97 protein-coding genes and 1 other RNA gene (1 of these 98 running past the window's edge) are annotated in these 115,343 nt (G+C 46.7%); 24 read left to right on the top strand and 74 right to left on the bottom strand.

Annotated elements, in window-relative coordinates:
- From H8K36_RS12070 to H8K36_RS12005, 14 genes are all read right to left on the bottom strand, one after another.
- A protein-coding gene (locus H8K36_RS12070) for an ExeA family protein (RefSeq protein ID WP_186916733.1) crosses the window boundary here: on the bottom strand, nt 1-634 show its 5' portion. Its footprint begins 263 nt before the window's first position; only the first 634 of its 897 coding nucleotides appear in the window; its start codon is at nt 632-634; its stop codon lies beyond the left edge, outside the window.
- A 90-nt stretch (nt 635-724) separates the two neighbouring features.
- Complete coding sequence (gene mshL / locus H8K36_RS12065; RefSeq protein ID WP_186916732.1) at nt 725-2,470, bottom strand: pilus (MSHA type) biogenesis protein MshL; 1,746 nt, start codon at nt 2,468-2,470, stop codon at nt 725-727.
- A gap of 49 nt (nt 2,471-2,519) precedes the next feature.
- On the bottom strand, nt 2,520-2,870 hold the full coding sequence (locus H8K36_RS12060) for an MSHA biogenesis protein MshK (protein ID WP_230404591.1): 351 nt from the start codon (nt 2,868-2,870) through the stop codon (nt 2,520-2,522).
- Nucleotides 2,867-3,583, bottom strand: coding sequence for a hypothetical protein (locus H8K36_RS12055; protein WP_186916731.1), 717 nt, complete (start codon nt 3,581-3,583; stop codon nt 2,867-2,869). Before H8K36_RS12055 ends, H8K36_RS12060 begins: the two co-directional genes overlap by 4 nt.
- Nucleotides 3,580-4,254: a PilN domain-containing protein gene (locus H8K36_RS12050; RefSeq protein ID WP_186916730.1), complete on the bottom strand. Its 675-nt coding sequence runs from the start codon at nt 4,252-4,254 to the stop codon at nt 3,580-3,582. The genes H8K36_RS12055 and H8K36_RS12050 overlap by 4 nt, the downstream gene beginning before the upstream one ends.
- Complete coding sequence (locus tag H8K36_RS12045; protein ID WP_186916729.1) at nt 4,251-5,201, bottom strand: type IV pilus biogenesis protein PilM; 951 nt, start codon at nt 5,199-5,201, stop codon at nt 4,251-4,253. The genes H8K36_RS12050 and H8K36_RS12045 overlap by 4 nt, the downstream gene beginning before the upstream one ends.
- A gap of 114 nt (nt 5,202-5,315) precedes the next feature.
- The gene (locus H8K36_RS12040; RefSeq protein ID WP_186916728.1) at nt 5,316-8,336 is read right to left on the bottom strand and encodes a DUF6701 domain-containing protein; all 3,021 of its coding nucleotides are present in this window, start codon (nt 8,334-8,336) and stop codon (nt 5,316-5,318) included.
- A 103-nt stretch (nt 8,337-8,439) separates the two neighbouring features.
- Nucleotides 8,440-8,913 carry a pilus assembly PilX family protein gene (locus H8K36_RS12035; RefSeq protein ID WP_186920449.1) on the bottom strand — a complete coding sequence of 158 codons (474 nt, stop codon included), beginning with the start codon at nt 8,911-8,913 and terminating at the stop codon, nt 8,440-8,442.
- Between the two features lie 10 nt (nt 8,914-8,923).
- Complete coding sequence (locus H8K36_RS12030; protein WP_186916726.1) at nt 8,924-9,760, bottom strand: prepilin-type N-terminal cleavage/methylation domain-containing protein; 837 nt, start codon at nt 9,758-9,760, stop codon at nt 8,924-8,926.
- Between the two features lies 1 nt (nt 9,761).
- A complete protein-coding gene (locus tag H8K36_RS12025; RefSeq protein WP_186916725.1) occupies nt 9,762-10,331 on the bottom strand; it encodes a type IV pilus modification PilV family protein in 570 nt (189 codons plus the stop codon).
- Complete coding sequence (locus H8K36_RS12020) at nt 10,321-10,806, bottom strand: GspH/FimT family pseudopilin (protein WP_329604228.1); 486 nt, start codon at nt 10,804-10,806, stop codon at nt 10,321-10,323. Before H8K36_RS12020 ends, H8K36_RS12025 begins: the two co-directional genes overlap by 11 nt.
- A gap of 111 nt (nt 10,807-10,917) precedes the next feature.
- Nucleotides 10,918-11,376: a pilin gene (locus H8K36_RS19620; RefSeq protein WP_186916723.1), complete on the bottom strand. Its 459-nt coding sequence runs from the start codon at nt 11,374-11,376 to the stop codon at nt 10,918-10,920.
- A gap of 142 nt (nt 11,377-11,518) precedes the next feature.
- Complete coding sequence (locus tag H8K36_RS12010) at nt 11,519-12,748, bottom strand: type II secretion system F family protein (RefSeq protein WP_186916722.1); 1,230 nt, start codon at nt 12,746-12,748, stop codon at nt 11,519-11,521.
- Nucleotides 12,749-12,756: 8 nt separating this feature from the next.
- Entirely contained in the window at nt 12,757-14,460 is a 1,704-nt protein-coding gene (locus H8K36_RS12005; protein WP_186916721.1) for a GspE/PulE family protein, read from the bottom strand.
- Between the two features lie 154 nt (nt 14,461-14,614).
- Here H8K36_RS12005 and H8K36_RS12000 point away from each other — a divergent pair, with 154 nt between their 5' ends.
- From H8K36_RS12000 to H8K36_RS11980, 5 genes are all read left to right on the top strand, one after another.
- A complete protein-coding gene (locus H8K36_RS12000; protein ID WP_186916720.1) occupies nt 14,615-15,535 on the top strand; it encodes an AAA family ATPase in 921 nt (306 codons plus the stop codon).
- Nucleotides 15,536-15,553: 18 nt separating this feature from the next.
- On the top strand, nt 15,554-16,558 hold the full coding sequence (locus H8K36_RS11995) for a DUF58 domain-containing protein (protein ID WP_186916719.1): 1,005 nt from the start codon (nt 15,554-15,556) through the stop codon (nt 16,556-16,558).
- Nucleotides 16,555-18,579 carry a transglutaminase TgpA family protein gene (locus H8K36_RS11990; protein ID WP_186916718.1) on the top strand — a complete coding sequence of 675 codons (2,025 nt, stop codon included), beginning with the start codon at nt 16,555-16,557 and terminating at the stop codon, nt 18,577-18,579. Before H8K36_RS11995 ends, H8K36_RS11990 begins: the two co-directional genes overlap by 4 nt.
- Before the next feature lie 27 nt (nt 18,580-18,606).
- Nucleotides 18,607-19,725 carry a lytic murein transglycosylase B gene (mltB, locus tag H8K36_RS11985; protein WP_186916717.1) on the top strand — a complete coding sequence of 373 codons (1,119 nt, stop codon included), beginning with the start codon at nt 18,607-18,609 and terminating at the stop codon, nt 19,723-19,725.
- 267 nt (nt 19,726-19,992) lie between these two features.
- Nucleotides 19,993-20,304: a hypothetical protein gene (locus H8K36_RS11980; protein WP_186916716.1), complete on the top strand. Its 312-nt coding sequence runs from the start codon at nt 19,993-19,995 to the stop codon at nt 20,302-20,304.
- A gap of 118 nt (nt 20,305-20,422) precedes the next feature.
- Here H8K36_RS11980 and cysM read toward each other — a convergent pair whose 3' ends face one another.
- The 15 genes from cysM to gyrA all read right to left on the bottom strand — a co-directional run bounded on the left by cysM (nt 20,423) and on the right by gyrA (nt 37,140).
- Entirely contained in the window at nt 20,423-21,325 is a 903-nt protein-coding gene (gene cysM, locus H8K36_RS11975; RefSeq protein WP_186916715.1) for a cysteine synthase CysM, read from the bottom strand.
- 160 nt (nt 21,326-21,485) lie between these two features.
- Nucleotides 21,486-21,914 (bottom strand): ComEA family DNA-binding protein, encoded by a 429-nt coding sequence (locus H8K36_RS11970; protein WP_186916714.1) that lies wholly within the window; start codon nt 21,912-21,914, stop codon nt 21,486-21,488.
- A 145-nt stretch (nt 21,915-22,059) separates the two neighbouring features.
- Nucleotides 22,060-22,974, bottom strand: coding sequence for a D-glycero-beta-D-manno-heptose-7-phosphate kinase (gene rfaE1, locus H8K36_RS11965; protein WP_186916713.1), 915 nt, complete (start codon nt 22,972-22,974; stop codon nt 22,060-22,062).
- Nucleotide 22,975: 1 nt separating this feature from the next.
- A complete protein-coding gene (locus H8K36_RS11960; RefSeq protein WP_186916712.1) occupies nt 22,976-24,349 on the bottom strand; it encodes a UDP-glucose dehydrogenase family protein in 1,374 nt (457 codons plus the stop codon).
- Nucleotides 24,350-24,404: 55 nt separating this feature from the next.
- Entirely contained in the window at nt 24,405-25,580 is a 1,176-nt protein-coding gene (gene lapB / locus H8K36_RS11955; RefSeq protein ID WP_186916711.1) for a lipopolysaccharide assembly protein LapB, read from the bottom strand.
- Nucleotides 25,581-25,603: 23 nt separating this feature from the next.
- On the bottom strand, nt 25,604-25,918 hold the full coding sequence (locus H8K36_RS11950; RefSeq protein WP_186916710.1) for a LapA family protein: 315 nt from the start codon (nt 25,916-25,918) through the stop codon (nt 25,604-25,606).
- 189 nt (nt 25,919-26,107) lie between these two features.
- The gene (locus H8K36_RS11945) at nt 26,108-26,413 is read right to left on the bottom strand and encodes an integration host factor subunit beta (protein ID WP_186916709.1); all 306 of its coding nucleotides are present in this window, start codon (nt 26,411-26,413) and stop codon (nt 26,108-26,110) included.
- Between the two features lie 27 nt (nt 26,414-26,440).
- The gene (rpsA, locus tag H8K36_RS11940) at nt 26,441-28,156 is read right to left on the bottom strand and encodes a 30S ribosomal protein S1 (protein WP_230404588.1); all 1,716 of its coding nucleotides are present in this window, start codon (nt 28,154-28,156) and stop codon (nt 26,441-26,443) included.
- A 159-nt stretch (nt 28,157-28,315) separates the two neighbouring features.
- Nucleotides 28,316-29,008: a (d)CMP kinase gene (gene cmk, locus H8K36_RS11935; protein WP_222611209.1), complete on the bottom strand. Its 693-nt coding sequence runs from the start codon at nt 29,006-29,008 to the stop codon at nt 28,316-28,318.
- Nucleotides 29,005-30,342, bottom strand: coding sequence for a 3-phosphoshikimate 1-carboxyvinyltransferase (gene aroA / locus H8K36_RS11930; protein WP_186916708.1), 1,338 nt, complete (start codon nt 30,340-30,342; stop codon nt 29,005-29,007). Before aroA ends, cmk begins: the two co-directional genes overlap by 4 nt.
- Before the next feature lie 108 nt (nt 30,343-30,450).
- Complete coding sequence (locus H8K36_RS11925; protein ID WP_186916707.1) at nt 30,451-31,380, bottom strand: prephenate dehydrogenase; 930 nt, start codon at nt 31,378-31,380, stop codon at nt 30,451-30,453.
- Nucleotides 31,381-31,457: 77 nt separating this feature from the next.
- The gene (gene pheA, locus H8K36_RS11920; RefSeq protein WP_186916706.1) at nt 31,458-32,531 is read right to left on the bottom strand and encodes a prephenate dehydratase; all 1,074 of its coding nucleotides are present in this window, start codon (nt 32,529-32,531) and stop codon (nt 31,458-31,460) included.
- Nucleotides 32,532-32,872: 341 nt separating this feature from the next.
- A complete protein-coding gene (locus H8K36_RS11915) occupies nt 32,873-33,277 on the bottom strand; it encodes a hypothetical protein (RefSeq protein ID WP_186916705.1) in 405 nt (134 codons plus the stop codon).
- Entirely contained in the window at nt 33,274-34,380 is a 1,107-nt protein-coding gene (serC, locus tag H8K36_RS11910; protein WP_186916704.1) for a 3-phosphoserine/phosphohydroxythreonine transaminase, read from the bottom strand. The genes H8K36_RS11915 and serC overlap by 4 nt, the downstream gene beginning before the upstream one ends.
- A gap of 132 nt (nt 34,381-34,512) precedes the next feature.
- Entirely contained in the window at nt 34,513-37,140 is a 2,628-nt protein-coding gene (gene gyrA, locus H8K36_RS11905) for a DNA gyrase subunit A (protein ID WP_186916703.1), read from the bottom strand.
- Between the two features lie 642 nt (nt 37,141-37,782).
- Between gyrA and ompA the strand changes: the two genes are divergently transcribed.
- From ompA to ssrA, 4 genes are all read left to right on the top strand, one after another.
- Entirely contained in the window at nt 37,783-38,460 is a 678-nt protein-coding gene (gene ompA / locus H8K36_RS11900) for an outer membrane protein OmpA (protein WP_186916702.1), read from the top strand.
- Between the two features lie 176 nt (nt 38,461-38,636).
- Entirely contained in the window at nt 38,637-39,356 is a 720-nt protein-coding gene (gene ubiG / locus H8K36_RS11895; protein ID WP_186916701.1) for a bifunctional 2-polyprenyl-6-hydroxyphenol methylase/3-demethylubiquinol 3-O-methyltransferase UbiG, read from the top strand.
- On the top strand, nt 39,353-40,030 hold the full coding sequence (gene gph, locus H8K36_RS11890; RefSeq protein ID WP_230404585.1) for a phosphoglycolate phosphatase: 678 nt from the start codon (nt 39,353-39,355) through the stop codon (nt 40,028-40,030). The genes ubiG and gph overlap by 4 nt, the downstream gene beginning before the upstream one ends.
- A 68-nt stretch (nt 40,031-40,098) precedes the next feature.
- Nucleotides 40,099-40,459, top strand: a transfer-messenger RNA (tmRNA) gene (ssrA, locus tag H8K36_RS11885).
- An 85-nt stretch (nt 40,460-40,544) separates the two neighbouring features.
- Here ssrA and H8K36_RS11880 read toward each other — a convergent pair.
- From H8K36_RS11880 to H8K36_RS11870, 3 genes are all read right to left on the bottom strand, one after another.
- Nucleotides 40,545-42,725, bottom strand: coding sequence for a DUF805 domain-containing protein (locus H8K36_RS11880; RefSeq protein ID WP_186916699.1), 2,181 nt, complete (start codon nt 42,723-42,725; stop codon nt 40,545-40,547).
- Between the two features lie 299 nt (nt 42,726-43,024).
- A complete protein-coding gene (feoB, locus tag H8K36_RS11875) occupies nt 43,025-44,923 on the bottom strand; it encodes a ferrous iron transporter B (protein ID WP_186916698.1) in 1,899 nt (632 codons plus the stop codon).
- Complete coding sequence (locus H8K36_RS11870) at nt 44,920-45,240, bottom strand: FeoA family protein (RefSeq protein ID WP_230404582.1); 321 nt, start codon at nt 45,238-45,240, stop codon at nt 44,920-44,922. Before H8K36_RS11870 ends, feoB begins: the two co-directional genes overlap by 4 nt.
- A gap of 368 nt (nt 45,241-45,608) precedes the next feature.
- Between H8K36_RS11870 and H8K36_RS11865 the strand changes: the two genes are divergently transcribed.
- Complete coding sequence (locus H8K36_RS11865) at nt 45,609-48,098, top strand: adenosylcobalamin-dependent ribonucleoside-diphosphate reductase (RefSeq protein ID WP_186916697.1); 2,490 nt, start codon at nt 45,609-45,611, stop codon at nt 48,096-48,098.
- 123 nt (nt 48,099-48,221) lie between these two features.
- Here H8K36_RS11865 and H8K36_RS11860 read toward each other — a convergent pair whose 3' ends face one another.
- The 4 genes from H8K36_RS11860 to H8K36_RS11845 form a co-directional block, all read right to left on the bottom strand.
- Nucleotides 48,222-49,541: a TolC family outer membrane protein gene (locus H8K36_RS11860; protein WP_186916696.1), complete on the bottom strand. Its 1,320-nt coding sequence runs from the start codon at nt 49,539-49,541 to the stop codon at nt 48,222-48,224.
- Nucleotides 49,542-49,646: 105 nt separating this feature from the next.
- A complete protein-coding gene (locus tag H8K36_RS11855; protein WP_186916695.1) occupies nt 49,647-49,970 on the bottom strand; it encodes a rhodanese-like domain-containing protein in 324 nt (107 codons plus the stop codon).
- Between the two features lie 59 nt (nt 49,971-50,029).
- Nucleotides 50,030-50,680, bottom strand: a complete 651-nt coding sequence (locus H8K36_RS11850) for a protein-L-isoaspartate O-methyltransferase family protein (protein WP_186916694.1) — start codon at nt 50,678-50,680, stop codon at nt 50,030-50,032.
- Nucleotides 50,681-50,785: 105 nt separating this feature from the next.
- Nucleotides 50,786-51,490: a TetR/AcrR family transcriptional regulator gene (locus tag H8K36_RS11845; protein WP_186916693.1), complete on the bottom strand. Its 705-nt coding sequence runs from the start codon at nt 51,488-51,490 to the stop codon at nt 50,786-50,788.
- Nucleotides 51,491-51,744: 254 nt separating this feature from the next.
- On the opposite strand from H8K36_RS11845, the gene H8K36_RS11840 reads away from it, so the two are divergent.
- The 3 genes from H8K36_RS11840 to recQ all read left to right on the top strand — a co-directional run bounded on the left by H8K36_RS11840 (nt 51,745) and on the right by recQ (nt 54,802).
- Nucleotides 51,745-52,020, top strand: coding sequence for a YkgJ family cysteine cluster protein (locus tag H8K36_RS11840; RefSeq protein ID WP_186916692.1), 276 nt, complete (start codon nt 51,745-51,747; stop codon nt 52,018-52,020).
- 91 nt (nt 52,021-52,111) lie between these two features.
- Complete coding sequence (locus tag H8K36_RS11835; protein ID WP_186916691.1) at nt 52,112-52,945, top strand: undecaprenyl-diphosphate phosphatase; 834 nt, start codon at nt 52,112-52,114, stop codon at nt 52,943-52,945.
- 24 nt (nt 52,946-52,969) lie between these two features.
- Nucleotides 52,970-54,802 carry a DNA helicase RecQ gene (gene recQ, locus H8K36_RS11830; protein WP_186916690.1) on the top strand — a complete coding sequence of 611 codons (1,833 nt, stop codon included), beginning with the start codon at nt 52,970-52,972 and terminating at the stop codon, nt 54,800-54,802.
- Nucleotides 54,803-54,817: 15 nt separating this feature from the next.
- Here recQ and H8K36_RS11825 read toward each other — a convergent pair whose 3' ends face one another.
- From H8K36_RS11825 to H8K36_RS11720, 22 genes are all read right to left on the bottom strand, one after another.
- Nucleotides 54,818-56,290, bottom strand: a complete 1,473-nt coding sequence (locus H8K36_RS11825) for a hypothetical protein (protein WP_186916689.1) — start codon at nt 56,288-56,290, stop codon at nt 54,818-54,820.
- Nucleotides 56,287-57,150, bottom strand: coding sequence for an ABC transporter ATP-binding protein (locus tag H8K36_RS11820; RefSeq protein WP_186916688.1), 864 nt, complete (start codon nt 57,148-57,150; stop codon nt 56,287-56,289). Before H8K36_RS11820 ends, H8K36_RS11825 begins: the two co-directional genes overlap by 4 nt.
- Nucleotides 57,151-57,240: 90 nt before the next feature.
- On the bottom strand, nt 57,241-58,182 hold the full coding sequence (locus tag H8K36_RS11815; protein ID WP_186916687.1) for a TraB/GumN family protein: 942 nt from the start codon (nt 58,180-58,182) through the stop codon (nt 57,241-57,243).
- Nucleotides 58,183-58,276: 94 nt separating this feature from the next.
- Nucleotides 58,277-58,690: a GntR family transcriptional regulator gene (locus tag H8K36_RS11810; RefSeq protein WP_186916686.1), complete on the bottom strand. Its 414-nt coding sequence runs from the start codon at nt 58,688-58,690 to the stop codon at nt 58,277-58,279.
- Nucleotides 58,691-58,868: 178 nt separating this feature from the next.
- On the bottom strand, nt 58,869-59,357 hold the full coding sequence (locus tag H8K36_RS11805; protein WP_186916685.1) for a hypothetical protein: 489 nt from the start codon (nt 59,355-59,357) through the stop codon (nt 58,869-58,871).
- A 22-nt stretch (nt 59,358-59,379) separates the two neighbouring features.
- Nucleotides 59,380-60,561 carry an MGDG synthase family glycosyltransferase gene (locus H8K36_RS11800; protein WP_186916684.1) on the bottom strand — a complete coding sequence of 394 codons (1,182 nt, stop codon included), beginning with the start codon at nt 60,559-60,561 and terminating at the stop codon, nt 59,380-59,382.
- 75 nt (nt 60,562-60,636) lie between these two features.
- Entirely contained in the window at nt 60,637-61,368 is a 732-nt protein-coding gene (gene trmB / locus H8K36_RS11795) for a tRNA (guanosine(46)-N7)-methyltransferase TrmB (protein WP_230404578.1), read from the bottom strand.
- A 171-nt stretch (nt 61,369-61,539) separates the two neighbouring features.
- The gene (locus tag H8K36_RS11790; RefSeq protein ID WP_186916683.1) at nt 61,540-62,067 is read right to left on the bottom strand and encodes a DUF3016 domain-containing protein; all 528 of its coding nucleotides are present in this window, start codon (nt 62,065-62,067) and stop codon (nt 61,540-61,542) included.
- Nucleotides 62,068-62,249: 182 nt separating this feature from the next.
- A complete protein-coding gene (locus H8K36_RS11785) occupies nt 62,250-63,248 on the bottom strand; it encodes a porin (protein ID WP_186916682.1) in 999 nt (332 codons plus the stop codon).
- Between the two features lie 330 nt (nt 63,249-63,578).
- Nucleotides 63,579-64,799, bottom strand: coding sequence for a multidrug effflux MFS transporter (locus H8K36_RS11780; protein ID WP_186916681.1), 1,221 nt, complete (start codon nt 64,797-64,799; stop codon nt 63,579-63,581).
- A gap of 326 nt (nt 64,800-65,125) precedes the next feature.
- Nucleotides 65,126-66,595: an NAD-dependent succinate-semialdehyde dehydrogenase gene (locus tag H8K36_RS11775; protein ID WP_186916680.1), complete on the bottom strand. Its 1,470-nt coding sequence runs from the start codon at nt 66,593-66,595 to the stop codon at nt 65,126-65,128.
- A gap of 213 nt (nt 66,596-66,808) precedes the next feature.
- Nucleotides 66,809-67,540 (bottom strand): SIMPL domain-containing protein, encoded by a 732-nt coding sequence (locus H8K36_RS11770; protein WP_186916679.1) that lies wholly within the window; start codon nt 67,538-67,540, stop codon nt 66,809-66,811.
- Between the two features lie 53 nt (nt 67,541-67,593).
- Nucleotides 67,594-68,814, bottom strand: coding sequence for a THUMP domain-containing class I SAM-dependent RNA methyltransferase (locus H8K36_RS11765; protein WP_186916678.1), 1,221 nt, complete (start codon nt 68,812-68,814; stop codon nt 67,594-67,596).
- Between the two features lie 155 nt (nt 68,815-68,969).
- Entirely contained in the window at nt 68,970-69,401 is a 432-nt protein-coding gene (locus H8K36_RS11760) for a CopD family protein (protein ID WP_230404575.1), read from the bottom strand.
- Nucleotides 69,402-69,442: 41 nt separating this feature from the next.
- Complete coding sequence (locus H8K36_RS11755) at nt 69,443-70,729, bottom strand: glutamate-5-semialdehyde dehydrogenase (RefSeq protein ID WP_186916676.1); 1,287 nt, start codon at nt 70,727-70,729, stop codon at nt 69,443-69,445.
- 171 nt (nt 70,730-70,900) lie between these two features.
- Nucleotides 70,901-71,920: a DNA polymerase III subunit delta gene (gene holA / locus H8K36_RS11750; protein ID WP_186916675.1), complete on the bottom strand. Its 1,020-nt coding sequence runs from the start codon at nt 71,918-71,920 to the stop codon at nt 70,901-70,903.
- A gap of 14 nt (nt 71,921-71,934) precedes the next feature.
- Entirely contained in the window at nt 71,935-72,447 is a 513-nt protein-coding gene (locus H8K36_RS11745) for an LPS-assembly lipoprotein LptE (protein ID WP_186916674.1), read from the bottom strand.
- Between the two features lie 74 nt (nt 72,448-72,521).
- A complete protein-coding gene (gene leuS, locus H8K36_RS11740) occupies nt 72,522-75,149 on the bottom strand; it encodes a leucine--tRNA ligase (RefSeq protein ID WP_186916673.1) in 2,628 nt (875 codons plus the stop codon).
- A gap of 358 nt (nt 75,150-75,507) precedes the next feature.
- Entirely contained in the window at nt 75,508-75,975 is a 468-nt protein-coding gene (locus H8K36_RS11735) for an ExbD/TolR family protein (RefSeq protein WP_186916672.1), read from the bottom strand.
- Between the two features lie 8 nt (nt 75,976-75,983).
- Nucleotides 75,984-76,643 carry a MotA/TolQ/ExbB proton channel family protein gene (locus H8K36_RS11730; RefSeq protein WP_186916671.1) on the bottom strand — a complete coding sequence of 220 codons (660 nt, stop codon included), beginning with the start codon at nt 76,641-76,643 and terminating at the stop codon, nt 75,984-75,986.
- A gap of 49 nt (nt 76,644-76,692) precedes the next feature.
- Nucleotides 76,693-77,499 (bottom strand): 4-hydroxy-tetrahydrodipicolinate reductase, encoded by an 807-nt coding sequence (gene dapB / locus H8K36_RS11725; RefSeq protein ID WP_186916670.1) that lies wholly within the window; start codon nt 77,497-77,499, stop codon nt 76,693-76,695.
- Between the two features lie 10 nt (nt 77,500-77,509).
- On the bottom strand, nt 77,510-78,031 hold the full coding sequence (locus H8K36_RS11720; protein ID WP_230404574.1) for an outer membrane protein assembly factor BamE: 522 nt from the start codon (nt 78,029-78,031) through the stop codon (nt 77,510-77,512).
- A 125-nt stretch (nt 78,032-78,156) separates the two neighbouring features.
- On the opposite strand from H8K36_RS11720, the gene fur reads away from it, so the two are divergent.
- Nucleotides 78,157-78,591 carry a ferric iron uptake transcriptional regulator gene (gene fur, locus H8K36_RS11715; RefSeq protein WP_186916669.1) on the top strand — a complete coding sequence of 145 codons (435 nt, stop codon included), beginning with the start codon at nt 78,157-78,159 and terminating at the stop codon, nt 78,589-78,591.
- A 17-nt stretch (nt 78,592-78,608) separates the two neighbouring features.
- Here fur and H8K36_RS11710 read toward each other — a convergent pair whose 3' ends face one another.
- From H8K36_RS11710 to H8K36_RS11695, 4 genes are all read right to left on the bottom strand, one after another.
- Entirely contained in the window at nt 78,609-79,025 is a 417-nt protein-coding gene (locus H8K36_RS11710; RefSeq protein ID WP_186916668.1) for a response regulator, read from the bottom strand.
- A 68-nt stretch (nt 79,026-79,093) separates the two neighbouring features.
- The gene (gene hrcA, locus H8K36_RS11705; RefSeq protein ID WP_186916667.1) at nt 79,094-80,125 is read right to left on the bottom strand and encodes a heat-inducible transcriptional repressor HrcA; all 1,032 of its coding nucleotides are present in this window, start codon (nt 80,123-80,125) and stop codon (nt 79,094-79,096) included.
- 69 nt (nt 80,126-80,194) lie between these two features.
- Nucleotides 80,195-80,881 carry an HAD family hydrolase gene (locus H8K36_RS11700; protein ID WP_186916666.1) on the bottom strand — a complete coding sequence of 229 codons (687 nt, stop codon included), beginning with the start codon at nt 80,879-80,881 and terminating at the stop codon, nt 80,195-80,197.
- Nucleotides 80,882-80,922: 41 nt separating this feature from the next.
- The gene (locus H8K36_RS11695; protein WP_186916665.1) at nt 80,923-82,149 is read right to left on the bottom strand and encodes an FAD-dependent oxidoreductase; all 1,227 of its coding nucleotides are present in this window, start codon (nt 82,147-82,149) and stop codon (nt 80,923-80,925) included.
- A 121-nt stretch (nt 82,150-82,270) separates the two neighbouring features.
- Here H8K36_RS11695 and H8K36_RS11690 point away from each other — a divergent pair, with 121 nt between their 5' ends.
- The 5 genes from H8K36_RS11690 (at nt 82,271) to H8K36_RS11670 (ending at nt 87,553) form a co-directional block, all read left to right on the top strand.
- Complete coding sequence (locus H8K36_RS11690) at nt 82,271-82,759, top strand: GNAT family N-acetyltransferase (protein ID WP_186916664.1); 489 nt, start codon at nt 82,271-82,273, stop codon at nt 82,757-82,759.
- Between the two features lie 47 nt (nt 82,760-82,806).
- Entirely contained in the window at nt 82,807-83,709 is a 903-nt protein-coding gene (locus H8K36_RS11685) for an NAD kinase (protein WP_186916663.1), read from the top strand.
- Nucleotides 83,710-83,891: 182 nt separating this feature from the next.
- A complete protein-coding gene (gene recN / locus H8K36_RS11680; RefSeq protein ID WP_186916662.1) occupies nt 83,892-85,538 on the top strand; it encodes a DNA repair protein RecN in 1,647 nt (548 codons plus the stop codon).
- An 84-nt stretch (nt 85,539-85,622) separates the two neighbouring features.
- The gene (gene hemH / locus H8K36_RS11675; RefSeq protein ID WP_186916661.1) at nt 85,623-86,729 is read left to right on the top strand and encodes a ferrochelatase; all 1,107 of its coding nucleotides are present in this window, start codon (nt 85,623-85,625) and stop codon (nt 86,727-86,729) included.
- Nucleotides 86,729-87,553, top strand: coding sequence for a symmetrical bis(5'-nucleosyl)-tetraphosphatase (locus tag H8K36_RS11670; protein WP_186916660.1), 825 nt, complete (start codon nt 86,729-86,731; stop codon nt 87,551-87,553). The genes hemH and H8K36_RS11670 overlap by 1 nt, the downstream gene beginning before the upstream one ends.
- 1 nt (nt 87,554) lies before the next feature.
- Here the strand turns inward: H8K36_RS11670 and H8K36_RS11665 are convergent, their stop codons facing one another.
- The 5 genes from H8K36_RS11665 to H8K36_RS11645 form a co-directional block, all read right to left on the bottom strand.
- Complete coding sequence (locus H8K36_RS11665; RefSeq protein WP_186916659.1) at nt 87,555-88,295, bottom strand: lysophospholipid acyltransferase family protein; 741 nt, start codon at nt 88,293-88,295, stop codon at nt 87,555-87,557.
- Nucleotides 88,296-88,368: 73 nt separating this feature from the next.
- Complete coding sequence (locus tag H8K36_RS11660) at nt 88,369-89,676, bottom strand: dihydroorotase (protein ID WP_186916658.1); 1,308 nt, start codon at nt 89,674-89,676, stop codon at nt 88,369-88,371.
- Nucleotides 89,677-89,725: 49 nt separating this feature from the next.
- Nucleotides 89,726-90,694 carry an aspartate carbamoyltransferase catalytic subunit gene (locus tag H8K36_RS11655; protein ID WP_186916657.1) on the bottom strand — a complete coding sequence of 323 codons (969 nt, stop codon included), beginning with the start codon at nt 90,692-90,694 and terminating at the stop codon, nt 89,726-89,728.
- 118 nt (nt 90,695-90,812) lie between these two features.
- Nucleotides 90,813-91,226: a Holliday junction resolvase RuvX gene (gene ruvX / locus H8K36_RS11650; protein ID WP_186916656.1), complete on the bottom strand. Its 414-nt coding sequence runs from the start codon at nt 91,224-91,226 to the stop codon at nt 90,813-90,815.
- The gene (locus tag H8K36_RS11645) at nt 91,226-91,936 is read right to left on the bottom strand and encodes a YqgE/AlgH family protein (protein WP_186916655.1); all 711 of its coding nucleotides are present in this window, start codon (nt 91,934-91,936) and stop codon (nt 91,226-91,228) included. Before H8K36_RS11645 ends, ruvX begins: the two co-directional genes overlap by 1 nt.
- 115 nt (nt 91,937-92,051) lie before the next feature.
- Between H8K36_RS11645 and H8K36_RS11640 the strand changes: the two genes are divergently transcribed.
- The gene (locus H8K36_RS11640; RefSeq protein WP_186916654.1) at nt 92,052-93,527 is read left to right on the top strand and encodes a cryptochrome/photolyase family protein; all 1,476 of its coding nucleotides are present in this window, start codon (nt 92,052-92,054) and stop codon (nt 93,525-93,527) included.
- A gap of 54 nt (nt 93,528-93,581) precedes the next feature.
- Here the strand turns inward: H8K36_RS11640 and H8K36_RS19360 are convergent, their stop codons facing one another.
- The 6 genes from H8K36_RS19360 to H8K36_RS11610 all read right to left on the bottom strand — a co-directional run bounded on the left by H8K36_RS19360 (nt 93,582) and on the right by H8K36_RS11610 (nt 104,448).
- Nucleotides 93,582-100,157 carry a hybrid sensor histidine kinase/response regulator gene (locus H8K36_RS19360; protein ID WP_230404572.1) on the bottom strand — a complete coding sequence of 2,192 codons (6,576 nt, stop codon included), beginning with the start codon at nt 100,155-100,157 and terminating at the stop codon, nt 93,582-93,584.
- Nucleotides 100,158-100,250: 93 nt separating this feature from the next.
- Nucleotides 100,251-102,473 (bottom strand): methyl-accepting chemotaxis protein, encoded by a 2,223-nt coding sequence (locus H8K36_RS11630; protein WP_186916922.1) that lies wholly within the window; start codon nt 102,471-102,473, stop codon nt 100,251-100,253.
- Nucleotides 102,474-102,701: 228 nt separating this feature from the next.
- Nucleotides 102,702-103,283 (bottom strand): chemotaxis protein CheW, encoded by a 582-nt coding sequence (locus tag H8K36_RS11625; protein WP_230404563.1) that lies wholly within the window; start codon nt 103,281-103,283, stop codon nt 102,702-102,704.
- A gap of 12 nt (nt 103,284-103,295) precedes the next feature.
- Nucleotides 103,296-103,661: a response regulator transcription factor gene (locus H8K36_RS11620; protein WP_186916653.1), complete on the bottom strand. Its 366-nt coding sequence runs from the start codon at nt 103,659-103,661 to the stop codon at nt 103,296-103,298.
- A gap of 27 nt (nt 103,662-103,688) precedes the next feature.
- A complete protein-coding gene (locus tag H8K36_RS11615; RefSeq protein ID WP_186916652.1) occupies nt 103,689-104,090 on the bottom strand; it encodes a response regulator in 402 nt (133 codons plus the stop codon).
- A 187-nt stretch (nt 104,091-104,277) separates the two neighbouring features.
- The gene (locus H8K36_RS11610) at nt 104,278-104,448 is read right to left on the bottom strand and encodes a rubredoxin (RefSeq protein WP_186916651.1); all 171 of its coding nucleotides are present in this window, start codon (nt 104,446-104,448) and stop codon (nt 104,278-104,280) included.
- 417 nt (nt 104,449-104,865) lie between these two features.
- Between H8K36_RS11610 and hemL the strand changes: the two genes are divergently transcribed.
- The 4 genes from hemL to H8K36_RS11590 all read left to right on the top strand — a co-directional run bounded on the left by hemL (nt 104,866) and on the right by H8K36_RS11590 (nt 111,227).
- Nucleotides 104,866-106,149 carry a glutamate-1-semialdehyde 2,1-aminomutase gene (gene hemL, locus H8K36_RS11605; protein ID WP_186916650.1) on the top strand — a complete coding sequence of 428 codons (1,284 nt, stop codon included), beginning with the start codon at nt 104,866-104,868 and terminating at the stop codon, nt 106,147-106,149.
- Between the two features lie 373 nt (nt 106,150-106,522).
- Nucleotides 106,523-108,400, top strand: coding sequence for a TolC family outer membrane protein (locus tag H8K36_RS11600; RefSeq protein ID WP_186916649.1), 1,878 nt, complete (start codon nt 106,523-106,525; stop codon nt 108,398-108,400).
- A 185-nt stretch (nt 108,401-108,585) separates the two neighbouring features.
- Nucleotides 108,586-109,266: a transglutaminase-like cysteine peptidase gene (locus H8K36_RS11595; RefSeq protein WP_230404560.1), complete on the top strand. Its 681-nt coding sequence runs from the start codon at nt 108,586-108,588 to the stop codon at nt 109,264-109,266.
- 47 nt (nt 109,267-109,313) lie between these two features.
- Nucleotides 109,314-111,227: a bifunctional diguanylate cyclase/phosphodiesterase gene (locus H8K36_RS11590; RefSeq protein ID WP_186916648.1), complete on the top strand. Its 1,914-nt coding sequence runs from the start codon at nt 109,314-109,316 to the stop codon at nt 111,225-111,227.
- A gap of 226 nt (nt 111,228-111,453) precedes the next feature.
- Here the strand turns inward: H8K36_RS11590 and H8K36_RS11585 are convergent.
- Nucleotides 111,454-115,343, bottom strand: a 3,890-nt coding sequence (locus H8K36_RS11585; protein WP_186916647.1) for a beta strand repeat-containing protein, incomplete at its 5' end; no start/stop codon positions are given.

Below are 115,343 nucleotides of genomic sequence, written 5' to 3'. Positions count from 1 at the left end.
CACCGTAACCAGCAACGCGCAATCGATGAGTCAGATAAAACGAGGTCTCATCCAGGTTTAGTGGACGCAAACGATAATGAAAACTGATACGCTGAGCAAGTTGACGAATATCATCACGATCGAGTCGTCGATCTAATTCTGGCTGCCCGAATAAAACGATTTGCAATAGCTTACGCTTCTCGGTTTCGAGATTGCTCAACAAACGAATTGCCTCTAAGGTTTCGATTGGTAAAGCTTGCGCCTCATCGATACACAACAGAACGCGTTTGCCATTTTTTGCATACTCCAACAATCGTTGATTGATGGCCTTCAAAACTTCGTGCTGTTCCGCACCTTTTTCATGAGGGATACCCAGATCATCTGCAAGGCTCAACAACAATGTGCGAGGTTCAAGAAATGGGTTGGGAATATAGGCGGTCACAAAGTCATCGCCAAGAGACTTCAAGAATTGCCGGCAGAGCAGAGTCTTACCGGTTCCGACTTCACCTGTGATCTTGATAAACCCTTCCCCACTTTTTGCGGCAATCATTAGCGTATTCAACGCCTCACGATGGCTACCGAAAGAAAAAAAGAAACTGGTGTCTGGCGTGATACCAAACGGTACGTCATGCAACCCGAAATGGGATTGATACATAGCGATCCCAACTCAATTGATCGAAACTAAGGGCGCAAACCAGTTTGTGAATTGACGCCCAAAATACATGGAAACAATCTGCATACCGCTCTATTTCTTTTCAAATCTAGTGCGCGGAGTCATGTCTTCAATTCGCTTTTGGCTTTCAACAAGGTCTTGATCCCAGCCATGATCACCGTCGACGATAGTTGGTCGAATCAAGATTACAAGCTCACGTTTTTGTGATACCTGCTTCGTATTTCTGAACAACCCACCCAAGATTGGCACCTCACCAGCTCCTGGAATCTGTGAACGGTCGTTCACATTCGCCTGGCGCATCAAACCGCCGATGGCCACAATGCGCCCGTTTTGCCCACGAACCACGCTATCCGTCTCTGAAACATCACTCGAAGCAAGTGGCAAAACTATGGTACCTGCCGTCCCAGCATTCACAGTTTTTTCTATCGTCGATACCTTACTCACAGATGGATGGACATGCAGAAGGATATTGCCACTATCATCGATTTGCGGCGTCACGTCCAAAGCCACTCCAGAAAAGAATGGCATTACGTCCACACTCACTGTTGGTGCGGTGTTTCCTGCCGTGCTTGTAGTTCCTGGAGTTGACTTCAAATTCGTTACAAAGAACTCATCTTTACCGACCTTTAGCACGGCTTTTTGGTTGTTCAAAGTTGCAATTCTTGGGCTAGACAAGACATGCACGTTACCCTGAGACTCAAGGAAAGAAAGCAGTGCAGAAAAATTCGAAGTTTGGAAAGCAAGGCCGAATAAAGATCCCGCTGCTTTTGATGCTGCACCTAGACTCAGTCCGGTAGTTGCGGTGATACCGGTATCATCGGCGGTCAACCTAGTTGTACTAAGATTCGTGCCGCGCGAGATAAAGCCAAGGGATGCGGCACTATCAGGAGATGACTTCAGTGAAGCGAACGATGCCCAGTTAATCCCAGTTTGATATTCGTCACTTAACTCAACTTCGAGAATTTTTGCTTCTAGGATAACTTGTCGATCGACCGACAGTTGGGTAGCCTTGAGATAGGCGGCTACGTTTCTAATCTCGTCAGACATTGCTCTTACCACGACCACACCTGATTGAGGATTGATCACTACTTGTTTGCCATCTTGTCCGCTCCCGACAAGAATGTCCAACGACGCTTTTAACTCAGACCAGAAATCACTATTCGAACTAGTATTGATCTTACTGGAACTCACAGGCTGGCGATTCCCCCCACCACCATTTCCCCCTGCATTATTGTTCAAATCAGAATTTCCTTGCCCATTCTGGCTACCATTATTGCCGCCTTGCGAATTAACCACATCTGCCACAGAACCAGATGTGACGCGAATGTCGGAAGTACCTTTACGTACGGAGGCTAAATAATTAATTTGGAAAACTCGTGTTTGCATGGTCAAAGGCTTGACGTAAATTCTGGTACCTTCAACGCGGTATTCGTAACCGTACAACTCTCGGATAGCATCAAGTGCTTCGAACAAAGTCACATCTTTTAGATTGGCAGAGATATTTCCGGAGACGTCAGGATGTACCAACATGTTGTATGGTGTTCCCGCCACGATCCCCATAAAGAATTGACTCGCTGGCGCATTACTGAAATTGAGATTGAAACGTTCTTCCAAAGGCTTTCTTACTGGTGGTAAATCTGTTTTCAGCGCGGGAAGCAAAGAAGCGGACACAGCTTCAGCATCGGCCGCTTTGACTTTCTGCGACGACGCTTTGCTCATTTCACTTTTAATCAGGTCATAGGTTTCCTGGCGCGAAGGTGGCATCGCACATCCAGAAATACCCACCACCAGTAGAACTGATATAGATAACTTTTTCATTTTCCAACCTTTTTTTACCGACTCATGCATACGAGAGCAGTTCGCCAATTCATTTGTTTTGAGGGTTCCTCAGGCTTTTCTTTTCAATATCTGGGAACAACTTCAAGGTTTGTAATTCTCTTCCTCGCTTTAATACGGCCTCAGTCTCAGTCAATTTAATTAGGACATAATCTCCAAATTTACCATTTAACTTCACAGTCTTACCGTCAATAATTGCAAACTTTCTATTAGGACCGATCAATACTGACTGCAGAACAGGTTGTGGTGCCACGTCAATATCCGGCCCACTCAGATTCAAAGTTGGCGGACGTGTTGGGTCTCGCAATTCCTGTGCAGGCACAACAGCGGGTGCAACCAATCCCAAAATAAACAGGCTCAACGAAATATGCCGATTCATCATAACTGCAGCCACTTTCTCTCAAGGCTCAGTGTAAACACGCGCAAGCTGAGCCGTGATTTTGGATATTCGAGTACGCTCAAATCACTACGACTCCAGTACACTCGCTCTGGCATTGACTCCAAACTTTGCATGTATGCGAGCATATCGAGGTAACCGCCTTCAACGACAATTTCAACTTCATGCTTAAACAAACCACGCTGTTCAAGAGCAGCTTTCTTTACGTCCTCATCCAAGCTTGCAGATGCGTTTGATGCGACAGTCATTGGCATTACCAAAGCAGTGTCGTTCATGAGGTCCACGACAGATAGGGTCCTCAGTGAAATAAGCCTTAAATTTTTATTTCTTTTTAGAATACTCTCTAGCAGGTAATCAATTTTTGCTGACGGCACCAAACTCTTCTGGAATTGAGAAAGCGTCTGATCTTTGGTTTCTAATAGTGTTCTGTACTCTTGAATTTTCTGCTTCAAATTCGCATCGACATCTACATTTTGTGCGATCTGCAAAGCATTCAACTGCTCAGTCATCGACTGCGTCATTGTAAGATGTTGTTGTATCTTCGCGTTTAAGTCCTTTTGCTGTCTAAGCAAGGGGGAAACGACAAAATTCATTCCTAAGAGCACCACAATTGCTAGTACTACAGCGAACAACAATCCCCGCTCCCGTTCGGGGCGACTATCGATCTTATTCGCAATATATTTCCAATCGAATTTCATGGCATCTTTCCTGCACTATCTTTTTTTTCTTTTTGTTCAGCTGAATGCAACTCAAATTCAACATAGGGCGCTAATTCAGCAGGTTTATTCTCACCGGACTTATTTGAGTTCGTATTATCGATTAACGGTCTTTGCATGCTTAAGGCAGAAAATGTCTTACCTTGCATAATTTTTTCGCGCTTAAGTTGATTTACAAAATTGGGAACCTGCTCTGGCGAAATCGCTCGTCCTGTTAAGCTGATCTCATCGCCCGCACCTTGAAGGTGAAAGCCCGTAATCCATACTCCCGTCGGTATTTGCCTTGCAAAGGCGCTCAAATACTCAGAATAACCAAGTGTATTACCCAATTTATTATTACTCAAAATCGTCTCTACTCGATCTCGATCAGCCAATGAAGAACGAAGTTGTTCTAGCTCCTCAATTAACTTTGGATCTTCCTTTTTTGGCTTTATATTGGCTTGAGCAACCTGAAGCTGATTCTGCAGGAGCGTCAACTGTTGCTGCCGCTCGGCTTCATTCGCTTTCAGTTTTACCGTCGTATTGGATAACCAGCCCCCGAGCCCCCCCAAGATCAAAATAGAGAATACTAGTAGGCCCACCAACGTCGCAGAAGTCAACAGACTCTTTTTCTTAACGAAGGCCGGGTTAAAAAGATTAATTTGCTGGCTCATGCGTCACCTACTTCAGTTCTGAGCGCAGCACCAATAATGCCAAAGAATTTTTGCTGTTGAACTGATTCTTTCAACTCAGGAACCTTTGCCAATTCGATCACATCGCCGAGGTCCATGACCTCTACTGGCATATATAAATTTGCCGCTAGAAAAGCTTGCAATGCATGAGCAACTTTGCCCAAAGGGCTAATCACTAGCTTTGCTGTCGTAATATAGTTGTGCTGTCGATCAAAATGATCGAGTGATCGCTGCAGTTCAAGTGATACACGTTCAAACACTGCACGTTGACCTTCATCATCCTGCTGATTAAGTTGATCCAAATTGAGATCTAATCTCCGCGACAAATAAAGTTCACCGCCAAACGTGACAGTCAATAGCCCTCCATTTTGATCAAAGGAAAGCATTGCTAAGCCACGTCCTGCAACTTCTAAACATGTAGATATATTTCTCTGCGCCGCCTCTGGAATATCGATGAAAGAAAGTGGCAACTTTGCATTCTGAAATAGATTTTGCTGCTGCTGAATTAGTTGATTCTTGGCGACTATTACCAACAAAGATTGATTGCGCCCCCCTGCACTGACATCACCTGGAACATGTAAATAATCTATCGTTGCCTCTGCTACTGGAAAATCTACCATCTCCTTGATCCGCCACTGCAACGCCCCTTTGAGTTCGTTACTTGGGACATTCATCGCATCCAATGCGAGAACCTGATAATCGCCCTGTTGCAAGCATAAGGAACGGCGTCTTTCTCGCGCAGGAGACTCTTTAGCGAGGCGCTCAAGCAAAACTGGAATGCCCAACCCTGCTAAAGGGTAAAAAGAAAGAAACTCCAAAACGGGCCGGCCGACAGGTTCGCGTCGAATAACGGCGGAGTAAAGACCGTCTTGCGCGATACTAATCGCCATGACGTCGATGTTTTTCTTATTCTTTGAGAAAAATCTCATGCATAAAATCCAATTTACTGATCTTGCTTGACGTTAAGATAATAAGTGCTGATTGTCAATGATTCTTCGCCAAATTGTGGTCTTCGTAACGTTTCAAGTCACTGCACCGAAAATTCAATGCACCTCACGTAAATAAATAAATTCATTGCCTTTCTTATAAATTCCGAAATTCACTCTTGCTTTGGGGTTAGTGTTTCCAGTACCAGTCCAATTAAACTGCAACCAAGGTTTACTTAAACTTCCGGCAGCTCCACCTACCCCACCAACCGAAGTGCACTGAGTGCCGCTTGCAGCACCCAGATTGAGGGTAATGTCCGCAAAACCACTATTACCAACACCAGGTGCACTCAACTTCAGTGGTGACACACTAACTGCAGTTTCACAGGCGGCTAAATTATTCGGCTTCGCCGTCGTCCCCGCCGGAAAGGTAAAAGAGAAACTGCTTGCATAATTAGTGGCCACTGGGAAGGTGCAACTTGTATCGAGAGCATTAGTAGTCCACCCGGCATTTACGCCTGCCCAATATTCAATTTTCAAGGGCAGAGGCAAAGCCAGTTTTTCACTTCCATAGGCATTAAGGAGTTTTACTCTGCCCTGCCGCATGCGCGTATCTGCAATTTTCTTTGCAGTACATGTGCCATTACTTGTACCTGCGGAGTCAGCTGTACAAGTCGTCGTATTCGCCTGCATGTCACGATCGACCAATTTAATGCCATCAGGATCAGTAACATTAACGCCAATTGCCATCGCATCGTATGGACCGTCTGCCACTGCAAGTCGACTAAAATTGCTTGCGGAATACAGATAACGGCCACTAGTCCACGACGGCGTTGTCGTAGTTAATCGTGTGGAATCTAGCGCCACACCATTGTTGGCATTTTCTAGTTCGCTTGAGACCACGCCGCGTCCAAAAATTCCGCTGTAATTGAATGTGCGATTGTTAGCAGCGTTCCGTCCCTCGATAGTCGCGGTTAAGGAAAATGGCTGATCCATATAGGTAAAACCAGTACAAGGCTCTATAAAAGAGTATGGACTTACCGTAAGGTGATCCGGCACGAAACGACCAAAATGATTGGTCACGGATGTATTCCCGAATTTACACCCGTACTTACCACCGACCAAGACATTTGACGCGTCGTTGGTGCAATCATTATTGCTCGCATCGTTCGAATTCGCGGTGAAACTATCGTCAAATACGCCTTGGGCCTTGAATCGGAAATAACCAACTTCATCATATGTAAATGTGGCTCCAGACGCGCCGTTGCCGTTTACTGCATTGGCGGCCGTTGTAAAAAGGCCTGCTAGAGTCCCAGTTCCTGGTGCCGCTAGGCCAGTTGCTGGTACGTTTAGCCACTCAAGTAATGCAGTATTAATTTTCGGAGTGCCGTTATAACCAACGATACCAGTATCGGCGGAAAGGCTGAAGTTTGCTCCGGTCTTGAAAAAGGTCGAGCTATTGGCACTAATGCCGCCGCCATCAGCATTTGCATTTGAAGTCACACTCACAATCGATGTAGGTCTTACGGTAAAACTATCAGATGAGCATGCCGTTACTGGGGATGTTGCCACGTTTTCACGAACCCGACATCTTAATTTGCCGTAGGCATTTGCTAAATTAAGATTTGCCGTCAGTGTTTTACGACCATTATCGCTTGCAGCGAATGTTAATGAATTAGTTGTACCAGCCAATGCAATTGCTGAGGTGCACGCGGGGGCCGTAGCATCGTCATATAGTTCAACAAAAACATTTCCCGCATACGCGGTAGAGACCGCCCCAGCAACACCTACTGCAACCACATCAAACTTAAAATCTGTATTTACCAATTTGGTATAAAGAGGATTTCGATTAACGGCAGTGACTGGCGTGTTGTACGGTGCACCGGTTTCGAGACATTCAAAGCCCGTGACACATGGTGTATTGGTGATCGCAATATCACATGTCGAAGACGCAGTACCGGCTGCATTGGTGCACCGAGTACCATTTAAGGGTGCTTGACTCAGGCCAGTGGCGACTAAGGTATAAGTTCCAGCTGAAGCTGAAGTCGCTTGCAAAGTAACGTTGGCGGTAGAGCCACTACCACCAATGCTAAAGGTGGCAGGAGTTATGCTTGCTCCAGGGGCCGCAGGTACCAAATTAATGCCCCCAGTGAGCGTGCCGGTATTCACAATACTTAGCGGCGGACAAGGCACGGTGGATGAAGTACATGCCAACACCACGAGATTCTCCGGGCACAGGGTCGCACTGCCATCATGGCGAATCTCGATATGATCATATGCCGGCACAGAGGTCGTACCAATCACGAAATCGTAGCTAAAGGTATAGGTACCAGGTGCTGTAAAATCGTAGGCGATGCCAATACCGGTATCTTGCAAGGTCGTCGTGATCGTATTACTCAGTGGTGTAGTTTGCAGGACAGAACAGTTCACCCCGCCATTGATAAAGAAACTACTCCACCCCGCCGCACAATAACTACTGAATGTTCCTGTTCTCTCGCGAAATGATTCCACTACCGTACCGGTCGTCGGTAAAGCCGTACTCGTCGGGCATGGCGTTGCTCCACCTAGGCTAGAGTATGTACCCACAATTCGCTTCGTTCCGGCCACATTCACACCACAACCATTATCACTTCCTCCAAGGTAAGTATCAAATACATGAAAGTAGCGCACAGGATTCGCAACACTAACCGGATAGGTATTGGGAATGGTGAGGGTCACCTCAGCGGTTAAAAAATCTAAGGGGGTCGTGTACTTCCAAATGATCGTCGCCTGCGGGCCATTGGTGATGGCCACAACATTTCGTGCCGATTGTTGCACGCCAGAAGAGCTAGGATTTGCAGGTATTGTTGGGTCGATGGTCGCTGTGTTGTACATCCCGCCAGTTGGGTTGAACGTGGTAACGGTATGCGAAGGACCGTACAACAAGCCATTCCCTCGGATAAAGACACCATTATCTAGCGTCGTACTCGGCGGAATTGAATTAGGGTTATAGACTTGGCCCGTATTATTTAGACGGCGCACCTGAATCTTTGTCGTGTTTTCGATGTAAAAATGTAGACCATTCGTAGCGGTGGTGCCACCTGTACTATTGAACTCAACGACTTGTGCGAAAGCACTCACGTGCACGAAAAAAAACATTAGCACCGCAAGAGACGACAGGAATCTATGAAGAGCAAATTTCATTTCGGATTCTTTACATTCACATAAATAGAGGTTGGCTTAACCATGACATCAAACTCGTTTAATTACAAATCGCTGCATTTCCTGGACCGACTCGACAGGTAGCAATTCGCCCTGTGATTTGACGTTCCACAAAATCTGGGGCCGGTGCAGCGCTAGAACTTGCCGTTGAAGTTATCTGATAAACGCGAATTGTGTTGCTGCCTTCAGTCGTCGTCGTCAGGTTGCAAGATACACTGACAATATATCCTTGTAAGCTACCGGCAAACGCCGGTGTACCCATCGCACCGACACAATTATATGGCGCAAGGGCTGGCGAACTATTCTCCTGCACCATTATTTGATAAGTACCCCATTCAATTCCAGCCTTCGCTGCTTGGTAGGCACGAGCACCTCGTATATCCATACTGGAAGTCCGTTGCTGTGCAGAATAGATCGACAGCATAAAGACACCTAGACCAGCAATCACTACTAACAAAAAAATCGCGGCGACGAGCGACGAACCGCTTTGCCGCTGGCGCAAACTAAGTTTCATCAGTTTCATGCTATGGAACATTATTGACCTGAACATCTTGATAAAGTGAAATAGTTTCCCCTGCTTTCGTAATACCAACCTTGATACTGACTAATCCAAAACGCTCCAACACGCCTTGTGCATAGGAAAACTGACACGAACTAATATTTTGAGCCAAAACAGGCGCAGTGGTCACCGAGGCACACGCACTTGGCTCTGGAGATACAAATCCATAGCCAGATGCGCGATACAGTTTGCCTGTTCCATTCCCTTTAGCATCAACTCCGACCCCGGTGCACACAAACGACACAGCCCTTTCAGTGCCGGATACGAGCTGAAACTTATTCCCTGGTGATGCAAAAGGAAACTGCTTACTTGCGAAATTAAGCTGACTCACACTCGTTGGTGCCACTATGCTCGCTTTATTGTCTGCTGCCGCGTAAATATCAGCGCCGGGAATACCAAGGTTGTAAACGACGACAAAATCACCCACGGCGGGTGCTGCATTCAAATTACCAACTACATCGAAGGTCGAGATTGCTTGCGCCGTCGTAAATGCATTGCCAGCCCCTGTCGCGTCAGCAGCCGCCCGATATCTACCACCGTCATACGCAGGGACGAATTCGATACAGCTACTATTCGCGGAACGCATGGAATTGGGCACGGCCAAATGAATTTCACGCGACATCCTTTTCACTGCAGTATCGGCAGTATCGCTGAGTTCCGCGCGAATGGTCAGATCTTGATACTGCTGAACTGGACGGCGCAGAAAAAGCGCAACTATGCCACCAATAATACCCATGATAACAATCACGACGATCATTTCAACCAGAGTAATCCCGAATTGTTGGCGCTGATGTAGATTCATTTTAAGGCACAGTCCTCGGCGCATAACGATACCGATAACCAGTGAGCGTCACCACCGTCTCACCAGATCTCACGGTTACATCGATTCGAATTTCATCACCACCTAGTCCCGAGGTCTCTTTGACTTCGGCGACATAATCTTGCAATTGGTTGACCACTTGCCCTTGCACATCGGCCACGGCGTTTGGCTTAGTCGGAATTGGTGCTGGAACTGGTGGTGCCATATTATGATAATCACCCACATTATCAAATCGTGGCTCTGCATAACGAGTCTCGCCCGCTGTCGGGCCGAGCCCTTGTGCTGCTCCAGCACATCCCGCAGGTGAAGTAGCTATGCTCGCGTTTGCATCATCTGGATCACAATAAGTAAATGCTTGTGATTCAATTTCCTCTAACAGTGATTCAGCAATTGCCAAGGCTTGCTTGTCTCGCATAGGATCGGTGCTCGCTACCGAGGTCAAATTCATGATCGATAAAATTCCCGCCATTGCAATGCCGACGATGACGATAAAAATCAATACCTCGACCAGAGTGAAGCCACGTAATCGAGAACCGAGCGGATTACCGAACATACCCAGTTTCTCCCTCTATGATGATCGTACCTCCGCCCGTCCCACCTGTAATCACAATGGTTTGGGTAGTATTTGGATTTAAGCGCCCCAGTGCGGTAAACCGAAAACTCGTCGACCCAGTAAAGCTCACGTTACTCGGCGTTTTTCGCTTATACCAAGATTGATCTATTGGATCTGGTACTTGATTGGGCGCCGTCAGATTGGCAGTCGGACAGTTAGCATCTACACTTACATAGGTCAAGCATACATAACCGGATGGTTGATCAATTTGCACCCAAACATCACGACGTTGAGCGATCGCCAGTTTGTGCGCATAGCGTAGCATTCCTAGGGTCTGATCAGTAAAACCGCGAGCATCGAAGTCCACTTTATCGGTGAACCTTGTTGCCGTTACGGCGCCGACTATACCAACTAAGATAATTACTAACAGAAGTTCAACGAGTGTGAACCCATACTGGTCACGTTGGCGATCCACTGACAAACTCTATCTCTCCATTTCCTGCATCGCATTCAAATAAGAATGCCAAGGTTCTTACGAAAAGCCTTTAGCGAAAAGAAAATTAGCCGTCGAAACGGCTAATCAATTTTATGAGCAGTTCGCTGCCGTTAAGCCCGTATTGCTATAAGTTGGGGGAAACCCGTTTGCCGTTGGCACGGTGTAAGTCACCGAACACGCCGGATGACCGGCATCAGGCGTGACCGTAAATACTGTTGCCGAAGTTGTGGTCAATACGAAGTCTGGCGTGGACAAACCAGCTGCAATAGGGATGCTAGTCGCTGCGGTCGTTGGGTAACCGTTCGCCATTAACACATTTGAGCCTTCCATCACAATAGTGGTGTTCGGGCCCAATTGCTGTGTCAACTGAATCGAATGCGCTAAAGCCGCGCCCGCTTTCAACGATGCCAACGCACCATTCATTTTAGCGATCCTAGCCTCAGTCTGAAGTGCCGCAAACTTTGGAAGTGCCGTTGCTGCCAACAAGCCCAAAATCACAATCACAACCACTAACTCAATTAATGTAAAACCACTTTGCTGTTTTTTCATACGAACCCCTATTCAACTCAGAAACCAAAAAAATCACCACTCATTATTAACAACTATACACATCAATAGTCAATTTATGAAAGTATCGTCCGACGAATGCGCTTTTATTCGGTATAAATGTCGCTTTGCGTCCTTACAAATCTTACTTTCTGAGGGCAACGCGACCCAAATCCCAAATTGGTACAAAGATACCTAATGCCAATATCAGCACCATCACGCCCAATGCTACAATCAAAATTGGTTCAATGTTTGAAGAAAGTGTTTTTAATTCATACTCCACTTCCCCTTCGTACATACTGGCTATTTCATCCATCAATTCATCCAAGGCACCAGTCTCTTCACCCACGGCGATCATTTGCAAAACGACCGGAGTAAAAACATTAGTGCTGGTTGCCGTGCGAAGTATGCTATCGCCTCGTTCAACACCTTCACGCATATCTTCAACATGTGAAGCGATATAGGTATTGTCAACTGTGCTCGCCACGACTGTTAATGCCTGCACGATCGGTACGCCGCTCTTACTTGATAATGCAAAGCTCCGCGCGAACCGCGCCAGTGTCGCCTTTAAAACGATACGGCCAAAGATCGGAAAATATAAAATCTGGCGATCCCACCAATATCGCCCTTCTTTTGTTGCGAGAAATCCCCTAAACATGAACGCCGCTAGCAAGATCGCCCCCAGCATAACGTACCAGTAACTCACAAAAAATTCGGACATACCCAAAAGAAAACGGGTCATGAGCGGCAATTGCGCGTTAAAACTAGCAAATACTTTAGCGAACTGCGGAATTACCATGATATTGACGACAACCAAGGCAGCGATCATCACAATGATCACGAACATCGGATAACGGAGAGCTGTCTTAATTCGATTGCGCATTTCCCGTTCAAACTCGAGATGTTCAGACAGTCGCAACAAGATGGTATCAAGGCGTCCCGTCATTTCCCCGACCTTCACCATACTGACGTAGAACATGCTGAAAACGTTAGGATGCCGCCTCATCGCAGCTGAAAGCTCACGACCAGAATCGAGCGATTCTCGAAGATCTTGGATCACTCTACGAAACGCGCGATTGATCGCAGATTCTTGCAAGCCAGACAAGCCTCTCATGATCGGCACACCCGCACGAATCAAGGTATATAGCTGCCGACTAAAAAGCTGCACATCAAGAGCCTTGACGCTTCCTTCACGAAAACGCTGCCACCATGTTAAGCCTCGCGTTGCAGCTGGCCCCTTTGCTTGCTCAATCGATGTCGGCACTATCCCTGCTGCAAACAACTGACGAGCGACAGCATCAGGATCTGCGCTTTCGAGCACACCTTCGACTAAATCTCCATTTGGATTACGCGCTTTGTATGAAAAAAATGGCATATTACGGCCTACTCATCGATCTGATTGCTAATGCGCATCGCTTCGCTGACCGTAGTAACACCGCTCAACACCAGATCAATCGCATATTTACGAAGCGTATTACCTGCCATTTGCTGTTTCGCTGCCTCAATGAACTTTGCATTATCGTCCGCATGCGCAGCATCAACCACCGGTTTAGTCATTTCCAGCAATTCATAGACACCCATCCGCCCACGGAATCCCGTGCCATTACAATGGCCACATCCGCGGCCGGCGTGATATCGATGTTGATCAATTTGATCTGCCATGTCAAATGACAGCCATTCACGTTCAGAGGGACTAAGCGTATGCTCTTGCCGGCAGCTTTCACAAATCACCCTGACCAAGCGTTGGGCTAACACTGCTTGCAAGGAGCTACCCATCATATAACGAGGAACACCCATATCAAGCAGACGAATCGGTGTACTGATCGCGTCATTCGTATGCAAAGTCGACAACACTAAGTGACCCGTCATTGCGGCACGCATGCCGATTTGCGCCGTCTCTTGATCTCGCATCTCACCTAACAGCAAAATATCTGGATCTTGACGCAAAGATGCACGCAACACCTTCGCGAAGCTAAGATCGATCTTTTCATTGACTTGAACTTGATTAATCCCAGGGAGACGATATTCGACCGGATCTTCAACCGTGATCAATTTACTTTCCTCACGATTGAGCTCTGATAACGCACCATACAGCGTTGTAGTCTTACCACTGCCTGTTGGCCCTGTCACCAGTACCAAGCCGTTTGGCTTTTGAATGATCGCGCGAAATCGTGCAAGCATCTCTCTTGGCATTCCAATTTTATCGAGATTAAGTATGCCACCGCTCTGATTTAACAAGCGCATGACGATAGACTCGCCATACTGCGTGGGCATGGTCGAAATACGCACGTCAATCTGCTGTTGACGGACCTTAATAATAAAACGCCCGTCTTGGGGCAAGCGCTTTTCAGAAATATCCATTTCCGAAATCAACTTTAGACGTAAAGCCAAGGCACTCGCAATCTTGATATCAGCCTCGGTTTGCAAATGCAACATGCCATCAATTCGAAAACGGATTTGAAGGCGTTTCTCTTGCGGTTCGATATGAATGTCTGAGGCTCGCACTTGCGTCGCATCGTTAAACACAGACTGCAGCAATTTCACCACGGGAGCATCTTCTGTAGCAGTATCGCTAACCAAAGATTCAATATCAACATCGGCGTCGCTTAACTCTTGCTCCAACTCTCGCGCCAGATCCGTAATGGCCTCTGTGTGACGATATAAATTATCAATCGCTGCCAACAGATCATTTTCGTTCACGACTGCCAACTGAATCGAATTCTTAAGAAGGCGACTTATTTCGTCGTAAGCAAATAGATCGGTTGGATCAACCATCGCCACCAAGAAGCCGCTGTTGAGCTGCTCCAACACGATGGCGCGAAAACGACGTGCCTGAAGCTCAGGCAGCTTTTTTACGATATCGGGTTTGATATTATATTGGCGAAGATTAACGAAACTTATGTTGAGCTGTTTCGCCATCGCTTGCGAAATTTGATCTTCAGTAACATACCGATTTTCGACAAAGACGCGACCTAGTTTTCGTCCAGTGCGTTTTTGCTCAGCCAATGCAAATTGCAGTTGGTCTTCGGTGATCAGCTTTTGCTGCACCAAAATTTCACCTAAACGAATTTTCTCAGGCCTTGCCATTCCAAACCCCTAAATCGATTTCTGCATGTATTAATGCAAACAGCCTTATCGTACTACACGATCGCTTTCAGCACTCTTCACAGTTATTGGTTATTATTGCTTTTCACTATAAACTTGATTTGCAGCACTTTTATTGATTCTATGGGAAAAACACATGTTTTCAAAAGTCCATGAGGTGGCAAAACAACTCAATCAAGTAATCATCGGCAAAGAAACACAGATCCAACAAGCCTTGGTATGTCTTCTCGCTGGTGGGCATTTATTGATTGAAGACGTCCCCGGCGTAGGTAAGACGACGTTAGCCCATGCGCTCGCCATCTCTTTGGGACTCAAATTTAACAGACTTCAGTTTACATCAGATCTTCTCCCTACAGATGTAATTGGTGTCTCTATATTCGAACGTGAAAAAGCACAGTTCGTATTTCACCCAGGCCCGATCTTTAGCCAAGTCTTATTGGCGGATGAAATCAATCGTGCGACCCCAAAAACCCAATCCGCTCTTCTAGAGGCAATGGAAGAGCAACAAGTAAGTGCCGAAGGTCAAACGCGTCAATTGCCAACACCTTTTTTCGTCATTGCCACTCAAAACCCAACTCACCAAGTCGGCACTTTCACATTACCGGAGTCGCAATTAGATCGTTTTCTAATGTGTCTTTCATTGGGCTATCCAGACGCTGCAGCGGAAAGAGCACTTTTAATGGGTGAAGATCGACGAAGTCTATTGCGCAGCATGTCGGCCATCATGCATTCCGACGAGCTCATTGAGATCCAAGCAAAAGTAAAGCGAATTCATACTTCACCCGCCTTGATCGACTATATTCAGAAGCTGGCACAAGCGAGCCGTGAATCAAAAAATTTTGCAGAAGGTATGAGCCCCCGCGCCGCGATCGCGTTATTACAAGCGTCGAAAGCATGGGCTGCCTTAGAGGGGCGAGACCATGTATTGCCTGAAGATGTACAAGCTGTACTTGTCCCGGTAATCGCGCACAGACTTCGCCCCCTCAAGGCCGTCAGCGGCAAAGTCAATGCCAGTCACGATTTACTGATACAGCTCATGCACGAAATACCAGTTTAACGTTGGGGTGATTTCCGAATGAAAGCCATCCAAGCTTTTCGGCTCCGCTTAAGACGATTGATTTTTCTAGAAAAATCTCCAGAACCTGGTGAACTCGTCTTGAGTCAACGTCGAGTATTCACACTACCCAGCAAGCCAGGGATGGTTTTCCTGTTGGTGCTCATCATCTGCTTCTTAACTGCTACAAACTACAATCTCAATCTTGGTTTTGGCATGACCTACTTGCTAGCTGGCGTTGCTGTGGTCAATACCCTATTCACCTACCGCAACCTCGCCTATCTCAAACTGAACGCCCGAGATGGTGCCGCTGTTTTTGCTGGAGATCAGGCGGAATTTCAATTTTATGTAAAGAATGCCGATCAATTAGAGCGATTCGCGATCCATATTAGTTTTCAACAAAGCCCCCACCTCGAGCAAATCATTGACCTTGCGCGAGGTGAAGAAAATATCGTCAAATTAAGTTGTATAACTACCAGTCGTGGCCCACTTCCCTGTCCACGAGTACAACTTCAAACTTGGTTTCCAATGGGACTCCTACGAGCTTGGAGCACTTGGCTTCCTGCGACATATGTTTTGGTATACCCCGCTCCTGAACTTAATCCACCACCGCTGCCGTTCATCGGCGAGTCGGGTGAAAAAGGAAACGCAAACACTGGCAATGAAGATTATGCTGGTGTGCGAAGCTACCAAGCTGGAGATCCACTCAAGCATTTATCGTGGAAACATATTGCGAGAGTAGACTTAGAGGCGGGGGGAAATCTCATTTCCAAGCAATTCGATGGTGCTAGTTTTGGGGAATTATTGATTGACTTTAATAGTCTTCCCACTCAACTCCCTATCGAACAAAGACTATCGCGTATGACAAGTTGGATCCTCGAGGCTGATCGCTTAGGTTTGCCCTACGAATTCAAATTAGGGGCATTACACCTCCCGAACGGTAGCGGAGAGAATCATCGACATATGTGTCTCAGTGCGCTAGCAAACTATGGGCACTCCAATACTGAAGTTAGGAGTGTCCAATGAACGCAAAGCTGGGACAACCCCTATTATCCTTCCTGAGCTGGAAATCTAAACCAGTTCCGCGAGATAAACTAGATACTTTAATTTTAGTAATCGCGTGCTTCATCGCGATTACAAATCACTTCTCCGCTGCCCCAATATGGGTGAGTTTAAGTTCAAGCGCGGTAATGCTGTGGCGAGCTTACCTGACGTTTAGTGGGCGTTCACTCCCTTCAAAGTACATCCTTATTCCTATCGCATGCGGTTTAATGGGCGGCATTTTCTTCAATTTTCGCAGCTTCTTCGGCCGCGAAGCTGGCGTTTCTATGTTGATTCTTTTGCTCGCCTGCAAAATGCTCGAGATGCACGCCAAACGCGATTTGTTTGTAGTCGTCTTCCTTGGTTTTTTTCTCATCTTAACCAGCTTCTTCGAATCCCAGAGCTTAGTTAGTGCATTACAAGTGAGTGCAAGCGCGCTTGCGCTTTTATTGGCACAAATTTCTTATCAGTTTCAAACAAAAACAATCCCAGTTCTACACCGTCTAAAAATCATCTTTAAGTTGGTGGGGTTAGCGATACCTTTGACGGTCGTCTGCTTCTTCCTTTTTCCACGCCTACAAGGTCCTTTATGGGGGCTGCCAAGTGATGCAAACATCGCACGTAGTGGGCTATCCGATTCGATGTCGCCTGGCAATATCAGCAAGCTTGCTATGTCTGAAGAACTGGTGTTTCGGGTCAAATTCATTGATCCTGTACCCAACAAATCGCGACTCTATTGGCGAGCGATTATTTTAGATGAGTTTGACGGACGAACATGGACCGCTATTAATAAGCTTTCCATTCCTCGTGCAATTGATCCGAAAAATGTAACAATATCGGGCAACGGAATTCGCCACGAGATCACTATAGAACCTTCCAGTTCTCAAAATTTATTTGGCCTAGATCTTAGCCCTCAAGCCCCCCAATTGATTGGTGGTGTGGCCTACGTTACTCGAAATGCCGAAATAGTCTCACCATTCCCCCTACAAAATCGAACTCGATACCAAATCCAATCATATCCTGAGTATCAGCTCGATCTGAATATTGATCCGAATGTTTTGCGGCAAACCTTGAACTTGCCGCGTCGATTTAATCCAAAAACAGCTGAGTTCGCCGAACAAATCCGATCGCAATATCGCACACCCAAAGAACAGATCGCCGCCATACTGAAGTATTTTCGTAATGAGGCATTCTTTTATACCCTCGAACCGCCACCACTTGGAAGAAACACGATAGACGATTTCCTGTTCCAAACTCGTGCTGGATTTTGCGAGCATTATGCGAGTAGTTTTTCTGTCTTAATGCGCTATTTACAAATTCCATCAAGAGTCGTCACAGGTTATCAAGGTGGAAGCGTGAATTCGCAAGACGGTTATCTCGAAGTTCGCCAGTCTGATGCTCATGCTTGGGCAGAAGTTTGGATTGAAAACGAAGGGTGGGTACGGGTCGACCCAACAGCAGCCGTTGCGCCCGATCGAATTCTAAAGAATCTTAACGCAACTCAAAAAACGACAGGATTGAGCGGCCTTGTCAGTAATATGATGAGCCAAAACGGATTCATGAATGAAATTCGTATGCGTTGGAGTGCTCTAAACAACACTTGGAACCAATGGGTCCTTAATTATAACGAGACTAAACAAAATGATTTACTTCGCTCGCTCGGTCTGAAAGATGTGGACTGGCAAAACGCGTTAGTTAGCCTATTTCTTATTGGTCTGTTGGTATTGGGATTCCTATCCCTGCCATTGCTACGACCAAGAACGCAACTTGCCCCCCTTGATAAGTTATACTTCACGCTGTGTGTCACTTTGAAGAAGCGTGGGTTAGGCAAATCCGAATTCGAAGGACCACGCGACTTTCTTAAACGTTTGGAGCCGCATCTAAATGAGACAGACTTCCTCGTCGTCCAGCAGATTATCAATCATTACATCGATCAAAAATATGGTCGGCAAACTAGCGCTCTCACGACTCAAGAGTTAAAAAGACGAATTAAGAAACTGAAATAATTCCAAACATTAAAGCGCACAAATACTTTGAACACATTACGCATCTTATCTAAATTTGTTTTAATCGCTCTGCTGTCCTTATCAAGCACGGAAGCATATTCTTCGGACTCAAAACACAAAAAAAACAAAACTATTAAACGTACTCCAGCAGTCGCCATTCAAGGTGAAAACGTACACTTTTTGGATTGGAAAGTAGTCCAAGAGTTTAGACAAGAAATGCTGAGCAAATATCAGTATGATGGGGTTGAATTCGACAACATTTTGAAACAAACCCGCTTTGTTGAATCAGCTGTGCAGTTGATGAAGCCCATGCCTGCTGGAAAACCTAAAAATTGGAAAGTGTATCGCTCTCGTTTTGTTGAGACGGCGAGGGTAAATGCGGGGGTAGCATTTTGGAATAGGAATGAAACGACCCTCAAAAAAGCTGAAACAGAGTTTGGTGTTCCTGCTGAAATTATCGTTGGTCTGATCGGTGTAGAAACGATTTACGGCAAGAACATTGGGCGATACAACGCCATTGATGCCATCACCACGCTTGCATTTGCCTACCCAGACACACCGAACAAAGAAGCCAGAACTTTATTTTTCAAAAATGAACTCGCGCAATTGCTACTCTGGGGGCGTGAAACCAAATCGGATGTGCTACAAATAAAAGCTTCCTACGCTGGTGCGATTGGCTTATGCCAATTCATGCCATCTAGTTTGCGTAATTTTGCCGTCGATTACGATCAAGACGGGCATATTGATTTGCGTACCTCCGAAGTAGATGCGATCGGAAGCGTCGCCAATTATTTGGCAAAACATGGCTGGAAAAAGGACTTACCATATGTATTCCCCGCATCGATACACCAATCAAGTGAAAATCCTGAACAATCTAAGAGACAAATCGACGAGTTTCTCGGAAAGGGTCTGCGCGCTAGTCTTACTCTCGAAAGCCTGAAGCCTTACGTGACCACCCCCGATGTAAATGCCCCATCAAATATTCTATATGGCGTGGTCGATTTACAGAATGGCGAAGATCCAACTGAGTTTTGGTTAGCGAGCGAAAATTTCTTCGCCATTACCCAGTACAACCGAAGCTATTTCTATGCAATGTCAGTTATTGACTTAGGGAAAGTAATCAATTTAGCCCGTACAAAAGACTAAAAATAATAATATTGTCCAAATGTTATGGCTTTTTTGCCGACATTCGCAATAAAAAATATTGCAAATAAGAATTTTTTGTACTAGAGTAATGTTATCTAATGATACATTTATGATGGTTTCGAGGAAAGTGTCAATAGATTTAACAATTTTCTTTATTGTTTTCTTGCTTAAAAAGTAGATAATTTTGTTTTAAAGATATAGTATTACTGTTTAAGTAATTTATTACAGTGCCCTCCTGCAACATAAATAAACATCAATAACGAGGTAATGATGCCAAACTTGACACAACTTGAATCAGATGAAATCGACTACGATCCAAATAACCTTTTGGATACTTTGATCAAACAATTGCATCTGAAAAATGATGCGGCTCTCTCTCGAGCGCTGGAAGTTGCTCCACCGGTCATCAGTAAGATTCGTCACCGTCGTTTACCTGTTGGCGCTTCCTTATTGATCCGTATGCATGAAATTAGTGACGTCAGCATTAAAGATTTGCGTGGTCTGATGGGTGACCGTCGTGCTAAGTTCCGTATTAGCGACAAGCAATTCAAACCAAAAGATCCGGGCGCAAACTCCTGATTTTTTCGTGAATACGAACAAAAAAAATCGAAGTTTAGTCTTGGACTAACTTCGATTTTTTTACATTTAAGGTGACACTCTTAGCTTGCGTTACGAACTTTGTTGTTTTTTGACACTACTATGCTGGAAATACACCTGTTGATAAATAGCGATCACCGCGGTCGCAAACGATAAAAACTATCGTTGCATTTTCAACTGTTTCTGAAATGCGCAATGCGACTTCACAAGCACCTGCAGCGGAAATACCACAGAATATCCCCTCTTCAACAGCAAGACGTCTAGCCATTACCTCAGCGGCAGACTGTGTCACATATTCCAAAGTATCCACTTTGGCTTTGTTGTAGATCTTGGGCAAATAGGCTTCCGGCCATTTACGAATCCCTGGAATTTGCGATCCTTCATCAGGCTGCACGCCCACAACTTGCACTTGCGGATTTTTTTCTTTGAGGAAGGAAGAGACGCCCATGATAGTACCAGTCGTCCCCATTGCGCTCACAAAATGGGTCACACGACCTTCTGTGTCTCGCCAAATCTCAGGCCCCGTACCTTCATAATGCGCCAAAGGATTGTCAGCATTAGCAAATTGATCGAGGATCAATCCTTTGCCCTCCTTTTGCATTTGTTCTGCAAGATCACGCGCGGTTTCCATCCCTCCTGCTTGCGGCGTCAATACGATCTGTGCACCGTACGCAGCCATGCTTTGGCGACGCTCAACACTCAAATGTTCAGGCATCAGCAAAATCATCTTGTATCCACGCATTGCCGCTGCCATTGCTAAAGCGATGCCGGTATTGCCGCTTGTCGCTTCAATCAATGTATCACCGGGCTTAATCTGACCGCGTTCTTCAGCACGTTTTATCATCGATAAGGCTGGGCGATCTTTAACCGAACCGGCAGGGTTATTTCCCTCCAATTTACCAAGAATAATGTTATTGCGGCGACTTGCTTCCTCGCTGGGGAGGCGCTGTAAACGCACAAGTGGCGTATTGCCAATCGTGTCTTCAATCGTGAGATAGCTCATATGGAATTTGCAAAGAATATTGCAATGAGAATGCAAAACCACATTTTAATCGGTTCAGGATTTTCCCGCTTAGATGAAAATGTAGTTTGTTTATACCAACAAACGATGAAAAGAAAAATCCCCTGTTGAAAGGGGATTTTTCGATTATTGCAGACTGCAATTATTTACTGGTTGCTGGCTTTGAAGCGCTAGCCGCTGCAGGAGCCGCTTTACTAGCGGCACTTGGAGTAGTGGCAGCCGCTGGTGCAGCGGGTTTAGCCACAGCCGGTGCGCTTGCTGCCGTTGATGCTGCAGGTGCCGCAGCAGCACGGGGCTTACCATTGACCGTCAAACCCGCTTCAGACAATTTAACCGCGCTCTTGTCACCAATACCTTTGACGCGCGATTCAAAGTCCGCCCAATCCTTGAATTCACCATGCTTTTTGCGCTCACTTAAGATCGCCTTCGATTTGACTGGACCTAAACCTTTGATGCCATCAAGTGCTGCCTGATCCGCCTTGTTCACGTCAACATCAGCAAAAGCGAAAGCAGCCGTCGTGGCCAAAGTGGCGAGCAAAGTTGTTGTAGCGAGCAAAATTCTTTTGAACATGTGGAACTCCTGATTAAGATATTAAAAACACACTCAACATTAAGAGCACAGTTTCATGAAAAATTGTCTGTGCTCTCACACCTTTAACGGTTGCAAAACGTTCTGGTTGACGTTAAACCAACAAACAAATCAAACCTGAGTATCCCTATTCAGCTGGAAACAACTCTTCACGCGTCACCGTTGCGGTTCCTAATTTGCCTACCACGATGCCGCCCGCCTTGTTAGCTATTAGAACTGCCTCTGGCAAAGTCTTGCCCTCGGCAAGCATCGCCGCCACAGTCGCAATCACAGTATCTCCCGCACCAGATACGTCGTAAACTTCACGCGCCATTGCTGGCACATGCATTACCTCATTCGCAGTGAATAGAGTCATACCTTCTTCAGATCTCGTCAACAAGAAGGCTTCTAGGTTCAAACGTTGACGTAATTCCTGTACCTTTTCAGTAAGATCTTCTTCAGTGCGCCACTCACCAATAATTTGCTTCAACTCCGACTTATTCGGTGTCAGCATTGTCGCACCTGCATATTTCGCAAAATCGCTTCCTTTTGGATCAACGAGGACAATCTTGTTTTGCGCCTTTGCTGCAGCAATCATCGTTGACACGTTGACCAAACTGCCCTTGGCATAATCCGATAAGATCAACACATCAAAATCTGCCAGCAAACTAGTGAAGCGAGTCAATTTATCCTGCAATACCTGATCGCTTGGCTTCTCTTCAAAATCCACTCGAATCAATTGCTGCTGACGTCCAATGACGCGCAACTTAATAATGGTTGAGATTTGCGGGTCGTGATTGAGGTAACTTCTTATGCCAGAGCTTTTGAGCAAGTCTTCCACGCTACGCCCAGCTTCATCTTCACCGATCACGCCAAGGAGACCTGTTTCTACGCCCAATGCCACAGCATTCCGGGCAACATTGGCGGCACCGCCTAAACGCTCTTCACGACGTTCAACACGTACAATCGGGACCGGGGCTTCAGGCGAAATACGATTTACCTCACCGAACCAATAACGGTCCAACATAATGTCACCAACCACTAAGATGCGTTTATTCGTCATATCAATTTTTCGTCAATACTGCACGGCCAATCGCGTGATATTCAATTCCTGCTTGTTTCACCAACGCTGGATCGTACAGATTTCGACCATCAAATACGATAGCGTTTTTCAAGCCAGCTTGAATCGAAGCCAAGTTCGTTTGACGGAAAGTCTTCCACTCAGTGACGATAATCAAGGCATCCGCATTCGCCAAGGCGGCGTCTTGGCTGTCCACAAAACGAATCTGTTGTAATAACTCCGGGCGATTCGCAAAATCTAATGCCAACACACGTTTCGCTTCTTCAATAGCGACCGGATCAAAAGCTGCGATACTTGCACCCGCGCTCAACAACTCTTCAATCAACACACGAGAAGAAGCGGCACGCATATCATCGGTATCTGGTTTAAACGCCAAGCCCCACAAAGCAAAATGTTTACCCTTAAGGTCCGCACCAAAACGACTTCTGACTTTTGCGCCCAAGACTTGTTTTTGCGCTTCATTTACTTCTTCGACCGCTGCCAAGATTCGTAAATCTTGTCCATATTCCTGTGCGGTACGTGACAAAGCTTGCACATCTTTAGGGAAACAGGAACCACCGTAACCGCAGCCTGCTAACAAGAAGCTGGGGCCAATACGTGGATCGGAACCAATACCATGGCGCACAGCTTCGATATCAACACCAACTTTGTCCGCCAAATTCGCTAATTCGTTCATGAAGGAGATACGCGTCGCCAACATCGCATTTGCCGCATACTTCGTGAACTCCGCAGAGCGCACATCCATCCAATAAATCTTATGACCGTTCTCTTCAAATTTGGCATAGACCTGTCGCATCACCGCTTGCGCCTGCAAGCCGGTTTCGTCGGCTTCATGACCGATCACAATACGGTCAGGTTTCATGAAATCAGCAACCGCCGCACCTTCTTTGAGAAACTCAGGATTCGACGTCACTGAATAACCGATTGCCGCATTACGTTTCTGCAATTCTTCGGCAATCGCTGCCGACACTTTTCCTGCTGTACCAACCGGCACCGTCGACTTATCAACGATGACTTTAAAGCCTGTCATATGACGACCAATGTTGCGTGCTGCCGCGACAACATACTGAAGATCTGCTGAACCATCTTCATCTGGGGGCGTGCCTACCGCGATAAACTGTACATCGCCATGAGCAACGCTTGCCGCCACATCAGTGGAAAACTGCAAGCGCCCAGCAGCTCGGTTACGTGCAACGACCTCATCCAATCCTGGCTCATGAATAGGAATGCCACCCGCATTTAAAATATCGATTTTTCGTTGATCGACATCCAAACAAAATACATCATGGCCAACTTCTGCAAGACATGCGCCTGTGACCAGACCAACGTACCCAGTTCCAATAATTGTTATTTTCATTTTTTATTTTTTCCAAACAAAACATTCGAGCTTGAATAGAACAATCAAGCCCTTCTTAATTCATCACATTCAATTCTTCAGTGCGGCGTGGCGGATACGTTTCCCACTTACTGCAACCGGGACATTGCCAATAAAATTGGCGCGCTTTAAAGCCACAATGCGTACACTGATAGCGAGTCAAGCGTTGCGCATAACCTGAAACCAGATTCTTTACCAACGAAAGTTCAGGGCGCACTTCAGGTGCTGCTACCATCAGACGGGCATCAAGTAACTTATCCAATCCAAGCAAAGTCGGTGTGCGGCGTAATTCTGCACTGACCAGCTGGTTCGCATCGGTCACAGTTTCGAGTTCTAAAGTCGCTTTAAACACGACTTCCAACAAATCAATAGAAGGTGCTTCAGCTAAATACGACTTTAAGAGATTTAGGCCCTCTTGTGGGCGTTCTAACTTACGATAGCCGTCCATTAAGCGTTGTGCAACCAAAGCAACGTGCGGCACACTCTGCTGCTCAACACGACGCCAAGCCAACACAGCCTGCTCCAAATCACCTTTTGCGAGATATATATCACCCATCAAAATCGCCGCGCGAACATTATGGCGGTCGATCGCAATCGACTTTTCCAACATCGCCATCGCCGCATCGGGATGGGTATGTACTAATTCATCTTGTGCGATTTCACAATAGAATTGAGCGATCTCTTTTTGTCTGCCACCTGCACCCGACTCTTGCAGCGCTACTGCTGCATCAATTGCACGCAACCATTCTTTTTCACGCTGATAAATTTCGAGCAGCGCCTTGCGTGCTGGGATAGCATGTTGACTCGTCACCAGTTGGTTGAACGTTTCTTCAGCACGATCTAACAAACCAGCTTTGAGGTAATCTTGGCCTAGCTCATACATCGCTTGTGTCTGCTGCTCCTGCGGCAAATCTGGGCGCGATAACAAGTTTTGATGAACACGAATAGCGCGTTCTGTTTCACCACGACGGCGGAACAGACTACCCAAGGCGAAGTGCAACTCCACTGTTTCAGGATTCAGTTTTAATATTTCGATATAGGCGTCTATTGCCTTATCTGGCTGGTCGTTGAGCAAAAAGTTAAGCCCCTTAAAGTAACCTTTGGGCAAGCTGCTCGACTCCGAAATCAGTTGCTTAATATCGACGCGTGCCGCGATCCATCCCAAGCTAAAGAACAGAGGAATGCCCAACAACCACCAAATTTCAAATTCCATAATGATTCGTCTCAGAACAAAGTTTAGGAATGACGAATAACATCAGGCGCAGGCGCCTGATTCGCAGCTTGTTGCGCTGCTTCGCGTTCTTTTTCAATTTCCGCAATCGTCTTTTTATGACGGGAAATGTCTCTACGATGGCGAAAGACCATGGGAGCCATTCCAATTAAACAGAACACTGCACCCATTACAAAAAAACCTAGTAAGAGAATGACCAATGGTGCAGAAGTTTGATATCCCCAGAAATAATGCAATGTCACGATTTGATCGTTCTTAAGGGCGAAGCCAAAAAAAGCGATAAAGACGATAACCCAAAAAATCTTAGCGAGAAATTTCATAATATGTCCATGTAATAAGCAAACCAAACATTAGCCCAAAATTGAAACCAGCAATGTCTCGGTTGCAAACGGAACTCAATAATTCCATAAACGAAATTGTACGTGAAAAAAAACGGCATATCGGAAATCCGTTATGCCGTTTTAATTTCTAGTGCAAATTACTCACTGTTTTCCACACTCACCGACGTTTTAGTCACGCAGTATGGGCTGACCAACAGTCGCATCTACCCGTTCACGCAATTCTTTACCTGGTTTAAAGTGCGGCACCCGTTTTTCAGGCACCATCACTTTGTCACCAGATTTAGGATTACGTCCAATCCGGGGTGGACGGCTATTTAAAGCGAAACTACCAAAGCCGCGAATTTCGATACGTTGACCAGTGGCCAAAGAATCGGACATCGCATCTAAGATCGTTTTGACGGCGATATCCACATCTTTTGCTACCAGTTGTGGATACCGCTCGGCCAGACGAGCAATCAGCTCAGACTTGGTCATAAATAAAGCCTCTGACTAGGTCGTTGCTTAGTTTTTGTTATCGAGCTTAGCTTTCAACAAAGCACCGAGGCTTGTTGTGCCAGAAGCTGCATTGGAGTCAGAAGACATCTTTTGCATTGCTTCTTGAGTTTCAGCGGAATCTTTTGCCTTGATAGACAATTGGATACCACGTGCTTTACGGTCGATATTCAATACCAAAGCTTCAACTGTGTCGCCAACTTTCAAGTGTGTACCAGCATCTTCCACGCGGTCGCGGGAGATTTCAGATGCACGCAAGTAGCCTTCAACTTCGTCAGCCAATTGGATTACAGCGCCTTTAGCTTCAACAGATTTCACTGTACCAGTGACTGTTGCGCCTTTGTCGTTCATTGCGCAGTAGTTGTTGAATGGATCACCTTCCAATTGTTTTACGCCGAGAGAAACGCGTTCACGTTCAACGTCGATCGCCAAAACAACTGCTTCCAACTCGTCACCTTTCTTGAAGCGACGAACTGCTTCTTCACCTGTTTCGTTCCAAGACAAATCAGACAAATGCACCAAACCATCGATGTTGCCTGTCAAGCCAATGAACACGCCGAAGTCAGTGATAGACTTGATCGCGCCTTTAACTTTGTCGCCTTTTTTGAAGTTCAAGGAGAAGTCATCCCATGGATTTGCTTTGCATTGTTTCATGCCCAAGCTGATACGACGACGTTCTTCGTCGATTTCCAATACCATAACTTCAACTTCGTCGCCCAATTGAACAACTTTGTTTGGCGCAACGTTTTTGTTTGTCCAATCCATTTCAGAAACGTGGACCAAACCTTCGATACCTTGTTCAACTTCAACGAACGCACCGTAGTCTGTCAAGTTAGTTACTTTACCGAACAAACGTGTGTTCGCTGGGTAACGACGTGCCAAGCCTGTCCATGGATCGTCGCCCAATTGTTTAACGCCGAGAGAAACACGGTTTTTCTCTTGATCAAACTTAAGGATCTTAGCAGTGATTTCTTGACCCACTGTGAGAACTTCAGATGGGTGACGCACACGACGCCATGCCAAATCAGTGATATGCAACAAACCATCGATGCCGCCCAAATCAACGAACGCACCGTAGTCAGTGATGTTTTTAACCAAGCCAGTAACCACTGTGCCTTCTTTCAGGTTTTCCATCAATTTCTGACGTTCTTCACCCATAGAAGCTTCAACAACTGCACGACGTGACAACACTACGTTGTTACGTTTACGGTCGAGCTTGATAACTTTGAATTCCATTGTTTTGCCTTCGTAAGGAGTCGTATCCTTAACTGGGCGAGTGTCAACCAACGAACCTGGCAAGAAAGCGCGGATGCCGTTCGTGAGAACTGTCAAACCACCTTTTACTTTGCCGTTGACTGTACCAACAACCATTTCGCCAGACTCCAACGCTTTTTCGAGCGCGAGCCATGATGCCAAACGTTTTGCTTTGTCGCGGGACAAGATTGTGTCACCGAAACCGTTTTCCAATGATTCGATCGCTACGGATACGAAATCACCTACGTTAACTTCCAATTCACCTTGGTCGTTTTTGAATTCTTCAACAGGAATAAAGGCTTCAGATTTGAGGCCTGCGTTCACGATCACGAAGTTGTGGTCGATACGAACGACTTCGGCAGAAATCACTTCACCGGAGCGCATATCTTGGCGTGACAAAGACTCTTCGAACAAAGCTGCGAAGCTATCTGCACCAGTTGCGAAATCTTGAGACATGTAGACTGTAGACATAATATTTACGAGTTAGCCGGAATAGGACAAAAGGTCTATTTACCGGGTTGAGTTAAACAAACTCATTCAGACTTTGCGTCCAAATGAGAACCTATCAACCAGCTCAGCAGACGATCTGAGCGTGGAGATTCTTACGCAAAAAAACAAAAGGAAATCCGATTATTTTTTGTTTCTTACCGCGTTCGTGTAGAGACTGAGTATCTGATGTACCGCTTCATTCGCAGTGATATGAGACGTATCTAAGTAAAACGCGCCTGGTGCAGGCTTGAGAGGCGCTTCTGTGCGAGCCATGTCGCGAGCATCACGTTCTGCCAAATCTTTTACCAAGTCTTCCATATTAGCAGGAAAACCCTTTTCAATCAATTGCTTATAGCGACGATTTGCACGTGCCTCGACACTTGCTGTCAAAAATACCTTTTGAATGGCATCTGGGAAGATTACGGTACCCATATCGCGCCCATCGGCGACAAGACCCGGGGCTTGCCTAAATGACACTTGTAGCTCTACCAAGGCTTTGCGAACTAATGGCAATACTGCAATTTTCGAAGCCGCCACACCGATTTCCTCATGGCGCACCGCATCAGTGACATCATCACCATCAAGATAAACATGGCCTTTTTCAAAACGACATGGCAGCACCCGTGCCAAATCAGCAATGGCTTGCTCTTGATCTAAAGCGATGTCATGACGAATTGCGGATAGCGCAGTCAAACGATACAAAGCCCCAGAATCCAAGTAATGAAAACCGAGCTGCTTGGCAACGCGATGCGCAACCGTGCCCTTGCCCGACGCAGTCGGACCATCAATACTGATGACTGGAAAAACAACTTTGTCGTTTATGGTATCGCTCAAAATAAGTCCTCATGCTTAATCTTTACAAAAGCTTCGAAGAAGTCAGGAAATGTTTTTGCCACACATTTAGGATCATTGATTCGCATCGCTGCCCCTCTTCTCGCTACGCCATCCAAGGTCGCGAGTGAAAAACACATCGCCATCCTATGGTCATCGTAGGTATCAATTGTAGCGGGAACCAGCGCGGTTGGTGGCGTGACTTTCATAAAATCTTGGCCTTCCTCAACAATCGCACCCAGTTTTCTAAGCTCTGTTGCCATCGCTACAATGCGATCCGTCTCCTTTACACGCCAGCTCTCGATATTGCGCAATGTAGTCGTTCCTTCCGCATACAAAGCGGCAATCGCGATGGTCATCGCCGCATCGGGGATATGATTAAAGTCCATATCGATTGCTTTTAAAGCACCCGTCGTTTCAGCTTCGATCCAGTTATCACCCATGGTGATCTTCGCGCCCATTTTTTCGAGTGCTTCAGAAAATCGCACATCGCCTTGAATACTACTTTTACCGACGCCCTCAACGCGAATCGGTCCACCAGCGATCGCGCCCGCAGCCAAGAAGTAAGATGCGGATGAGGCATCACCTTCAACATAGATTTCGCCGGGTGACACATAATGCTGTCCCGCTTTTATCGTAAAGCTTTGCCAACCGTCGCGTTCTACCTGAACACCGAAGCGCGCCATTAAATTCAAGGTAATTTCAATATAAGGTTTCGAAATCAACTCTCCGACAACTTCGATCACCACATCGGCTTGCTGCGCAGCCAACGGTGACGCCATCAATAATGCCGTCAAAAACTGACTAGAAACATTGCCCTTCACCTGCATTTTTTGTGCGTGGATATGGCCGCGCTTAATATGCAAAGGTGGATAGCCAGGGTTTCCTGTGTAATCGATTTGCGCACCAACCGCATTTAAAGCATCAACCAAATCACCAATCGGGCGTTCATGCATACGAGGCACGCCATGCACCGTGTAATCACCACCCAACACAGCTAAGGCAGCAACTAATGGGCGGATCGCTGTTCCTGCATTTCCCATAAATAAATCTGCTTGATGATGCGGAAAATGACCAGCAGCACCAACCACTGTGTAGTTTTGTGTTTCACCCTCTTGCGTCCAATGTACGCCTAAACTATGGAGAGCATTCAACATCACCATAGTGTCGTCAGAGGCCAACAAATCATGAATTTGCGTCGTGCCCTTAGATAAAGCTGCCAGCAACAAGATACGATTAGAAATGCTTTTCGACCCCGGCAAACGTACGGTGCCCTGCACCTTCATCACAGGATGCAAATCGAGGAAATGGGGATAGCTTTTACTTTGTTCTTTCATACCTAATCCGGTTTCTAATCAATTTGGTTTTAATTGATTCTATTTGACTCAATCGCTTGCGAGAGAAGAGCATCTGCGAGCGTCGCTTGCGACGTCCCTCACTCTGAATTAATCACCACCATCTTTACTCTGCGCCTCAGCTACTTCGATCGCAGCAATCCAATTGACACGTGCTTGCTGTGCCCTGCGATAGACGTCCTCGATAGCTTGGGCATCCCGCTCCACAAGAGAAATTCGTAATTTGGCTAATTGCTCTGTATAGGAATCCAACTCCTGCAGCAAGGCATCTCGGTTCGCCAAACTAATATCGCGCCACATCTCCGGAGACGAACCGGCAATCCGCGTGAAATCTCGAAAGCCACTCGCGGCATATTGAAACAAGCGGTCTGCATGGGGTTTCGCTGCGATATCTGCCACCAGAGTATACGCCAGCAAATGAGGCAAGTGACTTACCGAAGCGAACACTTGATCATGTTCCTGCGGACTCAAATGATGAATGATTGCGCCACACAGCTTCCATGCCTGTGCGACCATTTCAACCGCTTCGTTAGTGTTTTCAGGTGAGCGAGTAATAACGACTTTTTTACCCACATAGAGATCAGCCAAGGCCGCATCAGGGCCATTTTTTTCGCGGCCTGCGATGGGATGTGCTGGTACAAACTGAGCATTTTTTTCTTGCAAAGATTCTCGTGCCGCAGCTACCACATCTGCCTTTGTACTCCCTGCATCAGTAACAATCGTGCCAGGCTGCAAATGCGGATAAATAGCGCTCAAAATCTTTGTGGTTTGCGCCACTGGTGTGGCGATCATAATCAAGTCTGCATCTATGACAGCAGCACCGATATCATCAGTAAAGCTATCAACAATGCCAAGTTGCTGCGCCAATTGCAAAGAGTTTGCATGCCGGTCAACCCCGACAATATGGGTCACCGCATGCGATTTTTTCAAGGCGAGCGCAAATGAGCCGCCAATTAGGCCCACACCGATCAGAACAACTTTTTTAAAATGTGGACGTGGTAACGTCACTTGGTTTTCCATCTTTGTGCCAATGTAAACTATTAAGGAATCTAAATTTGAGGCGCCTCATCACCGTATTGGAGATGAAGCATCAAAGCTTATACCGTGCAGGGATAAGATCCCAAAATTTTGAAGAAAGCGGCATCTTGGTTCAGCTCATCCATTGCGGCTTTCACCTTGGCATCCATGGCATGCCCTTCAACGTCGACATAGAAGTAATACTCCCAATTGCCAGTACGCGCAGGACGAGATTCAAAACGCGTCATCGACACACCATGCTTGGATAGAGGTGCCAACAAATTGTAAACAGCACCCGCTTTATTTGGCGTTGCTAAGACAATTGAGGTTTGGTCTTTTCCGCTTGGTGTCGTGTGCAAACGCCCCACCACCGCGAAACGCGTGCGATTGTGTGGATCATCCTGGATATGCGCACTGACGATACCCAAATTGTATTGATGTCCTGCGATTTCACTGGCGATGGCCGCTACACTGTAATCGGCACTTGCCATGCGCGCAGCTTCTGCATTGGAAGCCACCGCCTGACGTTCAACATGAGGATAATGCTGATTCAACCATGCTTGGCATTGCGCCAAAGCCTGTGAATGGGCACAAATGCGAGTCACGCCTTCCATGGTACCTGACTTACTCATCAGACTATGCTGCACTGGAATCGCAACCTCACCACTAATCGCCAAACTGGTTTGTAGGAGCAAATCCAACGTACGATTAATAGCGCCCTCAGAGGAATTCTCAATTGGCACCACACCGAAATCTGCTGTACCTGCTTCCGTCGCTCGAAACACTTCATCGATAGAAATACAAGGCAAAGCTTCAATTGCGTGCCCAAACTGTTTGTACACCGCTTGCTCACTGAATGTACCAACGGGTCCCAAGAAAGCCACCACTACACGACGCTCCAAGGCGCGGCAAGCGGACATCACTTCACGGAAAATCAATTGAATATCGTCGCTACTCAAGGGACCAGAATTTTTTTCAGCCATATTGCGTAGCACTTGCGCTTCGCGTTCAGGGCGAAACACAGGTGCATTGGTTTCAGCCTTAACATGGCCAACTTCTTGTGCGACGCACGCACGCTGATTCAATAGCTCTAAGATCGCAGCATCAATAGCGTCGATTTTTTCGCGCAAAGGGAGTAATTTATTGTCGTTCATTTCGAAACCTAAAAACCGTTTTTTGGAAAAGACTTACGCAAAACCGACGCTGGCGTTGTTACGTTCAACTTGTCGTACATGCGTACTGTCTTCAGCTCCGCGCCTAGCCAGCGCAATTTTGCGAAAGTCCCAATAAATTCATTAGAGCGCATGTCCTCAATGAAAAATATTAAGTAAAACTAACACACTCATTCAAGCTTTTGGCTTGATTCATCAGCGCCACGGTTTCTAGGTGATGGTGGATACCATGCGAAGAAAGGGCTGATAATGAAGAAAGAACTGATTTTACAACTAGCAAGTAACCGAATTAAAAAGAAATAATACCGAGACGTAGCACTCAATTACTTCGATATTTCCTCACTCCTAAATTTCATCATTTGATCGCATAGATCTTTCGTCCAAACTGGTATTTGATTATTTCCACGGTCAAACGAAATCATGTACGCGTTTTTTCTTGTAATCAGCTTAAACCGTTGCACTCCCTCCTCGGTTTTCGGTCGATTTTCGGGGTCACTAATTGCATCCAAAAAAACTTGCATCTTCGCGTCTGGATATGTTTTTTTTAACACACGCAAAAATTCATCTGGTGTTTTGACCTTCTCTAAACCCAAACCAGAATCATCCACATCTTTGAATGAAATACAGCCATCTTCACGATGCACGACACGCCATTCGACTTGTTGCGCATTTACCAAATCAGCAAATAAACAAAAGCTTGCGGTAAAAATAAACTTCGATATTTTCATAATTGGGCTTTTCGCGCAAACTCTCGCATAAACGCCACCAAAGCCTGCACACCTTCAATCGGCATCGCGTTATAAATCGAGGCGCGCATACCTCCGACTGATTTATGTCCCTTCAACTGCAATAAACCTTGTTCTTTTGCCGCGGACAAGAAAGCCGCATTCAAGGACTCATCTTTCAAGTAGAAAGGCACATTCATACGTGAACGATATTCTTTTGCCACGCGGGTGACGTAAAAATCGGTGCTATCGAGAAAATCGTAGAGCAACTTCGCTTTCGCAATATTTTGTTGCTCCATCGCGGCTACACCACCTTGGCGCTTTAACCATTGGAACACGAGACCAGCGATATAGATGGAATATGTAGGTGGTGTGTTGTACATGGAGTCATTGTCGGACACGTTCTTCCAATCGAAGGCGGACGGACAGATCGACAAAGCACTACCCAACAAGTCTTCACGCACTATCACCAGCGTTAAACCTGCAGGGCCGATATTTTTCTGTGCACCACCAAAAATCACACCATATTTCGATACATCGATAACGCGTGACAAAATATGGGACGACATGTCTGCAACTAATGGTGCGTTATTCGTTCTGGCGGCGACATCAGGTACAAAATGGTATTCCACACCGTCGATGGTTTCATTGGTGCATAGATGCACATAGGCGGGGTCTGCGCTTAGATTCCACGTACCCTGGTCAGGCACGCCATCAAAACCTGCACTTTCACTCGATGCAGCCACATTGACGTTGGCATACTTCTTAGCTTCCTTAATCGACTTGCCGCTCCAGGAGCCAGTATGAATAAAATCGATCGTCGCGGGCTGTGCCTTACGCCCGACCAAATTCATAGGAATGATCGCGTTCTCACCAAGGCCACCACCTTGCAAAAACAAAATTTTGTAGTTAGAGGGAACGTTTAAGAGTTCGCGTAAATCTGACTGCGCTTGCGCCAGAATCGACATGAATTCAGGACCACGATGACTCATTTCCATCACCGACATGCCACTGCCATGCCAATCTAACATTTCACTTGCTGCCTGCTGCAAGACTTCTTTAGGTAAGACCGCTGGGCCTGCTGAGAAATTGTAGATGGGTTTCATGGTATTCAAACGATGATCGAAAAACGGTCAGTGGAGCGACTTACTCCACTCGTCGGGCATTTACCCAACACTTTCCTGCATTCTATTGATGAGGGTCGCGTGAACATGGCGTCCACGCGACTCACCTGACTCTTACTCGGCAGCTGCTTCGCCGCCTTCAGTTACTTCAGATTCTGGGTCAGCATCTGTTTCCACAATGCGCTGCAAGCCAGACAGTTTCGTGCCGTCTTCTACCGCAATCAAGGTCACGCCTTGTGTCGCGCGACCCATTTCACGGATTTCAGAAACACGGGTACGAATTAATACGCCACCAGTCGTAATCAACATAATTTCGTCAGTCGATTCAACCAAGGTCGCTGCAACCACTTTACCATTACGTTCAGAAGTCTGAATTGCGATCATACCTTTCGTGCCGCGACCATGACGCGTGTATTCCGTAATCGGTGTGCGCTTGCCAAAACCATTTTCGGTTGCGGTCAAGACAGATTGTTGTTCATTTTCAGCGACCAACAATGCAATCACTTGTTGACCTTCTTCGAGGTTCATACCGCGTACACCACGTGCCGTACGACCCATTGGGCGCACATCGTTCTCATCAAAACGCACTGCTTTGCCAGAATCAGAGAACAACATGACATCATGCTTACCGTCGGTCAACGCAGCACCGATCAAGAAGTCACCGTCATCCAAATCGACAGCGATAATGCCAGCTTTACGTGGATTGCTAAAATCAGTCAATGCTGTCTTCTTCACTGTACCCAAGCTAGTCGCCATAAACACATAATGGTCTTCTGGGAAAGTACGGTTATCGCCCGACAATGGCAAGATCACAGTGATCTTCTCGCCGTCTTGGAGCGGGAACATATTGACGATAGGCTTACCACGAGAGTTACGAGAACCTTGTGGCACTTCGTACACTTTCAACCAATACATGCGACCACGGTTCGAGAAGCACAAGATGTAATCATGCGTGTTCGCCACGAACAATTGTTCGATCCAGTCGTCATCCTTCGTTGCTGCAGCCTGCTTACCGCGGCCACCACGTTTTTGCGCGCGGTATTCCGACAACGGCTGCGACTTCATGTAACCTGTATGAGACAGAGTCACGACCATATCGACTGGCGTGATTAAGTCTTCAGTTTCCAAATCTGTCGCGTTCAGTACAATTTCAGAGCGACGCGCATCTTTATTGCCAATACCGTACTCATTTACACACACAGTCAACTCATCAGTGATGATCACGGTGACGCGTTCTGGTTTAGACAAAATATCGAGCAAATCAGCAATTTCTGCCATCACATCTTTATATTCGTTGACGATCTTATCTTGCTCGAGACCAGTCAAGCGTTGCAAACGCATTTGTAGAATTTCTTGCGCCTGATCGTCAGACAATTTATACAATCCGTCTGGTTGAATACCGTAATGCTTAGGCAAGCTCTCAGGACGGAAGGCCTCAATGCCACCTGGATTATCTGCCGCCGTGCGCGTCAACATTTCACGCACCATGGAACTATCCCATGCGCGAGTCATCAATTCTTGTTTCGCAATCGGTGGCGTTGGTGCGGCTTTGATAATCGCGATGAAATCATCAATATTCGCCAATGCAACCGCCAAACCTTCCAACACGTGACCGCGTTCGCGCGCTTTGCGTAATTCGAACACAGTACGACGCGTTACCACTTCTCGGCGATGCGACAAGAAGCATTCCAGCATTTGCTTCAGGTTCAACAACTTCGGTTGGCCATTGACCAAGGCCACCATATTCATACCAAAGGTATCTTGCAATTGCGTTTGCTTATAGAGATTGTTCAATACAACCTCAGGCACTTCACCGCGTTTCAACTCGATCACGACACGCATACCGGACTTATCGGACTCGTCGCGAATATCAGAAATACCTTCGAGTTTCTTGTCACGCACATTTTCAGCGATACGTTCCAACAAGGACTTCTTGTTCACTTGGTACGGCAATTCATCAATGATGATCGCGGTACGTCCTTCTTTACCAAATTCTTCGAAATGTGTTTTCGCGCGCATCACAACACGGCCACGTCCAGTGCGATAACCGTCACGCACACCAGAAACGCCGTAAATCAAGCCAGCTGTTGGGAAGTCTGGCGCTGGAATAATTTCAATCAATTCATCAACGCTGCACTCAGGATTGCGCAAGACATGCAAAGCACCGTTGATGACTTCAGTGATATTGTGCGGCGGAATATTAGTCGCCATACCTACCGCAATACCTGAAGAACCATTAATCAACAAATTTGGAATACGGGTTGGCAATACCGAAGGTTCTTTTTCCTTACCGTCGTAGTTAGGCACGAAATCAACGGTCTCTTTATCGATGTCAGCCAAAATTTCGTTAGCAATCTTATCGAGTCGGCACTCGGTATAACGCATCGCCGCAGCATTATCACCATCGACTGAGCCGAAGTTACCTTGACCATCAACCAAGGTGTAGCGCAAGGAAAAGTCCTGCGCCATACGAACCAAAGTATCGTAAATGGAAGCATCGCCATGTGGGTGATACTTACCCATGACTTCACCAACTACACGCGCGCATTTTACGAATGGTCGGTTGTAGACATTGTTCATTTCATGCATCGCAAACAAAACGCGACGATGTACTGGCTTCAAGCCATCTCGCACATCCGGCAAAGCACGGCCCACAATCACACTCATGGCGTAATCGAGGTAGCTCTTGCGCATTTCTTCTTCAAGGGAAATCGGGAGTGTTTCTTTAGCGAATTGATCCATTGGCGGGCAGACTAGTAGTGAAATAGTTCTTAATTTGTTTTTCGCTCAAACACCAGACATAGCATCTTGCGGTGATTGACTTCGTCAAAAATAAGCTTGGTTAAAATAACAAGCCAGCACGAAGCTGGCGGAAAACAACATTTCGCAACCAAAACTGAAACCCTATTTTTCTTACAAAAGTAAGGAATAAGCTTTAGTGTTCAACTGTTCATTTTAGCACGGCAACTGTAGTGAATCACCGTTTTTATCGTTATCAAAAACCAATCTCAAAATTGAAATTTTTACCATCAATTTTTAGTATTAGAGAGACTTTCAGTATTTTTTAGAAAATCACCACATTGCTGACGGAAAATCCCAATGTTTTTGTCATGTTGTCAAAAAAAGACATAATTTGCATTTCCTGACTTTTCACTCGAATTCATTTGAATGCAGGAAACTACACTTATGGCAAAATCGCCTTGTCGCAACGCACAAGTTGTCTTGTTTTGCTTGACTCCATCTATGAGAAGTCATAGTCATGTCATCAAGCACGTGTTAAAATTATGACTTCATGTGCACTGCATAACTAGTTTGTGCACATTTACGCTTTTGCTTTTTTATTCGAGCAGTTCATCTGCGATTATTCTCAACCGAGGAAAAAATATGAAACTTTTAGTTAATCTCGCGATTGCAGCAACTGCTGTTGCCGCTTTTTCGGCATCCGCTCAGACAATCACTGACATCAAAGCAAACTCACCATATAGCGCGTACGTGCAAGATGCACGCGGCGTAATCGTCCGTGACCCATTTGGCCTGTGCTGGAGAACTGGCTACTACACACCTGCTGACGCAGTTCCAGGCTGCGACGCTCCTTTGGCACCACCAAAGCCAGTTGAGCCACCAAAGCCAGTTGAACCAGCAAAACCAGTTGAACCACCAAAACCGGTTGAACCACCAAAACCAGTACCACAAGTGACTTCTGAAAAAGTTACTTTTGCAGCTGATGCATTCTTTGATTTCGACAAAGCAATCTTGAAACCAGAAGCAAAAGTAAAATTGGATGACATGACATCCAAACTGAAAGACATGAACTTGGAAGTTATTATCGCTACTGGCCACACAGACTCAGTAGGTACAGATGAATACAACCAAAAATTGTCTATCCGTCGTGCTGAAGCTGTAAAAGCGTACATCATCAGCCGCGGCATCGACGCAAAACGCGTATTCTCTGAAGGCAAAGGCGAAAAACAACCAGTTGCTGACAACAAAACTAAAGATGGCCGCGCGCAAAACCGTCGCGTTGTGATCGAAGTTGTTGGTACACGTTCTGTTACTAAATAATTTCTCGAAATTATTTGAATAAAAAAACCCGCTTCGGCGGGTTTTTTTATTTGTCACAATCGATGGTGATGCATATAAAGGGCACAGGTTAGCCTACGTTGATATATGCAGTTCTGCCCTCACCTTAGCCTGACAAATAATTTACAATGGCAGCTTCTTTATGGAATTGCATAGACATGTCAAATAACTACGCTAGTACGATAAACGCAGATCCAAGCGAAATCCAGAAATTCAGCGAGTTGGCGCATCGTTGGTGGGATGCGAACTCGGAATTCAAGCCCCTTCACGAAATTAACCCTCTGCGCCTTGAATGGATTAACAATATTGCCCCTCTTGCAGGAAAAACCGTGATTGATGTTGGCTGCGGTGGAGGAATATTGGCTGAATCTATGGCAAAAAAGAAGGCCAAGGTAACTGGAATTGACCTATCAGAAAAAGCATTGAAAGTTGCAGATCTTCATGGTCTCGAGTCTGGGGTTGAAGTTCGTTATGAAAAGATCGCTGCCGAAGAAATGGCAGAGCGCGAGGCGGGCCAATATGACGTCGTAACTTGCATGGAAATGCTCGAACACGTGCCGGATCCAGCATCAATTATTCGCGCCTGCAAGAAGCTAGTAAAACCAGGTGGCCACGTATTTTTCTCGACGATCAATCGCAATCCAAAAGCCTATTTATTTGCTGTTATTGGGGCAGAATACCTCTTACAAATGCTTCCCAAGGGAACGCACGACTATCAGAAATTCATCACTCCGGCAGAATTAACGCAAGATATTCGCAATGCGGGCTTACAAGTTAATTCCATGAAGGGAATGAGCTACACCCCACTTACCCAAATCTACTCCCTCAACCAAGACACAAGCGTGAACTATATGGTTGCATGCACAAATCCTATATGATTACACCTAAAGCGGTACTTTTTGATCTTGACGGCACTTTGGCGGATACCGCCCCAGATTTAGCTGCCGCAGTGAATACCATGCGTATCAAGCGTGGTTTAGAGGCTGCTCCGTACTTGAGCCTGCGTCCATTTGCTTCTGCTGGTGCACGCGGCTTGCTTGGTGCTGGTTTTGGCCTTGCGCCAGATGCTCAAGAGTATGAAGAGATGCGAGTAGAGTTTTTACACAATTACGAATCAGCGATCGCGGAACACAGTAAACTATTTGCTGGTGTAAAGCAGTTGCTCGACGGACTTGGAGAACTAGGAATTACTTGGGGCATCGTAACCAATAAAGCCGCACGTTTTACAGATCAACTAGTACCATTGATTCAACTCGAACACGCTGCCTGCGTGATCAGCGGTGATACGACCCCCTACGCCAAACCGCATCCAGAGCCACTCTACGAAGCCGCTCGTCGAGTCAACATCGACCCAAAACAGTGTTGGTATGTGGGGGACGACTTACGAGACATTCAAGCCGCACAAGCAGCAGGCATGACCAGTATTGCTGCCGCATGGGGCTATTGTGGCGCAACCGAACCGACCCATTGGAAAGCAGATGCAATTCTCGATTCTCCCCTAGAATTGCTCGAACTCGTAAGAGCGAAGTTACTGCAAACCCATGCGGCTTAAATAAATCGGCTGTAAAGACTTGAGATTTGTAGCTAGTGCACCATATAGGATATACTTCGTAAAGCTTTGGGGACGACCTGGTTTCGACAGGGGTTGCAAAGCAGCGCAGGGCATACCGAGGCCTGACTACCTCGTAAATACAATCAGAACTATATAACTGCAAACGATAACTCGTACGCATTAGCAGCTTAATCGCTCGCTAGCTCTACACCACCTCTTCCCTAGGGTGGGCTGGCAACAGCAGTAGAGTCATTCATAGGGAATCGTCCTAAGTTGGGTTACTTAGCTTAGGCCTAAATAATAGGTAACTCGTCTTAACGCAGCGTGTGCGTCCGCGTCGTCAAGATTAAATTAAATGGCAGCACTAAGTATGTAGAACTGTCTGTAGAGTGCTTCTGGACGCGGGTTCGATTCCCGCCGTCTCCACCAAAATACAAAAAGCCATCCAAACTTTGGATGGCTTTTTTTGTTGGGGAGTAGCTGATGTCTAGCTCGACTTCAAATTGAAGTGTGATTAGTTCGCTTGGAATGAATCGAAGAAACGTTCTGCCTCATTAGAATTTAGTCTCTTTTTAGGGCTTTGCACGCCTAGCACGAATAACTTTTTCCCCACAAAAAACAATCGAAAATCCTGTTGATCGGCATTAGCTAAACGAATTTTCACTGCTCGTGCGCTAAACGCCCCCTGCATCGTTCTCTGCGTCTCTAATATTTCACCACCGAGTCTCGCTGCAAAATAGTCGGTGAACTTAGTCAATGCTAAAGATTGATCTGGAGGTAAATTTTCGAAGCCAATCTCTTGAACGAGGTACTGGAAACCATTCTCTTCTGCGTCATAGATATGAACCTCATCCATACCTGGTCCCTTTGCACTCGCCGCGGCCGCTAACTCCTCCTTGGGAATTACAGGAAAATTAATCGTAAAGCTGCGGTTGGTAGGGGTAAAGCCATATCCACTTTTGACCGCAGAGGTTTTTGCGCCGGCAAAAGAAAAACCCGGATTACGCGCCAGTTTGAAGGACGCTAAAACACCCAACAGCGTTATTGCAATCAATACCCAAGCAGTAACCGTAATCGAAGTTGGGTTTGGTGGACAAGGTTCACCATAATCGTTTGTGTCCGAACTACCAGGCAGAAGAAGAATAGCCAGATAAAATAAAGCATTGATGGCATTTGCGGCGATCAAAAAACCGACGTTTTTGGATACACTTGCAGTGCCGATCAGTAAAAACAAACCAAGAAGCCACTTCCCACTCATGTTGAAGTCATGCATGCGCAGCACGATCGGTCTATAGATCATGATGATGTAAAGCACTAATCCAGTTGCAATGAGAATAAACGAGGGTTCACGAACCATCAACGCAGCGATCACTCCCATGAATATGAAAGCAAGCGCTGTCATAAATGAGTAGACAATGAACCGCAGACGCCCTAATCGTCCAGCAAACGACAAGGAGAAAAAGGAAGGCGCCTCTCCCACACTAAGCGATTCAAAAACTTGCCCTTCCCTCGCCCCAACTGAACTTTGCCCCTCAGTTCTAGATGGGACATCATATCCCTCGACACCTTCAATTAACCACTTGAACAAGAGTCGTTGTTCATCAAAGTTAGAAATAGGAGCGCGAATACAAACCGCAATTAAACGCTTACCCGTTTGAATACAACATATTTGATAAATACTATCGACATCATCGCCAGGAAATCGTCCGCGAAACTCCGTTACTTTTCCAATGATTTGATCACGCCAATTACGGCCCTTTACTTCAATCGTCTCCGATATCTGCGTTAAAAAGGGCATCTCTTGAGTGACCAATGGCAATCGCATTGTCATCCAAGTGTCAAGACTCATGTCATCTCGACGTCGACCATTAAGCTCAACAACTATTCCAGCTGCCTGTTCGACGAACTTAAGCGCTTTATCATTACGCATTTCTTGCCAAGCAGCAGGAACGAATAATTCCACCCCAAGGCCTGCGTGCGTCACGTGTCGAGTTTTGAGCGAAGAAACATCGAATTTTTCAACTGGCTTTGGTGCAGGTTTGACACTCTCAAGCTCGAGCGATTGAAAACTAAACGCAGGCGTGGAGGACTCCGGTTGATCTGCAGGTGCTGCTGCCTCTACTTCGGCCGGCAAAGCGGAAACTCTAAAATCCCAACCTTTGACAACAGCAGGCTCATCACTTGGCGCCGGAATACTAATCGCGTTGATTGGTGGGAGCGTATCGCCCGTCTTAGCGACTGTGTTTGGCGTCGGCATAGATACTTCAGCAGGCAACTCGTTTTTCTTCTTTAAGAGTGCCTCGCGCGAAGCTTCTAGACTTTTCTTCAGCCAATCGACCCTGACGGCAGCAACCTCAAGTGGTCTATCTGCCAATAACAATCGAATCCCCATTCCATTTGGCGCACGTCGAACGATCTCGGCACCTGATAGCTGGGCAATTTCAGTTCCCGCACCTAATTCAAGCTTATCTTTGTATTCCGAAATATGAATCGTAGACGCTGATGCATCTGCTGTTGGCCAAGAGTGCAGTTGGAAATCTGGTTTTGCGGCGAGTGGTTCGCGCACGACAGAGACAAAGAACTTTGTTTTGACCAAGCGATTCCATAAAGGCTTGAAATTACTCGAAGATTGGGCTTGAGCGACGACTTCCTCAAAACTATCAATAGAGCTGACTGTAGAATTTGAAACAGGCATAGGCGATGGGCGCAAAGAATAGAATATCCTGAATAAACAAAGCAATACGAGCAAATCGAGTTTCAGGGAACAAGTGACCGATAATAGTTTTTCAATATCTATAAGTCAATGTCAAATGTCCTACATCAAACGAGTCACCGACAAAAGGCAACAAGCACCGGATTAACAGTGCCGCACCTCGATTACTTGCCACAAAAATTTAGAGCGCACTTGCTTCAACCCAACATCCAAAAAGAAAAACGACCTCGATTTGAGGCCGTCAAAATAGAAATCAAAACTGAAACGAAGCAAAGAACAAACTAGCCCAGACCAAATGCAATCGCAGTCCTGTAAGTGATGAAAGAGGCTAAGTAAGCGAGTGCAAATAAATAAGTCACCATAATAATTGGCATGCGCCAACCACCAGTTTCACGCTTAACTGTGGCAATCGTTGATATACACTGTGGCGCAAAAACATACCAAGCAAGTAATGACAAAGCTGTTGCCAAGCTCCAATGGGCAGCAATCAAAGGAGACAATGCTTGCGCCGTATCACTTCCTGTAGCTGACAAAGCATATACCGTCCCCAAAGAACTCACGGCAACCTCACGTGCTGCCATGCCAGGCACCAAGGCAACGCTTATTTGCCAATTGAAACCAATCGGTTCAAACACCACCGCCAGTGCTTTCCCAATATAACCCGCAATACTGTATTCAATTGGCGACCCAGTTGCGCCAGCAGGAGCCCCTGGAAAACTGGCCAAGAACCAGAGCGCTATCGTTAAAAGCATAATGATGCCCCCAACACGACCTAGGAAGATCTTCACCCGCTGTTTGAGTCCTACGAAAATGTTTCTCAATGTTGGCAAATGATAGCTTGGCAACTCCATCATCAAAGTACGGATCTGACCATGCGCAGTGAAGCGCTTGAGCACCCAAGCGACTGCCAAGGCTCCAACAATTCCTGCCCCATACAGTGCAAATAAGACCAAACCTTGCAATTCAAAAATGCCCATCACCGTGCGCTGAGGAATAAAGGCACCAATCAATAGTGCATATACTGGGAGGCGGGCGGAGCATGTCATCAATGGTGCGATCATGATGGTAACCAAACGATCGCGAGGATTTGCGATCGTACGAGCTGCCATGATGCCCGGAATAGCGCAAGCGAAACTAGAAAGTAATGGAATAAACGAGCGCCCTGAAAGCCCTACTCCCCCCATCAAGCGATCAAGCAAAAATGCAGCACGCGGCAAATAACCCGACTCCTCAAGAACCAAGATAAAGAAGAATAAAATCAAAATCTGTGGGAGGAAAACGATCACACCACCGGCTCCAGCGATAATGCCGTTGACCAGTAAACTTTGCAGCCAACCCTCTGGTAGCAGACCTGCAACTGTTGAGCCTAACCATTCAGTGCCAGCCTTAATGGCGTCCATCGGGACGGTAGCCCAAGCGAACACCGCCTGAAACACCAAAAACAAAACCAATGCTAGCAACAACGGTCCTAATACAGGGTGCAAGACGACGCGATCAATTTTGTCGCTCATTTCATGCGGCACCATGGCTTCCAAGCCTAGCTTCGTCAAAATCTGACGAACACGTTCATGATCTAAATCAGTATGATGTTTAATTTCTGTATCATCTATCGTCGGCTGACTATCGTTCGCTGCTTGCTGCCAGGCGTCTGCATTTTCAAGCAGCGCTTTCAAAACCGTATCTCCACCTTGTCGGATCCCCACAGTTCGAACGACAGGTACACCTAATTCACGAGACAAGGCTTGCTCATCGACATGCACCCCACGTTGTTCAGCCATGTCTGTCATATTGAGAGCCACCACACACGGGAGGCCCAAGCGCTGCACAGCGATTACCAAACGCAAACTGCGGCGCAGATTAGTGGCGTCGACTACACACACCACCAAATCGGGGCGCTTCTCGCCGATCGCATTTCCGTAAAGAACATCATGAGTAACACGCTCATCTAAAGAGCGTGGATGCAGGCTGTAGGTTCCTGGAAGATCTAGGACGCGTAATACCTTGCCAGACGAAGTCTTGAGTCGACCTTCTTTACGCTCGACGGTCACGCCAGCGTAATTAGCCACCTTTTGTTTGCTATCGGTTAGTAAATTGAATAGCGCTGTTTTGCCACAGTTAGGATTTCCGACGAGCGCGATTAGAGGTCCAGTCGCATGAAAATGGACAACAGCTTCTTTCATGCCGCCACTTTCATGACGGTAGACTCTGGCTCTACCAAAATACAAGCTGCCTCCGCTTTGCGCAGAGCAAAGGTGGAGAGACCGATGCGCACAACTAGTGGGTCTCCACCAAAAGCACCTTTAGCCATTAATGTCACAGGCTCTCCAACGATAAAACCGATGTCTTCAAGTTGCTGCTGCCATTCAGGCGCGCCACCATTGGCCAGAATACTGCGCACGACAAACCTCTCCCCTATCGCAACTTGCGCAAGGTTTGGTAAAGACGAAATGGCGTTGCGGCCTTCCATTGTCATCTCGGAGGTATTTGTTATCGGCATTGATATTGTCATATCAGCATGAAAAGAGCTCATTGGGATAAAACCCTAAAGTATTTCTCAGGGTTAAACTATAAACGAGAATCATTCTTATGTAAATCGAAGCAGCAAGGATTTCAGGGTCAACTCTTTAATTTAAATCAAAGATTTTTTCAAAATTAGAATGCAACTTAGCTAACTTGCCGAAAGAAAACTTTCAGGCCCGGCAAGACCTCTGCCAACCACCGCCAATTTCCTGCATTTCACATTCAATTCACCGAAACTTTGCACCACTTTTTAATTGAATTGAGTCAAAGAAATTAGCCCACACAGGACTATAATTAAGTAACGCTATCTGCAATACCGCAGCAGTCTATTTGAGTGAAATAACCATGAACGCAAACGAAAAAATCCTTGGCATATCAGAAATGTCGCCGCAAGAGATCTCATTAGACGTCTTGCTAGAGAAGTACGCCAAAGGCGAAGAAAGTACCATCCAAGATGTGCAAAGCCGCGTTGCGAAGGCGCTAGCAAGCGTTGAAGCACCTGACTTTCAAGCCTACTATGAAGAAAAATTCTTATGGGCACAGAAAAATGGATTTGTACCGGCCGGTCGTATCAACTCGGCAGCTGGAATGGATCTGCGCGCCACTCTCATCAACTGTTTTGTACAACCTGTTGGTGATTCTGTTTCAAGTGCCGAAGATGGAAAACCGGGAATTTATACTGCACTCTCCGACGCTGCGGAAACGATGCGACGCGGTGGTGGTGTCGGTTACGACTTTTCAACGATTCGCCCAAAAGATGCATTGGTGAGAGGAACGCGTTCACGCGCATCGGGCCCCGTCTCGTTTATGCAGGTATTCAACGCATCTTGCTCTACAGTCGAGTCCGCAGGCGCACGTCGCGGCGCACAAATGGGCGTTTTACGATGCGATCATCCTGACATCTTAGATTTTATTCATGCCAAAGACAAAGGTGGGCTCACCAACTTTAACATTTCAATTGGCGTAACAGATGCGTTCATGCAGGCAGTTGCAGACGATACCGATTTCGAACTCAATCATAAAGCCGAACCAGGAGAAGAAAAGAAACAAGCCGGGGCATATCTGCGTGATGACGGCGCCTGGGTATATCAAAAAGTGCGTGCACGTGAGCTTTGGGATGAGGTCATGAAATCAACTTATGACCATGCAGAACCGGGCATACTATTCTTATCGCGTATCAACGCCGAGAACAATCTCTACTATTGCGAACAAATTGAAGCCACGAACCCATGCGGTGAACAGCCCTTACCCGACTATGGTTGCTGTTGTTTGGGCTCAATCAATTTGACTCGTTTCGTTAAGCAAGCATTTAGTAAGGATGCATTTTTCGACTTTGAAAGTTTCAAAGCTGTAGTGTCAGTCGCTACTCGTATGCTAGACAATGTACTTGATGCGACGGCTTGGCCATTGCAGCAGCAACATGACGAAGCAATGTCGAAACGTCGTGTGGGACTCGGCTTTCTTGGCCTTGGAAGCGCATTGGTGATGTTAGGCATTCGCTACGATTCGGCGCAAGGGCGTGATATTGCTCGTCAAGTCGCAGAACAAATGCGTGACACAGCATACGCCGCTTCTAGCGATTTAGCCAAAGAAAAAGGCGCTTTTCCCCTATTCGATGCAGAAAAGTATCTCTCTGGTTCATTCGCAAAACGTCTATCAACTGAGGTTCGTGAACAGATCAAGCAAACGGGCCTGCGCAACTCACACCTCATCTCAATTGCACCGACCGGCACAATTACTTTAGCGTTCGCTGACAATGCTTCTAATGGCATCGAGCCAGCATTCTCTTGGGTTTATAATCGCAAGAAGCGCATGGCTGCGGGCGACAGTCGCATCTACGAAGTCGCCGACCACGCTTGGCGTTTATATCGCCATCTCGGCAATGACGTCTCGGACGATAGCAAGTTACCGCCTGCATTTGTGACAGCACTCAACATGTCTGCCAATGACCACATGATGATGTTGCAGGCCGTTCAGCCTTACGTCGATTCTGCGATTTCGAAAACGGTAAATGTGCCGGCCGACTATCCATATGATGATTTCCAAACCTTGTACCTCGACGCTTGGCGGGCAGGTTTGAAAGGCCTTGCAACCTACCGCCCCAACAATATTCTTGGTAGTGTCCTTTCTGTTGGTAGCGATACGCCTGCTGCCACGTCTAAAGTCTTGCCGGACGATGACTTACTGCGCAAACAGTTTGACGGACGTCCATTTGGTGATCTTGAATCGGTCACATCTAAAGTACAGTATATGACCTACGAGGGTAAGAAAACAGTTTACCTGACGGTCAGCTTTATTCATATTCAAGGCATTGTCGGTGGTGAGCTCGCCACCATAGAACGCCCGTTTGAATTCTTTATGCCAGCAGGACAGAAGAACGATGGTCAACAATGGATATCAGCAAGTATGCGTTTGCTCTCAATGGCTGCGCGCTCGGGTGGATCGATTGCAAAAGCGTTGGCCGATATGCGAGAGGTAGTTTGGGACAAAGGCACAGTACGCTGCGGCATGATCACCAAAGATGATGGATCACAAGCACCTTTATTTCATGAATCTGAAGTTGCTGCAATTGGTTATTCATTGCAACGAATCTTGATGAAGCGCGGTTTCTTAGATGCTGCAGGAAATCAAGTACCGATCACCGTGCTGGCTGAAAAATACAAGAACAAGCAACTTGCCTACGGTATGGATGATCTCGCTTACGAAGGTGAAACTGCACCAATGATCGCAACAGCAAGTGGTAAGAAATGTCCTGATTGTGGTGCATATGCGTTGCAAAAGATAGATGGCTGTTCTCGTTGCGTTTCCTGCGGATATGTAGGTGCTTGCGGATAATGCCTACATGAGAGATCTTTGTCGAAGCTTAGATCTCTCATTTATCTTTGACGCAGAAACCAAAGTCCCAAACAAAAATGCCCGCATAGTTGCGGGCATTTTTTGCATATAGGGTTTGGTAACTTATTGGACCAATAGCGTATTCACTTCTGCCAAATCTGCTTCTTTCAAAGTACCAGCAGCGGCTTTCAAACGCAGGCCATTGATAATATTGTCGTAACGTGCTTTAGCCAAGCTTTGGCGCGTGTTAGACAATTTTTGCTGTGCATTCAAAACGTCAATGTTGATACGTACACCAACTTGGTAACCTAACTTAGTTGAATCTAAGGCAGATTGACTGGAAATTTCAGCCGCTTCAAACGCTTTGATTTGAGACAAACCACTCACCACGCCGATATAGGCTTGGCGTGCATTTTGCGCGGCTGCGCGACGTGCACTTTCCAAATCATTACGCGCTTTATCTTCTAAGGCGATCGTTTCACGAACGCGGCTGTCTGTACCAAAACCAGAGAACAGAGGAATGTTAACCGAGACACCTACTGTTGTTGGCTTTGAAACGCCACTTTGAATAGCGGCTGCAGAGCTACCAGAACTACGGCCTGTGCTCGCTGAGAAATCAATCGTTGGCAAATGACCTGAGCGGCTCTTCTTGATTTCACGCTGCGCGATTTCCAAAGAGACCTGTGAAGACGTTACAGCAAAATTCTGCTTCTCGGCTGTTGCTACCCACTCATTAATCTGTGCTGGCACTGGTGATGACAATTGCACGCCGTCTTTCAAGCGCGATAAATTGCCGGCATCTTTACCAATGATCTGGCGCAGCGCAGCGCGCTTAACTTCTAAATCACCCTCGCCTGCCAATACTTGCGCAGTCACCAAATCAAATGCAGATTGCGCTTCGTGAGTGTCAGTAATTGTTTGTGTGCCTACTTCGAAGTTACGTTTCGCGGAAGCGAGCTGCTCTGCCGTTGCAACTTTCTGTGCTTGCAGAGTTTGTAATGTATTTTCAGCAGCCAAAACATCGAAATACGCTTGGCTGACACGAAGCATCAAATCTTGCTGCGCTTGGGCGAATTGAATTTCACTAGCAACAACGGCTAACTTACTTTGCTCGTAACTTTCCCATGTGCCCAAGTTAAACAAAGGCTGGCTCAAAGACAAAGTTACTGAATTACCAGTGGAGTTTGATTTGATAGTGTTACCGATATCGGGATCAAACTCGGAATGAGTTTTACTGACACCACCACTCAAGCCAATACGTGGCAACAAAGCAGAACGCCCCTGAACCGAACGCTCAGCTCCTGCCATCTTCGCTGCGCGAGCTGCGCTGTATTGCGCGTCGTTTGCCAAGGCTTCTTTATAAACTTGCAGCAAATCGCTGGCACCCGCGTTTAATGATAAAAACGCTGTCGCAATAAAAGTAGCGATAATAGATTTACGCATAAAATGCTCCGAATAAAATTAAAAATCGCAGAGTCTTCTCTTTGGAAGACCTCAATACGACGACAAATCACTTAAGCAGACGTTTTCGGCACCACCCAAAACTGTCTAATATGTGGGCATTTCAGGATCAACCTGCAAAGCCCACGCATGTACACCACCGGTCAAATTAATGATTTGATTGAAGCCATTTCTCTCAAGGAAATGTGCGACTTGCATACTACGGCCACCATGATGGCAAATACAAACGATCTCAACATCCCCCGCTAATTCGTCCAACTTCATGGGAATGCTGTGCATCGGCATCAGGTGCGATCCAGCAATATGACAAATTTCATACTCTGAAGGTTCCCTGACATCAAGCAAAAATGGCATTTTTTTACTGGAATCAGCCAACCATTGTGCTAATTCAGGAGCTGTAATCGCTTGCATGCGCAATCTTTACTTAAAAAATTAATAATATAATAAATCCAAGGCTTTTCAAAACAATATCAAAGTCTAAAACTCGATTCAGCGATCGCTTGCGATAGACGACCCACTGAAGTTTCAAACAAATCTTGGGCCTTAAAGAATAAGTCAGATTCGCGTGTGATCAGCTGTGCCGACATCACTGGTGGCTTACCAACAAACACGAACAGACGACCACCAACATTCAATTGTTCTTGCAGATTTTGAGGGATACTTTCCAAAGAACCTGTCACCACAATCACGTCAAAAGAAGCAACAGCCTGGTTTTGCAATGCATCACCCAAAACGACTTCAACATTGGTTAAGCCATTCGCTTTGATGTTGGCTTGAGCTAGATTTCGAAGCTCGCTCTCGGCTTCCATCACTGTGACATGGCGCGCTTGGTGCGCCAGTAAAGCTGCAAGGTAGCCAGAGTCTGCACCCACTACCAAAACAGAGTCCGTCGACTTGGCATTGACTTCTTGGATGATGCGCGCTTCCAATTTGGGCGGCAAAGACATCACCCCAGCAACGAGTGGCAATGAGGTATCAAAGAAGGCCAAAGCCTTTTGTGAGTCAGGGAAGAAATTCTCACGCTTGACTGTCGCTAACAGGGACAAGACTTCAGGCGAGCTCACATTCGTTGGACGAATCTGTTGCTCAATCATATTAAAACGGGCTTGTTCGATATTCATAGTCTTCTACTCGCTTCAACGCTATTCACGTTTTGAAAAACAAGGTTAATGTGTCAGAGGAAACTTCCATTTTATCAAATACGACTAGTTAAGAGTCGCTTTGCATCAAGTTTTGCAGCAATTGGCGGCTTTTTTCTTCTGATCCTTATTCTCGTCCCTACTTACATCAGCAGATTCAGGCTTTGGAACCAAAATTCCACGTAATGACATCTCAATGTAATAGTCGAGATGTGCTGGCAACTTATCTTCCTCAACCTTACAAACGCCGTTTGAATGTTTCCACAGCATCATCATGATCATTGGTGCCACCAACACTCTAGGTGCAATTTCTAAATCGACGTCGATTATCTCACCACGTTCAATCCCGCGCCTCAGCATAGTCGCCACTAGACGCTCACCTCGATCAACCACTTCCTCTTGATAAAATCGCGCAAGTTCAGGGAAATTACCTGCTTCTGCCGTCATCAGTTTTGGCAAACCTGATAATTTCGAAGCACCAACATTGTCCCACCATGTACGCATTACTAGGCGGAATAACTCCTCACTGCTGCCTGCAAACTGCTCAATCACTGACTCTGCTTCACCAATGAGAGGAACGATAGATTCCCGAACGACTGCTTTAAGCAACTCTTCTTTGCTACTGAAATAGAGATACAAAGTACCTTTAGACACTCCAGCAGACTTAGCGACATCATCTAAACGAGTCGCTGCGAATCCTCGCGCCACGAAATGATCTAGGGCAGCATCCAGCAGCTCTTGCGGACGAGCATCTTTCCTTCTCTCCCAACGCGGCTTAAATGGACATGTCATAACAACAAATTACTCTATTTTCAAAGACTTAGGATCAAAATCAGTCATTTCTTTTGAACATTTTTTAGGATGATCAGTTGTAAGAAATCACCAATTAATTTAACTTACTCACGAGTCAGTAATGTAAGCCTTGTCGCGAGTTTGGTCAAGGCAACATAACGGAAACTTTGTTCTACTCGAAGTTCCACAAGCACTCACCAGAAAATTCAAACTAAACAGTGCATCGGCTAGGGTGCACCATTTACAATAACGTAATGAACTTTATCAACTGTCGCCCCGGTTGCGCTGCCTGCTGCATCGCACCTTCCATAACAAGCGCAATCCCAGGAATGCCGAACGGCAAACCCGCTGGTATTCCCTGTGTTCAACTGGACGAAAATCTACACTGTAAAATTTTCGGCAAGCCAGAACGCCCCGCTTGTTGCTCTGGGCTTCAAGCCAATCTAGAAATGTGCGGCGCTGATCGTACCTATGCACTCCTGTGGCTAGAACAACTCGAACAAGCAACGCAACCGAATAGGAACTCGTGACCCCACGTCGAAAATCAAGCTCACTGTATGCACTACATGATAAGCTTCGTGCCTTGTAATTTTTAACCAACCCGTTGAACGCAAACACAATATGGATTTCCTTCTCGCCGTCAAAATTATTATCATGGGCATCGTTGAGGGCCTAACCGAATTCTTACCGATCTCCTCTACTGGCCACCTGATTTTAACGAGTAGCCTACTCAACTTCAGCGGTGAAAAAATAAAAGTATTTGAAATTGCGATTCAGGCTGGTGCAATCTTCGCTGTCTGCTGGGAGTACCGGGTAAAAATCGCGCAAATCGTACTAGGCCTGACCAACGATAGTCGAGCCCGTAGACTCGCGATCAATATCACTATCGGCTTCCTTCCTGCAGCGATCATCGGTTTATTGTTCATCAAAAAGATCAAAGAGTATTTGTTCTCGCCAGTTCCGGTAGCAAGTGCCTTCATCATTGGCGGCATCATTATTCTTTGGGTAGAAAATCGACAAGCAAAAAGTACGGTATCTCCGCGGATTGAAACAGTCGACGATATGAGCTTTACCGATGCCATCAAAGTCGGCATAGCCCAAGCATTTGGCCTAATCCCGGGAACTTCACGCTCTGGCGCGACCATTATCGGCGCTATGTTGTTTGGCATGTCCCGTAAAGCAGCTACTGAATTTTCGTTTTTTTTGGCGATTCCAACACTTCTTGGTGCTACTGTTTACTCTTTGTATAAGGCACGTGACTTGCTCACGGTTTCTGATGTCCCCATGTTCGGACTTGGTACGATCACCGCATTCATTTCAGCCTTTTTCTGCGTTCGATGGTTATTGAAATACATTTCCACTCACACTTTTAATGTCTTCGCTTGGTACCGAATTGGTTTCGGCATCATGATTTTATTGACTTGGCAATTAGGCTGGATTGCTTGGACCGAATAAACTTTCTCCAAGTATAAGACCAACGTGAGCACCCCACTCGATGCTAAGCAAGAACAAGCTCTGCACTTGTTGCAGACAGTGTTCGGCTATCCTGCTTTTCGCTCCCAACAAGCTCAAATCGTCGATCATGTTGTCAATGGCGGTGATGCTCTAGTACTGATGCCGACTGGTGGTGGTAAATCTTTGTGCTATCAGATTCCTGCCTTAATCCGGCAAGGTGTTGGGATTGTTGTTTCTCCGCTGATCGCTCTCATGCAAGACCAAGTCGATGCCTTAGCGGAAGTCGGTGTCCGCGCTGCTTTTTTGAACTCAACACAGAGTTTTGATGAAGCGATGCGCATTGAGAGGTTGATGCGAGCGGGTGAACTCGATCTCGTTTACATCGCGCCTGAACGCCTGATGACACACCGCTGCCTTGAACTTCTTTCGGTCACTCCACTGGCGTTATTCGCAATCGATGAGGCTCACTGCGTGTCACAGTGGGGCCATGACTTCCGACCGGAATACATCAAACTCTCGGTATTGCACGAACGTTTCCCCGATGTACCACGCATCGCATTAACTGCCACTGCTGACCAGCAAACTCGTGACGAAATCATTCATCGCTTACAGCTCGAAGATGCGCTGCAATTTGTCTCTTCTTTTGATAGGCCCAATATCCGCTATCAAATTGTCGAAAAGGCGAATGGCAAGAAACAATTGCTCGATTTTATTCAAGCTCAACACAGTGGCGATGCTGGAATTGTGTACTGCCTATCGCGCAAAAAGGTTGAAGAAATGGCAGAGTTTCTCAACGAGAATGGCATCACCGCACTCCCTTATCATGCGGGAATGGAGCAGTCAGAACGCTACCGCAATCAGGCTCGTTTTTTACGTGAAGACAGTATCGTGATGACGGCCACCATCGCATTCGGTATGGGCATCGATAAACCGGACGTACGTTTTGTTGCTCACCTCGATTTACCAAAAAGCATCGAGGGCTATTATCAAGAAACCGGACGTGCAGGACGTGATGGCGCAACCGCCAATGCTTGGATGGCTTATGGATTACAAGACGTCGTGCAGCAACGTCGTATGATCGATGAGTCTGAAGCGAATGAAGCCTACAAGCGTATCTTGGGCGCCAAGCTCGATGCGATGTTGGGCCTGTGCGAAACCCTCAATTGCCGTCGTGTTCACATTCTTGACTACTTCGGCCAACATTCTAAAGCTTGCGGCAACTGCGACACCTGCTTATCGCCGCCGATCTCATTTGATGGTAGCGTCGCGGCGCAAAAAATTCTGTCCACGATTTATCGAGTTGATCAGCGCTTTGCCGCTGGCCACGTCATCGATGTCATTCGCGGCATCGACACCGATCGCGTCAAACAATGGCGCCATGATCAACTTTCAACGTACGGCATTGGTTCAGATAAAAGCGAAGCGGAATGGCGAGCACTATTGCGGCAAATGATTGCACTCGGTTTAGTCGCAGTCGATTACGAAAATTTTAGTTCGCTCAAGCTAACCGAAGAATCACGTGCTGTGTTGCGCGGTGAGACCAAAGTTCAACTACGTCAATACAAAAAAGCGGAGAAGGCGGTCAAGCACAAACGCCAATCAGCGAAAGATTTTGCTGAAGCAAATCTTGACGATGTCGAGCAAAAAATATTTGAGCGTTTGCGTTGGTGGCGCGTAGAAACCGCGAAAGCACATAATACCGCCGCCTTTATTATTTTCCACGATAGCACCCTGCGAGAGATTGCAAAAGCCAAACCACGCTCGCTCGAAGATTTACGCGGGGTGACCGGTGTCGGTGCTAAGAAACTAGAAAGCTACGGTGAGGAACTGGTGAGTTTAATCGCCGAGTTCCTCTAAACTACATAAGCCAATTTACACAGCGCATCCGACCGGAAAGATTGGACCTCGGGCTCTTGCACGATGGCTACGCACCAAGAAAATACTCGTCATAGCAACGATCACTACCGCGTAGGCAAATACCCATATCAGCGGAACAAAGAAAAAGCTTGCACCAAAAGCGACAAAGGTAACCAATGAGATGACGATCAATTTCATTAGTGGATGATCATGAATTGTCTTCATCTTCGCATGATCAGCCGGAATCGCGACAATGAGCGGAAATAAACACGCCAGCCCCAAAATCAAAGCTGCAGCCTTCCAATCAAATGCGGCAAACTGTAAAGCCATGACAAACACCGCTACACAACTCAAACCGTAAAACACAGCAAACTGACGATACAGAAAATTGGAAAACGTCTTATCGACTAAAGACCTCGGTCCCGCCAACGGTGCTAAACAAACTAAGGACTGTTCTGCTCTTGTTTGATAGATTGCGTAAAAGACCTGAATCAAGAAAATGAACGGTTGCATGAAAAGGATCATACATAACAATGAGGCACCGAAACCTAATCCAAACCCTTCCCAAAAGTCAGCTTTTTTATTGCTAATCAAGGAAACAAGGTACAAGAACAGTACGGCAGCCGCAGACATAGCCAAGGTTTGCAAAAGCAAAGTACTCCAATGAGTTTTCGGACCAAATGCAAATTTCACGAGCGATAGATGATTCGTGTTTCGCTTGAAAACATTTTGAATTTCACGCCGCATCACTTGAAAATAGATAATTGCAAAACTCAGCGCAAATGCGCCATCTTGGGCACGCTGCCCCATAAACCCGCTGCGCACTTTAAGGGCTTGCTGGTGCATCTTAAAATGGGCGTCATCACCTACAGAGAACAACCAAGTTTGCGATATTACCAGCACCAATATCGCGCCAACAAAATATTGCCAGTCGGCCGATAAGCCTGTGTAGGACTGAATCAGTAGAACTGGGTTGTGTCCCGAATTACTTGTAAAGTAGCTAGGCAACTGAAACATCAAAACAAAGGGAACGACCGCCCACTGACTTCTTACGGTAAGTGCAAAGAACGAAAAGAATAAAGACACAGCAAAAAATGGGAGACATCCCCATTTGTTTGAAATCAAGCCAAATCCAAGAGTAGCCACGACGCCAGCAAATACGATTGGTAACAACAATGCAGCTTGCATGTATCGTTTGAGTCCAGGTAGGAACCTCGCATTCGCGGGCGAATATTGCAAACCTACATTCATCACAAGCATGATGAACCACGCGTAGAACAAAATTGCGAGAATACCGCCTGAGGAAATTAACAGCACCAAACCATACACTTTGAAGGAAAACGAGCTCCCGTTAAAGCTTTCAAGCGCAAATACCAAAACCTGAGAAAGAACGGGAACGGTAAGCGCAAGAACTACTAAGGCTCGTATTCCATGCAAATTTAAACGGGCGTAGACCGGTTGCATCCAAATATTGAGTAGTACCTTCATTTTGTCATCTCAATAAACAAATCTTCTAAACTCAATTTTTCGACACGAACATCACTGCGAGAGCTCAAGGCTTGCATTTGATCTTCTGACCACTGTCCAAGCAAACGATCTTCTCCAGCAGGCAAAGAGCTCCGTTGTAATATTTTCAAAGGTGACAATTGATTCAATACCGAGGCAGGCCCCGTCACCTGCAAGCTGACCTCCATCAAATCATCAAGCGTTTGTTCGTGCACGATTTTGCCTTTGGACAGAAAAGCGACTTTCATCGCGACACGTTCAAGGTCGGACAAAATATGTGTAGAAAACAGAATAGTCGTATTTTGGTCCATCACGCTGTCGACGATTTCACGTAGAAAATCACGGCGTCCTGCTGGATCTAGACTTGCCACTGGCTCGTCTAAGATCAACAATTCTGGTTCATGTGCCAACGCGCGAATAATCGCCAATCTTTGTTTCTGACCACCCGAAAACTTACTGATCACCTTGTCAAACGGCAGTTCCCATCGCTGCATTAACTCATTAACCTTTGTATCATTCCAATGTGGATAAAGGGCTTTGAAGTAGTTCAGCATTTGACGCGGTGTCAGCCAATCAAACAAATCTGAACTCTGAGGCACATAGCCAATCTTTGCCTTTACATCCGCTGACAAGTTTTTGACTGACTCGCCAAACAGTTCGACGTCACCACCATTGTTTTCACGCAGACCAAGCAAACATTCAATCAAGGTCGACTTACCAGCACCGTTACGTCCTAGAAGACCGACAATGCTGCCCGCTTCGATATCCCAATCGAGTTGACTCAAGACAGATTGCGACTCAAATGATTTATTCAATCCGCGAATTTTGATAGGTACTTGCATATGCATCCTAGAACTCGGCGTGACTTCGCCATAGCGAGTGCAAAGTCACGCGTCAAAAATAGTGAAAATAGTTGGCTGAAGGACTAAGAACTAACGAATTTGTTTAACCTCAAGACCTTGCTTTTGCATCAAATCGATGATGCTCTTTTCACCTGCCAAGTGCCCTGCACCGACCACCACAAACAACTTTTTCCCGTTCTGCATCATATCGTTAATTTTTTTGACCATACCTTCGTTGCGGTCGTCCATCAACATCTTCATCATCTTGCGTGAACCTGCATCTTTATTCGCTGCATCGGTGAACAATTTAGCGATAGCAACTGCATCTCCCGCTTTCCAAGAGTTGGCAATTTGATCCAACTCTCTCATCATTTCACCACTTTTCATCGTTTTCAATAGTGAGGAAATCATCTCATCACCGTCTTCATCACTGAGACTACTCATCATGTTTGCTTGAAACTCCATACCTTCAAGCTCAACCACTGTTTTTTTATCCGCTTTGCTTCGTTGAATAAAGTGCAGGTCGATGCCTTTTGAAGGATCAAAACCCATCTGCATCCCCACTTGTAAGGCAACTGCCGATGAAACCACGAATGGTTTGAAACCTTGCATCTGCTCAGAAGCAGGTCCAAAAGTCGATTGGAAATTGGTCCAAGTTTCCGCCTTCAAGTGATTTTGCAACTTGTCTGGTGCAACGTAAGTGAATTTCGGCATAACTGCTTGCGTTGCAGCCATGTCGGAGACATCGGCCTCTACCGCAACCGTGTCAGATTGCGCATATGCCGCCTCCACCTTTGGTGACATAGGATAAAAATCCGCTTTAGCGATATGAATGGAGCCAAATAAATAAGCGACTTTATTTCCTGATTTAATCTCAAATAACAAACCACGAGTTGCATTGTCGGTAGCAACTGGTGAGTTCTGTTGCTTGGGAGCTTGGGCGAATGCATCACTGAAAGTCGCGAAATAGCTCAAAAATCCAATCGTCACGATTTGGATCATGGTTGTGAAAAAAGACTGTATATATTTCATGATTCAATCCTTACAAAACTACGTCGTTAAAAAAACGATCAGGGCATTGAGTACTGCTAAGCTGATCGTCAATCATAGGGTAATCACCTGTTACTTACTTCTTGATTTCTGAACCCAGCATTTCTGAAAACATCGTTATCACCGGCTCGGGTGCTAACTTCAGCTGCTGCACTTCTAATGCCAAGCGTTGCATGCTTGGTTTTAGTAATTGAAGCTTCGCTTGATCTTCGTCGACTTGCACCTTACGTGAGGCCACAATCATTCCCATCCCGCGTTGACGTTCAAGTAGACCTTCCGCCTCGAGCATGCTGTAGGCTTTTGATACTGTCATCGGATTTACTCCCAAACTGCCAGCGACCATACGCACAGAAGGCATTCCATCGCCTGGGTGCACTTGCCCACCAACAATCAAGCGGCGCAGTTGCTCTATCATCTGGCGATAGATAGGCTCACTACTGCCGGTAGCGATATGGAAGATGTCAGCAGGTAAATCACGGGATGAACTCATGTTTCCTTTGCTTGCAATACAGTCATCAAATTTCTGATTTACTGTATTACTCACTGTATTAGTTACTGTATGAATATAGTAATACAGTGTTTTTGCAAAAGCAAGGAGTTTTTTTGAACTTAAATGTTGATGAGATAAATCGCTTAAGGCGCGATAGAAAGATAAACGACAACTACACCTAAGTCTTGAGCGCTTGCTTAGGCAATCGATATGACCAAACAAAAAGCAGGCAAGCGACTACTGAAAACGTCCAGTAGTCGAGTGGCGCGCCCCATAACCAGTGCTTATGCCAAAACACATCGACAGGATTAAATCGCTCCCAACCAAACGCTGGGTTCAATATAAACCAGAGAAAGTCTTCTACGATCCAAAACTCCATAATGCAAGCAAGTGAACGGGCTTGTAGTTTCCAACTCCACGTCTGCATAAAAAATAATGGCAGATGAAATACCATTGCGATAAACGGGAACATCCAAGCGTGATAACCCGTCATTGCCCTGCCACCCCAAAAGATATCGAGCAACCAATGACTTTCAATGCGCCAAGTTGGCAAGCTTGTTGCCCATCCCGCGCCTCCTTCGATTTGAATCTCGACTTCAGCAAAGAAAATTGCCATGAGCAAAACCCAAACAACGTTGAGAATCAAACCCCGCTGATTGATGCGCATAATGCCCTGCCTTTACACTTATTTAAAGTCCACGCGCGGCGTGCACAAGAGAGTTCATGACGGTGGTGATCACACTTTTCGCTGCGTTTGGTGTTGCAATACTTGCGGCCGCCTGACGCATTTGGCGCAGGCGTTGCGGCTCTCTCAACAGTTGTTGAATGCGAAAACACAGTGCACTCTCATCGACTGCTTTCAGCGCAGCGCCACTTTCCAAAACGTAATCAGCATTACGCTCTTCCTGCCCAGGAATCGGCGCATTCACAATCATTGGTAGACGCATTGCTAAACACTCAGAGGTCGTTAAGCCGCCCGGCTTGGTTACAATGAGGTCTGCACATGCCATCAAGCGTTCAACCTCTCGTGTGAAACCAACTGGATATAAGCGTCCTGAATATTCCGATCGCATTGATTGCAATGCGTTGAATGCTTGTTGATTCTTACCAGTCAATACAATTAACTGGAAAGCTTTGTCTTGCATATCCACTGGCATTTCCAGAATTCGACGTGCCAGACTCGCCATATCACCGACACCACCACCACCACTCATTAACATGACCGTTGTTTTGCTTGGATCACAAGTTAATTCGGCAGCGCAGACTTCACGCTCTAACACTTGAGTGAACGCTGGCATGATGGGAATGCCTGTCACATGAATCTGTTCATCCAAAATTCCATGTTCACGCATGCGGAAAGCAACTTCTTCATTCGCCGCAAAATAACCGTGCATACGGTCATGCACCCACATCCTATGCAAATCGAAATCGGTAACTTGGACCCACACTGGACAATCAAGTTCGCCGCGCGACAATAGGCGGGACAAAATTTCAGCAGGCAGAAAATGGGTGCAAATAATCGCATCCGGTCTGAACTCAGCAATGAATCGCATGAGGGCCTTGGCGTTCCAACGTTCCAAGCGTCGTCTGAGATTTTCAAGTGTGCTGTCGCGCTTCGCCTCATTACTGTAGTGATATAAATAGCCCCATAGCGACGGTGCTTTATTCACTAAGTGCATGTAAAAATCAGTGTATACCTTACGAAAACCTGCGGTCGCATATTGCATGACGTCGACATGTACCACAGTCTCGTGCGGATAGTCGATATTTGCTTGGGCACGAATTGCCTCGGCTGCGCGCGCATGACCAGCGCCCGCGGAAACGCTAAGAATGAGGATCTTACGAGAGGAAGTAGGAGAGAAATCTGCCATATGCGGCAGATTGTAAATGGCCTTAATGACATGAAGATGACATTAAGGCCTTACCTGAAAAGACGAATTATAGGATTACTGTTTTTCGAAAACCAAATCCCAAACACCGTGTCCTAACTTTAGACCACGATTTTCAAACTTGGTCACCGGACGATAATCGGGACGCGGCGCGTAACCATCAGCAGTATTCTTCAGCGTAGGCTCCGCACCCAATACTTCCAACATTTGTACTGCGTAGTCTTCCCAATCTGTTGCGCAATGAATATATCCACCCTTTTTCAAGCGAGAACTTAACAAGGCAACCAGAGGGCTTTGTATCAAGCGACGCTTGTTGTGGCGTGCTTTATGCCAAGGGTCTGGAAAAAAAACATGCACTCCATGTAAAGATTCTGGCGCAATCATATTCACCAAAACCTCATAGGCATCATGCTGAATCACGCGCTGATTCGTCAGCCCCGCTGCGCCCACTAATTTCAACAAACTACCCACACCAGGAGTGTGTACTTCAACACCAATAAAATTCTTCTCAGGCATCAATGCTGAGATCTTGGCGCTTGTTTCCCCCATGCCAAATCCAATTTCGAACACCGTTGGCGCTTCGCGTCCGAAGGCGCCAGCGATATCTAAATTCTCCTTTTTATAGGGAATCATGAACTGCGGACCTAAGGCCTCAATTGCCTTCGCTTGCGCATCGGACAAGCGCCCTGCACGTGTCACGAAGCTACGAATACGATGCTCTGTGGGATCATAGAACATGGCTTTGCGAGGCTCTTCCGCCTCCACTTTTTGATCTGGATGGTCTGACATGGATAATCTGAAGTAAATTGCCCTGAGTTTTGGGCTTGGAAACTTGTGTCAATAAAGGTAAGAACACAAGATTCAAAGAAATAAAGGCGCCATTTTACGCGCCTTTATCCTTGATGTGCAAACCGAGAACCAAGTCCTCGTGAGAGATGGAGATTGTCGTATCAATAACATTTACGGCTGAGCAGCGACTTTATGGGCATCCTTATTCGGAAAAGTACCAGAAGCAAATTGTCGTTTAAACCAATCTTGAATCATACGCTCTTCAAAATCGAACTGTGTATTCCCTGATGGCATACGCACTCGATTGAGATAATCCATATCTCTTAACTCCTCTTTACCTGTTGCCACAACTTCCTGTTTTTCATTACGAAGTTCATAGCTAAAATTCATTCGAGGCCAATACACCGCGGTCATAATTCGAATTTGCCAGGAGGACATGCCTGGACGAAGATCGCCAGCCAAATCGAGATCTGACACGTCAACATTGAGTGTGTAACCATCTGGCAATTTCTTTGCCAAACTATTAAATACTTCACCAAACTCCTTGGTCAAGCGTTCGCGAAATTGCTCTCTTGAGTCACGGCCTTCCTGAACGTCAGAAAATTTATCAAGATTTCCCCATTTTAGTTTCGCCTCACCTGCGTAGACAGAACTTGAAAAAAGGCTTGCCAAACAAACCGCCAAAAGTATTTTCTTCATGATTCACCCCACTTACGGAAAACATATGCGAGTCCATATTGTAGTTCACATCGCGCAGTGGGCAAGCCTTTTTACACTTCACTAACAATTTCACGATACTTGAGTACAAAACAAAAAACCGCTTAGAAAACTAAGCGGTTTTTACAATGTTTTAGCAAGCAAGCACGAGCTTGCCACCAACATTAGAACTTATGACGAATACCAACGTTGAACAAACGTGCAGTTGCGCCATTCACGTCCGCCAAAGTTTTTACTGCTTTTTCATTAGATACGCGTGCCAATGAAGTGTACAAGTTAGTACGCTTAGACAAGTCGTATGTGTAACCTAACGCGAAACGGTTAGAGTCTGCATTAACTGATGTTTTTACTTTTGAATCAGTGTAGCTTGCCATGAACGTGTTGTTGCCATCTTTGATCGTTGCACCAAGGACGTACAATTGCTCTTTAGTTTCAGCCAAGTTTGTCAAGCTAACAGAACCTTTGTTTTCTTCGTACATACCGTGCAATTTGAAACCGCCGAAGTCATAAGAAACACCAGCCAACAATTTACCGCCAGCAGCAGCGCGATTGCCGTTAGTGTCTTTCAAATCGTCCCAAACGATATTTGCATTGATTGGGCCATTTACATAACTCAACGCGATACTTGTCACACGGTTTGCAGCAGTGTTACCTGCTTTTTCACCGAAGCCATATTGACCAGCAACAGAAAAACCAGACATGCTGTTAGAGATGTAAGTCACTGAATTGTCGCGTACGTTGTTGATTTTGAACATCAAATCTGTTTTACCCAACAAACCGTCCATAAATGGATCGATCGCTGCACCGTAGATGTATGTCAAAGATTTGTGACGGCCCAAGTTCACTTGACCGAAGTCTTCACCAGACAAACCAACCCATGCGCCACGTGCGAAGAGTGCAGCGTCATTAGCGCCAGTATCCGCTTTCAAGCCCATTTCCAATTGGAAATTTGCTTTCAAACCACCAGACAAAGCTTCAGTACCTTTGAAGCCCAAACGGGATGTGGAATTCAAACCACTGTCTAAAGAAGTCACTTTACCTGCGCCTGCATCTTTGTATGCTACGCCAGCATCAACGATACCGTAGACTGTGACAGAAGATTGAGCCATAGCGGCACCAGAAAATGCACCGAAAAGTGCCAGTGCAAGAATTGATTTTTTCATAGTTTAAATTCCAAAAATTAAAAAAATTTTTTGTTACGTAGTCCGAAAACAGCACAACAAAAAAAGCGACTTACATCTTTTTTTGAAGCCTTGAATTAGTAATTAACTCAATGACAGCGCGCAGTATAGCGAGCGAAAATGACAGTTTGATGACGTTGTATTCACGTCTCAAAAAAGGTGGGAACAAAACTCAGACACTGAAGTATCTACTTGGGACACCAGTGTTATTAAGATGAATGATCTCTCGTTACAACTGAAGTGAAAGATAAACCGAATGACAGATTGCCTTTCAATCGACATACAGCAAACAGAGACACCTTCAATTTACACTTACTGTTTTGATTTCGGGTGACTGTACATCTTGGAATATGCTCGTCCAGAATACCACAAGACTAAAGCCATTAAGGCAAAACCGAATTGGCCAAGCGCTAATGATAGAACGGAGTGATCCAAGGAAGGAGCCATTACACCTGCAACAAATGCACTTAGCAAAGTCACAGAAGCGGACTGACACGAAGCGACGATGCCGCGAATGTGCGGGAACAATTCAAGCACCATTAATGTCGCACCGGGAAAAACTACCGACATACCGAATGCGTAAAAAAACAGCGGAATAACGGACCATGGCAACATCGGTGCTGAGAAATAATGAAAGACTACATTTACAGTCGCAGCTGACATCAAGAACGTAAATCCAATTGCCACTTGTTTCGCAATCGATAAGCGCCCAGCTAGTTGATTGGCGGCGAGCGAGCCAAGAAAGATACCCCCAACCATAGGAATAAACTGCCATCCAAAACTTTGAGCATCAAGCTTCAAATGTTGCGTGATAAACGCGGGCGCTGAGGAAATAAAGAGAAATATGCCGGCAAAATTACATCCAATAGTGCCAGCCTTAAAATAGAAACGCGGAGACTTAAACACGTCGCGATAGCTCTGCCATAAAAATTCCACATTGAATGCTTGGCGCTTCTCAATCGGTAAAGATTCTGGCAAATAACGATAGCAGGCAATGAGCAAAACCACTGTATAGGCAAACAATAACAAAAAGATGGTACGCCAGTCTGAATGCGAAACTACCCAACCACCGATGATAGGAGCGATCGCCGGCGCGATAGAAAATATCATTGTGACTAGGGAGAGTAATTTTTCTGCCGGCGCACCCGCGTACAAATCACGCACAATTGCTCGACCAATCACCATCCCAGCACCAGCAGCCACACCTTGCATGATACGGAACACCCAAAGGTAGTGAACAGTATGTGCAGAAGCGCATCCAAAAGAACCAATGGCAAATACGATTAAAGCAATCAACACAACATTGCGACGACCAAACGAATCAGACAAAGCACCGTGCCACAAGGTCATTACAGCAAACGACAACATGTAAGCGGTCAAAGTCTGCTGTACCTCAATCGAGGTTGCATGCAAACTAGTTTGTATCGACTCGAAAGCTGGCAAATAGGTATCAATCGAAAACGGCCCCAGCATAGACAATGCCGCCAACAACACAGCAAGATGGGTAAAGCTGAGGGTATCTTTAGACCGCATGTGCAACTTTCAAAAACGCGAGATAACAAACAATGACAAAAAACTTGATCGCTAGATCAATTACAAAGATACAGTACAAGGCGACGCCCGTAGCAATGCGCCCTAAAACACCTGCACACTTTCAATTCAATTATAGGGATGAAGTACAAGGCACAAAGTGCAGCAATACAAGAGTATTGCGAGCATTTTGCAACGCAGTAATGCGCCCACCACACTCAACCACCACCATTAAATTCAATTATGGGGATGCAGTACAAGGCGCAAAGCACAGCAATACAAGAGTATTGCGAGCATTTGCAACGCAGTAATGCGCCCTAGAATTGAATTTAAAGCCCGAGGCAGACGTATTTTTGTTCTAAATATTCATCCATCCCATACTTAGAACCTTCACGTCCCAGCCCAGATTGCTTCACTCCACCAAATGGCGTCACTTCATTGGCAATCAAACCCGTATTCACGCCAACCATACCGTATTCCAGCTTTTCAGCAACGCGCCATACACGACCGATGTCACGCGCGTAGAAATACGCAGCAAGCCCGAAATCAGTATCATTTGCGGCAGCAATGACCTCTTCTTCCGATTTAAACGCCATCACTGCAGCAAGAGGTCCGAAGGTCTCTTCACGCATTACCAGCATCTCATGATGGACATCAGCAACAATCGTTGGTTCAAAAAATAAACCACCTTTTTCGTGAGCTTTGCCGCCAGAAATGAGTCGGGCTCCACGTTCGATCGCGTCGCCAACATGCGCTTTCACTTTCGCAATCGCTTGTTGGTCAATCAATGGTCCTTGACGCACACCTGGCTGAGTACCATCCCCAACCACCACTTTCTTGATGGCGACGGCAAACTTTGCTAAGAATTGTTCATAAATCGATTCATGCACATAGAAGCGATTAGTACAGACGCAAGTTTGGCCTGCATTACGGAACTTAGATTGCAACGCACCTTCAACTGCGGCATCGACATCAGCATCGTCAAACACGATAAATGGGGCATGGCCGCCAAGCTCTAGGGCTAACTTCTTCAAAGTTGGGGCACTTTGCTGCATCAAGATACGACCCACTGGCGTCGAGCCTGTAAAGGATAAATGGCGCACCACTGAACTTCCGCACAAGACTCGCCCCAATACAATTGACTGTTCAGCATCGCCTGTGATCACATTCAACACTCCTGCTGGCATGCCAGCGCGCATCGCCAATTCTGCCAAAGCTAATGCAGATAAGGGGGTTTGTTCAGCTGGCTTAATCACGATAGTGCAGCCCGCCGCTAAGGCCGGTGCTACTTTTCGCGTAATCATCGCCAACGGAAAATTCCAAGGTGTAATCGCCGCACAAACACCAATCGGTTGTTTCAACACCAAGGTGCGTTTGTCGACCCAAGTCGATGCCAACACGTCGCCAGATACACGCTTCGCTTCTTCAGCAAACCACTCAACAAAACTCGCACCATACAAGACTTCACCCTTCGCTTCAGCCAAAGGCTTGCCCTGCTCTGCCGTCATGATTGCGGCCAAGTCGTCTGCATTGGCAACGATCAAATCAAACCATTTGCGCAGAACTGTGGCACGTTCTTTTCCTGTTAGTGCCGACCAAGTTGGTAGAGCGTCCTGAGCCGCGGCAATAGCATCTTGCGCATGTGTAGTATCAAGGTTAGCAACTTCAGCGATCAAGGCACCAGTCGAAGGATTAAAAACGGCGAAACGCGACGCACTTTCAACCCATTGATTAGCAATGAGTGCATGATAGGCGATCAATGATGGGTCTTTGAGTTGGGGGCGAGTATATTGAGACATAACTGACGAGGATTCGAAGGCATGTTAATCAAATATTCAGAATTAAGAATATTGATTCAAAGAAAAACATAAGGATACGTGAAAACGACAATGCTTGCCCGACTGAGAATGCAGATCGTCGAAGCACAACAAGCTCGATTTGAATTTTCATTTTGCAAATACCAATACCAGAAAATGAAAAAAAGCCCCGTATCAAACGAGGCTTCAGGCTGATTACTTCATTCTCACCCGCGCTTCGACACGAGCTTCAACATTGGTTGTTCCAGGTTCGAAGCTTGGTTCGAAGCCCTTCCTTCGAACACTTGATGCGCTGACTGTAACGGTTTGATAGCGGCCACTACGGCTTTCGATACCATCAAAGTCGATCGAATCGATAAGGAAGTCTGCTGACTTTTTCCCCATGATTTGAGCTACGACATTCATACGTTCAAACAAATTCTGATAAGCAGCATCGAGGCGATCTTTCTCAGCCCGCTTCTGTGCTGCCTCTGAAAGCTCAAAGCCCAAACTATCTAACTCCATTTTCTGTTGAAATTCACTGATGAGTTTGGGTAGGGTATCCAAGGCCGTGGTCCGCATGCTCACGCTTTGTCTTACACGCCAGCCAATTCTTTGACTTTTCAAAGTCTTCTTCGTCGGTGAAATTTGGGTTTCCACTTCTTCCTCGATCGACTCCACCGAATAAGATGAAGTCGTGACTTCTACTTCTTGGTAATTGGTTTTTAATTGATCGAGGATGAGTTTCGCCCTTTTGTTCACGGCTGAAGCGGCGACCTCTTTGTCCTTACCTTCTTCAGTAATACTAAACCAAGCGACTGCGCGGTCATTCTTAAACTTCAAACTTGATGTACCAGCAATCAACAAGCGAGAATCTTTCCCCAACTCTTGTGCAGGAGCCACATTCATCGAGCAAAACAAAGCCAAAAAAACTAAAAACACACGCATTAACATCTCCCTAATTTTCAATATCCCAACACAAATGCTCAGCAAATAGCCGCTTACTCAGCATCCTTCGGCTTAGCCGCCTCACGGCGATTAAATCCTGCCACCATATCAAAACGGAACAGTCGACATTCGAGTGCGCCATTAAAGAATGGTGTTTTACGCGATTCTTTGAGACGCAATAGTTTCGGTAACCCCAAATCCGCGGTGAACAAGAAAACGCTCCAGCCGGCGAAACGTTGCTTCAAGGTGGCGCTGAATGCGGCGAAGAATTCACGTGCCAAATCGTCTGGTTCGAAACTTTGATCACCACGCACGCCGATACGTTCGCCGTAAGGAGGATTGGTCAGCAAAATACCCGCTTGCTCGGTCGGCGCTTTGATTTCCTGTGCTTCAATTTGTTTCAGCGGCACTTCAAATTTGATGCCTGCTTTGTTCAAATTGTTGCGGGTCATGCTGACCATGTCACCGGAAATATCGCTACCGAAAATGCTTGGCTCGCTCGGCAATGGATTCATGCGAATCGCGTTTTTGATGTCTTGCCACTCTTCTTCATTGAACGCAGCGAATTTTTCGAAAGCGAATTCACGGCGCATGCCAGGTGGAATGCCGGCTAACATCTGCGCTGCTTCAATCAAGATGGTGCCTGAACCGCACATGGGGTCAAACAAAGGCACGCCCGGCTTCCAGCCTGCGGTACGCAATAAGCCTGCAGCAAGGTTTTCACGCAATGGCGCGTCACCAGTTTCTAAGCGCCAGCCGCGTTTGAACAAGGCTTCGCCAGAGGTGTCGAGGTAAACTGTATAGTTATGCGCGTCAAGGAAACCAACGATGCGCATATCAGGCTGTTTCGTATCAACCGAAGGACGCTGCGTAAACTGGTCACGGAAACGATCGCAGATCGCATCCTTAATTTTTAATGTGGTGAATTCTAAGCTCTTGAGTGGTGATTTCACTGCGGTGACATCGACACGAATCGTGTGATGGTAGCCAAACCAATCTTCCCAAGGTTGCTCTAGCGTGAGATCGTAAATGTCGTTTTCGTTCGAATAGCCGCCGTGCGCCATACGTAACAACACACGCGAAGCAATACGAGAGTGAAGATTGACACGATAGGCGTCATTCAGTTCACCCGAGAAGTGAACACCACCGGGCACTTGGGTGTGCACATGGATGGTTTTAGAGTTTTTGAGCGCGGCAATTTCAGCGAGCTCTTCTGCTAGTGCAGTTTCCAAGCCACGTGGGCATGGGCAAAAATAGGAATAACGTGTTTTCATGGGGGACCTTTTTTCCGTCATGGTTTTTAAAAACCCTACGCACGCATCGCACGCAGGGGACTTCATCTTTACAACTTCTCTACCTTCTATTTACAACTCAACGCTACATCTATAAACACAGTAGTGGCTAGCATCTGCACCTATATCGTCGAAGCTTAAAATGGTTTAACGACCACCAAAATCACAGCGATTATCATCAACACCACCGGCACTTCATTAAACCAACGGAACCAAACATGGCTACGTTTATTATGCCCTTTTTCAAATTTTTTCAGAATGCTGCCACAGGCATGGTGATAGCCAATCAGTAAGATCACAATCGCTAACTTCGCATGCATCCAACCACTGCCTGGGCCACGACCTACTCCATAGCCCATCCACATCCACACGCCTAAACCTATAGCTGGAATGGTCAATATAGTCATAAAACGATATAACTTACGCGCCATCAACAACAAACGTTCAGTGCTAGCGCTTTGGGTCTCCATCGCCAAGTTCACGAAGATACGTGGCAAATAGAACAAGCCTGCAAACCAAGAGGCAATAAACACAATGTGAAACGCTTTAATGTACAAATACATATTCATTCTTTCTTTTGAGCGATTGCGCTCTCAGATGGATTTGATGATTACTTTCTTACCTCGCCATGCCCAAACACCACATATTTCAGCGAAGTTAAGCCTTCTAGGCCAACTGGGCCACGTGCGTGCAGTTTATCATTAGAAATGCCAATCTCTGCACCGAGGCCATATTCAAAGCCATCGGCAAAGCGGGTCGAGGCGTTGACCATGACCGATGCTGAGTCAACTTCACGTAAGAATGCCAAGGCACGGCTATAGTCTTCAGTGATGATCGCTTCTGTATGTTTGGACGAATAGGTATTGATATGGGCAATCGCCTCATCCATATCGGTGACCACTTTCACTGCCAAGATCGGTGCAAGGTATTCCGTGGTCCAATCGCTTGCATCTGCTTTCGCTAGATACGGATAGCCATGCAGAATCGCATGGGCGGTTGAATCGCAACGCAATTGGACTTTTTCTTTGAGATATTCGACTGCCAATAAAGGCAATACTTGATCAGCAATACGCTCTGCCACGAGTAGCGTTTCCATCGTATTGCAGGTGCCATAGCGATGGCATTTGGCGTTAAAGCCTATTGCTATCGCTTTTTCGAGGTCAGCTCTATCATCGATATACACGTGGCAGATGCCGTCGAGATGCTTGATCATCGGCACTGTCGCTTCGCGCATCAAACGCTCGATCAAGCCTTTACCACCGCGAGGCACAATCACGTCTACATATTCTGGCATCGTAATCAAGGCGCCCACTGCGGCGCGGTCTGTCGTATCGACCACTTGCACCGCTTGTTCGGGCAAACCCGCTGCGATCAAACCCTCTTTGACCAACAAGGCCAGAGCACGGTTGCAATGAATCGCTTCTGAACCACCACGTAGTATCGTCGCATTGCCACTCTTGATACACAGACCTGCTGCGTCCACTGTGACATTAGGACGGGCTTCGTAAATGATACCAATCACGCCAAGCGGCACCCGCATTTGCCCGACTTGAATTCCCGAAGGGCGAAATTTCATATTCGAGATTTCGCCAATAGGATCTGGCAATCTTGCGATCTGCTCCAAGCCCTCTGCCATGGTCGCAATCGCTTTATCACTGAGAGCCAAACGATCAAGCATCGCGGCTTCCATGCCAGCTTCTCGTGCGGCAGTCAGGTCCAATTCATTCGCCGCTCGTAATGCTGCAGCATCACGGCGAATCGCTTCGGCAATCGCCAACAAAGCTTTATTTTTGGTCCCGGTATCCGCTTTGGCCATGGCACGCGAAGCAGCACGCGCTTGCTGGCCTAAGGTTTGGATATAGGTGGCGATATCGCCGGTATTTCTTTCAGAGCTCATGTTTAGAACACTTTTAATCTATTTGTTTAAACGACCCACTGTCGCTATGCTTCGCAAAATTGCCTCACTGGGATGTTGTGCTAGGTACTTAGAATGCCTTGCCAGCTCATCGTCGACATGCCAAATTTGAACAACTACGCGCTGCGCCTAATTAAGCGACTTAGCGTGCCGTCAATTTGCTTTAGCAACTCGCAAACCGAGGTGCAGTAAAGCATCCCAAGCGTCGCCGGCGAACTTAGGAGCGCGCAAGCCTTTTACCATTTTGTCGATTTGTGCAGCGTCTTGTAGGGCTGCTTGCAGAGTCGCGAGGCTGACACGACGTAATGCGGGTTCCATGAGTTTTTCTCTTGGTCCCCAGATGCGATACTCTTTCAAGAGTGCACCTAAGGGGCGTCCTTGTGCGACGCCAGATTTTAATTTGAGAAGCGTGCGCAATTCTTCGGCCATCGCCCACAAGACTAAAGGCAATGCTTCGCCCTCGCCTTTCAGACCTTCTAACATTCTGACTAAACGCGCTACATCACCGACCAACATCGCTTCATTGAGTTTGAATACGTCATAACGCGCCACGTTCAACACAGCATCGTGTATCACTTCAAAACTCAGTTTACCTTGCGGATGCAAGAGCCCAAGCTTTTGAATTTCTTGATGTGCTGCGAGTAAGTTGCCTTCAACTCGATCAGCAATAAACTCCAAACTTTGGCGATCAGCGCTCTGCCCTTGGGCACTCAAACGTTGGCCTATCCAATTCGGCAAAGCAGCTCGCTCAATCAAGGGAATATCAATATACACCGCAGCTTGCTGCAACATACTGACCCATGACGCTTTTTGTGTTGCCCAATCGAGTTTTGGGAGGGTAATCAGCGTGATGTTATCAGGCGACAGATCGCGCACGTATTCTTGAAGCGCGGCACTGCCATCCTTGCCTGGCTTACCTGTCGGCATCCGCAGATCGATAAATTTTTTATCGCCAAACAGAGATTGAGATTGATTTGCGGCGAGCAATTCGCCCCATTTGAAATAACGTTCAACCGTAAGGACTTCACGCTCTAGGAAATCTTGCGCACGTGCTGCCTTACGAATCTTGTCCGCCGTTTCCTGCACTAGCAAATGCTCGTCGCTGGAGATGACATACATCGCCGCCAAACCTTTGGCGAGATGAGCATCAATCGCATCGTAGCGCAGTTGCATAATGAGTTTTCCGATTAAGTCGATGGAGTGTCCATCTTGACCACAGCCAATCGGCGCATAATCTGCTGCACCAATTCAGACTGCATATCACGGTACAACAATGTTTCTTCCGCTTCTTTTGCCAATACTTCGTTTTCTTTAAAGCTCAAATTGCGCTTTAAACTAATCGTTGTGGGTGCTAACACCTCGCGTCCTGCTTTATCACGCAAACGAAATTTGAGATTGTAAGTAAGATTAAATTCACGCACGCGACCTTGACTATTCAAAGACAAGATCGTTTTTTCGCGCGTTTCACCCAACACATCGAGCACGACTTCTGCGGTAGTCGCTTGTGAAGTGACTTCAGTCTTACCGTTAGCACGCAAATGGCGCTTCAACTCACCACCCAAAGCTGAACTATCTGGCAAACCCACATAGATACTCTGAAACGGCAAATTGACTGCACCGCGCAATGCAAAGCCGCATGCAGAGAGAGTCACCGCGATCACTACACAGCTAAAAAATTTTACGTACCGATTCATGCTCATGGAGGCTTTCAATCTTCTACACTTGAATAATTCAAATCTTTCTTCCCGAATGCAAGCAGAAGAAAGACTCAACATCACACAACAATATTCACCAATTTTCCAGGAACAACGATAATTTTCTTCGGAGTACCTTCGATGAAACGTGCGGCACTTTCATTCGCAACTGCAGCAGCTTCGATCGTCGCTTTGTCGGCATCTTTCGCAACCTTGATGCTGCCGCGCAATTTGCCATTCACCTGCACCATCAATTCGATTTCGTCTTGAACCAATGCAGCAGCATCCACTTGTGGCCAAGGAGCGTCAATAATGCCGCCAAGGTCTTTCAAGTAACCAAGTTCATTCCATAATGCATGCGTGATATGCGGACAAACAGGATACAAACCACGCAACAAAATACCAAATGCTTCACGTACAGCTGCTGCAGAACCCTCTGCTTCTGACTTAAACGATTCAATTGTATTCAACAATTTCATCGCGCCAGAGACAACCGTGTTGTACTGCAAGCGATCGTAATCGCTATCGATTTGCTTTAAGGTGCTGTGCACTTCGAAACGCAGAGCTTTGACATCGGCAGCATAATTCGCTGCTGGTGTTGCACCTGCAGCGATCGTTGCTGAGAACTTCAATGCAGTTGCCCATAAACGGCGCAAGTAACGGGATGCACCTTCAACACCGCTGCTACTCCACGCTGCACTTTGATCTGGAGGGCCTGCGAACATCGTGAACAAACGCGCCGTATCTGCGCCAAACTGGCTGATGATATCTTTCGGTTCTACGACGTTGTTTTTGGACTTCGACATCTTCTCAATGCCACCCATTTGCACAGGCTGTCCATCGCTCTTCAAACTAGCAGAAATTGGACGACCTTTTTCATCGTGCTGCACTTCAACTTCGTTCGGATAGAACCATACTTTCTTACCACTTTCTTCTTCGCGATAGAAAGATTCGTTCAACAACATTCCTTGCGTGAACAAATTCTTGAATGGCTCGTCGATCTTCACCAAACCCATGTCACGCATGGCTTTGGTCCAGAAACGCGCGTACAGCAAATGCAAAACCGCATGTTCAACACCACCGATATACTGGTCCATCGCCATCCAGTAGTCGTTACGTTCGTCGACCATGGTTGTCGCATCAGGGCAGGTATAACGCATGAAGTACCAGCTTGAATCGACGAAGGTATCCATGGTGTCCGTTTCACGATGCGCTGGCTTACCGCATTTCGGGCAAGGCACATTCAAGAAAGCTGCATGGGTTTTCAATGGGTTACCGGAACCATCTGGAATACATTCGGTTGGCAATACCACAGGTAAATCTTCATAAGGTACTGGCACGTCGCCGCAGTCATCGCAATGGATGATAGGAATTGGTGTACCCCAGTAACGTTGACGAGAAATACCCCAATCGCGCAAACGCCATGTGGTTTTTTTCTCGCCCACACCTTTGGCGACGAGGTCGGCAGCAACAGCATCGACTGCGGCTTTGTAATGTAAACCATCGTATTTGCCAGAATTAACCGTGACACATTTTTGCTTATCGCCATACCATTCAGCCCAAGCGTCGGTCGTGAAACTCTCGCCTTCCACTGCGACGACTTGTTTAATCGTGATACCGTATTTCTTCGCAAAAGCAAAGTCACGTTCATCATGTGCTGGAACACCCATCACGGCACCATCGCCATAACTCATCAACACGTAGTTACCAACCCAGACTTCTACCTGTTCACCTGTCAATGGATGCGTAACGAACAAACCGGTTGGCAAACCTTCTTTTTCTTTGGTCGCCATTTCGGCTTCAGTCGTACCGCCCGCTTTGCATTCTTCGATGAACGCAGCCAACTTCGCATTATTTTTAGCGGCAACGGTAGCGATAGGATGCTCCGCTGCCACGGCACAGAAAGTCACACCCATAATCGTGTCTGGACGCGTCGTGAAGACGAACATTTTGCCGTCTTGTACCAGTGCACCCGATTCGTCTTTGATGTCATGGCTAAACGCAAAACGTACACCCTCGCTCTTACCAATCCAATTGCGCTGCATAGTGCGCACTTGATCTGGCCAGCCATCGAGTTGATCAATGCTAGACAAGAGTTCTTCCGCATATTGGGTAATGCCGAAGTAGTATCCTGGAATCTCACGTTTTTCAACGATAGCACCCGAGCGCCAACCGCGGCCATCAATCACCTGCTCGTTGGCCAACACAGTTTGGTCGATGGGATCCCAGTTCACCACTTGCGTCTTCTTGTAGGCGATGCCCTTCTCCAACATCTTCAAGAACAACCATTGGTTCCAACGGTAGTAATCTGGGTCGCAAGTCGCCACTTCACGTGACCAATCAAACGCTAAGCCCAATGGCTGCATTTGCGACTTCATGTCTTCGATGTTGGCGTAAGTCCATTCGGCGGGAGACTTTTTATAGGCAATAGCAGCATTCTCAGCAGGCAAACCGAAGGCATCCCAGCCCATAGGCATCAATACGTTGTAGCCCTTCATGCGCAGTTGGCGGGCCAGCATATCGTTGATCGTATAGTTACGCACGTGACCCATGTGTAGTTTGCCCGATGGATAAGGCAACATAGAGCAAGCGTAGTACTTCCCTTTCGGGAAACGGGGATCGTTTTCTACCGTTTTAAATGCATTAGACTCTGTCCAATGTTGCTGGGCGGCTTGTTCAACTTCTGCTGGGCTATATTTTTCTTGCATGACGATTTAACGATGAAATGAATATCTTGCGTTTTCACTACCACTTTTGATCAAATTTGACCAAGCGTGAAGGAAATCACAGACGAAAGTAATAAGTGTTAGCCTTGTATCTCAAGCAAGAGCTTAAGACAAAGGAAATATTGCAAAACGAATTCCGAACTCGTGATTATAAGGCTAAAGCACCCTGCACTGCGACAATCCGACGGGAAACAGCCTGAAAATAGCAATTTTTCTCGGGAAAAAGTTCAAGCTGAGACGCCATGTACAAGACACTAAAGATTTCGTCTAGCGATGAATAATTCAAAGACTGAAAAATCGCGAGAAAAATCGTGAATAGGCCTAGCAATTTAACGCGAAACTAAGGCTTTGCAGATCCTTGTTTAACAGGGGCACTTGGTGCCTCTGGCGACGTCGCAAAACCGACCTTGGTGAGTCCAAGTGTTTGCGCACTAGCCATTACTTTGGCAATGATTTCAAAACGTGTATCTTTATCGGCACGCAACACGATCTCGGGTTGGACTGGAAGCTTCGATGCTACCGCCAAACGTTCTTCAACACCTTTTAGATCGAGTAAATCCGCATCCCAATACACTTTGCCATCGGCGGCGAATGAAATGCTCACCATATTCGCTTGTTTCACTAAAACCTCTGCGTTGGCCTTGGGAAGGTCTAGTTTGACGGCATGATTGAGCAAAGGCGCTGCAATAATGAAAATCACCAAAAGCACCAACATGACGTCAACCATTGGTGTCACATTGATATCTGACATGGCGTTCATTGGCTTACCTGAACGCCCACCTAATCCGTTAAACTGTCCAAAAGCCATAGCATTCCTCAGGCGGTTTTGCTCAAGTGCGCATGCAAATCAAAAGCGAAGCCGTCTAGCTCAGCAAAGGTAATGCGATTAACGCGATTAAATGCGTTGTATGCCAATACCGCAGGAATGGCCACCAGCAAACCTAAGCCAGTCATGACCAAAGCTTCCCCAACTGGGCCAGCGATCAAATCGATTTGAATCGCAGTGCTACCGGAAACAGCGGTCAAGGCATGATAAATACCCCAAACCGTACCGAGCAACCCCACAAAAGGAGCCGTAGCACCGATCGACGCCAATAGTGTCAAACCAGATTCTAAACGTACTGTCACCCGATTCAATTCTTGGCGCAAGACTCGAGTCAATACATCAGATGGATCGGTTTTTGCCATCATCGTTGTTACTCGATTTTGCGCTGATGCGGCCTCTGCACCTCTTTTTGCGAGTGGCACATACACATTTTCAAGATCGACGACGTCGAGGATCATCAAGGCGTCCTCCATTGTTGGCGCCTCCCAAAACCGACCGATCTCTGGTGCGCTGCGACGAATACGCCAGAACACCCAAGACTTAGCAAAAATAGTGAACCAACTGACAAGAGACATCAAAATCAACACAAAGGCGACAGCTCGACCTAATTCGTCTAGCTGCGCCCAATATTGAGAAATGGAAACTGGCATCAAATATTCTCTATTTCAGATGAAAGTTTAGATTGGAAAAGCTTGTAAATTAACGCAAACCCAAGACGTCGTACATATCGTACAAACCCGTCTTTTTATCTGCAAGAAAACGCGCCGCCCGCAGGCTACCATGTGCGTAGGTCACACGACTGGATGACTTATGAGTAATTTCAACACGTTCGCCAATGCCCGCAAATAGAACAGTATGATCACCAACAATATCTCCACCACGAATGGTAGCAAAACCGATCGATGAAGGATCACGCTCACCGGTCACACCCTCACGAGCAAACACGCCGACTTCGTTTAAATCGCGTCCAATAGCGTCGGCGATCACTTCGCCCATTTTTAGCGCTGTTCCCGATGGCGCATCCACTTTATGACGGTGGTGTGCCTCAACGATCTCGATGTCGTAACCATGAGAAAAACTTTTTGCGGCCATTTCCAACAACTTCATGGTGACATTTACGCCCACACTCATATTCGGCGCAAACACGATCGCTGTCTTTTCTGCTGCCTTCGCAATTGCAGCTTTTCCAGCATCGTCAAAGCCCGTGGTACCGATAATCATCTTGATGCCGTGTTGCGCGCAATATTCGAGATGATGCAGCGTTCCTTCTGGTCGAGTGAAATCAATAAAATATTCCGCTTGCGCAAGACCGAGCGCCAAATCAGATTCAATCTTTACGCCAGTTTCTTTACCTAAAGTGACACCAGGATCAGATCCGATCGCTGGAGACTGTGCCACATCAAGTGCACCAACCAAGCTTGCGTCATCCGCAGCCAGTATCGTTTCAACCAACATCTTACCCATGCGACCAGAAGCACCGGCCACCGCAATTTTCATAGCAGACATGCTTTACTCTTTATTTTTTCTTAGGAGTTTCAGAGGAGACCTCAGCTTCGTTACGAGCCGCAATCGCCGCTGTCGTAATATGGGCTAAATATTCTTTTTCGGTTGGCAATTTTCCGCCTTCGAACTTTTCAACCGTATTATTCTTAAAGTAAATCGCCAAGCGGCTTGTTACAACTTCACCGTTCGGCTTTTGCAAACGGAATGGATAGTCCCAACGGTCTTCATGGAACATGTCCGTCAATAATGCTGTACCTAACAAGAAACGAACCTGCTCACGGGTCATTCCCTCCTTCAACTGGCTCGCCATTTCCTGTGATACAAAATTACCTTGTTGCACAGTGATACGGTATGGCGAAATAAAGCCAAAGAAACGATCAAGGCCGGTTGGCTTAATGACCTGAGTATCGTTAGCATCAGCGTTTGCGTTCACAGGGGTGTTTGTCGTTGCGCAAGCACTTAACAATGCGGCAATCGGCAATACAGAGAATCGCAACATGCGCGCGGAAGATTTATTGAAGGAAAACAATGACATGGAAAACCTCAGTTTTTTTGTGGTAAAGCTGTCGAAAGGTCGCAGATCAGCTAACATATCGAAAATATTTACCAAGCTTTAAAACCCTATATCATAAAGCACTTAGCCTTATTTTGACTGAAAACATGACAAATAACTCTCCAGACCTCAAAGCCAGCGGCCTCAAAGCGACCTTACCACGCCTGAAAATCTTGGAAATCTTCCAAAACAGTGCGGTTCGCCACCTGACCGCTGAAGATGTCTACAAGATTCTTTTGACCGAGAATATGGATGTTGGCTTGGCGACGGTTTATCGTGTTCTCACGCAATTTGAACAGGCTGGACTCTTGCACCGCAATCATTTCGAGACGGGCAAAGCGATCTTCGAACTCAATGAGGGTTCACACCACGACCATTTGGTGTGCTTAGATTGTGGAAAAGTTGAAGAATTTTTTGACGAACAAATCGAGAAGCGTCAACACGATATCGCCAACGAACGTGGCTTTAAGATCGCAGAACATGCGTTGGCCTTGTATGGTAACTGCACTAAGGCCAACTGCGAACATCGCAAAACGAAATAAGCTAACTCAGCGGCCGATTATCCTTGATTGGCTGCTGCTTGTGCTCTGGCAGCGCGCACTTTAGTTGCAACGCCTTGAATCGTATCAAGCACTTTTTTCGCATTAAATGGCTTAATGATGTAGCCGCTAATACCGCTCTTCACAGCTTCAGACACCGTGTCTTGATCTTTATTGGCAGTGACCATCAAGATCATGACATCGGGCATCACCATACGAATGCTACGTAAGGCCTCAATGCCGCTCACTTTGGGCATCACAACGTCGAGTAAGATGATATCGGGTTTAAGGCGAGTTGCCATTTCTAGCGCACCATCGCCATCCAAGGCTTCTCCGACCACGTTATAGACTTCATGACGCAAGATCACACGCAAGGTTTCACGCGTCATATCATTGTCATCCACAATGAGCACTGAGATGTCTTTGTTTTCCGCCATATTTTTACCAGTCCCTGTTTTTCAAAAAAAGCACTGCGACTAGATTCGCCCTGATCAGCTACAAAAAACTAATGATTCAGAGCATTTGACAATAATTTCGCTGTGATATCAACGATCGGAATCACGCGTTCATACGCCATACGTGTTGGACCAATAACACCGAGCGTACCAACCACCTTACCATTTACCTCGTAGGGTGCAGTCACCACACTCATTTCTTCCATCGGTACCAATTGTGATTCGCCACCGATAAATATTCTCACACCTGAAGCATTACTGGAAACATCTAATAGTTGCATTAAACCACTTTTTTGCTCGAATAGATCAAACATTCGTCGTAAAGACGTCATATTCGATGACAATTCGCTCACATTCAGTAAATTTCGCTCACCCGAGATCACCATATCGTCATTATTCTCCGCCATGGCCTCACTGCCTGCATCCAAAGCCGCACGCATTAAGCGATTCATATCACCTTGCAATTCTCGCAACTCATGTTTAATGCTGATTCTGGCTTGGTCAAAACTCTGACCCGCAAAATGCTGATTCAAATAATTAGCGGCCTGCACCAACTGCGTCGGTGAATAGTCCACATCAGTCAATAACAATCGATTATGGACTTCGTCATTCGGTGCAACGATGACCAACAAAATACGTTTTTCCGACAGACGCAAAAACTCGACTTGTTTAAATATCGACTCTTGACGCGCGCTCATCACCACGCCTGCGAATTGAGAAAGCGAAGATAAAACTTGGGCCGCATTGGCGATAATTTTTTGCGACGACCCCGTAATAATGGACGACTGCAAATTCTGCCCTAAAGCATTTTGCAGCATGCTCTCGTCTATGTCTTGTACAGTCAATAGCTGATCGACAAAAACACGATAACCGCGCGGTGTCGGTACTCGACCAGCGGAAGTATGTGGGCTGGCAACAAATCCCATTTCTTCGAGATCAGCCATGACGTTACGAATGGTGGCGGCAGACAATTCCAAACCCGAGATTTTCGATAATTCTCGGGACCCCACCGGCTGACCATCGGCTATATACCGTTCCACCAGTGCTTTTAATAATGTTTGTGCGCGGTTATCTAAATGCATGATTTTTATTGTAGGCTAGCTGTTGCCGGAACGCACCGTTTTTTTGTGTTTCTGTGACTTATATTGTCGCTAAAGTGCTGATTTCAATTGATGTAAATCATGCACAATGAGATCGGGAGTAATGTGTGCGTGAGGCGTATCGTGCAAGTGCATTTTATACCGATTCATCCAAGCCGCGCGCATCCCCACCGCTTGCGCCCCAGCGACGTCGAGACGAAGGTCATCACCAACATACATCACCTCATGTGCAGGTAGTTGTAGTCTTTCCAAAGCAGCTTCAAAAATGCGAGGATCTGGCTTCGCACAACCAAATTCGTGAGCAGCAATTGAAAACTGAAAATACGGTGCTATACCTATCGCCTGCAAATCTGCAAAACCATTAGAGATCGTCGCCAACGCATAATCTTGCTGCATTTGAGCTAAAGCATGGGGAACATCGTCGAACATTTCGACTTGATTTCGGGCATGGGCGAAAATCTGCATACCTTCGTCGGCGAGGTTAGGATCAGCCTGAAATTCATTCAAGACTTGCAAAAGCGCTGTATGGCGCAAGGCCCAAAGATCATAGCTGAAACGAGGATCAGTGGGAATCATCGCCATTCGGCGCTCACGCAAACTGTCGACCGTATGATGTTCGCCGATCACAGGCACTTGCTCAAGCAGCCAAGAGAACAGTGTCATCTCCGCACGCGAGATTAAAGATCGCAAGGGCCATAGCGTATCGTCGAGATCAAATATAATTGCTTTAATGGACATTATTCAAATTTTGATTCTCTTCAAATGAGGACAAAACTCTGCTACAGATCATCGATCCGAGCATTAAGGTCGAATATACCTTGTTTTGCACCGCAGAGTGTAAGGAGGTATTGGCGATAAACTGGCGGGATACGATTCCCAATGCTGGTTCCTATGTCACGCAACCAAGCAATCGGATAGTTCGATTGATACAAGGGCGTCATAAATTTACTCGCCATCTGGTAATACGCAATCTGGCGACGTCTTCTCTGACTAAACTGAGCAAATGTTTCAAGGACAGCCTCGCTATTTGCTGCATTGATAGACCAAAGTTTAGCCAACACCGAGGCATCGATCAAAGCCATGTTTGCCCCCTGCCCTAATTGAGGGCTCATTGCATGTGCAGCGTCGCCCATCACCAGAACTCGTTGATGATGGTAGCTCTGTAATCGGACGTCAGCGTATTCAGCAATCGCGATCTGAGTATCTCGCGCGTCAGACAACCACTGTGCAACCTCTGGCCAAATTGGAGCGATACGTTGGATCAAGCCTTGTATTCCCTGTGTTTTATATTCCCCAAATGCCGACTTCGGTAGACTCCAAAACAAGGAATAACATTGTTTTCCGGTACGAGGATTGATGCCGGACGGTAATACCCCTAGCATCACCTGTGCACCCCGATAGCGTTGCATCAAAATATGTGGGTATGGCCAATCGTCTTTATCGAGCACTGCCCAGAATGCCCCCCAGGGATAGGGTCTGTGGGACTGCGGGATAGGAAGTTGATCACGCAAATGTGAGCGAGTGCCATTCGCGATAATCAATGCATCAGCGCGATGATTGTCTACCCGATGCAGCGGCAATCGAACATCGTTGACGGTAAAGCAAACACCCTGTTCGTCTTGTTCGAAGGCAGAAACACCCTGACCGAGATGAATAGGCACGCCAAGTTCAATCGCACATTGCCATAGAGTGTGATGCAAACTTGCGCGATGAATTCCCAATCCATACCACTCAGGATTGACGCGCTGATAGTGCAGGTTGAGAGCTTTCCAATTGCCGGAGTAACCCTCTAAACTATCAACCCGCGAGGCCTTTGCTTGAATCGTATCGAGTAAGCCTAACTCGGCTAGCATCGCTTGCCCGCTAGGTTGCAATAACAATCCTGCACCCACTGGGGTGGGGTCAGAAACGTGTTCGAAGACGGCAACCTGAATTCCGAGACGAGTCAGATGAATGGCTGCGGCGAGTCCGGCGATCCCCGCGCCCGCGATGGCGATTTGCGTCATAAAGCGTGAATGAAGTTTTCTTACATTATAAGGTCGTTTATAGTAATGGCACAGATCAGCTGCAACGATTACCCGCGAAATCGTCAGGCAACTCTATTCTTAAACACGCCAACACAAATCTATGTCTATTCAGATTACTGCTGCAACCATCGAAGACCTTTCCCTGCTCGCGCCTTTGTTTGACGGCTATCGTGTGTTTTATGAGCAGACATCCGACCTTGCCTTGGCCCATTTTTTTCTTGAGCAACGTATACGGCAACAGGAATCGATTATTTTCTTAGCGACGGAATTGATCGACGTCAGAGAAACGAATACATCAGAAAAAATCGGCGTCGGCTTTGTTCAACTCTATCCCAGTTTTTCATCAGTTTCCGCAAAACGCTTGTGGATATTGAACGACCTGTATGTTGCCCCAAATGCCCGTCGCCGAGGCTTGGCAGAGGCTTTAATGAATCGCGCCCGTGACTTTGCTGTGCAAGACGGTGCCAAAGGCCTCTTCTTAGAAACAGCCCACGATAACCATGGTGCGCAAGCCCTCTATGAATCGCTTGGTTATCGCAAAAATACAGAGTTTTACTACTTCTTAGCGACACCTGCTGAAGTCAAGTAAGGCATACGAGTAAAAATGGTGTAATCTAAGGCCTTCTGAAATATTTCATGCATGCTATGACAAGTTCCGGTAAAACCATCGCCCTGATTGGAAAATACAATGCAGTTGGCATGAGTGAATCGCTCAATGAACTTGCCCATTTTCTCGCTGATGCTGGTCACACCGTCGTATTTGATCATGATTCAGCGCAGAACCTCGATCTGATGGCCTACAACGCGATGTCCGTGGCCGATATCGGGCGCCATGCTGACGTAGCTATTGTTCTTGGTGGTGACGGCACCATGCTAGGCATTGCAAGACAACTCGCCCCCTATGACGTACCTTTAATCGGCATCAACCAAGGACGCCTTGGCTTTATTACCGATATTCCACGCGATCAAATGATCTCCGCCGTGGGTGAAATCTTGGGCGGCAAACACATCGAAGAACAACGCTGCTTGCTGCAAGCCATCGTCGTACGCGATGGAGAACAAATTTTTAGCGGCGTCGCCTTCAATGACATCGTACTGTCTCGTGGTGCGGGCTCAGGCATGATCGAGTTACGAGTCGATGTTGACGATCATTTTATGTACAACCAACGCTCTGACGGCTTGATTGTTTCGACTCCGACCGGCTCCACCGCCTACGCCCTATCCGCTGGCGGCCCCATTTTGCATCCGGCTTTAGGCGGTATCGCTATGGTTCCAATTGCGCCCCATGCTCTATCCAATCGCCCTATCGTTTTGCCTGAGACAAGTGTGGTGCGTGTAGAGATGGTGGCTGGACGCGACGCCAGTGTGAATTTCGACATGCAATCATTTGCCGATTTGACGCACAAAGACCAAGTCATCATTAGCCGCTCCACCCACAAGATCACCTTCTTGCATCCGCAATCCTGGAATTACTACCACACGCTGCGCGAAAAATTACATTGGAACGAGTATCCTTCGGTCGAAGGTGCCCTCAATTAAGTCGCACTTGGGGTCATTTTTCGGGTCAAAACAAACCACTTCCAATTTTCCTTTAGGACCATCGCTGCCCAGCGAAAAGCACGACAAAAAAAGGCCTCGAACTTAGTTCTGGGTTGCACTCTGCGCTTGCTTTACCTGAGGTAAAATAAGCAATCTCTTTACGTCTTTTCGATTAAAAAATTATGCTGCGTACGCTTGCCATCCGTGACTTTGTGATTGTCGATACAATTGAATTGGAATTTTCCTCTGGCTTCACTGTATTTACGGGTGAAACCGGCGCAGGTAAATCCATCTTGATTGACGCCTTGGCATTGAGCTTAGGTGGGCGCGGCGATGCCAGCATGGTGCGTGAAGGTGCGCAGAAGGCCGACATTTCGGCTGAATTTACAGTGAATGCCGAAACCAATGTTTGGCTGGCAAACAATGATTTCACTAGCGAAGACGGACAACTCATTATTCGTCGAGTCATCGACAATGCGGGCCGTTCAAAAGCCTATATCAACGGCATCACCGCCAGCGCCGCCCAATTGCGCGAACTCGGTGAGTTTTTAGTCGACATTCACGGTCAACACGCACACCAATCATTATTAAAAGGTGATGCACAACGTGCTCTGCTCGATCAACAAGGAAATTTGCAAGCGCAAACCGCTGAGGTCGGCAAGTTATTCAAACACTGGCGCACACTAGCGAAGCAGCGCGAAGAATTTGAATTGAATGCAAAAAATATTTTGCAAGAACGCGAACGCCTCGAATGGCAAGTCGGTGAACTCGACAAGCTGCAATTGAAAGCGGGCGAATGGGATGAAATTAATCAAGAACACAGTCGCTTAGCCCACGCAGCCAGTTTATTAGAAGGGGCGCAAGAAGCGGCGAACTTGATTAGCGAATCCGATCACCCACTGTTGTCGCAAGTCTCTGCGGTCTTACAAAGATTAGCAAAACTTGAGGAATTCGATGCGCATCTCAAACCTATCACGGAAGCCTTAGATTCGGCTCGCATTAATTTGCAAGAATGTTCCTATGCACTGAACGACTATCTCGGTCGTGTCGAGCTTGATCCTGCACGTTTGCGTGAAGTCGAACAGCGTGTGGAAAGCTTGCACAGCGCCTCTCGTCGTTTCCATGTACAACCGGAACAATTGATTGAAGAGTTCCACGATTTACAAAAGCAGCTCGCACAGCTCTCCGGTGCCTCCGATATGGAAGGTCTCAAAAAACAAGAAGAGCAAGCCTATCTGGAGTATCTCCATGCCGCAAAAGAATTGAGCACCAAACGCCAAGCTGTGGCAAAAGATCTCGGTACTGCAGTCACAACGGCCATGCAAGACTTGAGCATGTCGGGCGGCCGCTTTGAAGTCGTCTTGCAAACGTGCGATCCGAGTGCAACTGGCGTAGAGCAAGTTGAATTTTTGGTAGCTGGTCATGCAGGGGTTCAAGCACGTCCTTTGGCCAAAGTGGCTTCAGGCGGTGAATTAGCCCGTATCTCTTTGGCGATTTCCGTCATCGCCTCATGCGCAACCGCCACTCCCACCCTCATTTTTGACGAAGTTGATAGCGGTATTGGTGGCGCGGTTGCTGAGGTCGTTGGTCGCTTATTGCGCCGTTTAGGGCAAGATCGCCAAGTATTGTGCGTGACGCATTTACCGCAAGTGGCAAGCCAAGGCAATCAACATTTCGAAGTGAGCAAGTCGCAAGATAGTGGCAAGACGACTTCTCACATTACGGCGCTCGATAACAAACAACGCGTCGAAGAAATCGCGCGCATGCTCGGCGGTTTGGAAATTACCGCGACAACACGCAAACACGCTAGGGAATTATTGGCTCTCTAAATTGAGACTTTCCTAGCATGCAGAAACCTCGCGAACGCTATTGAACAAGCGTCCACAAGAAATTAACGATAAAGGTAGTACAAAATGGCCTTCTTAAAAGAACCTGAATATGCCCACGGCAAGTTAGTCAAGACGGCAGTTGTCTTGATTAATCTCGGCACACCTGATGCGCCAACACCTTCGGCAGTGCGCAAGTACCTCAAACAATTTTTGTGGGATCACCGCGTGGTCGAAATTCCGCGCCCAATTTGGTGGATGATTTTGAATCTCATTATTCTGCCCTTCCGTTCAAAAACTTCAGCAGAGAAATACGCCTCAATTTGGACCAACGAAGGCTCGCCTCTACTCTTGCACACCAAGAAACAAGCCATGATGTTGAAGGGTTATCTTGGTGAACGCGGCCATGAAGTCCATGCAACGTTCGCGATGCGTTATGGTTCACCATCGATTCCAGACGTGCTGACGCAGTTGAAAGCAGATGGCTACGAACGTATTTTAATTTTGCCAGCCTATCCACAATACTCGGCCACCACCACCGCTTCTAACTTTGATGCGGTAACTGCCCACTACCAACAGACCCGAAATATTCCAGAACTACGTTTCATCAAGCATTATCACGATCACCCCGCTTACATTCAGGCGCTCAAAACCTCGATCTTAAAATCCTGGGAAAGCAATGGCCGCCCTGAAAAGTTGGTGATGAGCTTTCATGGATTGCCTAAAGCCTTCTTGATGCGTGGCGACCCTTATCATTGCGAATGCTATAAAACCGCACGTTTGTTGGCTGAACAACTCGGTATTAGCAAAGACGAATATGTCGTCACCTTCCAATCGCGTCTAGGACGTGCCGAATGGTTGCAGCCCTACACCGAGCCGACAGTACAAGCCTTAGCAAAACAAGGCATCAAGCGTATCGACGTGGTATGCCCTGGATTCTTAGCAGACTGTTTAGAAACATTGGAAGAAATCGCGATGGAGGTTCGTCAAGCGTTCTTGACCGCTGGCGGCCAAAACTTCAATTACATTCCCTGTTTGAACGAATCACCTGACGGATTACGTGCATTGGCAGAAATCACCGAGCAACATTTAATTGGTTGGCCAACCATGGTAACCGCGAGCATGCGCGAACAAGAGAAACAACAAGCTCTGATCAGCCGCGCTGAAGCAAAGCGATTTGGTGCAGAACACTAATGTCAGACATTTTCGTCATTGGCGATGTGCAAGGTTGCTATACACAACTGCGTCAACTCGTCGACAAGATTGATGCTGTCTCACCGCAGGCACGACTATTGTTTGCAGGTGATCTCGTCAATCGTGGACCTGAATCGCTCGACACTTTGCGTTATGTGCGCTCGCTCGGTGATCGTGCGAACAGCGTATTAGGCAATCACGATCTTCACCTACTGGCTGTCGCACACCAAGTAAAGAAGGCGCATCGTAGCGACACGCTTAATGACATACTTGCTGCCGATGATCGTGACGATCTGCTCGAATGGTTACGGCAACGTCCTTTAGCAATCGACTGTGGAGATCGACATTTATTAGTGCATGCAGGCGTTTTCCCAGACTGGAGTTTCGCTCAATGCTTGGCGCTAGCACAGGAAATTGAAACGACTCTGCGAGGGAGTGAATTCGTCGCCCTGCTGCGCAACATGTACGGCAATCTGCCAGATCAGTGGCACGATGATCTACAAGGTATCGATCGCCAGCGCTGCATCATCAATGCCTTCACTCGCATGCGCTTTTGCCATCACAACGGGCGCATGGATTTTGAATTAAAAGAAGGCAGTAATCAGGCGCCCCAGCACTTGCTACCGTGGTTCGATCTCGCACAACGGCGAACGCAAGCTGACACCATCATCTTTGGTCATTGGTCGACCTTGGGGCTCGTACTTCGTGATAACTTGATTAGTCTTGACACAGGTTGTGTTTGGGGCGGCAAACTGAGCGCGGTGCGTTTATCTGATCGACTGCTCATACAAGTCGATAGTCCTCAGCACGTCGTACCGTTTTAACTCAATCTACCAGAACCTGTCCCAAACCATTGGCAACAACCTCACGTGCGCGCTGCGCTACCTCTCGGCGATGCGCACCATCCGTTGGGATCGACGGCAATTGAATCAACTCAGCGCGCATGCCGCCAGACTTTAAAATGAGTTTCATACTCTCAGCAAAGGTCATTTCACCGATAAAATCTGCGGCTGGATGTAAGTTACCTTGCGCGTCAACATAGCGCACAGCGAAAGGCAGAATCGGAACTTGGGCTTCGATTGCTGCTTCAAACAAGTTCGCATGAAATGGCAAAAGATTGCCCTGCGCTCCTGTTGTCCCTTCCGGAAAAAAAGCGATACGTTTGTTCTCTCTTAACTGGTGCACCAAGCCTTCGTAAATGCGGCGCACTTCACGTTGTTTGCCGCGCGCCAAGAAAATTGTTCCAGCTTGCGCACTCAACCACCCTGCGATAGGCCAACTACGAATATCCGACTTCGCCACAAAATGACACGCTTGCCATGAATTAATCACGAAGATATCCATCCAAGACACGTGATTCGCCACGATCAAAGCATGATCTGCAAGCTGTCCGCCACTTTGATCGATGAAACGCACTTCAACTCGGCACAAATGAAGAAGTCCAATCGACCAGCGGCGAACGAAGTGAGAACGCCGAGCATCTGAGCTGAACGGAAACAAGAAAGCACAAGTTAAGACACCTGCAAAAACATGCACAAGTACACGAAGCAAACGTAAATTAGGCATGCATCACCAAGCTCAGTGGAAGTTTTTAAAAAAATAGAAAAGGCCCGACAGTGAGTCAGGCCTAGTGGATCAATTAGGCGTTCGCAGTATTATTGGCCGCTTGAGCGTGATAAGCAAGGCGGCCACCAACGATAGTGGCATGCACGACCGCTGGCAATTCATAACCCAAGAAAGGCGTATGCTTACCTTGGCTTACGATGGCATCACGGGTAACAGACCAGCGACCTTCAGCTGCGAAAATGCAGAGATCTGCATTAGCGCCGACTGCCAAATGACCTGCTGCTAAACCAACCAAGTGCGCAGGATCGCTGGTGATTTTGCGTATCGCTTGGCTCAGGCTGATAGCGCCACGACTATCATCGGACCATTTCACGGCCAAGGACAATAACAGCTCCAAGCCTGTTGCACCCGGTGAAGCTTCTGCAAATGGCAAGGCTTTCTCATCATCGTCTACTGGTGTGTGATCCGAACAGATTGCATCGATCGTACCATCCGCCAAAGCTGCCCAAATCGCATCACGATCACGTTGGCTGCGCAAAGGTGGCGTCAATCGAGCGTTAGAATCAAAGTAGCCAATATCGTTATCGGTCATATGCACATGGTGAACACCAACATCACAAGTCAAGGGCAAACCTTCGCGTTTTGCTTGACGAATCAACTCTAAACCAGCAGCAGAAGAGACGCGGCACAAATGCACTTTAGCACCCGTTGCGCGCATCAATTCAAACAAGGTATGTAAAGCGATCGTCTCCGCCATTACTGGCACACCCGATAAACCAAGGCGCGATGCTAAGGGGCCGCTGTGTGCCACACCACCTTTGCCGATAAACGCATCTTGTGGACGCAACCATACGGTGTAACCGAATGTCGCAGCATAAGACAGCGCGCGTTGCAATACATTGGTATCGACAATTGCTTCTTCCGCTTGTGAAAAACCGACGCAACCAGCTTCGGTCAAGGCTGCCATCTCCGTCAGATTTTCGCCTCTTAGACCAATGGTCAACGCACCAAGTGGATAGACGTGCGCCTTCGCTTGCATTTTTGCTCTTTGCTTCAACATTTCAACCAAGCCTGCTTCATCGAGCACGGGATCGGTATCCGGTGGGCAAACCAAGCTGGTGACACCGCCACGCATCGCCGCTTGTAACTCAGACTCTAATGTCGCTTTATATTCAAATCCAGGTTCACGCAGACGCGCACTTAAATCGACCAAACCTGGCGCAACAATCAGACCACTCGCATCGATGATCTGGTCCACTTGAAGGCCGGCTGGGGCAGCACCCAATGCCGCAATTTTGCCTTCGCTAATAAACACATCTTGTACCGCGTCGACACCATTTTGAGGGTCAATCACTCGGCCATTTTTGATATGAAAATTCATCACAATACTTTCTTAAAATTCTGTTGGTAGACGATGAGCGAACACGTGCTTATTGCGTGTGCGAGCCAGAAACAATGCTCATCACCGCCATACGTACCGCAATACCAAAGGTAACTTGCGACAAAATCACTGCCTGTGGACCATCCGCCACTGCGGAATCAATTTCGACACCACGATTCATCGGACCTGGATGCATCACGATCGCATCTGATTTCGCTAGCGCCAAACGCTCCGGTGTTAAACCATACTGCTTAAAGTACTCTTGCGTCGACGGCAGCAATGCACCATTCATACGCTCGTTCTGCAAGCGAAGCATAATAATCACGTCGACATCTTTCAAACCTGCGTTCATATCCGTGAATACGCGCACACCCATTTGTTCCAAACCACCTGGTAGCAGAGTACGAGGACCAATTACCCGCACTTCAGCTGCACCTAAAGTCGTCAATGCATGAATGTCAGAACGTGCCACACGACTATGCAAAACGTCACCCACGATCGCTACCGTTAAGTTAGCGAAATCTTTCTTGTAATGGCGAATGGTGTACATATCCAACAAGCCTTGAGTTGGATGTTCATGACGACCATCACCAGCATTCACCACATGCACATGATGTTGTTTGGTGTCATTCAAATGTTGAGCGATCAAGAACGGCGCACCCGACGTCGCATGACGCACCACGAACATGTCGGCGTGCATGGCAGCCAAATTATCGATGGTGTCGAGTAATGATTCACCTTTGCTGGCGCTCGATGCCGCAATATTGAGGTTAATGACATCCGCAGAAAGACGCTTCGCAGCGATCTCGAAGGTCGTGCGAGTTCTAGTTGAGTTTTCGAAAAACAAATTGAACACGCTCTTACCGTGCATTAACGGTACTTTTTTGAGTTCACGTTCGCCGATATCCACAAAAGACGATGCCGTGTCGAGAATATGTTTGATGATAGCTTTTGGCAGGCCATCGATACCCAACAAGTGTTGGAGTTCGCCATGTTTATTTAACTGTGGATTTTTCATCTTCACTCTTCTATTCAATCTTTTAGTATGCAAGAAGCTTTATATTAATTGATCATGCAGCGTTTCAAGTTTCGCGATACAACCCGCGCTCGACACTTTATTTATCTACTTATTTCATTCAACTCTGATCAAAAAACTGCTGCAGAATCACTGCTGCCGCTTGATCGTCAATTCTTTCGCCCTGCTTGGCATGCAACACTGCAGACGAGTAACGCTCGTCCACCATCACCACTTTGACGCCAAAGCGGCCATGCAATTGATTCCCAAAACGCTGACAACGCACCGTCATTTCGTGGGCGGTACCATCCTGGTGCATGGGAAGTCCAACCACACATAAAGCCGGTTGCCATTCTTGGATAAATTTGGCCACTGCTTCAAACTTCGCATCGTTACTGGCTGCGCTAATGATGCTTAAGGGATTAGCTTGGCGTGTGAGGGTATTACCGACAGCAACACCGATTCGCTTCAAACCAAAATCAAAGGCGAGAACACTGCCACTCACTTCAGACAGGCTTACCACATTCGTATTCATCAAGCGTGCCCAGCCACACTTGCCAACATCAAGGGATCAAATCCGAGCAATTTCATCGCCGCGTCGAAGCGCTCTTCAATCGGCGTATCAAACATCACGCTGATATCGGCAGGAACTGTGAGCCAACCATTATCAAGAATTTCTTTCTCTAACTGACCGGCACTCCATCCAGCGTAACCGATGCTCAATAACAAACGGTGTGGCGCATCACCCGCTGCGAGTGATTCTAAAATATCGCGTGAAGTCGTAAAACACACTTCATCCGAAACTTTGAGTGACGAGGAATACTTTCCACCGGGCGCATGTAAAACGAAACCGCGATCACTTTGTACAGGGCCGCCAAACATAACAGGACGCTGCCCAAACGGATGAGAGTCCGGAATAATTTCCAACTGGAGGTCGATACGATCAAACAAGTCGGCAATCGTCATATCGGTAGGACGATTGATCACCATGCCCATTGCACCGCGCGCATTGTGTTCGCAAACGTAAATAACCGAGCCGCCAAAAACGGGATCGAGCATGCTAGGCATTGCAATGAGGAAGTGATTACTGAGATTTAATGAGTGTTCCGGTTCATCTTGATCAGATGAACCGAATTTGAGCTTGATAGTTTGCTCAAGCTCATCTGACAATTCTTGACTGAGGAGCTCAATTTCCTCGTCGTCGAACTCGTCGATAGGGGTATTGATCGTTTTATGCTTCTTCATACCCGTATTTTAGCATTTTTAGCCGAGTTTTTCGGGACTATGCTATGGTTCCTGCATACGCGCCAGTCACCTACAACGCCCCCCTTAATTGGGAACTCAGTTGGATATTAAGTTAATGACATTTCAGTTTAATAAAAGTTTGGTCTGGTTTCGCCGTGACCTCAGAAGCTTTGACCATGCAGCCTTGTTTCATGGGCTCAAACAAGCGAAGCAGTGCTACTGCTGTTTCATTTTCGATTCGACGATCCTTCAGCATCTGCCTGAGGATGATAGACGGGTGCAATTCATTTACCAAAGTATCTTGGAATTGCGACAAGAGCTTGAAAACCTGGGCGGGGGCTTAATCGTTCGCTATGGTGATGCTCACATTGAAATCCCTCAGCTAGCCGCAAAGCTTGGAATTGATGCTGTATTTATCAACCGCGACTATGAACCACAAGCAAAAGAACGCGATTTAGCGGTTCAAAAGAGCTTACAGAAAATCGGGTGCCAACTTCTCTCTTACAAAGATCAGGTAATCTTTGAACAAGATGAAGTACTCAGCTTATCGGCTAAACCGTTTTCAGTATTTACGCCCTACAAAAATGCGTGGTTAAAGAAGCTCGCCTCCGAAATTGAGGGGGGAGCAGATTTTTACTTTAAGCCTTATCCGATTGAAAAATACGCCCAGCAATTCGCAGTCCACCGCGATGATTTTATGCCGAGCTTGCAGGAGATGGGGTTTCAATCCCTAGAGAACGAACCCAAACTCAAAGGTGGTATGCGAGCGGGATCTGCATTAATCGAAGATTTTCTCGATCGCATGGATCAATATGGAAACACCCGTGATTTCCCTGCAGTGAAGGGTCCCTCCTATCTTTCTGTCCATTTACGCTTTGGTACAGTATCGGTTCGTTACTTGGTTAGTTTAGCTGTTCGACAGATGCGCACAGCCAATCAGTTGCAAGGGGCGAGTGTTTGGTTGTCGGAACTGATTTGGCGCGATTTCTATTTTATGATCTTGCATCACCACCCCCGCGTGGTAGGACATGCGTTTAACCCCGAATACGATGCGATTCAATGGGAAAGTGGTGAGCATGCGCAGGCACTGTTTCAAGCGTGGTGCGATGGAAAAACGGGCTACCCTTTAGTCGACGCTGCCATGCATCAGCTCAATCAAAGCGGCTACATGCATAACCGATTACGAATGGTCGTCGCTAGCTTTTTGATCAAAGATCTTGGTATCGATTGGCGTTGGGGTGAAGCGTATTTTGCGCTCAAGCTGATTGACTTTGACTTGTCTGCGAACAATGGCGGATGGCAGTGGGCAGCGTCTTCAGGCTGCGATGCACAGCCCTACTTCCGTATTTTCAACCCCATCACACAATCTGAAAAATTCGATAGCGAAGGCAAGTTCATTCGCCGTTACCTTCCTCAACTAGCGACATTGAACGCCAAGCAAATTCATGCGCCGTGGACACTCGGACCGATTGAGTTGGCTGCTGCAAAACTGCAATTAGGAATTGACTATCCTGAACCTATCATCAGGCATGATGTCGCTCGCCTAAAGACTCTAGAGCGCTATAACATCGTCAAAAAGGCCAACACATAAAAAAACCTCGAATCTGTTACCAGATTCGAGGTTTCTATTGAGGCTCAGTACTGATTAAGACTCGACAGTCACTTCTTTATTGACGAAACCACTAATCGCACCTAACAAGTCATCCTCGCGGTAAGGTTTACCGAAGTATTCATTGACACCTAATTCCATCGCGTAGTTACGGTGTTTATCTGCAGTACGCGAGGTAATCATGATGATAGGGATATGACTCGTACGTGAATCACTACGAACGTTACGTGTTAAGTCGAAACCATCCATGCGAGGCATTTCAATATCGACCAACATTACATCAGGCGTAATCGATTGCAGCTGTTCCAAGGCATCGATACCGTCTTTTGCCAACACGACTTGATAGCCTTCACGCACCAACAGACGCTGAGTAACACGACGCACCGTCAAGGAGTCATCGACCACCATGACGATATGATGTGAACGCAGACCTTGAACGGGCTCCACTGAAGCGGGTGCAGCTGTTCCAGCCACCATTTCAGCGACAGCACCCATCTCTTGCGCTGCCGAATCCGCCGTTGCATCTGGCAATTTAGCACGCTCTGTTTCGAGTTTCTGTGCCAACGGAACAGGATTCAAAATCAAAACAATATCACCAGAACCGAGCACTGTCGCACCCGCGATACCGATCATACGAGCCAACTGCGGGCCAACGTTTTTAACAACGACCTCGCGGTTACCGATGATTTGATCAACGTGAATCGCGACGCGTTCTTTGTCGCTCTTCATGATCAGAATTGGTGTGTATTGTTGCGTATCTGGTGTCGCATTACGTTCACCGAGCATACTTGGCAAATAGTGCAAAGGTACTCGCGCACCTTGCCACATAATCGCACCATCATTGTAGGCTGTCGCCAAAGCTGCCGATTTGAGCTGCTGCACTTGTTCAACCAACACAGAAGGCACAGCAAAAGTCTTGCCACCGGCATTCAAGATAACGACCTGCGTCACCGCCAAAGTCAATGGTAAGTTGATTGTAAAGTGGGCGCCCTGTCCTTCAACAGAACTTACCGCTACGCGACCGCCGAGCGAAGCCGCTTCTGAACGTACCACGTCCATCCCCACGCCACGACCTGCCAATTCGGTGACTTCGCTCGCAGTTGAGAAGCCTGGCTCGAAAATCAGATTCACGACTTCACCTTCAGTCATGAAACTTTCATCTGTCAACAAACCAACTGTCTTCGCTTTTTCACGGATACGGCCGAGATTCAAGCCTTGACCATCATCGGTGAAGTGAATAACAACTTCATTACCCTCTTGACGAATCTCAATCAACAACTCACCGACTTCGTTCTTACCACGATTAATACGATCTTGACGGCTTTCGATACCATGCACAATCGCGTTACGCAGCATGTGTTCGAACGGACCAACCATTTTTTCCAAAACACTACGGTCAATCTCAACAGACGTACCGCGGATATCAAGGTTGACGCGCTTATCCATCTCTTTCGCTGTCTGACGTGCAATACGATACAAACGTTCAGACACGCTAGAGAACGGAATCATACGAACGCGCATCAAGTCTTGTTGCAATTCACGAGTCAGACGCGCTTGTGAGTTCAAGTCAGTCGTTGCGCCCTCAATCGTACGATTCAATGCCGATTGAACTGTCGCAACGTCGTTGACGCTCTCGGCCATCATACGTGTCAATTCTTGCAGACGCGTGAATCGGTCGAACTCAAGCGGATCGAATTCACGATCGCCAGACAATGCCATACGAGAAGAAATTTGCGTTTCAGCTTGAATCTCAACTTCACGCAACTGATCACGCAAACGGCTCACGTTTTCTGTCAATTCAGCCAAAGAAGATTTAAGTGTGTCGACTTCATTCTCAAGTTTAGAACGTGAGATAGAAACTTCACCAGCCTGGTTGACCAAGCGGTCAAGAATATCAGCGCGAACACGAACCAAAGGCACAGGTGCGGCACTTGCGGGAGCCACAACTTGTGGAGCAGCTTGACGCAATACACGTGGCGCAGTAGACGCCGGGACAACTGCCTTGACCTCGACCAACTTGGACTCAGGTTCTGCTGGCGCAGCGGCCTCTGTTGCAGCTGGTGCTAATGTATCAGGGACAGGCGCAGCCGCTGCCATTGCAGCCAACTCAGCCTCGGCGGCTTTCAGTTTCGCTTCTGCTTCAGCCAATGCAGCAGCATGCATCTCTTCTTGGAACTGATTAATCTCTTGCTCAACCGTCAGTTCCGCAGGCGCTGCGACCACCTCTTCTACGATACCAGGATTTTGCAAGCGATCGAACAAATGCATTGCATAGTCATGACGCGACAACAAGTCTTCAAGCAATGGTTGGCGAATCGTACTACCTGTATGCATCAAGTTTTCGATACGGGTTTCCATATCGTGAGTATGCTGTCCTAACTGCATCGCACCTGCCATACGTGCACTACCCTTAACGGTATGCATCAAGCGCAAGATAGACTGTGGAATTGCATTATCTTCAGGACTTTGCTGCCACGAGCGTAATAATTGACCGATCATTGGCAACAGATCGTTACCCTCTTCGATGAAGACTGGCAATAAATCATGGTCGATCTCATCGCTGACTTTGAGTTCGATACCAGTTGTAACGCGGTCGTCCTCAGAATCCACTTGTAACTCAACAGCTGTTGATGAAAGCGCAGGTTCATCCGCAACTTCGATTTCTGGCGCTGCTTCAACCACAGGAGCGACTTCGAGCTGGATTGAAGCAGGTGCTAGATCAACTTCGACAGCTGCTGCAATTGGGGTCTCGGATTCATTCGCCATCGCCAAAATCTCTGCCGCTGCGGCATCAACTTCAGTTGTGTCCTCTTCGTGAATCTCGATTGGGGCGGCCAAAACTTCAGTGTCAATTGACACTTCATCGCTGATGTCGTCCGCCACAAGGTCCACTTGCTCGCCAGCTGCGTCATTGTCCGAATCACCGTCAAGCATGATGTGGTCGAGACGCTCATTAGTCGAGGTAATGTATTCTTCATCGTTACCGACATTGGAGCGTGCAATCACTGCTTCCAACAATTCGCCTAACTTCTGGTTCTCGTTTGGAACACGTTCTGCCATTTCCGACAGTGCGAACTTCTGCAACATTGCCTTGACGCAGTCGACAACATGATCGAGCAGATCAAATTCAGAATCTTCTAAGACTACTGGATGACGCTCCAAGCGTTGCAACACATTTTCCAGACTATGCGCCAACTCTTGGGCAGCGTATAAACCAACTGTCGCCGAACTTCCCGCCAAAGAATGCGAGGCATGAACGGCATGACGGGAAACAGGACGAGTTGCCTCGTGTCGCCATTCAGCGAAATCTTGCGCTAAGAAACGTACAATTTCATCGGTTTCCGCCATGTAAATGGTATGCAAAGGCAGGCTAATTTCGATCTCACCAATACGCTTGGTATTGTCGGACTCGGCCGGCACTGGCATGGAAAAATCAGGGAACTCAATGATTTGTGCAGTCTTAACTGGAACTGCCGCTTCAGCAACTGGCTCAATGACCAGATCTTGCGTATTCTCCAGAGCAGTTTCAACAACTTCACTTGTTGGTTCGGTTGCCTCGCTGAGAGATGCTCCCTCGATACTTGCGATCGCGCCAGCGTCAACTGCCATTTGTTCCAACGAAGCAGACAACTCTTCCACTGATTCCGATACAGGCTCTAACACATGTACAGCAGTTACTGCAGGTTCGGACTCACCAGCAATCTCACCGATCACATCGGCTAACATCGGCAACTCTTCATTCGTATCAATCGACACACTTTCAGCAACGATGATCTCGGGCTCCAACTCCAGATCTACTGGAGTGTCGATCACAACAGGTTCAATAAAGGCTGCTTCTGTTGAAGAGGGAACTGTAGCTTCTTCCGCCGCAAAATCAACTTCTTCAGCCAGATCAAACGCTGGTAATGCTTCAATGACTTCTTCAATAGCAGGCTCTGCCAATGGTTCAGAGATTTCGACAATATTCGTATCAAAACTGAGTGGCGCTGCTAACTCTGTCTCTACCACCGGTTCGACAACCTCAATCGCTTCCATACTTGGTGCGACCAAGGACTCAACTAACCCATCGTTTGAAACCTCGTTCGTCGGTGCATTTGCAACCGTATCAAGACTAAAGTCACCGCCATCTTTGACCCGTAATGCTGCTGCGATGATCAAATCTGAATTGCGAGATGAGCTTCCTTTATTTTTGAGTTCTTCAACCCAATCGAACATCTCTTTTGCTGCATATTCAAGCAACTGGTAGAGCGCTTCAGTTCCCGCTCGGGATTCCGCTAGCCACAGATTCATGACTTGCTCAATATTCCAAGCGCCCTCACCAAACACATTCAATCCAACCATACGACCGCTACCTTTTAGCGTATGGAACGAGCGGCGTAGGCGAATCAAGAATTCTTGATTACTTGGTTCATGGCGGGATAGAGGAATGTTCTCTCCAACTGCACCAAGCACTTCGTCGGCTTCCATCAAGAAAATTTCGAGAAGTTCAGCGTCGATCTCTGCTTCTGTCTCAGGAATCTCTTGTGGCGCCTGCACCTGTGGAACGGCTTCAACATGTGAGGCTGCTGAAACAATTTCACCTAATGCTTCAGTTGCTTGTGTAAAGTCCTTCGTATTGAGAAGATCAATTGCAGATTTTGCGCGAGCACTTGCCTCTGTATCATCAAGCAGTGCGGCAAATGAACGCTCATGATCTAGTGAATCTTTTAACTGAGCCTGTAAATTGGAGTCTTGCGGTGCTTCGACCAATGACGCTAACAAGCGTTCTGATTCTTTCTGCTGTTCGATCAAATCGTGCTCTGCAGTGTGAGCTACGGCCTCACTTTGCTCCAACTCTACTGAAGGCAGCAGTTCCTTTTCTGGCGCTTTTTCGAGCAACTTCGTTTGAAACAACCCAGAATCCGAATCAAAACTAAAACGTTTCTTTGCGAACTCAGGCTGACTCTGCAAAGTCTCGATGAAGAATGAGAGAGCACCTACGTTTTGTGCAACTTTGTTGAATGAGGCAGCAACCTGGTCCTCTGGAGTACCTTCAACTCCGCGTTCAAATTCGCGTACCAAGCTTCTCGTGTAATTAACAGCGGCGAGCGCTTCATCTTGATCAAGAATCGCGAGGGCACCACCAATTTGCGCCAGAATGCCATCGACTGGAGCCAAAATTGTTGTGTTTGAAGGGTCGCGGAAATGCTCGTCTAATGCTTTTTCTGCTTGTTTCAAGCTTAATTGCATTTCGCCGACCAATGCCCCCATGGTCTGGCGTTGTTGCGCTTCTCTTGAGATTTCACCAATCCAGCTGGCTTGATTATCAGGAACTTCACCACCAACGACTGACAATAGGCGAGCGGAAATTTCGTCTGCACGAGCAGAAAAATTCGCTGGTAAATGTGTAATTTGATCTAAGGAATTCTCAATGAACAATAGGCAGGTCGCCAACTCTAAACCCATGCGTTCTTGATCTTTTGCTTTTACTGCGTGCCCAGCAATTCCACTTAACTCTCTGACTAACTTTGCCAGTGGTGGTGTCTGTAAGGTGTCAGCCGTGGCGACCAAATCTTTGATCTTTTGTTTAAATTTATCAGCGACGCCACTATCTCCATTCGAAATACGGCCCCACAGGTTCTTCACATTTGAGAGCTGCTCTTTTGCAGTCGCTAGCACCTGAGGTGAAATCAAACCGTAACGTTTTTGGTCGTAGTCATGCGGCACATGATCATCTAACTGATAAGCCTTACGAATCTGAGAAACAAACGGACTCGGTTCTTTGACCTGTGCGATAAAAAACAAAGCATCACGCAATAAGCGTTCTGGGACGCTCGTGTTTCCCTCAACTAAACGACGAATTTGGAGGTTAATCCGACCCCAAATTTGCTTTACGTGGCGCTCGTCGCGTTTATCAACTTGCGCGCTCGATTCGGCAAAAGCTCTCATCACCAACCAAAATGCTTTAGTTTGTGACGTGGTCTGTGCTTGTTCAATTTCTTTGATCAACACGCCCATCTGATTGGCCGCATCCGCTTGTGCTTCTGGGCTCTTACTCGTCAAGACAGTTAATAATAATTTTTCAAAGCGTAAGCGAATTGCGCCATAGTTAATATCTTTTGGTGAAGCGCTTAACGCTAGCTCAGGAATTTTTTCTTGAACTGATAAAGAAGGAAAAAATAAATCAGCAGGGTGAACACGCTCTGCGCCCTTAAGTTCTAATAGCGCTCGGTATTCTGGAAATAAACGAACGGGCTGTTGTGGATTGCCTGTCAATAAATCTTCGAGGTAACGTAACACTGCATAAAACGCTTCGGTCATCTTCGCGACAACCGCTGGCGATAACTCAAGTTTAGCCGTTTGGATGCGTTCAATTAATTCTTCGACCGTCTCGGTAACGATCGCAACACCTTCGACTTCAACGATTTGCAATGCGCCGTGAGCCTGATGTAAATATGTTTTTGCTTGTAGCAATGATGTTGCTTGCGCCTCAGCATCTTGTACCAATGCATCGCTCAGCAATTTTCCGGCACTACTAAGTGCCTCTCTTAACTCCGTCATCACCCACGACAAAGGCGCAATATCGAATTGCTCTTGGCCGTGTTCTGACGACTTGGAAGAACCTGATGTCATTCTTAATCCCCGCAAACTTTTCAGGCGAAAAACCAAGTTTTTCGCGTTGCTGTCATGTACTGGCCACACAAAGACATGGCCAGTTGTCTCCTATCAGGCTGCAACTCGGAAACGAGATACCGAGTTTTTCAATTCTTCAGCTAACTTAGACAAGTCCTTAATGGACATAGAAGTTTGTTGAGTACCGTTCTGGGTTTTTTCAGTAATCGTCAAAATGTGTTCAATATTTTGAGCAACACCGTTCGCTGAAGTAGCTTGCTGTTCAGTAGAGAGTGAAATACCTTGAATCAGTTCCGCGAGACGGTTTGAAACGCTACGAATTTCTGACAACGCAGTACCCGCCGCATCGGACAGTTTTGCTCCCTCAACCACACCCTGCGTTGATTTTTCCATCGCGGCAACCGCGTCGTGAGTATCCGTTTGAATCGTACGAACCAAGGCACCAATCTGCTTAGTCGCTTCCGCTGAACGTTCCGCAAGTCGCTGAACCTCTTCCGCAACAACTGAGAAGCCTCGACCTGCTTCACCCGCTGACGCTGCTTGAATCGCCGCATTCAACGCCAAAACGTTGGTCTGTTCGGTAATATCGGAAATCAGTTCTGTGATCTCACCAATCTCTTGTGAAGATTCACCGAGACGTTTAATACGTTTAGAAGTTTCTTGAATTTGTTCGCGAATCTCGTTCATGCCCTTAATCGTGTTTTCCACCGCCAAGGCTCCTTGTTCTGCCGCAGCAACCGACTGACGCGCAACCTCAGCTGATTCATTCGCAGAGCGAGAAACTTCGGTAATGTCGTTCGCCATGGTGGTAATTGCTTTACCGGCATCGACGATCTCGCGAGCTTGTTGATGAGACGCTTCCAACAACTCATCGGAAATAGTTTGCGCTTGCGATGACGCACTCGTAACTTGTACTGCAGTCGTAGTAACACGACCTACCAGTCCACGCAACTCTTCCACCGTGTAATTAACGGAGTCGGCGATCGCGCCCGTAATATCTTCAGAAACCGTCGCTTGTACAGTCAAGTCACCATCCGCAACTTCCTGCAACTCATTCATCAGTCGCAAAATCGCAGCCTGATTTTGTTCGTTAAGTGCGTTCGCTTGTTCCTCTTGTTTTTGCGCCAATTGCATCTGCGCATCGGCCTCGAGACGACGTTGATTCGCCTCTTTAGTACGATTACGACTGTCTTGCAACAATACGACCGCGATACCAGCAGCAGAGATCAAAGCCATCACCGCTGTAACCATCAAAAGCCAGAATGAAATGTTGGTTGTATCTTGCTGTTTTACGTAAGTTTTTTCTAGAGCTGAAATTTTTGTTTTCAACACTTCGTTTTCATTAAAGATTGTTTGCTCAGCTTCTTTTGCAGCAATAAACTCTGCCAATTTCACCAAAATGTTATCTACGCTCTTTTTGTAATCAACGAACGCTTTTTGCAACTCTGTCAATTTTGCGCGTGTTGCTGGTTCTTTCGTTGCTGGGAGTTTCAAAATCTCACTACCGTTCAAGAAACCTTCAACCAAATCGTAGAAAGTATTCGCATCTTTACCCAACAAGAAAGCTTTCTCAGCATTAATACCTTCAGTCGTCATAAATTCCGCCGCGCTTCGAGCAAGACGTTGTGTCAACATGACTAACTGACCGGATGCCACGATCGCCTGAGGCGAGGCACCATTTTGCACTTTCTGCGCTTGTACTTCATCGGACAGACTTGCTAATGTTGGAGACAGCAAGTTCATGCTTTCCAAATCTTCGCGGAAGCCATTCAACTCTTTCTTCGTTTTCAAAATAGTTGACGCAGCCTTGTTGGAGTTATTCCAAGAGGCTTTTGTAGACTTCAAGACAGTTTCCAATGCAGAACTTGGCGTCGACACAGAACGGCCGTTATACTCGCCACCACTAATCAACACGTTGAGGTTTGAGTTAATTGCTTTTTGACTCTCTTCCAACTGTTGGAACGCAATTGGCTTACCGTAAATCGCATTCGGTGCAGCTTTACCGATACGCTGGGAGTGCATCAAAATCTCACCAGAAATCTGCGCTTGTGTAGAGATCAGTTCGGACTGTTTAGCATTTAACCAAACGAACACCGCACTGAGTAACAAACTCGCACCCATAGCGATCAACAAATATCGAATTTGGCGTTGAAGCGACAAGTGACCAATCAAAGGCAAGCGAATATCTCTGCCCTTTTCGATCGCGTCACCAATAATGGTCGCATCGACTCGATTGATCGTACTATCCTCGAGTGGAATCTCAGGGCTAGCACTCAATTCAGGCTCAGCAGTAGCTTGTTCGTCGTCGGAAACCATGCGCACGTTTTGCGCCTCTTCAATGGCCAATTCAGCTGGGATAGCGGCATCCGCAACAGGCTCCATCGCAACTTCCGAAGGTTTGTTCGCAAAGTCCAAATCTTGAACTTCTTGATCCTCTGTCGACTGGGTTTGATTATTCAATGCCATTACTAACTCTCCTAAACGATTTAAAAGCTACGCTTTTTCTATTGTGCTTATTAGTGCTTAAATTACTTATTAAATCTCTTACAAACCAATATGCAAGAAGTTTTGATCTTGAACCAACAAAGTTAAACTGAGCTGCCACCATTCGTTACCGTCCGCATCAACGAAACGATTCAACAGCCAAGGTTTCAACTCAATATTTTCTTCATGATCGATCAATTGCATCTGATCTACATTACGCAAACCAAGGACTTTTGAAACCAACAAACCACTGTTGAATGACAGTGCGTTCGCAAAAGCCAACACTCGGCTCGAAGTATCCACGGGAGTTGGATCGCCGCCGCCAAAACGGGAAAAATCGATCACACTAGTTAAACTACCACGGACATTCGAAACACCAAGATACCAATCCTTAGTTAAGGGCACCTTCGTCATATTGCCGGTCGTTACAATCTCACCCGCCTCTTTCAGGTCAATTAAGTAACGGCCTTTACCAATCAAAACACCCAATTGATTCGCACGCGTATGTGAACCAGCTTTCGCCGCTTGCATGCGCTCCATAAGCTGGGTTTGAAAGTCGCGCAAACGAGCACGACGTCCAACGGCGCTTGACTTAGGCGCTGTTATTTCATTGGGTGACTCTTCACGAAGATTCTCTGTCATAACTCAAACCATTCAGCCTAAAGCCGCAATTTTCGCCAATAATTCTTGTGGGTCGATCGGCTTAACCAGGTAATCACGCGCTCCTTGGCGTAATCCCCAAATACGATCAGTTTCCTGATTTTTACTTGTGCAAATAATGACCGGAACATCTTGCGTGTCAGGGTCACGTGAAATTGCACGGGTAATTTGGAAGCCGTTTTGACCAGGCATAACGACGTCCATCAAAATCAATTGAGGCTTATCTGCCTTGATCTTTAACAATGCATCTTCACCATTTTCAGCTGTCGACACAGAAAAACCATTTTTGACCAAGATATCAGTCAAAAAATAACGTTCTGTCGGAGAGTCATCAACGATGAGAATTTTTTGTATTGCCATTTTCTTACCTCAAAATATATTACTAAGTTAATTAGTTGCTACAGCAGAAGTATACTTTCTAACTGTTTTTAACAAGCTGTCTTTGGTAAATGGCTTGGTCAGATACTCCTCTGAACCAACCATTGCCCCCCGAGCGCGGTCAAATAAGCCATCTTTTGATGACAACATGATCACAGGTGTATCCCGGAATTTGGCACTTTTCTTAATCAATGCACAGGTTTGATAGCCGTCCAGCCGTGGCATCAAAATATCGCAAAAGATCAAATGCGGATGAGTGTCGTTAATCTTTGCTAACGCATCAAAACCGTCTTCCGCCAGCACCACTTTATACCCGACCTGCCCCAGAAAGATTTCAGCCGATCGACGAATCGTACTACTATCGTCGATCACCATAATCCTCAAATTTTCGTTACCTGTTGACGTTGACATGAGCCTATCTCGGAATGAAAAGAATAATTACCACACTGCACTGTAACAAAATTTATCAAGCTTGCACCAATTTTTTGCTCTAATCTACACTATGAAACAACAATTTCTCCATTGAAGCAGTTAATTGCGTTTACTTTCGCCTTGATCTACTTTTCAAAGATTTCATTTCAAAATAACAACAATGAAATCAGACTGGTACCATGTCAAAATCGTCTTTCCTTGCTCCACATTCTGGGCAAGACCAATTTAGAGGCACATCTTCCCAACGTGTGCCAGCCGGAATGCCGTCCTCCGGCATACCTTGCGCCTCATCGTAAATCCATCCACAAATCAAACACATCAACGTTTTATATTCCACGCCTCAGATTCCTTTTAGTTAACGACTTTAGATTGTTCATCAGTTAAAATCTGACAGCATTCCAACTGCGCTTTCACTTTATTTTTTGCTGTGCAAAAGCACAAACCAGTCAGCAATGCAAAGGATAAACAATCTTCCCAATTTCATCCACAAAAAAGAAGAGTAGTTTACGAATAAGCAAGGCCCAATGAAGCAATTATTGACAAAAATGGTGTTTGCGAAAAATGGCAGTTCGTTAATCCAAACGCCGATTTACCAGTCGACGCTTCCAATACAAAAGTAAAGATCACTCAAAAAAAAGCCAACAATAAAACTGACCGCTTTGAAAAAAGATAGGGTTTCGCACCAATAACTGAGCAAAAACTCTAAACACAACAAGACGCTACAATTACAACTTCACAACCCAAAGCCACTCCTATGTCAAATAACGATACCCTATTTCAACGAGCACAACTTTCTACTCCCGGCGGCGTTAACTCTCCGGTGCGCGCTTTCCGCTCAGTGGGCGGCACGCCTCGCTTTATCCAGCGCGCCGAGGGTGCACACTTTTGGGATGCTGATGACAAGAAATACATCGATTACATAGGTTCTTGGGGCCCAGCAATCTTAGGACACGCTCACCCCGAAGTCATTCAAGCCGTTCAAGAAGCCGCCGCACGTGGACTTAGTTTTGGTGCACCGACCGAAGGTGAAATTTTGATGGCAGAGGAGATCTGCAAGCTCGTTCCCTCCATAGAGCAGGTTCGATTAGTTTCGAGCGGTACAGAGGCGACAATGAGCGCGCTCAGGCTCGCACGTGGCGCTACTAAGCGCGATAAAATAATCAAATTCGAAGGTTGCTACCATGGACACGCTGATTCACTTCTCGTGAAGGCCGGCAGTGGCCTCCTGACTTTTGGCAACCCCACATCCGCAGGTGTCCCAGAAGATTTCACTAAACACACTTTAGTGCTCGACTACAACAACTGCGAACAACTCGAAGCTGCCTTCAAAGAGTTTGGCGATCAGATTGCCTGTGTAATTGTCGAGCCTGTTGCTGGCAATATGAACTTAATTAAAGCGACGCCATCGTTCTTAGAAACAATGCGTCGTTTATGCGATGACTTTGGCAGCATTCTTATATTTGACGAAGTCATGTGCGGCTTCCGTGTAGCACTTGGAGGAGCGCAATCGATTTACAACATCACCCCAGACTTAACCGCCCTCGGAAAAGTTATCGGCGGAGGCCTTCCTGTCGCAGCATTTGGTGGCAAGGCTAGCATCATGAAACACCTAGCCCCTCTCGGCGGAGTGTATCAAGCGGGCACTTTATCGGGCAATCCCGTTGCAGTGGCTGCTGGACTAACGACATTGAAACTGATCCAAGCGCCAGATTTCTATTCTCACCTCTCGGCACAAACAAAGCGCCTAGCAGATGGATTCAATGCTATTGGACAGAAGCACGGTCTTGATTTCTGCGCTGACTCAATTGGAGGGATGTTCGGGATTTATTTCAATTCCAAGGTACCGACGAGCTATGCAGAAATGATGAATTCTAAAAATTCAGCGTTCAACCAATTTTTCCATTTGATGCTTGACCAAGGCGTTTACCTTGCGCCATCAGCATTTGAAGCCGGATTTGTATCGATCGCCCACAATAACGATATCATTGATGACACACTCAGACTCACCGATGAAGCGCTAAGCGAATTAAAAAAATAGGAAGCTGCCGAATAGATCTGCCCTTTCTGAATCCAGAATGGGCAGATTCAGCGATTTATTGTGGATTACAGGGACAAAGCACTGCCTCACCCCAAGACTTAACACGTAAAACTTACACGTAAAACAGAGTTACACGTAATAATTCCATGTAAACGGAAGAAAAAAGATTCAAATCGTGACATTTTTAGCATTGGCACAAGGTTTGCTTACGTAACGTTGGCAATTTCACACTGATAGTATTTAGCTACCAATACCACTTGTGCAAAATCTGTGAATTTTTGCAAAATACCTATCAGAATTTAAATATCGCCTTGTAACTGCCGATAAAATTCTGATATCTTCCTCGCAACCAAACTTGAATTATTTGAGAATTATGCAATTTAAATTACAAAAAATAAGCATCGCGATTAGCCTGCTGTCACTTTCATTAGCGACACATGCACAAGTCCAAACTCTCAAAGAAGTTACCCAAAAAGCGGTGTCTACCAACCCAGAGGTACTGGCAAAATGGCATACTTTCCAATCGACTTCTGCTAGCCGTGATGCCGTCAGTGGTGCCTATTTGCCTAGCCTAAACTTGAACGCCGATGCTGGTCGAGATAATCGCGACAATCGATTGGGAAAAACTGAGTTGAGCAGAACCTCAACCAGTCTAAGTTTAAATCAGATGCTATTTGATGGTTTCCTGACACGTAATCAGGTTAAACAGCTTGATCATCTGAAGCAAGTGCGCCTGTATGAATTATTTGACACTTCGGAGAGTATCGCACTTGAAGTGGTTCGAGCCTATGCTGACGTCGTTCGCTACCGCAAACTCGTTTCGCTTTCAGAAGATAACTATGTCCGCCATCGCGCGGTTTTTGAACAAATTCAAGCAAAATCCAAGGCTGGGGTTGGAAGACGTGTCGATCTTGAACAAATTTCAGGTCGCCTCGCCTTAGCTGAGGCAAATTTAATCACCGAAACATCTAATTTACACGATGTAAGTGCGCGCTTCCAGCGCTTAGTTGGCGTCATGCCTGGTAAAAATTTGGAATCATTGACGATGTTCACCAATGGCGCTCCTGGCAATATTGTGAACGCCCTCAACGCTGCGTTCAATCAGCATCCTGCTTTACTTGCAAGCATGGAGAACATCGCATCAGTCAATAGCAGCATGAACTCTCGCCGCTCCGCCTATTCGCCAAGGTTAGATCTCAAAGCACGCGCTGAACGAGGTAACAATATTGACTATGTCAGTGGTCGCACAAATAACAATACCGCTGAAGTAGTAATGACGTGGAATCTCTTTAATGGTGGTGCAGACAAAGCAAAAATCCAAGAAGCTGCTGATCAAGTCAATCTCGCCAAGGATCTGCGTGACAAAACCTGTCGAGATATTCGACAAACTTTGTCAATTGCTTATAACGATACGCGAAAGCTAACTGATCAATTAGGTTTCCTCGACCAGCATCAACTGTCGATCGAAAAAGCGCGTGACGCTTACCGCCAGCAGTTTGAAATCGGTCAACGTTCACTTTTGGATTTGCTGGATACGGAAAATGAACTTTTCCAAGCAAAAAGAGCTTTTAGCAATGCAGAAGTAGACCTCTACCTAGCGTATGCTCGCACCCATGCTGGCATGGGTCAGTTGCAATCGATATTGGGCTTAGAAAACATCTCTGCCCGTGATGGCTCGAAATTCGACAAGTCGGAAATAAACGAGTACTCCGCGAATTGCCCGGCCGAAGCACCTGAGTTATACGTTTCCGACAAGAACGCGCTGAATCAACGAGCCGCAGAGGTAGTAGGCACTATTATTCCACCTGTTAGAGTTGAAAAGCCAGCCGTCAAAGTTGAAACGCCGGTCCAAGCCGCTCCTGCAGCTCCAGCCCCAAACACACCAAGTGCCAATCAAATTGCTGCTGCGAGAACAAGTATTCTAAACGCACTCAAGGGCTGGCGCGAAGCTTGGATCAGTATGGATCCTGAAAAATACTTTAGCTTCTACAGTGATAAATATACATCTCGCGACTCGTGGAAAGCTGCTCGCAGGGCCCGTTTGATGGGAGCACAAAAGATTAGCCTAGAATTGTCTGACATCAAGTTCACAATGCAAGATGAAAAGCATGCGATCTCCGCTTTCCATCAAGAATACAAATCTTCTTCTTATCAAGATACATTGCAAAAAACCATCTACTGGGAAGAGATAGATGGTAAATGGCAAATTGTAAATGAGGTCGTTTCTGGACCGAACGCTCGTCAGTGGTGACCTATCGCCAATGAACTATCAAACCCACGCGGCGATTGCGTGGGTTTTTTTTCGCATACTGAAACAACAAGCTGAACAAATGTTTCCTGTTTGCAGCATAAATTCTTGTAGAATATTCGATACTTAGCGCATGAGTCATATCCCCTTTCAACTTGTAGCATCACATCGGGTCATTCCAACGCAACATGAATCGTACATTCACATTTCGGATGTCTTTCCTTGCGTTGCTGCTTCTCGCGTTTTTATCCCTTCCACATTCGGTCTATTCAGCCTTAAACAACGACAAGCTGCGCTCCTCCATGCGTCAGCAAGGTGGAAGTGAGCAAACCTTTAACGAATGGCTTAACTTGATGGCGAGTTTGGGTGACCAAAGCGTTGAGGTAAAACTACAAAGAGTGAATAGTTTTTTTAATAAGAAGCTCAGTTATTTTGAGGATATTGAGATTTGGGGGCAATCCGACTATTGGGCCACTCCCTTGGAAAGCATGGCAAAAGGAAAGGCAGATTGCGAAGACTTTGTGATTGCCAAATACTTCAGTTTACGAAGTTTAAATATACCTGATTCGCAACTACGCCTAGTCTACGTCAAAGCAAAAATTGGCGGTCCAAACAGCAGTATTCAGCAGGCACATATGGTTTTAGCCTATTACCCCAATGTCGATGGAGAGCCTGTCATTTTGGATAACTTGATCACTGACATTCGCCCTGCTGCACGCCGCGGCGATTTAAGTCCTGTTTTTAGTTTCAATAGCCAAGGGGTATTCGCAGGTGTGGCTGGTAATGCGCAAATGGGGCCAGGTGGAACGAGTCGCCTATCTCGTTGGCAAGACCTACTCGACCGAGCACACAAAGAAGGTTTTGATTAAATCGTTTGAATAAGAAATACTCATTTTTAGTAATAGAGGGACAAACTATGTCTATGTATCGACAACTCTGGCTTGCAATTTCCTTGAGTACATTGCTTGCACTTGCTGGTAGCCTTTTCGCATCCATCATGAGTTCGCGCGCCTATTTGAACGAGCAGCTGCGAATGAAGAATAATGACAATGCGACAGTACTTGCGTTATCGCTCAGTCAGAAAAATATTGACGCAACGGAGCTTGAGCTGATCGTCGCTTCATTGTTCGACAACGGGCACTATCAGTCAATCAAGGTTACGGATCCTAAAGGACAGTTATTAGTCGAGAAAACATCTCCTGAGGAGCACACCAGTGTTCCCGATTGGTTCACGAAATTACTACCGATTTCTTCCCAGCCAGGAACCGCCCAAATTAGCAGTGGCTGGAAGCAAGTAGGCTCGATCTCCATCGTTTCCCAAACAGGAACTGCATACCAAACACTGTGGAACTCAACCCGCGAAATGATTCTCGCGCTGGCGCTGTCAGGGCTTCTTGCCTCGTATCTCGGAACTCTGGTAATTCGCAGGCTCAAGAAACCATTGCGTGATTTAATTGACCAAGCGCGGGCCATGGTGGAGCGCCGTTTCATTACCGTAGAAGAATCCAGAGTTCCAGAGCTGCGGCAATTGAGCGTTGCAATGAACTCAACCACCACACTATTGAAAGCTATGTTCGCAGAAGAAGCGGAACGTCTTGATCAATTAAGGCGTCAGGCAAACACTGACACAGTGTGTGGTTTATATAATCGGGCCAATTTTCTTTCACAACTTCAGATTACTGTTGAAGAAGAAAATGCTCCTCCAGGCAGCTTAGTCATGATTCGAATTAATGGTTTGATCGAAGCAAATCGTACGCTAGGACGAGTTAAGACAGACACACTTCTTCGCAACCTAGGGCAAATTCTGAATGTGTATCAGAATGATTTACCCGATGGATTCGCGGCACGCCTGAATGGAACCGACTTCGCGTTATTAAGCCGCAATTCCGCGATTGAGAATGTGGTCGCATCTTTGCTCGAACAGATAACCAGTTTATTTTCGTCTTCCGATGCGAATCTGAAAGCATTTATTGGCTATGGTCATTTCGAATACGGAATTTCACCGAGCATCCTCCTATCGCAAGTTGATGCAGCAGTTGCTAGCGCTGAGGCGACCGACCTCAGCAGCGTCCATAAAGCTGCACCACTTAACATTGAACACGCACCAAAGTCTTTGGAGGAGTGGTCAAAACTAATCCAACGCGCACTAGACCAAAACTGGGTGAAGTTAGACTACTTCCCGGTTATCAATCATCAGAAGAAACTGATTCATCAAGAATCTGCACTTAGACTCATGTTTGGTGGTGAATGGTTCCCAGCTGGGCGCTTTTTACCGATTGCGGAGCGTTTAGGGCTAAGTGCAAAATTAGACGTGATATCGGTCAAACTTGCGCTTGACGCAATTGAGAGCCAAGCAAGCGAACATCAAATCTCAGTCAACATTTCCGCAAAATCGATACAAGACCCTGAATTCAGAGAACAAATTAAGGCACTCCTATCAATCAAACCACAAGCAAGCAAATCGCTTTGGCTTGAGATACCGGAAATTGGTGCATTTTCGAATCTTGATACTTTCCGCAACTTCCAAAAAACGATTGATAGCTATGGCTGCAAACTCGGTTTAGAGCATTTCGGAAAGAATCTAGAGCAAATCAATCTGCTCAACACACTTGATATCGACTTCGTAAAATTTGATGTAAGTTTTGTTCGCAACATCGAAGCAATACCTGCAAACTTCGATTTCCTAAAGGGTGCTGTCGCAATCCTGCACCGAATGAATTTACAGGTTTATGTTGAGGGACTCGCACGTAAAGAGGAATTTGACGCGCTCGCGAGCCTAGATCTGGAAGGAATGACAGGGCCATATATCGGAAAGCTGCTAAGTCATTGACAGGAAATTTCACCGGAAAGGGACTCGACTATAATCAAAAAGTCGCGCCTAAACACGGATGAGAACATCGAGCTAAAGAAAAGAAGTGTTTTCCTAAAGTTCAATCTTGAGTGTTGAGCATAAAGTCGATTGTTGATACTTTCGATTAAATAATTCAAATTTTTTCGTTAACAATGAAAAAGGAGTGTCAAATCAATGACACTCCTTTTTTCTTACAAACAAAGAGCTAGTCGGTAATCAATTTACCTTTCGAAATCAAATCATTAATTACTTGCAGGTCGCTAGTAAATCCGCTCGTCAAATTCACTCCACTAAATACAATTTGTTGAACACTATTACTTGTGACGTCAGCAAAAGCACCGCCTACTGAATGTCCAGCAGTAAACGCACCGGTTGTACTAATGAATGCAGTTGTGTTGGTTCCATTCCAGCTAAAGTGAACAAACTTATCAAGAGTTGCAGCACTCTCACCCGACAGTAAATCACGTAGATCAAGGCGATCGCCTCCAGAAGCAAACGTACCTGTAGCAAAGTCTGAGATCGTATCAACAGCTTGTGCTGCATTGGTTCCATTATCGTTCAGCGCCCACTTGAAAGTATCTGCACCCGTTCCACCAGTTAATGAATCGCTGCCTTGACCTCCGATTAGTACGTCATTGCCTGCTTTTCCATCGATTGTGTCATTACCGGCATACCCATAAATAATGTCGCTCACAGAATCACTGCCAGTTAACGTATTCGCACCCGAAGTACCCTCCAAGTTCTGATGGCCGCTCAAATTCAATGTGAGAGAATTAGTGGACGTATCGCCATCCTTGTCTGTAACCGTGTAGTTAAAAGTTGCCGTTAATTGTTGGCCCGTAGTGATAGCGCCACGAGTCGCTTCATTCATCGTGAAGGTGTATGTGCCGTCACTATTACCAACAAAAGTGCCGTAAGTACTTGTACCACTCCAAACGACGCCGGATGCATTCAACCCATCAGCGCCACCTTGAGCAAATACATTGCCGCTTGCGGTCGGTAACGGCTCAGAGGTCGTGATTGAGGCAAAAATACCAAAGCTAGAAGCCTGTTGTTCACGTGTATAAATCTGCGTCACCAAATTGCCACTTGAATCTTGGAAGCCATTCAAGTTAACGACATAATTTTGTCCGGCAATATTAATTGTCGAAGCTGAGGATGGCAGTGTAATGATGTCACGAGATGCATCATCTGTTGGTGTACTAGTGTTTGGCGTCTCTGTATGGTCTAGTCGAATCGTGAACGGCACATTTGTAGAAATACCATTAATCACCGCATTGAATGACACTGTCAAGTCAGTGTAATTCAAAGGACTTCCTGAAATCGGGAAGTTATTGTGCGTAAATGTACCAACTTTAAACAACTGATTCAGGACAACTGGCGTGCCTGTGGCAGACGTAAATGACGTCGAATCAACAAGAGTATATCCTGAAGGCGTGCCGCCAGTACCCCATGTCAAAACTTCACCCAATGCATCAGTATCAGCTGGAGTTCCTTCGGTAGCAGTAATTGACGTTCCATTATCTAACACAGCATTGATAAAACCAGCTTTCAAGGTGTTCACACTTAGTGCATCAACGCCAATATAGATATTATTGCTTGCTGCAGGTGCGACTGGAGAATCATCTTCGACATTAATCGTCAATGTTCCTGCGCCACTTGCACTACCATCGTTTGCACTCACACCAAAATTGAGTGCCCGCAAATCTTCACCAGCTGCTGCATGATCGATTGGCGCCTTTAGGGTGAAAGTATAGGCACCCGTACTCGTCAAGCTAATCGTCGCGACATCTACCGTACCCGCTTTACCAGTATATGTTTGACCAACAAGTGTCCAAACCACGGCAACTCCGTTTGAGGTAATGCCAGTTGGAGCGGATGTAAATGTCCAAGTGCTTGCTGGGCCATCAAGGTCGGTTGAGACCATTGTTCCACTTACTGTGACATTGTTTGTGGTATCCGGTGAGCCCGTCGTATCTGCTATCGCACCAGCTAACCCCTCTTCCGAAACGTTTGCGGATTGATTGGTTACAACAGGCGAATCATTCGTACCGGTGATCGTGAAGGTAACATCTTGTATGGATGAATCTGCTGTACCGTCATTGATTTTCACTTGGTAGGTAATCGTCAAACTTTCACCTGCACGCAAGAAGTCTAAATTCGCAGCTGCTGGATCGTAGGTGTACGCAATCGCCGTACCTGCACCACCGTTCGAGGTTTGGGTCGTTGGCGTGATGCTGAATGCACCTGCTGCTATCAAGGAAGCTGCACCTGCAGGTAAGGTGTAGTTCGCACCGTTCAACTGCACTACAGGTGAACCCACCACAGAGGCTGTCAAGGTGTCACCTACATCCGCATCGGATACAGCGAAGCTGCCGTTGATTGCTGTCAAGTTTTGTGCTGATGCGTCTGCAGCTTCTACGATCGCCGTTGGGTTCGTCGTATCTGTCAATACTGGAGCATCGTTCGCGCCGGTGATCGTGAACGTCACGTCTTGCACTGCGGAGTCTGCCGTACCGTCATTGACCTTCACTTGGTAAGTGATCGTCAAGCTTTGACCTGCACGCAAGAAGTCTAAGTTCGCCGCTGCTGGATCGTAGGTGTATGCAATCGCTGTGCCTGCACCGCCATTCGACGTTTGAGTCGTTGGCGTGATGCTGAATGCACCTGCTGCCGTCAATGCTGTCGCACCAGCTGGCAAGGTGTAGTTCACACCATTCAATTGCACCACTGGGGAACCAACCACAGAGGCTGTCAAGGTGTCACCTACATCCGCATCGGATACCGCGAAGCTACCAGTGATCGCAGCTAAGTTCTGGGCAGATGCATTGGCTAACTCGACTACAGCTGTTGGGTTGGTCGTATCTGTCAATACCGGTGCATCGTTCGCACCAGTGATCGTGAACGTCACGTCTTGCACTGCGGAGTCTGCTGTACCGTCATTGACCTTCACTTGATAAGTGATCGTCAAGCTTTGGCCTGCACGCAAGAAGTCTAGATTCGCTGCAGCTGGATCGTAGGTATAACCGATGCTGGTCGAACCACCGTTAGAAGTTCCATTGGTCAGGGTTAATGCACCAGCTGCCGTCAATGCTGTTGCACCGGCTGGTAAGGTGTAGTTCACACCGTTCAACTGCACTACAGGTGAACCCACCACAGAAGCGGTCAAGGTATCACCGATATCCAAATCAGAGACGGCGAAGCTACCTGTAATCGCTGCCAAGTTCTGAGCAGAAGCATTAGCTAGCTCAACCACAGCTGCTGGGTTCGTTGTGTCACTCAACACTGGCGCATCGTTCGCACCGGTGATCGTGAACGTCACGTCTTGCACTGCGGAGTCTGCTGTACCGTCATTGACCTTCACTTGGTAAGTGATCGTCAAGCTTTGGCCTGCACGCAAGAAGTCTAAGTTCGCCGCTACTGGATCGTAGGTGTACGCAATCGCTGTACCTGCACCACCATTCGAGGTTTGGGTCGTTGGCGTGATGCTGAACGCACCTGCTGCCGTCAATGCTGTTGCACCGGCTGGCAAGGTGTAGTTCACACCGTTCAACTGTACTACCGGTGAGCCTACAACTGAAGCAGTCAAAGTATCGCCGATATCCAAATCAGAGACTGCGAAACTGCCTGTGATTGGAGCCAAGTTCTGCGCAGAAGCGTCTGCAGCTTCTACGATCGCTATTGGGTTCGTCGTATCTGTCAACACTGGCGCATCGTTCGCACCGGTGATCGTGAAGGTCACGTCTTGCACTGCGGAGTCTACTGTACCGTCATTGACCTTCACTTGGTAAGTGATCGTCAAGCTTTGGCCTGCACGCAAGAAGTCTAAGTTCGCCGCTGCTGGATCGTAGGTGTACGCAATCGCTGTACCTGCACCACCATTCGAAGTTTGGGTCGTTGGTGTGATGCTGAACGCCCCTGCTGCTGTCAGTGATGTTGCACCTACTGGCAAGGTGTAGTTCACACCATTCAACTGTACTACAGGTGAACCCACCACAGAAGCAGTCAAGGTATCGCCGATATCCAAATCAGAGACGGCGAAACTGCCAGTGATTGGAGCCAAGTTCTGCGCAGAAGCGTCTGCAGCTTCTACGA

The sequence above is a fragment of the Affinundibacterium nitidum genome (genome assembly GCF_014284155.1).
Classification (GTDB): domain Bacteria; phylum Pseudomonadota; class Gammaproteobacteria; order Burkholderiales; family Burkholderiaceae_D; genus Undibacterium; species Undibacterium nitidum.
Note: the sequence above shows the minus strand (reverse complement) of the source record. Positions and strands in the feature narration are given on the sequence as shown.

Excerpts from the sequence above, each read along its gene's own strand:
- H8K36_RS11980 (WP_186916716.1), top strand. The coding sequence starts at position 19,993 with ATGATGCCAAACTTGACACAACTTGAATCAGATGAAATCGACTACGAT.
- H8K36_RS11915 (WP_186916705.1), bottom strand. The coding sequence starts at position 33,277 with ATGAAAATATCGAAGTTTATTTTTACCGCAAGCTTTTGTTTATTTGCT.
- H8K36_RS11760 (WP_230404575.1), bottom strand. The coding sequence starts at position 69,401 with ATGAATATGTATTTGTACATTAAAGCGTTTCACATTGTGTTTATTGCC.
- H8K36_RS19360 (WP_230404572.1), bottom strand. The coding sequence starts at position 100,157 with ATGACATCAGGTTCTTCCAAGTCGTCAGAACACGGCCAAGAGCAATTC.
- gyrA (WP_186916703.1), bottom strand. The coding sequence starts at position 37,140 with ATGGATCAATTCGCTAAAGAAACACTCCCGATTTCCCTTGAAGAAGAA.
- H8K36_RS11660 (WP_186916658.1), bottom strand. The coding sequence starts at position 89,676 with ATGAATTTTCATATCAAAAATGGCCGAGTGATTGACCCTCAAAATGGT.
- H8K36_RS11870 (WP_230404582.1), bottom strand. The coding sequence starts at position 45,240 with ATGCCGATAACAAATACCTCCGAGATGACAATGGAAGGCCGCAACGCC.
- H8K36_RS11700 (WP_186916666.1), bottom strand. The coding sequence starts at position 80,881 with ATGTCCATTAAAGCAATTATATTTGATCTCGACGATACGCTATGGCCC.
- H8K36_RS11840 (WP_186916692.1), top strand. The coding sequence starts at position 51,745 with ATGAACTTTATCAACTGTCGCCCCGGTTGCGCTGCCTGCTGCATCGCA.
- H8K36_RS11775 (WP_186916680.1), bottom strand. The coding sequence starts at position 66,595 with ATGTCTCAATATACTCGCCCCCAACTCAAAGACCCATCATTGATCGCC.
- rpsA (WP_230404588.1), bottom strand. The coding sequence starts at position 28,156 with ATGTCTACAGTCTACATGTCTCAAGATTTCGCAACTGGTGCAGATAGC.
- H8K36_RS11615 (WP_186916652.1), bottom strand. The coding sequence starts at position 104,090 with ATGTCAACGTCAACAGGTAACGAAAATTTGAGGATTATGGTGATCGAC.
- H8K36_RS11645 (WP_186916655.1), bottom strand. The coding sequence starts at position 91,936 with ATGAAGAAGCATAAAACGATCAATACCCCTATCGACGAGTTCGACGAC.
- H8K36_RS11835 (WP_186916691.1), top strand. The coding sequence starts at position 52,112 with ATGGATTTCCTTCTCGCCGTCAAAATTATTATCATGGGCATCGTTGAG.
- H8K36_RS12025 (WP_186916725.1), bottom strand. The coding sequence starts at position 10,331 with ATGTTCGGTAATCCGCTCGGTTCTCGATTACGTGGCTTCACTCTGGTC.
- H8K36_RS11970 (WP_186916714.1), bottom strand. The coding sequence starts at position 21,914 with ATGTTCAAAAGAATTTTGCTCGCTACAACAACTTTGCTCGCCACTTTG.
- H8K36_RS12010 (WP_186916722.1), bottom strand. The coding sequence starts at position 12,748 with ATGCCATTTTTTTCATACAAAGCGCGTAATCCAAATGGAGATTTAGTC.
- feoB (WP_186916698.1), bottom strand. The coding sequence starts at position 44,923 with ATGAAAGAAGCTGTTGTCCATTTTCATGCGACTGGACCTCTAATCGCG.
- H8K36_RS11665 (WP_186916659.1), bottom strand. The coding sequence starts at position 88,295 with ATGCCTAATTTACGTTTGCTTCGTGTACTTGTGCATGTTTTTGCAGGT.
- lapB (WP_186916711.1), bottom strand. The coding sequence starts at position 25,580 with ATGGAATTTGAAATTTGGTGGTTGTTGGGCATTCCTCTGTTCTTTAGC.
- H8K36_RS11805 (WP_186916685.1), bottom strand. The coding sequence starts at position 59,357 with ATGCGCATCAATCAGCGGGGTTTGATTCTCAACGTTGTTTGGGTTTTG.
- H8K36_RS11810 (WP_186916686.1), bottom strand. The coding sequence starts at position 58,690 with ATGAGTTCATCCCGTGATTTACCTGCTGACATCTTCCATATCGCTACC.
- H8K36_RS12040 (WP_186916728.1), bottom strand. The coding sequence starts at position 8,336 with ATGTTTTTTTTCGTGCACGTGAGTGCTTTCGCACAAGTCGTTGAGTTC.
- H8K36_RS11600 (WP_186916649.1), top strand. The coding sequence starts at position 106,523 with ATGCAATTTAAATTACAAAAAATAAGCATCGCGATTAGCCTGCTGTCA.
- leuS (WP_186916673.1), bottom strand. The coding sequence starts at position 75,149 with ATGCAAGAAAAATATAGCCCAGCAGAAGTTGAACAAGCCGCCCAGCAA.
- H8K36_RS12055 (WP_186916731.1), bottom strand. The coding sequence starts at position 3,583 with ATGAAATTCGATTGGAAATATATTGCGAATAAGATCGATAGTCGCCCC.
- H8K36_RS19620 (WP_186916723.1), bottom strand. The coding sequence starts at position 11,376 with ATGAAAAAACAGCAAAGTGGTTTTACATTAATTGAGTTAGTGGTTGTG.
- ubiG (WP_186916701.1), top strand. The coding sequence starts at position 38,637 with ATGTCAAATAACTACGCTAGTACGATAAACGCAGATCCAAGCGAAATC.
- H8K36_RS11640 (WP_186916654.1), top strand. The coding sequence starts at position 92,052 with ATGACATTTCAGTTTAATAAAAGTTTGGTCTGGTTTCGCCGTGACCTC.
- H8K36_RS11590 (WP_186916648.1), top strand. The coding sequence starts at position 109,314 with ATGTCTATGTATCGACAACTCTGGCTTGCAATTTCCTTGAGTACATTG.
- H8K36_RS11925 (WP_186916707.1), bottom strand. The coding sequence starts at position 31,380 with ATGGAAAACCAAGTGACGTTACCACGTCCACATTTTAAAAAAGTTGTT.
- H8K36_RS11720 (WP_230404574.1), bottom strand. The coding sequence starts at position 78,031 with ATGTCATTGTTTTCCTTCAATAAATCTTCCGCGCGCATGTTGCGATTC.
- H8K36_RS11630 (WP_186916922.1), bottom strand. The coding sequence starts at position 102,473 with ATGGTTTCCGACGACGAACAAGCTACTGCTGAGCCTGAATTGAGTGCT.
- H8K36_RS11730 (WP_186916671.1), bottom strand. The coding sequence starts at position 76,643 with ATGCCAGTTTCCATTTCTCAATATTGGGCGCAGCTAGACGAATTAGGT.
- rfaE1 (WP_186916713.1), bottom strand. The coding sequence starts at position 22,974 with ATGACGAATAAACGCATCTTAGTGGTTGGTGACATTATGTTGGACCGT.
- pheA (WP_186916706.1), bottom strand. The coding sequence starts at position 32,531 with ATGAACGACAATAAATTACTCCCTTTGCGCGAAAAAATCGACGCTATT.
- H8K36_RS11625 (WP_230404563.1), bottom strand. The coding sequence starts at position 103,283 with ATGACAGAGAATCTTCGTGAAGAGTCACCCAATGAAATAACAGCGCCT.
- H8K36_RS11845 (WP_186916693.1), bottom strand. The coding sequence starts at position 51,490 with ATGACATGTCCATTTAAGCCGCGTTGGGAGAGAAGGAAAGATGCTCGT.
- ruvX (WP_186916656.1), bottom strand. The coding sequence starts at position 91,226 with ATGAATACGAATGTGGTAAGCCTGTCTGAAGTGAGTGGCAGTGTTCTC.
- H8K36_RS11620 (WP_186916653.1), bottom strand. The coding sequence starts at position 103,661 with ATGGCAATACAAAAAATTCTCATCGTTGATGACTCTCCGACAGAACGT.
- H8K36_RS12050 (WP_186916730.1), bottom strand. The coding sequence starts at position 4,254 with ATGAGCCAGCAAATTAATCTTTTTAACCCGGCCTTCGTTAAGAAAAAG.
- H8K36_RS11990 (WP_186916718.1), top strand. The coding sequence starts at position 16,555 with ATGAACGCAAAGCTGGGACAACCCCTATTATCCTTCCTGAGCTGGAAA.
- H8K36_RS11780 (WP_186916681.1), bottom strand. The coding sequence starts at position 64,799 with ATGCGGTCTAAAGATACCCTCAGCTTTACCCATCTTGCTGTGTTGTTG.
- H8K36_RS12035 (WP_186920449.1), bottom strand. The coding sequence starts at position 8,913 with ATGAAACTTAGTTTGCGCCAGCGGCAAAGCGGTTCGTCGCTCGTCGCC.
- H8K36_RS12030 (WP_186916726.1), bottom strand. The coding sequence starts at position 9,760 with ATGAATCTACATCAGCGCCAACAATTCGGGATTACTCTGGTTGAAATG.
- H8K36_RS11745 (WP_186916674.1), bottom strand. The coding sequence starts at position 72,447 with ATGAGCATGAATCGGTACGTAAAATTTTTTAGCTGTGTAGTGATCGCG.
- H8K36_RS11685 (WP_186916663.1), top strand. The coding sequence starts at position 82,807 with ATGCATGCTATGACAAGTTCCGGTAAAACCATCGCCCTGATTGGAAAA.
- H8K36_RS11995 (WP_186916719.1), top strand. The coding sequence starts at position 15,554 with ATGAAAGCCATCCAAGCTTTTCGGCTCCGCTTAAGACGATTGATTTTT.
- H8K36_RS11595 (WP_230404560.1), top strand. The coding sequence starts at position 108,586 with ATGAATCGTACATTCACATTTCGGATGTCTTTCCTTGCGTTGCTGCTT.
- H8K36_RS11735 (WP_186916672.1), bottom strand. The coding sequence starts at position 75,975 with ATGGCTTTTGGACAGTTTAACGGATTAGGTGGGCGTTCAGGTAAGCCA.
- hemH (WP_186916661.1), top strand. The coding sequence starts at position 85,623 with ATGGCCTTCTTAAAAGAACCTGAATATGCCCACGGCAAGTTAGTCAAG.
- H8K36_RS11755 (WP_186916676.1), bottom strand. The coding sequence starts at position 70,729 with ATGAGCTCTGAAAGAAATACCGGCGATATCGCCACCTATATCCAAACC.
- H8K36_RS11860 (WP_186916696.1), bottom strand. The coding sequence starts at position 49,541 with ATGCGTAAATCTATTATCGCTACTTTTATTGCGACAGCGTTTTTATCA.
- H8K36_RS11960 (WP_186916712.1), bottom strand. The coding sequence starts at position 24,349 with ATGAAAATAACAATTATTGGAACTGGGTACGTTGGTCTGGTCACAGGC.
- aroA (WP_186916708.1), bottom strand. The coding sequence starts at position 30,342 with ATGAAAGAACAAAGTAAAAGCTATCCCCATTTCCTCGATTTGCATCCT.
- H8K36_RS11655 (WP_186916657.1), bottom strand. The coding sequence starts at position 90,694 with ATGAAAAATCCACAGTTAAATAAACATGGCGAACTCCAACACTTGTTG.
- H8K36_RS11950 (WP_186916710.1), bottom strand. The coding sequence starts at position 25,918 with ATGAAATTTCTCGCTAAGATTTTTTGGGTTATCGTCTTTATCGCTTTT.
- H8K36_RS11690 (WP_186916664.1), top strand. The coding sequence starts at position 82,271 with ATGTCTATTCAGATTACTGCTGCAACCATCGAAGACCTTTCCCTGCTC.
- H8K36_RS11815 (WP_186916687.1), bottom strand. The coding sequence starts at position 58,182 with ATGAAATATATACAGTCTTTTTTCACAACCATGATCCAAATCGTGACG.
- hemL (WP_186916650.1), top strand. The coding sequence starts at position 104,866 with ATGTCAAATAACGATACCCTATTTCAACGAGCACAACTTTCTACTCCC.
- H8K36_RS11850 (WP_186916694.1), bottom strand. The coding sequence starts at position 50,680 with ATGAATATCGAACAAGCCCGTTTTAATATGATTGAGCAACAGATTCGT.
- hrcA (WP_186916667.1), bottom strand. The coding sequence starts at position 80,125 with ATGCATTTAGATAACCGCGCACAAACATTATTAAAAGCACTGGTGGAA.
- H8K36_RS11790 (WP_186916683.1), bottom strand. The coding sequence starts at position 62,067 with ATGAAGAAAATACTTTTGGCGGTTTGTTTGGCAAGCCTTTTTTCAAGT.
- ompA (WP_186916702.1), top strand. The coding sequence starts at position 37,783 with ATGAAACTTTTAGTTAATCTCGCGATTGCAGCAACTGCTGTTGCCGCT.
- serC (WP_186916704.1), bottom strand. The coding sequence starts at position 34,380 with ATGAAACCCATCTACAATTTCTCAGCAGGCCCAGCGGTCTTACCTAAA.
- cysM (WP_186916715.1), bottom strand. The coding sequence starts at position 21,325 with ATGAGCTATCTCACGATTGAAGACACGATTGGCAATACGCCACTTGTG.
- H8K36_RS11670 (WP_186916660.1), top strand. The coding sequence starts at position 86,729 with ATGTCAGACATTTTCGTCATTGGCGATGTGCAAGGTTGCTATACACAA.
- H8K36_RS11765 (WP_186916678.1), bottom strand. The coding sequence starts at position 68,814 with ATGAAAACACGTTATTCCTATTTTTGCCCATGCCCACGTGGCTTGGAA.
- H8K36_RS11785 (WP_186916682.1), bottom strand. The coding sequence starts at position 63,248 with ATGAAAAAATCAATTCTTGCACTGGCACTTTTCGGTGCATTTTCTGGT.
- H8K36_RS11800 (WP_186916684.1), bottom strand. The coding sequence starts at position 60,561 with ATGGCAGATTTCTCTCCTACTTCCTCTCGTAAGATCCTCATTCTTAGC.
- trmB (WP_230404578.1), bottom strand. The coding sequence starts at position 61,368 with ATGTCAGACCATCCAGATCAAAAAGTGGAGGCGGAAGAGCCTCGCAAA.
- H8K36_RS11865 (WP_186916697.1), top strand. The coding sequence starts at position 45,609 with ATGAACGCAAACGAAAAAATCCTTGGCATATCAGAAATGTCGCCGCAA.
- H8K36_RS11855 (WP_186916695.1), bottom strand. The coding sequence starts at position 49,970 with ATGCAAGCGATTACAGCTCCTGAATTAGCACAATGGTTGGCTGATTCC.
- dapB (WP_186916670.1), bottom strand. The coding sequence starts at position 77,499 with ATGTCTGCTATGAAAATTGCGGTGGCCGGTGCTTCTGGTCGCATGGGT.
- H8K36_RS12000 (WP_186916720.1), top strand. The coding sequence starts at position 14,615 with ATGTTTTCAAAAGTCCATGAGGTGGCAAAACAACTCAATCAAGTAATC.
- H8K36_RS11945 (WP_186916709.1), bottom strand. The coding sequence starts at position 26,413 with ATGACCAAGTCTGAGCTGATTGCTCGTCTGGCCGAGCGGTATCCACAA.
- gph (WP_230404585.1), top strand. The coding sequence starts at position 39,353 with ATGATTACACCTAAAGCGGTACTTTTTGATCTTGACGGCACTTTGGCG.
- H8K36_RS11820 (WP_186916688.1), bottom strand. The coding sequence starts at position 57,150 with ATGCAAGTACCTATCAAAATTCGCGGATTGAATAAATCATTTGAGTCG.
- H8K36_RS11770 (WP_186916679.1), bottom strand. The coding sequence starts at position 67,540 with ATGCGTGTGTTTTTAGTTTTTTTGGCTTTGTTTTGCTCGATGAATGTG.
- H8K36_RS12045 (WP_186916729.1), bottom strand. The coding sequence starts at position 5,201 with ATGAGATTTTTCTCAAAGAATAAGAAAAACATCGACGTCATGGCGATT.
- recN (WP_186916662.1), top strand. The coding sequence starts at position 83,892 with ATGCTGCGTACGCTTGCCATCCGTGACTTTGTGATTGTCGATACAATT.
- fur (WP_186916669.1), top strand. The coding sequence starts at position 78,157 with ATGACAAATAACTCTCCAGACCTCAAAGCCAGCGGCCTCAAAGCGACC.
- H8K36_RS12005 (WP_186916721.1), bottom strand. The coding sequence starts at position 14,460 with ATGGCAAGGCCTGAGAAAATTCGTTTAGGTGAAATTTTGGTGCAGCAA.
- mshL (WP_186916732.1), bottom strand. The coding sequence starts at position 2,470 with ATGAAAAAGTTATCTATATCAGTTCTACTGGTGGTGGGTATTTCTGGA.
- holA (WP_186916675.1), bottom strand. The coding sequence starts at position 71,920 with ATGCAACTGCGCTACGATGCGATTGATGCTCATCTCGCCAAAGGTTTG.
- H8K36_RS11710 (WP_186916668.1), bottom strand. The coding sequence starts at position 79,025 with ATGGCGGAAAACAAAGACATCTCAGTGCTCATTGTGGATGACAATGAT.
- H8K36_RS11825 (WP_186916689.1), bottom strand. The coding sequence starts at position 56,290 with ATGAAGGTACTACTCAATATTTGGATGCAACCGGTCTACGCCCGTTTA.
- H8K36_RS11880 (WP_186916699.1), bottom strand. The coding sequence starts at position 42,725 with ATGCCTGTTTCAAATTCTACAGTCAGCTCTATTGATAGTTTTGAGGAA.
- H8K36_RS11695 (WP_186916665.1), bottom strand. The coding sequence starts at position 82,149 with ATGACGCAAATCGCCATCGCGGGCGCGGGGATCGCCGGACTCGCCGCA.
- H8K36_RS12060 (WP_230404591.1), bottom strand. The coding sequence starts at position 2,870 with ATGATGAATCGGCATATTTCGTTGAGCCTGTTTATTTTGGGATTGGTT.